Source organism: Pseudomonas sp. S3E17 (genome assembly GCF_024168685.1).
Classification (GTDB): Bacteria; Pseudomonadota; Gammaproteobacteria; order Pseudomonadales; family Pseudomonadaceae; genus Aquipseudomonas; species Aquipseudomonas marginalis.
Window position 1 is genome coordinate 1 of sequence record NZ_JALJWE010000001.1, and the last position, 114475, is coordinate 114475.

Annotated in this window: 105 protein-coding genes and 1 pseudogene (1 of these 106 cut by a window edge); 57 read left to right on the forward strand and 49 right to left on the reverse strand. The window is 60.4% G+C overall.

Annotation, left to right across the window (positions count from 1 at the left end; all coding sequences use genetic code 11):
• The 4 genes from J3D60_RS00005 to J3D60_RS00020 all read right to left on the reverse strand — a co-directional run.
• The coding region (locus J3D60_RS00005; protein ID WP_253488539.1) for an exopolysaccharide biosynthesis polyprenyl glycosylphosphotransferase at positions 1-1172 on the reverse strand (1172 nt) is incomplete at its 3' end.
• A gap of 430 nt (positions 1173-1602) precedes the next feature.
• Positions 1603-4089 (reverse strand): TonB-dependent receptor, encoded by a 2487-nt coding sequence (locus tag J3D60_RS00010; RefSeq protein WP_253488540.1) that lies wholly within the window; start codon positions 4087-4089, stop codon positions 1603-1605.
• 104 nt (positions 4090-4193) lie between these two features.
• Positions 4194-5144 carry a FecR domain-containing protein gene (locus tag J3D60_RS00015; RefSeq protein ID WP_253488542.1) on the reverse strand — a complete coding sequence of 317 codons (951 nt, stop codon included), beginning with the start codon at positions 5142-5144 and terminating at the stop codon, positions 4194-4196.
• On the reverse strand, positions 5131-5646 hold the full coding sequence (locus tag J3D60_RS00020; RefSeq protein ID WP_053132260.1) for a sigma-70 family RNA polymerase sigma factor: 516 nt from the start codon (positions 5644-5646) through the stop codon (positions 5131-5133). Before J3D60_RS00020 ends, J3D60_RS00015 begins: the two co-directional genes overlap by 14 nt.
• Positions 5647-5806: 160 nt before the next feature.
• Between J3D60_RS00020 and J3D60_RS00025 the strand changes: the two genes are divergently transcribed.
• The gene (locus tag J3D60_RS00025) at positions 5807-6436 is read left to right on the forward strand and encodes a LysE family translocator (protein WP_253488544.1); all 630 of its coding nucleotides are present in this window, start codon (positions 5807-5809) and stop codon (positions 6434-6436) included.
• A 111-nt stretch (positions 6437-6547) separates the two neighbouring features.
• Here J3D60_RS00025 and inhA read toward each other — a convergent pair whose 3' ends face one another.
• Positions 6548-7228, reverse strand: a complete 681-nt coding sequence (gene inhA / locus J3D60_RS00030) for an isonitrile hydratase (RefSeq protein WP_065947053.1) — start codon at positions 7226-7228, stop codon at positions 6548-6550.
• A 90-nt stretch (positions 7229-7318) separates the two neighbouring features.
• Here inhA and J3D60_RS00035 point away from each other — a divergent pair, with 90 nt between their 5' ends.
• The gene (locus J3D60_RS00035) at positions 7319-8287 is read left to right on the forward strand and encodes a GlxA family transcriptional regulator (RefSeq protein ID WP_253488546.1); all 969 of its coding nucleotides are present in this window, start codon (positions 7319-7321) and stop codon (positions 8285-8287) included.
• Here J3D60_RS00035 and J3D60_RS00040 read toward each other — a convergent pair.
• The 3 genes from J3D60_RS00040 to J3D60_RS00050 all read right to left on the reverse strand — a co-directional run bounded on the left by J3D60_RS00040 (position 8284) and on the right by J3D60_RS00050 (position 11883).
• Positions 8284-9183, reverse strand: a complete 900-nt coding sequence (locus J3D60_RS00040; protein ID WP_253488548.1) for an alpha/beta fold hydrolase — start codon at positions 9181-9183, stop codon at positions 8284-8286. The two genes, J3D60_RS00035 and J3D60_RS00040, sit on opposite strands and share 4 nt — an antisense overlap.
• Positions 9184-9263: 80 nt before the next feature.
• On the reverse strand, positions 9264-11090 hold the full coding sequence (locus tag J3D60_RS00045) for a glycoside hydrolase family 15 protein (RefSeq protein WP_253488550.1): 1827 nt from the start codon (positions 11088-11090) through the stop codon (positions 9264-9266).
• Positions 11083-11883 (reverse strand): glucose 1-dehydrogenase, encoded by an 801-nt coding sequence (locus J3D60_RS00050; protein ID WP_065939399.1) that lies wholly within the window; start codon positions 11881-11883, stop codon positions 11083-11085. Before J3D60_RS00050 ends, J3D60_RS00045 begins: the two co-directional genes overlap by 8 nt.
• Before the next feature lie 253 nt (positions 11884-12136).
• On the opposite strand from J3D60_RS00050, the pseudogene J3D60_RS00055 reads away from it, so the two are divergent.
• The 15 genes and pseudogenes from J3D60_RS00055 to J3D60_RS00125 form a co-directional block, all read left to right on the forward strand.
• Positions 12137-12727 (forward strand): annotated as a pseudogene (locus J3D60_RS00055) (HAD family hydrolase); the annotation flags it as partial.
• A 123-nt stretch (positions 12728-12850) separates the two neighbouring features.
• A complete protein-coding gene (locus tag J3D60_RS00060) occupies positions 12851-14074 on the forward strand; it encodes a transaldolase family protein (protein WP_253493927.1) in 1224 nt (407 codons plus the stop codon).
• A complete protein-coding gene (locus J3D60_RS00065) occupies positions 14071-14799 on the forward strand; it encodes a sulfotransferase family protein (protein ID WP_253488552.1) in 729 nt (242 codons plus the stop codon). Before J3D60_RS00060 ends, J3D60_RS00065 begins: the two co-directional genes overlap by 4 nt.
• 10 nt (positions 14800-14809) lie before the next feature.
• A complete protein-coding gene (locus J3D60_RS00070) occupies positions 14810-15535 on the forward strand; it encodes an SDR family oxidoreductase (RefSeq protein ID WP_253488553.1) in 726 nt (241 codons plus the stop codon).
• Complete coding sequence (locus tag J3D60_RS00075; RefSeq protein ID WP_253488555.1) at positions 15532-16668, forward strand: hypothetical protein; 1137 nt, start codon at positions 15532-15534, stop codon at positions 16666-16668. The genes J3D60_RS00070 and J3D60_RS00075 overlap by 4 nt, the downstream gene beginning before the upstream one ends.
• Positions 16669-16675: 7 nt before the next feature.
• The gene (locus tag J3D60_RS00080; RefSeq protein ID WP_253488558.1) at positions 16676-17446 is read left to right on the forward strand and encodes a bifunctional 2-polyprenyl-6-hydroxyphenol methylase/3-demethylubiquinol 3-O-methyltransferase UbiG; all 771 of its coding nucleotides are present in this window, start codon (positions 16676-16678) and stop codon (positions 17444-17446) included.
• 10 nt (positions 17447-17456) lie between these two features.
• Positions 17457-18686: a nitrate/nitrite transporter gene (locus J3D60_RS00085; RefSeq protein WP_065939393.1), complete on the forward strand. Its 1230-nt coding sequence runs from the start codon at positions 17457-17459 to the stop codon at positions 18684-18686.
• Entirely contained in the window at positions 18683-19297 is a 615-nt protein-coding gene (gene cysC, locus J3D60_RS00090) for an adenylyl-sulfate kinase (protein WP_253488560.1), read from the forward strand. The genes J3D60_RS00085 and cysC overlap by 4 nt, the downstream gene beginning before the upstream one ends.
• 96 nt (positions 19298-19393) lie before the next feature.
• Positions 19394-20029 (forward strand): CGNR zinc finger domain-containing protein, encoded by a 636-nt coding sequence (locus tag J3D60_RS00095; protein ID WP_065939391.1) that lies wholly within the window; start codon positions 19394-19396, stop codon positions 20027-20029.
• A 90-nt stretch (positions 20030-20119) separates the two neighbouring features.
• Positions 20120-20620 (forward strand): sigma-70 family RNA polymerase sigma factor, encoded by a 501-nt coding sequence (locus J3D60_RS00100; protein WP_065939390.1) that lies wholly within the window; start codon positions 20120-20122, stop codon positions 20618-20620.
• A 29-nt stretch (positions 20621-20649) separates the two neighbouring features.
• Positions 20650-21603 (forward strand): FecR family protein, encoded by a 954-nt coding sequence (locus J3D60_RS00105; protein ID WP_253488562.1) that lies wholly within the window; start codon positions 20650-20652, stop codon positions 21601-21603.
• Positions 21604-21700: 97 nt separating this feature from the next.
• On the forward strand, positions 21701-24106 hold the full coding sequence (locus J3D60_RS00110) for a TonB-dependent receptor (RefSeq protein ID WP_253488564.1): 2406 nt from the start codon (positions 21701-21703) through the stop codon (positions 24104-24106).
• Positions 24107-24304: 198 nt separating this feature from the next.
• Entirely contained in the window at positions 24305-25237 is a 933-nt protein-coding gene (locus tag J3D60_RS00115) for a type III secretion effector protein (protein ID WP_253488566.1), read from the forward strand.
• Between the two features lie 141 nt (positions 25238-25378).
• A complete protein-coding gene (locus tag J3D60_RS00120; protein ID WP_253488568.1) occupies positions 25379-25696 on the forward strand; it encodes a type III secretion protein in 318 nt (105 codons plus the stop codon).
• A 127-nt stretch (positions 25697-25823) separates the two neighbouring features.
• Entirely contained in the window at positions 25824-26729 is a 906-nt protein-coding gene (locus tag J3D60_RS00125; protein ID WP_253488570.1) for a hypothetical protein, read from the forward strand.
• A gap of 58 nt (positions 26730-26787) precedes the next feature.
• Here J3D60_RS00125 and J3D60_RS00130 read toward each other — a convergent pair whose 3' ends face one another.
• Entirely contained in the window at positions 26788-27939 is a 1152-nt protein-coding gene (locus J3D60_RS00130; protein ID WP_065939386.1) for an MFS transporter, read from the reverse strand.
• Positions 27940-28281: 342 nt separating this feature from the next.
• Between J3D60_RS00130 and J3D60_RS00135 the strand changes: the two genes are divergently transcribed.
• The 5 genes from J3D60_RS00135 (at position 28282) to J3D60_RS00155 (ending at position 35368) form a co-directional block, all read left to right on the forward strand.
• The gene (locus tag J3D60_RS00135) at positions 28282-29268 is read left to right on the forward strand and encodes a diaminopimelate epimerase (RefSeq protein WP_253488572.1); all 987 of its coding nucleotides are present in this window, start codon (positions 28282-28284) and stop codon (positions 29266-29268) included.
• A 310-nt stretch (positions 29269-29578) separates the two neighbouring features.
• Complete coding sequence (locus tag J3D60_RS00140; RefSeq protein ID WP_253488574.1) at positions 29579-31594, forward strand: type VI secretion system tip protein VgrG; 2016 nt, start codon at positions 29579-29581, stop codon at positions 31592-31594.
• Complete coding sequence (locus J3D60_RS00145; RefSeq protein ID WP_253488576.1) at positions 31594-32430, forward strand: DUF4123 domain-containing protein; 837 nt, start codon at positions 31594-31596, stop codon at positions 32428-32430. The genes J3D60_RS00140 and J3D60_RS00145 overlap by 1 nt, the downstream gene beginning before the upstream one ends.
• Complete coding sequence (locus J3D60_RS00150) at positions 32423-33205, forward strand: hypothetical protein (protein WP_253488578.1); 783 nt, start codon at positions 32423-32425, stop codon at positions 33203-33205. The genes J3D60_RS00145 and J3D60_RS00150 overlap by 8 nt, the downstream gene beginning before the upstream one ends.
• 12 nt (positions 33206-33217) lie before the next feature.
• Positions 33218-35368: a lipase family protein gene (locus tag J3D60_RS00155; protein WP_253488580.1), complete on the forward strand. Its 2151-nt coding sequence runs from the start codon at positions 33218-33220 to the stop codon at positions 35366-35368.
• 9 nt (positions 35369-35377) lie between these two features.
• On the opposite strand, the gene codA is transcribed toward J3D60_RS00155, so the two are convergent.
• The 6 genes from codA to J3D60_RS00185 form a co-directional block, all read right to left on the reverse strand.
• Positions 35378-36613, reverse strand: a complete 1236-nt coding sequence (codA, locus tag J3D60_RS00160) for a cytosine deaminase (protein ID WP_027603134.1) — start codon at positions 36611-36613, stop codon at positions 35378-35380.
• 27 nt (positions 36614-36640) lie between these two features.
• Positions 36641-37846 (reverse strand): PucR family transcriptional regulator ligand-binding domain-containing protein, encoded by a 1206-nt coding sequence (locus tag J3D60_RS00165; protein ID WP_253488582.1) that lies wholly within the window; start codon positions 37844-37846, stop codon positions 36641-36643.
• On the reverse strand, positions 37843-39105 hold the full coding sequence (codB, locus tag J3D60_RS00170) for a cytosine permease (protein WP_065939378.1): 1263 nt from the start codon (positions 39103-39105) through the stop codon (positions 37843-37845). Before codB ends, J3D60_RS00165 begins: the two co-directional genes overlap by 4 nt.
• A gap of 190 nt (positions 39106-39295) precedes the next feature.
• Positions 39296-39919, reverse strand: coding sequence for an NUDIX hydrolase (locus tag J3D60_RS00175; RefSeq protein ID WP_027603137.1), 624 nt, complete (start codon positions 39917-39919; stop codon positions 39296-39298).
• Positions 39920-40015: 96 nt separating this feature from the next.
• Positions 40016-40372 (reverse strand): 6-carboxytetrahydropterin synthase QueD, encoded by a 357-nt coding sequence (gene queD / locus J3D60_RS00180; RefSeq protein WP_003237990.1) that lies wholly within the window; start codon positions 40370-40372, stop codon positions 40016-40018.
• 76 nt (positions 40373-40448) lie between these two features.
• Positions 40449-41528 carry a patatin-like phospholipase family protein gene (locus J3D60_RS00185; protein WP_253488584.1) on the reverse strand — a complete coding sequence of 360 codons (1080 nt, stop codon included), beginning with the start codon at positions 41526-41528 and terminating at the stop codon, positions 40449-40451.
• Between the two features lie 194 nt (positions 41529-41722).
• On the opposite strand from J3D60_RS00185, the gene J3D60_RS00190 reads away from it, so the two are divergent.
• The 4 genes from J3D60_RS00190 to J3D60_RS00205 are packed head-to-tail and all read left to right on the forward strand — an operon-like array spanning position 41723 to position 44320.
• Complete coding sequence (locus J3D60_RS00190) at positions 41723-42025, forward strand: PepSY domain-containing protein (protein ID WP_253488586.1); 303 nt, start codon at positions 41723-41725, stop codon at positions 42023-42025.
• Positions 42025-42336 (forward strand): PepSY domain-containing protein, encoded by a 312-nt coding sequence (locus J3D60_RS00195; RefSeq protein WP_065939374.1) that lies wholly within the window; start codon positions 42025-42027, stop codon positions 42334-42336. Before J3D60_RS00190 ends, J3D60_RS00195 begins: the two co-directional genes overlap by 1 nt.
• Positions 42336-43004 carry a response regulator transcription factor gene (locus J3D60_RS00200; protein WP_027603141.1) on the forward strand — a complete coding sequence of 223 codons (669 nt, stop codon included), beginning with the start codon at positions 42336-42338 and terminating at the stop codon, positions 43002-43004. Before J3D60_RS00195 ends, J3D60_RS00200 begins: the two co-directional genes overlap by 1 nt.
• Positions 43001-44320: a sensor histidine kinase gene (locus J3D60_RS00205; protein ID WP_253488588.1), complete on the forward strand. Its 1320-nt coding sequence runs from the start codon at positions 43001-43003 to the stop codon at positions 44318-44320. The genes J3D60_RS00200 and J3D60_RS00205 overlap by 4 nt, the downstream gene beginning before the upstream one ends.
• A 68-nt stretch (positions 44321-44388) precedes the next feature.
• Here the strand turns inward: J3D60_RS00205 and J3D60_RS00210 are convergent, their stop codons facing one another.
• Positions 44389-46536: a methyl-accepting chemotaxis protein gene (locus J3D60_RS00210; protein ID WP_253488590.1), complete on the reverse strand. Its 2148-nt coding sequence runs from the start codon at positions 46534-46536 to the stop codon at positions 44389-44391.
• A 237-nt stretch (positions 46537-46773) separates the two neighbouring features.
• Between J3D60_RS00210 and J3D60_RS00215 the strand changes: the two genes are divergently transcribed.
• From J3D60_RS00215 to J3D60_RS00235, 5 genes are all read left to right on the forward strand, one after another.
• A complete protein-coding gene (locus tag J3D60_RS00215) occupies positions 46774-48093 on the forward strand; it encodes a Na+/H+ antiporter family protein (protein WP_193603598.1) in 1320 nt (439 codons plus the stop codon).
• A 61-nt stretch (positions 48094-48154) separates the two neighbouring features.
• Positions 48155-49834, forward strand: coding sequence for a methyl-accepting chemotaxis protein (locus tag J3D60_RS00220; protein ID WP_253488592.1), 1680 nt, complete (start codon positions 48155-48157; stop codon positions 49832-49834).
• A gap of 101 nt (positions 49835-49935) precedes the next feature.
• Positions 49936-50604: an RraA family protein gene (locus tag J3D60_RS00225; protein ID WP_253488601.1), complete on the forward strand. Its 669-nt coding sequence runs from the start codon at positions 49936-49938 to the stop codon at positions 50602-50604.
• On the forward strand, positions 50601-51260 hold the full coding sequence (locus tag J3D60_RS00230) for an RraA family protein (RefSeq protein ID WP_027603147.1): 660 nt from the start codon (positions 50601-50603) through the stop codon (positions 51258-51260). The genes J3D60_RS00225 and J3D60_RS00230 overlap by 4 nt, the downstream gene beginning before the upstream one ends.
• Complete coding sequence (locus tag J3D60_RS00235) at positions 51257-52465, forward strand: pyridoxal phosphate-dependent aminotransferase (RefSeq protein ID WP_253488603.1); 1209 nt, start codon at positions 51257-51259, stop codon at positions 52463-52465. Before J3D60_RS00230 ends, J3D60_RS00235 begins: the two co-directional genes overlap by 4 nt.
• Here J3D60_RS00235 and yegQ read toward each other — a convergent pair.
• Positions 52462-53781, reverse strand: a complete 1320-nt coding sequence (gene yegQ, locus J3D60_RS00240) for a tRNA 5-hydroxyuridine modification protein YegQ (protein WP_253488605.1) — start codon at positions 53779-53781, stop codon at positions 52462-52464. The two genes, J3D60_RS00235 and yegQ, sit on opposite strands and share 4 nt — an antisense overlap.
• A gap of 161 nt (positions 53782-53942) precedes the next feature.
• On the opposite strand from yegQ, the gene J3D60_RS00245 reads away from it, so the two are divergent.
• Positions 53943-55010: an AI-2E family transporter gene (locus J3D60_RS00245; protein WP_027603150.1), complete on the forward strand. Its 1068-nt coding sequence runs from the start codon at positions 53943-53945 to the stop codon at positions 55008-55010.
• A 3-nt stretch (positions 55011-55013) separates the two neighbouring features.
• Here J3D60_RS00245 and J3D60_RS00250 read toward each other — a convergent pair whose 3' ends face one another.
• The 3 genes from J3D60_RS00250 to J3D60_RS00260 all read right to left on the reverse strand — a co-directional run bounded on the left by J3D60_RS00250 (position 55014) and on the right by J3D60_RS00260 (position 56069).
• Positions 55014-55196, reverse strand: coding sequence for a hypothetical protein (locus J3D60_RS00250; RefSeq protein ID WP_027603151.1), 183 nt, complete (start codon positions 55194-55196; stop codon positions 55014-55016).
• Between the two features lie 91 nt (positions 55197-55287).
• On the reverse strand, positions 55288-55482 hold the full coding sequence (locus tag J3D60_RS00255) for a hypothetical protein (protein WP_027603152.1): 195 nt from the start codon (positions 55480-55482) through the stop codon (positions 55288-55290).
• A 233-nt stretch (positions 55483-55715) separates the two neighbouring features.
• The gene (locus tag J3D60_RS00260; RefSeq protein ID WP_027603153.1) at positions 55716-56069 is read right to left on the reverse strand and encodes a hypothetical protein; all 354 of its coding nucleotides are present in this window, start codon (positions 56067-56069) and stop codon (positions 55716-55718) included.
• Positions 56070-56225: 156 nt separating this feature from the next.
• Here J3D60_RS00260 and J3D60_RS00265 point away from each other — a divergent pair, with 156 nt between their 5' ends.
• Positions 56226-57044 (forward strand): shikimate 5-dehydrogenase, encoded by an 819-nt coding sequence (locus tag J3D60_RS00265; RefSeq protein ID WP_065939364.1) that lies wholly within the window; start codon positions 56226-56228, stop codon positions 57042-57044.
• A 120-nt stretch (positions 57045-57164) separates the two neighbouring features.
• Here J3D60_RS00265 and J3D60_RS00270 read toward each other — a convergent pair whose 3' ends face one another.
• Positions 57165-57815 (reverse strand): YceH family protein, encoded by a 651-nt coding sequence (locus J3D60_RS00270; protein WP_065926946.1) that lies wholly within the window; start codon positions 57813-57815, stop codon positions 57165-57167.
• A 173-nt stretch (positions 57816-57988) separates the two neighbouring features.
• Between J3D60_RS00270 and J3D60_RS00275 the strand changes: the two genes are divergently transcribed.
• On the forward strand, positions 57989-58498 hold the full coding sequence (locus J3D60_RS00275; RefSeq protein WP_065939363.1) for a DUF1993 family protein: 510 nt from the start codon (positions 57989-57991) through the stop codon (positions 58496-58498).
• A gap of 57 nt (positions 58499-58555) precedes the next feature.
• Here J3D60_RS00275 and J3D60_RS00280 read toward each other — a convergent pair whose 3' ends face one another.
• The 3 genes from J3D60_RS00280 to sstT all read right to left on the reverse strand — a co-directional run bounded on the left by J3D60_RS00280 (position 58556) and on the right by sstT (position 63665).
• Positions 58556-60547, reverse strand: a complete 1992-nt coding sequence (locus tag J3D60_RS00280; RefSeq protein WP_253488607.1) for a 3'-5' exonuclease — start codon at positions 60545-60547, stop codon at positions 58556-58558.
• Positions 60544-62277 (reverse strand): DEAD/DEAH box helicase, encoded by a 1734-nt coding sequence (locus tag J3D60_RS00285; RefSeq protein WP_065939361.1) that lies wholly within the window; start codon positions 62275-62277, stop codon positions 60544-60546. Before J3D60_RS00285 ends, J3D60_RS00280 begins: the two co-directional genes overlap by 4 nt.
• Before the next feature lie 167 nt (positions 62278-62444).
• Positions 62445-63665 (reverse strand): serine/threonine transporter SstT, encoded by a 1221-nt coding sequence (gene sstT / locus J3D60_RS00290; protein ID WP_065939360.1) that lies wholly within the window; start codon positions 63663-63665, stop codon positions 62445-62447.
• A gap of 232 nt (positions 63666-63897) precedes the next feature.
• Between sstT and J3D60_RS00295 the strand changes: the two genes are divergently transcribed.
• The gene (locus tag J3D60_RS00295; protein WP_253488609.1) at positions 63898-65055 is read left to right on the forward strand and encodes an MFS transporter; all 1158 of its coding nucleotides are present in this window, start codon (positions 63898-63900) and stop codon (positions 65053-65055) included.
• A gap of 4 nt (positions 65056-65059) precedes the next feature.
• On the opposite strand, the gene nhaR is transcribed toward J3D60_RS00295, so the two are convergent.
• Positions 65060-65962, reverse strand: coding sequence for a transcriptional activator NhaR (nhaR, locus tag J3D60_RS00300; protein ID WP_065939403.1), 903 nt, complete (start codon positions 65960-65962; stop codon positions 65060-65062).
• Between the two features lie 134 nt (positions 65963-66096).
• Between nhaR and J3D60_RS00305 the strand changes: the two genes are divergently transcribed.
• From J3D60_RS00305 to mnmH, 4 genes are all read left to right on the forward strand, one after another.
• Positions 66097-66348, forward strand: coding sequence for a hypothetical protein (locus J3D60_RS00305; RefSeq protein ID WP_027603160.1), 252 nt, complete (start codon positions 66097-66099; stop codon positions 66346-66348).
• A gap of 29 nt (positions 66349-66377) precedes the next feature.
• Positions 66378-67127, forward strand: coding sequence for a TerC family protein (locus tag J3D60_RS00310; RefSeq protein WP_065926954.1), 750 nt, complete (start codon positions 66378-66380; stop codon positions 67125-67127).
• 94 nt (positions 67128-67221) lie between these two features.
• Positions 67222-68256, forward strand: coding sequence for a selenide, water dikinase SelD (gene selD, locus J3D60_RS00315; protein WP_253488611.1), 1035 nt, complete (start codon positions 67222-67224; stop codon positions 68254-68256).
• Complete coding sequence (gene mnmH / locus J3D60_RS00320) at positions 68256-69356, forward strand: tRNA 2-selenouridine(34) synthase MnmH (protein WP_065939356.1); 1101 nt, start codon at positions 68256-68258, stop codon at positions 69354-69356. Before selD ends, mnmH begins: the two co-directional genes overlap by 1 nt.
• Here mnmH and J3D60_RS00325 read toward each other — a convergent pair.
• Positions 69346-70401: a permease gene (locus J3D60_RS00325; RefSeq protein ID WP_027603164.1), complete on the reverse strand. Its 1056-nt coding sequence runs from the start codon at positions 70399-70401 to the stop codon at positions 69346-69348. The genes mnmH and J3D60_RS00325 overlap by 11 nt on opposite strands.
• A gap of 45 nt (positions 70402-70446) precedes the next feature.
• Positions 70447-71148, reverse strand: a complete 702-nt coding sequence (locus J3D60_RS00330) for a histidine phosphatase family protein (RefSeq protein WP_065939354.1) — start codon at positions 71146-71148, stop codon at positions 70447-70449.
• 253 nt (positions 71149-71401) lie between these two features.
• Between J3D60_RS00330 and J3D60_RS00335 the strand changes: the two genes are divergently transcribed.
• The 3 genes from J3D60_RS00335 to hemB all read left to right on the forward strand — a co-directional run bounded on the left by J3D60_RS00335 (position 71402) and on the right by hemB (position 74036).
• Complete coding sequence (locus J3D60_RS00335; RefSeq protein WP_027603166.1) at positions 71402-72100, forward strand: glutathione S-transferase N-terminal domain-containing protein; 699 nt, start codon at positions 71402-71404, stop codon at positions 72098-72100.
• Positions 72101-72103: 3 nt separating this feature from the next.
• A complete protein-coding gene (locus J3D60_RS00340; protein WP_146478359.1) occupies positions 72104-72943 on the forward strand; it encodes a PhzF family phenazine biosynthesis protein in 840 nt (279 codons plus the stop codon).
• Between the two features lie 118 nt (positions 72944-73061).
• The gene (gene hemB / locus J3D60_RS00345; protein WP_253488613.1) at positions 73062-74036 is read left to right on the forward strand and encodes a porphobilinogen synthase; all 975 of its coding nucleotides are present in this window, start codon (positions 73062-73064) and stop codon (positions 74034-74036) included.
• 90 nt (positions 74037-74126) lie between these two features.
• Here hemB and J3D60_RS00350 read toward each other — a convergent pair whose 3' ends face one another.
• The 3 genes from J3D60_RS00350 to J3D60_RS00360 all read right to left on the reverse strand — a co-directional run bounded on the left by J3D60_RS00350 (position 74127) and on the right by J3D60_RS00360 (position 80112).
• Positions 74127-74540 (reverse strand): hypothetical protein, encoded by a 414-nt coding sequence (locus J3D60_RS00350; RefSeq protein WP_253488615.1) that lies wholly within the window; start codon positions 74538-74540, stop codon positions 74127-74129.
• 1 nt (position 74541) lies between these two features.
• Positions 74542-79284, reverse strand: coding sequence for an RHS repeat-associated core domain-containing protein (locus tag J3D60_RS00355; RefSeq protein WP_253493928.1), 4743 nt, complete (start codon positions 79282-79284; stop codon positions 74542-74544).
• Between the two features lie 213 nt (positions 79285-79497).
• Positions 79498-80112, reverse strand: coding sequence for a LysE family translocator (locus J3D60_RS00360; protein ID WP_253488617.1), 615 nt, complete (start codon positions 80110-80112; stop codon positions 79498-79500).
• A gap of 144 nt (positions 80113-80256) precedes the next feature.
• On the opposite strand from J3D60_RS00360, the gene J3D60_RS00365 reads away from it, so the two are divergent.
• Positions 80257-81342, forward strand: a complete 1086-nt coding sequence (locus J3D60_RS00365) for a DUF1615 domain-containing protein (RefSeq protein WP_065942132.1) — start codon at positions 80257-80259, stop codon at positions 81340-81342.
• On the opposite strand, the gene J3D60_RS00370 is transcribed toward J3D60_RS00365, so the two are convergent.
• The 4 genes from J3D60_RS00370 to J3D60_RS00385 form a co-directional block, all read right to left on the reverse strand.
• Positions 81343-82137, reverse strand: a complete 795-nt coding sequence (locus J3D60_RS00370) for a DUF4349 domain-containing protein (protein ID WP_253488624.1) — start codon at positions 82135-82137, stop codon at positions 81343-81345.
• Positions 82138-82513: 376 nt separating this feature from the next.
• Complete coding sequence (locus tag J3D60_RS00375; RefSeq protein WP_065942134.1) at positions 82514-83695, reverse strand: acetyl-CoA C-acetyltransferase; 1182 nt, start codon at positions 83693-83695, stop codon at positions 82514-82516.
• 11 nt (positions 83696-83706) lie between these two features.
• Positions 83707-84366 (reverse strand): CoA transferase subunit B, encoded by a 660-nt coding sequence (locus tag J3D60_RS00380; protein WP_032886654.1) that lies wholly within the window; start codon positions 84364-84366, stop codon positions 83707-83709.
• 34 nt (positions 84367-84400) lie between these two features.
• On the reverse strand, positions 84401-85099 hold the full coding sequence (locus tag J3D60_RS00385) for a CoA transferase subunit A (protein ID WP_032886653.1): 699 nt from the start codon (positions 85097-85099) through the stop codon (positions 84401-84403).
• A gap of 133 nt (positions 85100-85232) precedes the next feature.
• Here J3D60_RS00385 and J3D60_RS00390 point away from each other — a divergent pair, with 133 nt between their 5' ends.
• On the forward strand, positions 85233-86138 hold the full coding sequence (locus J3D60_RS00390; RefSeq protein WP_027603175.1) for a LysR family transcriptional regulator: 906 nt from the start codon (positions 85233-85235) through the stop codon (positions 86136-86138).
• Between the two features lie 62 nt (positions 86139-86200).
• Here the strand turns inward: J3D60_RS00390 and J3D60_RS00395 are convergent, their stop codons facing one another.
• From J3D60_RS00395 to J3D60_RS00420, 6 genes are all read right to left on the reverse strand, one after another.
• Positions 86201-86530 (reverse strand): hypothetical protein, encoded by a 330-nt coding sequence (locus J3D60_RS00395; protein WP_016977362.1) that lies wholly within the window; start codon positions 86528-86530, stop codon positions 86201-86203.
• 464 nt (positions 86531-86994) lie between these two features.
• On the reverse strand, positions 86995-87858 hold the full coding sequence (locus tag J3D60_RS00400) for an NAD-dependent protein deacetylase (protein WP_253488626.1): 864 nt from the start codon (positions 87856-87858) through the stop codon (positions 86995-86997).
• An 8-nt stretch (positions 87859-87866) separates the two neighbouring features.
• Positions 87867-88307: a CBS domain-containing protein gene (locus J3D60_RS00405; RefSeq protein ID WP_027603177.1), complete on the reverse strand. Its 441-nt coding sequence runs from the start codon at positions 88305-88307 to the stop codon at positions 87867-87869.
• A gap of 119 nt (positions 88308-88426) precedes the next feature.
• Positions 88427-90376: a DNA topoisomerase III gene (locus tag J3D60_RS00410; RefSeq protein WP_253493929.1), complete on the reverse strand. Its 1950-nt coding sequence runs from the start codon at positions 90374-90376 to the stop codon at positions 88427-88429.
• A gap of 229 nt (positions 90377-90605) precedes the next feature.
• Positions 90606-92228, reverse strand: a complete 1623-nt coding sequence (locus J3D60_RS00415) for an MFS transporter (RefSeq protein WP_253488628.1) — start codon at positions 92226-92228, stop codon at positions 90606-90608.
• Positions 92229-92341: 113 nt separating this feature from the next.
• Positions 92342-94009 carry a GMC family oxidoreductase gene (locus J3D60_RS00420; protein ID WP_253488630.1) on the reverse strand — a complete coding sequence of 556 codons (1668 nt, stop codon included), beginning with the start codon at positions 94007-94009 and terminating at the stop codon, positions 92342-92344.
• A 128-nt stretch (positions 94010-94137) separates the two neighbouring features.
• Between J3D60_RS00420 and J3D60_RS00425 the strand changes: the two genes are divergently transcribed.
• On the forward strand, positions 94138-95034 hold the full coding sequence (locus tag J3D60_RS00425) for a LysR family transcriptional regulator (RefSeq protein ID WP_253488632.1): 897 nt from the start codon (positions 94138-94140) through the stop codon (positions 95032-95034).
• Positions 95035-95073: 39 nt separating this feature from the next.
• Here the strand turns inward: J3D60_RS00425 and J3D60_RS00430 are convergent, their stop codons facing one another.
• Genes J3D60_RS00430 through J3D60_RS00440 form a run of 3 tightly spaced genes read right to left on the reverse strand, consistent with a single transcriptional unit; the run spans position 95074 to position 98101 of the window.
• Complete coding sequence (locus tag J3D60_RS00430) at positions 95074-96171, reverse strand: DNA alkylation repair protein (RefSeq protein ID WP_253488640.1); 1098 nt, start codon at positions 96169-96171, stop codon at positions 95074-95076.
• A 14-nt stretch (positions 96172-96185) separates the two neighbouring features.
• Positions 96186-97532, reverse strand: coding sequence for a glutamine synthetase family protein (locus tag J3D60_RS00435; protein WP_065942142.1), 1347 nt, complete (start codon positions 97530-97532; stop codon positions 96186-96188).
• 11 nt (positions 97533-97543) lie between these two features.
• Positions 97544-98101 carry a helix-turn-helix domain-containing protein gene (locus tag J3D60_RS00440; protein WP_027603184.1) on the reverse strand — a complete coding sequence of 186 codons (558 nt, stop codon included), beginning with the start codon at positions 98099-98101 and terminating at the stop codon, positions 97544-97546.
• 353 nt (positions 98102-98454) lie between these two features.
• On the opposite strand from J3D60_RS00440, the gene J3D60_RS00445 reads away from it, so the two are divergent.
• Both J3D60_RS00445 and J3D60_RS00450 read left to right on the forward strand, forming a co-directional pair.
• On the forward strand, positions 98455-98763 hold the full coding sequence (locus J3D60_RS00445) for an RcnB family protein (RefSeq protein WP_027603185.1): 309 nt from the start codon (positions 98455-98457) through the stop codon (positions 98761-98763).
• A 76-nt stretch (positions 98764-98839) separates the two neighbouring features.
• Positions 98840-100033, forward strand: a complete 1194-nt coding sequence (locus J3D60_RS00450; RefSeq protein ID WP_253488642.1) for an MFS transporter — start codon at positions 98840-98842, stop codon at positions 100031-100033.
• On the opposite strand, the gene J3D60_RS00455 is transcribed toward J3D60_RS00450, so the two are convergent.
• Complete coding sequence (locus J3D60_RS00455; RefSeq protein WP_027603187.1) at positions 99996-100268, reverse strand: DUF1652 domain-containing protein; 273 nt, start codon at positions 100266-100268, stop codon at positions 99996-99998. The genes J3D60_RS00450 and J3D60_RS00455 overlap by 38 nt on opposite strands.
• 131 nt (positions 100269-100399) lie before the next feature.
• Positions 100400-101896: a PAS domain S-box protein gene (locus tag J3D60_RS00460; protein WP_065942144.1), complete on the reverse strand. Its 1497-nt coding sequence runs from the start codon at positions 101894-101896 to the stop codon at positions 100400-100402.
• A 22-nt stretch (positions 101897-101918) separates the two neighbouring features.
• Here J3D60_RS00460 and J3D60_RS00465 point away from each other — a divergent pair, with 22 nt between their 5' ends.
• Complete coding sequence (locus J3D60_RS00465) at positions 101919-102140, forward strand: hypothetical protein (RefSeq protein ID WP_253488644.1); 222 nt, start codon at positions 101919-101921, stop codon at positions 102138-102140.
• Between the two features lie 50 nt (positions 102141-102190).
• Here J3D60_RS00465 and J3D60_RS00470 read toward each other — a convergent pair whose 3' ends face one another.
• From J3D60_RS00470 to J3D60_RS00480, 3 genes are all read right to left on the reverse strand, one after another.
• The gene (locus J3D60_RS00470; protein ID WP_253488646.1) at positions 102191-103360 is read right to left on the reverse strand and encodes a hypothetical protein; all 1170 of its coding nucleotides are present in this window, start codon (positions 103358-103360) and stop codon (positions 102191-102193) included.
• A 14-nt stretch (positions 103361-103374) separates the two neighbouring features.
• The gene (locus J3D60_RS00475; RefSeq protein ID WP_253488648.1) at positions 103375-104262 is read right to left on the reverse strand and encodes a nitrilase family protein; all 888 of its coding nucleotides are present in this window, start codon (positions 104260-104262) and stop codon (positions 103375-103377) included.
• Between the two features lie 122 nt (positions 104263-104384).
• Positions 104385-106334, reverse strand: coding sequence for an FAD-dependent oxidoreductase (locus tag J3D60_RS00480; RefSeq protein WP_253488650.1), 1950 nt, complete (start codon positions 106332-106334; stop codon positions 104385-104387).
• 336 nt (positions 106335-106670) lie between these two features.
• Between J3D60_RS00480 and J3D60_RS00485 the strand changes: the two genes are divergently transcribed.
• Positions 106671-106838 (forward strand): type II toxin-antitoxin system HicA family toxin, encoded by a 168-nt coding sequence (locus J3D60_RS00485; protein ID WP_253488652.1) that lies wholly within the window; start codon positions 106671-106673, stop codon positions 106836-106838.
• A gap of 54 nt (positions 106839-106892) precedes the next feature.
• Positions 106893-107294 carry a type II toxin-antitoxin system HicB family antitoxin gene (locus J3D60_RS00490; RefSeq protein WP_253488654.1) on the forward strand — a complete coding sequence of 134 codons (402 nt, stop codon included), beginning with the start codon at positions 106893-106895 and terminating at the stop codon, positions 107292-107294.
• Positions 107295-107450: 156 nt separating this feature from the next.
• On the opposite strand, the gene J3D60_RS00495 is transcribed toward J3D60_RS00490, so the two are convergent.
• Positions 107451-107696: a DUF3077 domain-containing protein gene (locus tag J3D60_RS00495; protein WP_253488656.1), complete on the reverse strand. Its 246-nt coding sequence runs from the start codon at positions 107694-107696 to the stop codon at positions 107451-107453.
• A 394-nt stretch (positions 107697-108090) separates the two neighbouring features.
• Between J3D60_RS00495 and J3D60_RS00500 the strand changes: the two genes are divergently transcribed.
• The 7 genes from J3D60_RS00500 to J3D60_RS00530 all read left to right on the forward strand — a co-directional run.
• Positions 108091-108435 (forward strand): FKBP-type peptidyl-prolyl cis-trans isomerase, encoded by a 345-nt coding sequence (locus J3D60_RS00500; RefSeq protein WP_065926228.1) that lies wholly within the window; start codon positions 108091-108093, stop codon positions 108433-108435.
• A 24-nt stretch (positions 108436-108459) separates the two neighbouring features.
• A complete protein-coding gene (locus tag J3D60_RS00505; protein WP_253488658.1) occupies positions 108460-108897 on the forward strand; it encodes a T6SS immunity protein Tdi1 domain-containing protein in 438 nt (145 codons plus the stop codon).
• A gap of 22 nt (positions 108898-108919) precedes the next feature.
• The gene (locus tag J3D60_RS00510) at positions 108920-109522 is read left to right on the forward strand and encodes a GNAT family N-acetyltransferase (RefSeq protein WP_253488660.1); all 603 of its coding nucleotides are present in this window, start codon (positions 108920-108922) and stop codon (positions 109520-109522) included.
• Positions 109523-110034: 512 nt separating this feature from the next.
• Complete coding sequence (gene mgtA, locus J3D60_RS00515; protein ID WP_253488662.1) at positions 110035-112740, forward strand: magnesium-translocating P-type ATPase; 2706 nt, start codon at positions 110035-110037, stop codon at positions 112738-112740.
• A gap of 16 nt (positions 112741-112756) precedes the next feature.
• Entirely contained in the window at positions 112757-113473 is a 717-nt protein-coding gene (locus J3D60_RS00520; RefSeq protein ID WP_115487912.1) for an MgtC/SapB family protein, read from the forward strand.
• 269 nt (positions 113474-113742) lie between these two features.
• Positions 113743-114372: a response regulator transcription factor gene (locus J3D60_RS00525; protein ID WP_065942151.1), complete on the forward strand. Its 630-nt coding sequence runs from the start codon at positions 113743-113745 to the stop codon at positions 114370-114372.
• Position 114373: 1 nt separating this feature from the next.
• A protein-coding gene (locus tag J3D60_RS00530) for a transporter substrate-binding domain-containing protein (RefSeq protein WP_253488664.1) crosses the window boundary here: on the forward strand, positions 114374-114475 show its 5' end (the start). 3513 nt of this gene lie beyond the right edge of the window; 102 of the gene's 3615 nt are visible here — the first part of the coding sequence; it begins with the start codon at positions 114374-114376; its stop codon lies off the right edge, out of view.

Sequence of the window (114475 nt, forward strand, 5' to 3'; positions counted from 1 at the left end):
CCGACCATGGACATGTTGCCCAGCAGCACGTTGAACAACTGCGGCAGCTCGTCGATGCTGGTCTTGCGGATAATGCGCCCCACCCGGGTAATGCGCGGGTCCTGGCGGGTGGTCTGGCGTTCGGCGGTGAAGTCGCTCTGGTCGGTGTACATCGAGCGGAACTTGAACACGCGGATTTCGTTGTCGTTGTAGCCAAAGCGGTTCTGGCGAAACAGGATCGGCCCTTTGGAGTCGAGCTTTATCGCAATTGCCGTCGCGACCATCACAGGGGACAGTGTCACCAGCGCCAGGCTGGCCAGCAGCACATCCTCCAGGCGCTTGATCACCGGTGACCAGCCACGCAACGGCAATTGCGAGGTGTTGAACATCAGGATCCCGCCCACATCGGTGATGCGGCTATGGCCGTAGCGCAGGGCGGCCATGTCGGGCACCAGCATCACGTTCACCGACATCTGCCGCAGGCGATTGACCAGCCCGTGGATGCGCTGCTCCGCGGCCCAGGGCAGGCAGATCATCACTTGGTTGACCTGCTCGGCGCGGATGAGTTTTTCCAGCTCGCGGGTGTTGCCCAGCAGGGGCAGGTTGCTCAATTCCTTGGGGATCCGCTCGGTGCGATCGTCGATAAAGCCGATCAGGCCGGAGCGGATATCACCGTTGCGTTGCAGGTGGTCGGCGACGTGCATGGCGGTGTCGGTAAAGCCCAGGATCACCGTACGTTGCAGGTATTTGCCCTTGCGCATCAGGCTGCGGTACAGGCGCAGCATCAGCAGGCGCTCAAGGCAGAACAACCCGAGGCTGGCGACGTACCACGCCACCAGGTTACGCGGGGTCAATTGCGGGAAAAACTGCAGGATCTGGTACATGAACAACAGGATGCAAAACGCCGCCGACCAGGCCTTGACCTTGGTTTTCAGGCGCAGCCGGTTGCTGAACAGTTCTTCGGAATAGATGCCCAGGGCCTGGAACAGAATGATCGTCAGGACCGCGAAAAATACCAGCAGGCCGAGGAAGTGCCCGCGCAGTTCGGGGTCCATCGGGTCGATGAACATCACCAGGATCAGCGGGGGCAAAATGGCACTCAGGCCATGTATGAACTTGACGAAAACAACAAAGAACTCAACAAAACCGGCGCGCGTTAAAAACAGGCTGTCGACGGACGACTTCTCTCGCATAAAACATCCCTCATTGCACGCCAGAGCTATTGTTTGGATGTTTGTTCAATAAAGCAGCGAACTGCTTTAGAGGGCACTTCCAACTATGGCTACTCTGGGTAATACGCAACTATCAATTCAAATGCGGCTATCCATTTGAAGGGAATTTGCGGGGGTAGTGACTACAGGAGTGTTCCCTTAATCAATTTGTCAATGAATTGACGATGGTGCGGAGGTGGCAGGGCAGACAGGTTTATCAGTGTTTTGTTCGGCATTTTATTGACATTCCTTGTCCGGGTACGCGGTGATTGGGTGTGTTTTTGAGTGTAGAAACAAATGCAGGATTTTTCCTGCATAAAGGAAAAACCTTTTTTCAAAGGCGGTAGGAAGGGGGGACAAAGAGGGGGTGGCAGGGCGCACGAAGTGCCCTGCCTGCGGGACTTTCGCCAGATCAGAAGTTGCCTTTCAAACTCACCGTAAAATTTCGTGGCTCGCCATAAAAGTTACCCCAGGAGGCTGTACCCACCGTGTTGTAGTAACTTTTATCGAACAGATTGTTGCCGTTGAGTGCGACGGTCCAAGTGTCGTCGATACGGTACGCCACACGGGCACTCCAGGTTGCGTAACCGGCCTGTTCGAGCTTGATGGTCTGCACGCGGTAATTGCTGCTCTGAGCGTTGACGCCGGTGCCCACGCTCCATTTCGACAGGGCGCCGTCGAGCTGGTAGTCGCCCCACATGCGCAGCATGTGTCGAGGTACGTAGGTGTTGGACGTACCGCCCTCCAGGGCGGTATCGATGTTCTTCAGGGACTTGGTCTGGGTGTAGGTGTAGCCGCCGGATACCTGCAGGCGCTCGAGCACTTCACCGCTGATTTCCGCCTCCACGCCCTGGGCGCGCACCTTGCCGCTGTCGGTGTAGCAATAGCCGTCGGCGGAGGTCGGGCACTGGGCGATGTAATCGGATTCGGCCGCGTTTTTCTCGACCGCGCGGAACAGCGCCAGGGAGCTGTTGAGGCGCCCGTCGAACCATTCGCCCTTGATACCCAGCTCGTAGTTGTCACCGATCTTCGGCTTGAGCGCGGCGCCATCGAGCGTGGCATAGGAACTTTGCGGCTGGAAGATATCCGCGTAGCTGGCGTACACCGACAGGTGCTCATTAAGGTCGTAGATCAGTGCGGCAAACGGCGTCACTTCACCGGTTTCCCGGGTGCGGGCATCCTGCAAGGCCCACTCGCCCCAGGCCAGGTTGTTGGACTGGCGACGGTTCTCGTACCAGCTCACGCGGCTGCCTACGATAAACATCAACGGCTCGGCCAGGCGCAGGCGCAAGGTGGTGTAGGCGCCGTACTGGGTGGCGGTTTCCTTCACCGTGCCGCCGCGATACATGTTCGGCCAGAAGGTGCTGTTGGCCGGCTCCGGGAAATGGTGGTCGGGTTGGTAGATGCTTTGGCGTCTGGGCAGGTTCTGGATCGCGTACACATCGTCCTGGGTACCACGGCTGCCATTGGCACCGAGGATCAGTTCGTGTTCCAGCCCGAAGGCTTCGAACTTGCCGTCCACATAGGCGTCGAGGCCGAAGTCCTTGTGGTCGTAGTCCATCAGCGCCGCATAGGAGTTGGCCGTAGGCGTCGGGTTGCCGTAGGCAATGGTGCCTTCGCTGGCGGCGTATTTGGTGTCTTGCAGGTTGCGGCTGTGCACGGCCGTAACCTTGAGTTTCCAGTCATCGTTGAAGTGATGGGTGAGGTCGGCGAAGAAGGTGGTGCGCCGGCTTTGCCAGTCGTTCCAGGATTGGCCCAGGCAGGTGGAGCGGCTGAGGTGGGCGCTTTTGCCGTCGGCATAGCGCGGCAGGCCGCCCCAGCACGGTGTGGCGTCGACGTCTTCATGGCTGGCGCCGAAGCCCAGGGTGGTGTCGGCGCTGAGATCGACATCCAGGGCGCCATAGAAAGCCTGGTCCTGGCGCTTGGAAATATCCATGTAGGAACCGCGATTCTGCTGGCTGATCGCCGCGCGGCCGCGCACCGTACCGCTGTCATTCAGCGGGCCGCCGGTGTCGACGTCGGCGCGGTAGTTGTCCCAGGTGCCGGCGGACAGCGACAGGCTGGTGGTGGGCTTGGCCTGGGGCCGCTTGCGCACGAAGTTCACCGCGCCGCTGGCGGTGCCGGCGCCCTTGAGCATGCCCGCCGCGCCCTTGAGCACTTCGACGCGGTCGTAGATCGCCATGTTCGCGCTGAAGCTGTCGGCCTGCACGTAGTCCTTGCCCATGTCCAGGGGCACGCCATCGTACTGGTACTGGCCGAGCATCTTGAAACCACGGGAATAAAAATATTTGCCGCCCATGGGTGATTCGTAAGTGGTGATCCCGGGCGTGCGTTCCATCACGTCATCGATGGTGGTGAGGTTCTGGTCGTCCATCAATTGGCGGGTCATCACACTCACCGATTGCGGCGTTTCCCGCAGGCTGTGTTCGCCCTTGCCGATCGTCACCGCACCCGTGGTGTAGGCCCCGGTGCCATCGGTGGTGGCGCCCAACCGCTCACCGGTGACCGTGGTGGCGCCCAGGTTCAGCGCGCCGCTGTCGGCCACTTGCGGCAACAGCAGCCAGGTACTGTTGCCCTGGCGCTGGGCTTGCAGGCCCTGGCCACGCAGCAACTGGCCGAGCGCCTGCTCGCGGTCCAGGCGAGCACTCAGGCCCTGGCTGGTCTTGCCGGCGACGCTGGTGGCGTCATACGACAGGCTGATGCCGGCCTGGCGGGCGAACTGGTCCAGGGCCGTGGCCAGGGAACCGGCGGCGATGTTCCAGTCGCGGGCCTGGGTGTCGCTGGCCGGCGTTTCGGCCCATGCGAACGGCGGCGCGGTTGCGCAGCTCAGGCAGGCGCCGAGCAAGGCGGCGTGCACCGCGTGCTTGAGGGGTGAACGTGGGAAGGGGAACGCTTGCATGACCGCGGGATGCTCCTGAAGGAAGTGAACAGAACCGGCCTGTTGATCGGCCTTTCCTTACAGGTCGAGCGGCAATGAGAATTCACCTCATTTATTTTCGAATGTTAAACGCGGGCGGTGACGGTCACCCAGTAGCGGCTGCGGTAAGTGACATCGAGCTTGAGTGAGTGGGCTACCAGGCCCAGCACCTCATCGGTGTCGTCCAACTGATAAGTGCCCGACACCCGCAATCCGGCCACCGCTTCGCTGCAGCGCAGCAGGCCGTTGCGGTAGCGGCCCAGCTCGGCGAGGAAAGCATCCAGGCGCATGTCCCGGGCGCTGATCACGCCTTCGCTCCAGGCCCAAGGGTCCAGGCCATTGGCGGCGAGAGAACGAATGCCACTGCGGTCGAACAGCACCTGTTCGCCGGGGTTGATCACTTGGCGCGCGCCGGCGACGTGGTTGTCGGCAAACACCGCCACCGTGCCCTGCTGCACGGCGAGCATGGTGCCTTGGGGCTCTTCGCGCACCAGGAAGCGCGTGCCGAGGGCGCGCAGGTAACCGTCACGGGTCTGTACCCAGAAGGGCCGGTTGTCGGCACCGGGATTGACCAGTATTTCACCCTGGCGCAACTGCACCAGGCGCCGTTCCTGAGTCAATACCGCGTCGAATGCGCTGGCGCTGTTCAGTTGGATACGGCTGCCGTCGTTCAACGCCACCCAACGCCGTTCGCCGGTGGCAGTGCGGTAGTCGGCCATCAAGGCGGGCAGCGGGGTGTAGTCGCGGCCAAACCAGGTCAGGCCGGCCGCACCAGCCACCAGGCCGAGCAGCTTCAACCCTTCGCGACGGCTGATACGTCGACGTGCACCGTGCAGGGCGTGGCGGCCGACCTGCGCGGGCAGGTGGCTGAACTCATCATTCATCGCCGCCACCCGCTGCCAGACCTGCTGGTGTTCGGCGCTGGTGTGCAGCCAGCGCTCGAACGCAGCGGTGCTGGCGTCGTCGGCGACGTTGAAGCGCAGCTTGATCATCCACTGGATGGCCTGGTCGAGCAGGCGCGGGTCAGAGGTCGGCATAGCGCAACCGATAGCAGGCATGCAGCGCCTTGGACAGGTCACGCTCCACCGTAGCCTTGGACACCCCGAGGCGCAGGGCGATCTGCGCGCAGGTCAGGCCGTCCAGTTGCGCCAGCAGGAACGCTTCACGCACCCGCGGCTTGAGCTGGTCGAGCAGGCGGTCGATACGTTCCAGGCTGTCGAGAATCAGCAGGCGGGTTTCTTCCGACGGCACGTCGGCCTGGGGGAAATGCGCAAGGCTTTCGAGGTAGGCGCGCTCCAATTCCCGGCGCCGGTACTGGTCGATCATCAAGCTGCGGGCGATGCTGCTCAGGTACGCGCGCGGCTGCAACACGGCCTGCTGTTTGCGTGCGTTGAGCAGGCGCACAAAGGTTTCCTGCGCGAGGTCGGCGGCACGTTCACGGCAACCGGTACGTCGGCTCAACCAGCCGCGCAGCCAGGAGTGATGGGTGTGGTAAAGCTGGCCGATGGCGGCATGGTCCAGTGGGTGATCGCTCGACATGGGCATCCTGGCGCAGCAGTCTTAATTGATAATGTTTCGCATTCTAGACGCTGGTCGTGGCCATTCGCAATTGCCGATGAACAATGTATCCAGCACAATTTTTTGTTCGCCCCAGGCCCACGCACTAATGTGCAGGTTTTTCCCGGTGGAGGGCTTGAGCATGATCGACCTTGGGACCCTGGCGGTTTTTTCAGGTGCTGTGCTGTTGCTGCTGTTATCCCCGGGGCCGAACATGGCCTTTGTGATCAGTCATGGCGTCACCCACGGCTGGCGTGGGGGAGTGGCCTCGGCCCTGGGCATCGGTGTGGCTGACGTGTTACTGACCGCATTGACCGCCACCGGGGTGACGGCGTTGGTCGCCAGTTGGCCGCCATCCTTTGACGTGATTCGCTATGCGGGTGTGGTCTACCTGCTGTGGCTGGTGTTCAAGACGCTGCAGAAAAAAACTGGGCTGGAGACTGCCCGCCCGCACCGTGTGTCCCTTGGCCGGGTGTTTCTGCAGGCCATGCTGAACAGCCTGCTCAACCCCAAGGCGTTGCTGTTTTTTGTGGTGTTTTTGCCGCAGTTCGTACGGCCGCAGGCCGGCTCCATCGCCGTGCAGTTGATGCTGTTGGGGGGCGTGCTGACCTTGATCGCTGGGGTGTTTCACCTGCTGCTGGGCATTTTCGGCGGGGTGCTGAGCCGCTTCTTCGCCAGGCGCCCAAGAGGCGCCTGGCTACAGAAATGGGGCCTGGCGACGGTGCTGACCGTGCTGGCGGTGCGCCTGGCGGTGATGTCGCGCCCAACCTGACCCCATGGGGTGAAGGGGTTGTGCGGTGAGCAAGCTGTCTGTGGCCAAACGAGCTTGTTGTGGTGAACGAGCTTCTTATTGTGAGCAAGCTCGCTCACCACAGGTACAGGCTCAGCCCAGCCGTGCTGCTGCGCGCGCGACGATTTCACCGCGCACCCTGCGCGATTCGGCGGTGCGTTTGTTGGCTTCTTCCCGCACATGCGCAGGCGCTGTGTCCGGGCGACCCGAATCGAACGGCGGTGCTGGCGCGTATTCGATCTGCAACTGCACCAGTTGCGCCGCCGCTTCGCTGTACAGCTCCGCCGCCAGCACCAGGGCAAAGTCGATACCGGCGGTAATGCCACCGCCGGTGAACAGGTTGCCGTCACGCACCACGCGTTCCTGTACCGGGATGGCGCCGAGCGGGGCGAGCATGTCGTGGTAGGCCCAGTGCGTCGTCGCCTTGCGCCCGCGCAGCAACCCCGCCGCGCCGAGCACCAGCGAGCCGGTGCACACCGAGGTCACGTAGCGTGCGGTCTGCGCCTGGGCCTTGAGGAAGTCCAGGGTCTGCGGGTCTTCCATCAATGGGCCCACGCCGGAACCGCCGGGCACGCAGATCACATCCAGCGTCGGGCAGTCGGCATAGGTCATGGTCGGCGTGAACACCAGGCCCGTGCTGGAGGTGACCGGCGCCAGGTCCTTCCATATCAGGTGCAGTTTCACGTCCGGCAGCGAACCCAATACGTCGTAGGGGCCGGTCAGGTCCAGTTGCTGAATGCCGGGGAACAACAGAAAGCCGATCTGCAAGGTCATGAATGAAGCTCCGAGAAAGGGGTAGACGACCTCACTCTAGCGGCCTAGTCTTTGGCGAATACGCCATTGAACCCACGAATCACGCCAACCATGCCCAGAATTGTCCACGTACTCGCTTTCGATAATGCCCAGGTGCTCGACGTCACCGGGCCGTTGCAGGTGTTTGCATCGGCCAATGACCTGGCGCGCCAGCGTGGCGTGCCGTTGCCTTACGCGGTCACGGTGATCGCCGACCAGGCCGGCCCGGTGATGACCTCCGCCGGCCTGGCGCTGGTGGCCGAGCCCTTGCCGGCGGTCGACCAGCCCTGCGACACCCTGGTGATCGCGGGTGGCTGGGGCGTGTACGGCGCCGCTGAAAAGCCTGCGCTGGTGGATTGGGTGCGCGAAAAAGCCCGGCACAGTCGGCGCATGGCCTCGGTGTGCACCGGTGCGTTTTTGCTGGCGGCCAGTGGCTTGCTCGATGGTTGCCGCGTCGCCACCCACTGGACCCGTTGCGAAGAACTGGCGCGCAAGTTTCCGGCGCTGACCGTGGAGCCCAACCCGATCTTTATCCAGCAGGGCGCGGTGTGGACCTCCGCCGGTGTGACCGCCGGCATCGACCTGTGCCTGGCTCTGGTGGAAGAAGACCTGGGCCGCGCCGTGGCCCTGGAAGTGGCGCGGCACCTGGTGGTGTTCCTGAAGCGCCCCGGCGGCCAGTCGCAATTCAGCGTGACCCTGTCCTTGCAAAAGGGCGGCAGCCGTTTCACCGAGCTGCATGCCTGGATAGCCGAGCATCTGACCCTCGACCTGAGTATCCCGACCCTGGCCGCCCAGGCCGGCATGAGCGAGCGCAGCTTCGTGCGCCATTACCGCGCCGAAACCGGGCAGACGCCCGCGCGCGCGGTGGAGCTGATTCGTGTCGAAAGTGCGCGCCGGCAACTGGCCGACAGCACCACGTCGATCAAGCGCATCGCCGTGCAGTGTGGTTTCGGCTGCGAAGAAACCTTGCGCCGCAGCTTTATGCGGGCCTTGTCGGTGACGCCCCAGGCCTACCGCGAGCGGTTCTCGCCGGTGGCCTAGGCGAGCAATTCAAACAGGGCGTCGAGGGTGGCCTGCGGTGCTTCCTGGGGAATATTGTGGCCCACGCCCGGCAATACCTCCCGCCGGTAAAAAGCGCTGAAATGCTCCACGTCGTCATCCTCTTGAGGCGGCGGGCCCACGCCGTCGTCGGCACCGCACAGCGAAATGCTCGGCACCGCAATCACCGGTTGCCGCGCCAGGGCCTGCTCGATGGCTTCCAGCGCCGGATCGCCAGGCGCATACATGAAACGATGGCGATAGGAGTGAATCACCACCTCGACAAAGTCCGGGTTGTCGAATGACGGCGCCGTCTGCCCATACAGCCCCGGCCCTTCGGCCCAGGACGGCGACCACAGCGACCACAGCAACTCACACAGTTCGCGGCGATTGGCCGTCAGCCCGTCCACACCGCGCTGGGTATGGAAGTAGAACTGATACCACAACCGATGCTCCGTCGCCGGCGCCCGTGGTTGGAGCGACCTGGCAATGTCCTGGATGTTATAGCCATCGCCGGTCACCAGCCCGCGTACCCGTTCGGGCCACAGCGCCGCGACGATACACGCCGCGCGCCCGCCCCAGTCATACCCGGCCAGGGTGGCGTGCGGGATCGACAGCGCATCCATGAAATCCAGCAGATCCTTGCCCAGCGCTGCCTGTTGGCCGGAGCGCATCACCTGCGCGTTGATAAACCTCGTAGGGCCATAACCGCGCAGGTACGGCACCAGCACCCGGTAGCCGCGTTCGGCCAGCACCGGCGCAATCTCGTCATAGCCGCGCGGGTCGTAAGGGAAACCATGCAGCAGTATCACAGGCTCGCCGTCAATGGGACCGTGGGTTTCATACGCCGCATCGAGCATGGAGGTGCGCACGTAGAGGAGTGGGGCGGTGATGGTCATGGTGGGCTCCTGTCAGGTGTTGAAACTCTAGTCGAAAGACATGACGGGATGCCCTGCCTGTAAAGGCAGGGCAGGGCGCCTCAGGGCTGCCAGGTCGTCTTCTCGCCACTGAGCTTGCGGTCCAGGAACGTCGCCGCGCTGATCAACGCCAGATGGCTCAACGCCTGGGGCGTATTGCCCAGGTGGCGGGCCTGGCTGTTGAACTCTTCGGCATACAGGCCCAGCGGGTTGGCGTAGCGCAGCAGTTGTTCGAATTCCAGGTGGGCCTTCTCCAATTGCCCGGCGCGAGCCAGGCATTCGACGTACCAGAACGAGCAGGCGGCAAATGCGCCTTCGGTGCCTTGCAGGCCGTCGATCGCGTTGTCGTCGTTGCGGTAGCGGTAGACCATGCCGTCGCGCACCAGGCTTTTCTGGATCGCCTGCAACGTGCTCAGCCAGCGCGGGTCGGTGGCGGCGACAAAACGCACCAGCGGCATCAGCAGCATCGAACCGTCCAGGGCGGTGCTGCCGATGTGCTGCACGAAATGCCCGCGTTCTTCGTTCCAGAAGTTGCTCCAGATATCGGCATAGATCGCCTGGCGGGTCTGGTCCCAACGTGCAAACGGCGCCGGCAACGAGCGCTTGGAGGCCAGGCGGATCGCACGGTCCAGGGCCACCCAGCACATCAGCCGCGAATGCAGGAAGTGATGCTGCTCGCCGCGCATTTCCCAGATGCCCACGTCTTTCTGGTTCCAGATTTCACAAACCTGGTCAGCGACTTCCACCGTGTGTTTCCAGCCCTCGTGGGAGATGGCTTCGCCGTACTTGTTGACCAGGTACACCGCGTCCATCAACTCGCCATAGATATCCAGCTGGACCTGGTCGACCGCGCCATTGCCGATGCGCACCGGCTTGGCGCCGCCGTGGCCGCTGAGGTGCTCCAGCGTGGTTTCGGGCAGCTCCTGGCGGCCGTCGATGCCGTAGAGGATATGGATCTTGGTCGGCTGGCCACAGCAATCGCTGACCCGGCCCTTGAGCCAGCGCATATAGGCGTTGGCCTCGTCGACAAAACCCAGGCGCATAAACGCGTAGACGGTAAACGAGGCGTCGCGGATCCAGGTGTAGCGGTAGTCCCAGTTGCGTTCGCCCGCAGGCGTTTCCGGCAAACCGAAGGTGGCCGCGGCGATGATTGCGCCGTGTTTGCGCGAGGTCAGTAGCTTGAGGGCCAGGGCCGAGCGGTTGACCATTTCGCGCCAGCGCCCGCGGTAGTTCGACTGCGCGATCCAGCCGCGCCAGAACTTCAAGGTATGGGCCAGGGCCAGGTCGGTGCAGACACTGCCCACACGCTCATCGTCCTGGCCGCCGAGTACAAACTCGGCGCCTTCTTCCTGATCCAGGGTGAAGCGGGCCACGGCGGCGTTATCTTCGATCTGCAACGGATGGCTGCCGCACAGGCGCATGCCCGGCTGGCCATCGGCGTTGAAACAGGCGCTGGCGTTATCCAGGCTCGCCTCGGTGGCGGCGCGCGCATAGTCATGGCGCACGGCGCAGCGCAGATGGAGGGTGGCCGTGCCGCTGACCACGCGTACGCGGCGAATCAGCAGGGGCAAGTCGTCGATTTCTTCGCTGATGACCAGCAGGTCGGTGATTTCCACCACGGCGTCATCGCTGAGCCAGCGGGTTTGCAGCACATTGGTGTCGGGCAGGTAGATCTGTTCGCGGCGGGCGTTGGGCAGGTCCGGGGTGAGTTGAAACGTGCCGGCATCGGGGGTGTCGAGCAGTGAGCAGAAGATCGACGGGCTGTCGAACTCCGGCCAACAGAAGAAATCGATGCTGCCTTTATCGTTCACCAGCGCCGCGCTGCGCATGTCGCCGATGATGCCGTGGGCATCGATGGCGCTTTGTGGTTCGTTTTTCAAATCAACCATTGTCACGAAACTCCGGGTAAAGGCTCATGCCGCCATCAATGAACAGGGTGCTGCCGACCACGTAATCCGAGGCGTCACTGGCCAGCCATACCACGGCGTTGGCCACGTCCTCCACATCGCCGACCCGGCCATAGGGGATCAACTTGAGCAGCGCCTGTTCCGCCGCACCTTCGGTGGCGGCACGGTTGATCGCCGTACGAATCGCCCCCGGCGCAATGCCATTGATGCGAATGCGCTGTTCACTCACTTCCTGGGCGAGGGTGCGCATCAGCATGTCAACGCCGCCCTTGGACGCCGCGTAATTCACATGCCCGGCCCAGGGGATCAACTGGTGCACCGAGCTCATGTGGATGATTTTGCCGGCGGCGCGGGATACGCCTTCACGGATGCCCTGGCGCTTGAAGAGACGCACGGCCGCACGGGCACAGAGGAACTGGCCGGTGAGGTTGACGCCGATCACGGCGTTCCAGTCGTCGAGGGTCATGTCGACCACGGCGGCGTCCTTCTGCATACCGGAGTTGGCCACCAGGATGTCCAGATGGCCGAACGCCTCGAGGGTCTTTGCGAACAGGCGTTCCACATCGGCTTCTTTCGACACGTCGGCGCCGATGGCAATCGCCCGGCCGCCCTCGGCGTTGATCTGCTCTGCCAAGGCCTCGGCGGGGGCGGCCTGGCTGTTGTAATTGAGCACCACCGCAGCGCCGGCTTGCGCCAGGGCCCTGGCCGCACCGGCGCCGATACCGGAACTGGCGCCCGTTATCAGCGCCACTTGTTGCTCCAACGAGATATGCATTGCCCACCCGACCTTGAATTCGTGAGTTCAAGTAGCTGACTGGCGGCGCGCAACGGAAGTTCAGCCGTGTGAAATTAGCGACTACAACCATGGTGAAAAATGGAATAACAGAAGAATAAAAAATAACCATAAGATACTAAAAAACCGCTAAAAAGCGTTTGACAGGGTTTTTTGCCCCGTGTCTTATAAGCACACCTCAACCCGTTCCGCTGGTAGTTCGGAAGTCATGCGGAGTCACCTATAAGAGATGCCTATGTATTTATCGGCAGCTATAGGGGAACTACCAGAGCAGGGAGCTACGCCGTTGCCTAAGTTAGTTATTTTCGATTGCGACGGTGTACTTGTCCAAAGCGAAGAGATCACCTTGTCTGTATTGATCGGCATGCTTAATGCTCACGCACAGGACGGCAAGACACTGGACAGTGTGTATTTCATTGAGCACTTTCGTGGAAGAAAGATTGCCGATTGTCTGCGCGAAGTAGAACCGTTATTGGGTGTTTTTTTGCCCCCTCAGTTTGAAGAGGACTTCCGAGTTCGAGCGCTGGAAGCATTGACGCTTAATGTGAAAGCGACTGATGGGATACTTGACGTATTGGAAGTGCTGGACATTCCCTATTGCGTAGCCTCGAGTGCGCCGCGCAATAAGATCGAACAGTGTTTGCGCGTTGTGGGGTTGTGGCCTTATTTCGAAGGGCGAATATTCAGTTGTTATGAATTGGGGCGTTGGAAGCCTGATCCGCTGGTGTTTTTAACGGCGTGTGAAACTTACAACGTCGAACCCTGTGATGCGCTGGTGATTGAAGACAGTGTCACAGGGATTCAAGCCGCCGTTGCAGCCAGTATAAAAGTCCTGGGTTTTGGTCCGTTGTCTCGACATCGAATATTGGCCGAAGCCGGTGCGTTACCTTTTGCCGATATGCGTGAGTTACCGACCCTCATTGATCACGTTACTCAAGGAGCAAGTGTTGTGGGCACACTGGGTTATATAGAGCGACTTAAACGTAATGATCCCTGTTCGGAAGTGTGGTGGGATTCGTCGCCCGTGGTGTACGCACCGTATAAACAGCATTTGTTGGACAAGTACCCGGCAGCCGCCGCCCATATCGAACAGTTGATGCCGCAGGATTTCTCCCAGCCCTGGGGCTTCAGCAGTGTGACCACCAACCCCCGGCTGGTGACGGCGGCAATCCTCGACAAGAAAGAGTATTGGTCGTCGCGTTTTAATCTGGCCAGCCTGTCTCCCGGGGAATTGCGCAAGCAGCTCTACAACGAAGTGATTGCAGAAGGCGCCTCGATGCTCAAGCCGCTGTGGGTGCAATCGGCCCAGGCCGATGGTTGGCTATGCGCCCAGGTCGACCCGTCGGACGTGCGGTGCAGCGAACGCATGACCGCGCGGGGCCTGGAGCTGCATCGCCTGGCCGCGAATGTGATGGTGAAAGTGCCGGGCAGCCTGGAGGGTTTTGCGACGATCGAACACCTGGTGGCCCAAGGCGTTTCCGTCAACATCACGTTCTGCTTCACCGTTTCGCAGTTCCAGGCCGGTATCCAGGCGATAGAGCGGGGCATCGCCTGCGCCCTCCGCAATGGTGTCGACACCGGCCGTTGCAAGTATGTGATCACCTTTATGATCGGGCGTTTTTCCTGCCAGCCCGAGTTCGCCTTGCAGGCCGCAGAGCGTGGCCTGGCGCTGGGCCCGGAGGACATGCGCTGGGCCGAGCTGATGATTTACCAGCAGATCCAGGCCCTGGTCGCGGCCTCGAAGGTGCCGGTCAAGACCCTGCTTTCCAGCATCAAGGTCGACGTTGACGAACGTGGTCACAAGCACTGCTGGCACCTGGAAAAGACCGGGCTGACCACCACGTGCTACACGCTGACGCCGGATGTGGTGGAGTTTCTGATCGAGCGTGAAAGCCACGGCAAACCGGTGGCGCCCGCCCGTGAACCCCAGCAGGCGCCGGCTGAGACGTTCGCCCGGCTCATCCGCATTCCGTACTTCTGCGAAGCCTATTTCATCGACAGCATCGAGCCCTACGACTTTGGCAATCATGAGGCGTTTATCAACGCCTGCAACGAAGCCAACAGTGCGCATCGGCGCCTGACCGACTACTGCGTGCGCCTGTGTCCGGTCGCGAAGCCTTTCGCACGCTCGCTCAACGCCATCCTGGCCGCTGAATACGGGGTGCTGGCATGAACAAGATGGTCGGGTTGTGGGCGCACCCGCGTTCCCGTTCCACGGTGTTGGAGCGGGTGTTTATCGAGCGAGGGGATTTTGAGGTTTTCCATGAGCCGTTTGCCCATATGGCATTTTCCGCAGATTCAATGATTCCTTCGGATGAATGGGACCACAGTTTGCCCACTACGTATCAAGGTATAAAAGAGCAACTTCTCAAGGCCCGTGAAAGTACCAATGTCTTTCACAAAGACATGTGTTACCACTGCCTGGATGACTTGAAAGTTGACCGGGACTTCCTGGCGCAACAACACAATATTTTTATTATTCGCGAACCTGCCAGCAGCATTATTTCCCATCACCGGGTACACCCCGATATGCCCATGGAAGCCATCGGGCATAAAGCCTTGTACGAGATTTTTTGTGTGGTCACCAAACTCATCGGAAAAGTGCCTTATGTGATTAATGCCGATGATCTTGCCGCGCAGCCGGAGGGTGTTATTCGAAAACTGTGTGACTACTTGCAGATTGAATTTCTGCCCCGCGCCATGACATGGAAACGCGAATGCCCGCGACAGTGGAAAACCTGGAGAAGTTGGCATGTGGCGGCCGAGAACAGTGAACGCATTGCTCTGCCGGATAAACCTGCTATCGATATGGACGCTTTCGATCGGTCACCAAAATTAAAAGCCTTTTACGAATACCACCGACCCTTCTACGCACGCATGAATGAATTTTGCCAATAAGGATTGTTGTATGAAAAAGTTGATTGTCACCGGTGCGGCCAATGGGATCGGCCGGGCTGTTGTGGAAAAGGCTATCCAGGCAGGTTATTTCGTTATCGGTGCGGACAAGGATGCCGAAGGCCTGCGTGCGTTACAGCGCACTTACACGGCGGATGTATTGGAGACCCATGTCGCGGACTTTTCGGATAATGCGCTGATCAAGGGGTTTATCCCTGCGCTGTACGAGCGCCACGCAACTATTCATGCATTAATCAATAACGCCGGTATTTACCACGGCAAAAGTATCTATGCCTATTCCGATGCCGAAGTGGACGAAATCCTGACTGTGAACCTCAAGGCCTTGGTCTATCTCTCCAAAGACTTCGCCGAACGGGAGATGAAACACGAGGCGCCGCGCAGCATCGTCAATATCGCCTCGGTGGCGGGCGAAGTGGGCAGTTGCGATGCCTTGTACGGCGCCACCAAGGCGGCGGTGATCGGCCTGACCAAAGCCAATGCCTGGAATTTTGCGCCGTTCGTGCGGGTTAACGCAGTGTCGCCGGCGCTGATCCATGACACCGCCATCTACGACACCATCCCTGAATACCGCCGCGCCGAGTACGCGCGCCAGGAAATCCTCAAGGATCCGATCCTGCCCGGCGGCGTTGCCGAGGTCATTTTGCTGGTGATCAGCGATGCCATGCGGCATGTCACCGGCAAGGTCATTCCGGTAGACAACGGAGCCTACCCACGATGAGCCCATCAGCCCCCAAGAAGAAACTGCTGCTGGTGGGCGCAGGCAACCTGTGTCTGCAGATCCTGAAGATTCTCGGGCCGAGAAATGCCTTTGAATTCGTGGTGCTGGGGCGCAATGAAGACGCGACCGTGCGGCTGTGCAACCTGGTGGCCCTGTCGTGTGCACAGTTGGGGCAAGACATCACGATCAAGCCGGTGATCGCCGACCTCACCGATATCGACCGGGTCACCCAGGTGCTGCGTGCAGAGGCGCCGGACCTGGTGGTGAACTGCGCGTCGTTGCAGTCGTGGCGGGTGATCACCGGGTTGCCCAGGCTCTCGTTCGAGCAACTCGACCAGGCGCAGTTCGGCCCCTGGCTGCCCATGCACCTGACGCTGATGCATCACTTGATGCAGGCGGTGAAAGCCTCCGGTATCGCGGCCAGGACGATCAACGCGGCCTTTCCCGATGCGGTCAACCCGATCCTGGCCAGGGTCGGGCTGGCGCCGGATATTGGCGTGGGCAATGTGGCCAACCTGGTCCCGGCAGTGCGATTTTCCATCGCGCGGCTGCTGGAGTGTGCGCCTGCCGATGTGCAGGTGCGCTTGTATGCCCAGCACTATTTCAGCCACTACGTGCCACGCGGCGGCTTGCCCCCGCGTGCCAGCTACCGCTTGTTGTATGAGGTGCGCGACCGGCCGGCTGCGGCCCACCTGCCGGCCGAAGCGATTTTTTCCACGGTTAAATCCGAGTTCCGCCGCCTGGGCGGTATCGATGGGCAGTTCCTCACGGCGTGCTCGGCCGTCACCGTGATCGAAGGGCTGTTTTCGCCCACGCCGGTGCTGGTGCACGCGCCCGGCCCGCTGGGGTTGCCGGGCGGCTATCCGGTGTGGCTGCAGGAAGGGCAGATCAAGGTGCAGTTCAGCGCCGACTGCCCCCAGGACGAAGCGGTGCGCATCAATACCATCTGCCAGAGCCAGGATGGTATCGATGAAATTCATTGCGATGGTTCGGTCACCTATAACCCGCAATGCATGGCCGTGATGCAGGCGATGCTGGGGTACTCGAAGAAAACCATGTCCATCGAACAGTCCGCCGAATTTGCCCGCGAGCTGTCGAGCAAATACCTGTCTTTCAAACATTCAACCTGGTAGGTGTGTGATGAATCGGATGTCGGTGCACAAGCGCGGCGAAGTCGCCAGTTACGCCACGCAATACTCGAAAAAATTCGTCGAGCGCTGGGATGACTTGATCGATTGGGAAAAAAGAAAGGCGGGGGAGAATGGGTTCTTTGAAAACCTGCTGAAGCAGCACGGCGTGAAGTCGGTGATCGACGTCTCCACGGGCAGCGGTTTTCATGCGGTCCAGCTTAAGCAGGCGGGGTTCGATGTCGTCGCCACGGACGGCAGCAGCACGATGTTGACCAAGGCTCGGGAGAATTTTCGGCAACGCGGGTTGGTGATCGAATCGCACTACCGGGATTGGCAGTCCCTCGATCCCGCCGAACTGGGGCGCTTCGATGCCGTGGTGTGCCTGGGCAGTTCGTTGTGCCATGTGTTTGCCGCCCATGAACGGCTGGAGGTGCTGGAGAGATTCAGGGCATTGCTCAATCCGGGCGGCTTGCTGATTGTGGATCAACGTAACTTCTTTGCCATTCGCGCAGGCAAGTTCAAATCCAGCGGTCATTACTATTACTGCGGCACGCAGGCATCCGTCGGCCTGGGGCAGGTGGATGAGCACGTGTGTGAGTTCATCTACTCCTTTGATGACGCCGAGCAGTACCGGTTGCAGGTCTATCCGCTGTTGCCGGGTGAGTTGAAGGGGGAGGTGCTCAAGTCCGGATTTTGCGCCCATGAGAGTTACGGGGATTTCCAGCGTGACTACGACATGATGAATTGTGATTTTGTCATCCACACCGCACGCGCCGTTTAAGGAGTACCTGATGAGCACACTGGTACACAGTAGCGCGCGCCCGTTGGACAGCGTCGTGCTGGCGGTGGTGTTGACCGGGTTCGTGGCCAGTACCTACGGGTTTGGCGTCTACCTGTTCGCCAACCTGGTGGTGGACATGCGCCGCGATATCGGTTTCGACTACACCACGGTGGGCCTGATCACCGGCGGCGCGCAGATCGGCTTCCTGCTGTTTTCATCGGTCACCAGTTATATCAGCCGTTTTTTCGAAGGCTGGAAAATCAGCCTGGTGTCGACGCTGATGACCTCCCTGGCGCTGTTGGGGCTGAGTGTCAGCAACAGTATCTGGCTGTCCGGGGCGTTGTTGATTTTGCTCGGCGGCTGCTCGGCCTCTGTGTACATCCCGTTGGCGGAGATTGTCACCAAGGGCTTCAGCCCGGGGAATCGCTCGCGGGTCATGGGGCTGATTTCCAGTGGCACCAGCTACGGCGTGTTCATCAATGGCTTGCTGGTGTCGTTCCTCACCCTGCAGGGTGGCTGGCGCTCGATCTGGCTCACCGCGGGCCTGATCTCGGTGGCCCTGTGCATGGTGGCCTGGTTTCTGCTGCGCAACCTGGTGGCGGACAAGGACGCCGGTTTTTCCGGGCCGCGTTCGACGGCGTTCGAGAGTCATGCACCTTGGTTGAGTCGCTCGCTGTACCTGACCTGGGCCATTGCCTTTTTGAACGGGATGGCGCTGTTGCCGTTCCAGACTTACCTGGCTCCGTTCCTGCGGGACGAGTTGGGAGTGTCGGTGCAGGACGCCGGGTTTGTCTGGACCACCATCGGTGCGGTGGGCATGGCCTCGGGCTTTCTGGTGGGGTGGATCGCCGACAAGGTGGGCGTCAGGGCGTCGCTGGCCATGTGCTTTTTGAGTGCGGGGCTGGCCGCCACCCTGGTGTTCAGTTTCAACAGCCTCCCGCTGTTCTACCTGGCCGCGTTTTTGTTTGCCCTGGCGTTCTACCCCATCTTCGGGCTTGTCCCCAGCTACATCGGGCAAATCGTGCCGGTCAGCCGACTGACCCAGGCATTCGGCATTGCCAATGTGCTGATCGGCCTGGGGGGCGTGTGCGGTAACTTCCTGGGCGGTTTTTCCAAGGACCTGACCGGCTCGTTCGCGACCGTCTACTGGGTGGTTGCGCTGTTGCTGTTCGTGCAATGCGTGATGGTGTTCCTGTTGGGTAAACCGCCTGTGGCGGTGACGGAGGGTGAGCGGCCATGAGTCATTTTGCGGAACGTCCAGAGCGGAATCTGCATGCGTTTGCGTTCAGCCATCACGGCGCGGAACGCTCGCGTATGGGGCAGAAGCCCTTGGTCATCTGGATGACGGGCCTCTCGGCGGCCGGCAAGTCGACGATTGCCGATGCGCTGGACAGGGCCTTGCAGGCGCAGGGGCGCTTGACCTGCATCATTGACGGCGACTCGGTGCGCGGCGGCCTGTGCCGCGACCTGGGTTTTACCGACAGCGACCGCGACGAGAATATCCGGCGGGTCGCGGAGGTCGCGCGCTTGATGCTGGACGCGGGGCTGGTGGTAATCGTGGCGCTGATCTCACCGTCGGCGGCCAGCCGGCATTACGCGCGCGCCATTGTCGGCAATGAGCATTTTGTCGAGGTGCATGTGGACGCGCCGCTGGAAACGGCGGAGCAACGTGACCCTAAAGGCTTGTATAAAAAAGCCCGCCTGGGGCTGATCCAACATTTCACCGGGATTGATTCGAACTACGACGTGCCGATCTTTCCGGAAGTGCACCTGGACACCCAGGCGCTGTCGGTCGAACAGTCTGTCGCGACTATTCTCGATTGGATGGCCCGCAACGACGGGCGCACATAGCCGCTGGTCTTTGCGCCGCGGTGGCGGTGCCTGCACCTTCAGAAAACAAGGTAATCTGCGCCATCGCAGGCATACCGCGTTTTTTCAGGAGCAGGCATGACGCATTTCACCGGCACTGCAAAATCCATCCGTCTGATCGGCGGGGCCCAGGTGTTGGACTTCATCAATACCACCAACGGCCGCCGCCCTGGGTCGCCGCTCAAGGTCATGGAAGAGCGGCTTACCAGTTTTCAGTTTTTCTTTGAATGGGCGCTGCACGCCTCGTTGATCTCCGCCCAGGAGTTCGCTGAATACAAGGCCATGGTGTTTGAGTCGCCTATTTCCTACCAGCCGGATCTGGACGCCATCATTGCGTTCCGCGAATGCCTGTATGCCGTGTTTTACCCGTTGTCCTTGCGCCAGGCTGCGGCCGATGACGCCTTGCAGCAGATCAACCTGAATTTCCAGCAAGGCACCACCTGGCGGGTGCTGCGCATGGTTGATGGGACACCGGCCTGGGCGTGGAAAACCTGCACCTCTGCCCAGGAACTGAGTGCAATGTTGATCGGGCGCCTGGCGATCGAGGCCACGCAGTTGCTGGTGTCCGGTGATCTTCGCGTGCTGAAGTGCTGCACGGCCACCGACTGTGATTGGCTATTCCTGGATATCTCCAAGAACAAACTGCGCAAATGGTGCCAGATGAGCGTGTGCGGCAGCCGGGAGAAATTGAGTCGCCTTAAACAGGCGCTTTAGTTTCCAGGCAGTGGCGCGGTCGACGGGTAGCAATTGCTCCACTTAATAGGAAGCATTACTATTCACGCCCGCCTCCCCAGTGCCCTCGCGATGATCCCTCAGCCGCCCCGCAGAACAGGCTTTTTCGAGCACTACGAAGAGTTGATCGGCACCTGGACACGCCGCCTGAGAAACCGTCAGCAGGCCGAGGACCTGGCCCATGACACCTTTGTGAGAGTGCTGGAGACAAGCGCCTCCCAGGTAGAGCAACCGCGCGCTTATCTGCATCAAACTGCGCGAAATATCGCCGTGGACGCCTACCGACGCGAAGACCGGCGGGAAGCCATGGCGTTGGAAGCCGTTGATCAGAGCCAGCCCCACGGCGGTGACCCGGAGCATTTCATGCACGCGATCCAGCTGGCGGACTCCATCGAGCGGGCATTGGCCGAGTTGCCGCTCAACTGCCGCAGGATCTTTATCTGGCAGAAGATCGAGGGCCTCACCCAGCAGGAGATCGCCGAGCGCCTGGGCTTGTCCAAGAACATGGTGGAAAAGTATATGATCCGCACCCTGCGGCATTTGCGTGACCGCCTGGACGCGATGGCCCCATGACACACGCTCGCTCTGAAACAGGACCTTCCATGATGGATAACCGTGCCCGCGACGAAGCCGCGCAATGGTTTGTACGCCTGCAAGACGCTGGGTTGGACGCCACCGAGCGCGAGCGTTTCGATGCGTGGCGCAGTGAAAAGCCCGAGCACCAATATGAATTCGATGTGCTGCAAGGCCTGTGGAGCGCCGCCGACCTGGTGCCCAAGGCCCGCTTGCAGGCGTTGGGCGAGGCGCCGGCCGAGCGTCCACAACGTCGTGGCGTGTTGCGTTACGCCGTCGCGGCCAGTGTGGTTGCCGTGGCCTTGGGGCTCGGCTTGTTCAGCGGCCTTGATCATCCGAAGCCCTACCGGGCCGATTTCAGCACGCGCCTGGGTGAGCATCGCCAGGTGGCATTGCCCGACGGCTCGACGATGGATTTGAACAGCCGCAGTGTTGTCTCGGTGCACTACGAAAAAGGCCGCCGCAGTGTTGAACTCAAGCAGGGCGAGGCCATGTTCAGTGTCGAGCATGACACCCGCCGTCCCTTTGTGGTCGCCGCCGGTGCAGGGCAGGTGACGGTCACCGGCACGCGCTTTGATGTGCGTCGCGATGACGACCAGACCCGTGTGGTGGTCGAGGCCGGTACGGTGAAGGTGCAAGGGCGCTCACCGAACGAGGGGGTGACGCTGACGGCGGGGCTGGGGACCCATATCAATGACCAAGGCCTGGTGGCAGCGTCCTACGCAGTGAATGCCGAGGAACTGACGGCCTGGCGCAGCGGCAAACTGGTGTTCAACAACGCATCCCTGGGTGAAGTCGCCCGTGAGGTGTCGCGTTATCGCGAGCGCCCGTTGCGCGTCAGCACACCCGCCGTTGGCAACCTGCGACTGACCAGCGTGTTCAAGGCCAATGACACCGATGCCTTGCTCAAGGCCTTGCCCCATATCCTGCCCGTGGCCCTGCGGACCTTGCCGGACGGCAGCCAGGAAATTATTTCACGCTGAGATTCAGGTTTTTTCCGAGTTCTTCGTCTTCTCCTGCAACTGCAACTGGTTTGTATTAACAGCCGTGCACTCTTGCGATCACAGGACTAGGTTCGACGTGAAAAAACTTGCCGCCCATCACAATAAAATCTCCCACTGGGTGCCTCTGGCGCTGGTGCTCGCTGTCAGCGCCTCCCTGCCTCTGGCCTACGCTGCCGAGGGTATTCATATCCAGGCCCAACCCTTGGGCGCGGCGCTGAGCCAGTTGGGCCAGCAGACTTCCCTGCAAGTGTTCTTCAGCCCCGAGTTGGTCGCCGGCAAGCAGGCGCCGGCGGTAGACGGCAACCTTTCTCCAGAACAGGCCCTGCGCCAGCTCTTGCAAGGTAGCGGCTTGGACTATCAGATCGATGCGGGCTCCGTGACCCTGCGCCCGCTGGGCAACGGTACCGGCGAGGCCGGCGCGCCTCTGGAACTGGGCACCACCGATATCAAGGTGGTCGGTGACTGGCTCGGCGATGCCGACGCCGAAGTGGTGCAGAACCACCCCGGCGCGCGCACGGTGATCCGCCGCGAAGCCATGGTCGAGCAGGGCGCAATGAACGTCGGCGACGTACTGCGCCGCGTGCCCGGCGTGCAGGTGCAGGAAGCCAACGGCACTGGCGGCAGTGATATTTCCCTCAACGTTGGCGTACGCGGCCTGACGTCGCGCCTGTCGCCACGCTCCACTGTGCTGATCGACGGCGTACCGGCGGCGTTCGCCCCGTATGGCCAGCCACAATTGTCGATGGCGCCGATTTCCGCCGGTAACCTGGACAGCATCGACGTGGTACGCGGCGCCGGCTCCGTGCGTTATGGGCCACAGAACGTCGGTGGCGTGATCAACTTTGTGACCCGTGCGATCCCCGAGAAATTCTCCGGCGAAGTCGGCAGCACCCTGCAAACCTCGGCCCACGGCGGCTGGAAGCACATCGACAACGCTTTTCTCGGCGGCACGGCCGAGAACGGCATCGGCGCGGCCTTGCTGTACTCCGGGGTCAATGGCAACGGCTATCGCAACAGCAACAACGGCAACGATATCGACGACGTGATCTTCAAGACCCACTGGGCGCCGACCGACCAGGACGACTTCTCGCTGAACTTCCACTATTACGACGCCAGCGCCGACATGCCTGGTGGCCTGACCCAGAAGCAGTTCGACGCCAACCCCTACCAATCGGTGCGTGACTGGGACAATTTCAGCGGCCGCCGCAAGGACGTGTCCTTCAAGTACATCCGGCAGATCGACGACCGTACCCAGGCCGAAGTGCTGACCTACTATTCCGACAGTTTCCGTGGCAGCAACATCGCCAACCGCGACCTGAAAACCCTCGGCTCCTACCCGCGCACCTACTACACCTTCGGCATTGAACCACGGGTGTCCCGTGTGTTCGATGTAGGCCCCAGCACCCAGGAAGTCAGCGTCGGTTATCGCTACCTCAAGGAAGGCATGCACGAGCAGGCCACCAGCCTCAACCTGGTTAATAACGTACCGACACCGGGCGGGCAGAGTGATGGTCATGTCTACCAGGACCGCACCGGTGGCACCGAGGCCAACGCCTTTTATATCGATAACAAAGTCGATATCGGCAAGTGGACCATCACCCCGGGTATTCGCTTCGAAGACATCCGCACCGAATGGCACGACCGCCCGGTGGTTGCGTTGAACGGCACTCGCACTCAGGAAAAACGCCGCGAGATCCACAACAACGAACCGCTGCCGGCACTGAGCGTGATGTACCACGTGTCCGATGCCTGGAAACTGTTCGCCAACTACGAGACCTCGTTTGGCAGCCTGCAATACTTCCAGCTCGGGCAGGGCGGCACCGGCGACCAGACCGCCAACGGCCTGAACCCGGAAAAAGCCAAGACCTACGAGGTGGGGACACGCTACAACGACAGCGTGTGGGGCGGCGAGCTGACCTTCTTCTACATCGACTTCTCGGATGAGCTGCAATACGTCAGCAACGATGTGGGCTGGACCAACCTCGGCGCTACCCAACACACGGGTATCGAAGCCTCGGCCCACTACGACCTGTCGAACCTGGACCCGCGCCTCGACGGCCTCACGGCGAATGCCGGCTTCACCTACACCAAAGCCACCTCCGAAGGCGACGTACCCTTCAAGGGGCGTGACCTGCCGCTGTACTCCCGTGAGGTGGCCACCCTGGGCCTGCGCTACGACATCAATCACTGGACCCACAACCTGGATGTGTACGCCCAGTCCGGCCAACGCGCACCGGGTACCACCAGCACTTACGTCACCCAAGGCTCGGCGGACGGGCAGTTCGGCGATATTCCAGGTTATGTTTCGGTCAATGTGCGCAGCGGTTATGACTTCGGCGAACAGTTGTCGAACCTGAAGGTGGGCGTCGGCGTGAAAAACATCTTCGACCAGCAGCACTACACCCGTTCCAGTGATAACAATGCCGGCTTGTACCTGGGCGAGCCGCGTACGTTCTTCGTTCAGGCCAGCGTCGGGTTCTGATTCGTCCCGGTTTGGAAATATCGCAGTCCTTGGCCGGGCTGCGATTCTTCTGCCCATTTCCTACACTGTTTCGGCGCATCTTGCTGCTTGATCAGGAACCAATTCCGACAAAAAACCACACATGGGCTAGCTGACAAGCTTCGACTTCATGGTTGGAGCGCCAGGCTGAAGATTGCGCTCACCGTATTGGAGAAATTTATGTCGGTATCGATGCTCGATACACCCGTACCCACTTCATCAAACCCTGATCCCTCGCAGGTCAAATCCAGCCCTGCGGCAAACAACAGCCGTGCGGCACCGGCCGCACCCTCCTTCAGCGGTCAAAACGCTGCAAACGTCAGCTTCCCGTCCCGGGAAAGCGTGGCCGGGCCAGTGTTCGGCAGTCAATCGCCAGCGACAGCGCGTAATAGCGTTGCAGATCCGGTGGCCCATCAGAAAACCGCTCCTGAGCAGCCAGGTTTACAGGATCGATTGAGACATATTTTTGGGTTTGGGCGACCACCGCACCGTCCAGGCCCGAGCAACCCTCCGCCGCGCCCTTTCCCTACCGTGCCAGGCAGGCCTGATCCACATTATTCCCTCAAGAACAATGAACAATTGGCCGCGCAGTTGCGTGACAACTTCAATGCCTTCAGGGACCCCAGGAACCCTGGGTATATCAGCACCGACAGCATTCGAGCGATGGCGAATAAAGGGTGGTCTCCGTTTCCCAGCGTCAACGAGAACATTCGACTGGCCAAAGAACTGCTGCGACGTCCGGAACTGATGAGCGCGCTTGACCGGCACACCTCGACCGGTGCACTCGATGGTCTGATCGACCGGAATAATGTGAACGCGGTTATCTACGGACAAAACTACTTCAAATACAAGACTGACAAGGAATTGGCCGGTGAAATGCTCAAGTATTTCGAGAAGTTGAAAGGCCCCTACTCGAACCGAGAACTGCACGTCAACGACTTGAAAAACCTGGCTGACGAAAACCTGACGGGCGACTCTGACAGGGATTACCTGATCCAGTTGTCCAAGGAAATTGTAAAACGCAGTGATGTACTGAGGCAGATGGATGACCTGCTCAGCAGGCCGGGTGACGATAGGATCAGTTGGGCTGGGCTTTACTTTCTGTTCCGCTGAGCGACACCCAGGCGCCGCGAATCGGATGCGGCGCCTGCATCCATCCTTTCAGGAACTGTTTACGCCAATTCACCACATAGGTTTTATCTACCGGAATCAATCAACTCCGGCGGTTTTCAGATTCTGAGTGAGGGCTAACCAATGACTTCAACCTCGTTTCCTTCATCCCAGCCCAGTTGCCAAGAGCATTTTCGCAACCCCCCTGCAGAGGACACCACAGTGATGGAGAGGGATGCCGCCTCGCGTGATCCCTTTGCCCCTTCGAATGTACATGCGGCCGAAGCCCAGCGGATGAAGGCTTTTGTCGGCCAGCACAAATTCCAGGCGCCCGTAGCGGGTGACTTTTTCCGCGGCCTGCCGGTGGAGGAAAAGAGCTCCCATGACAATACGACTGCACTGAAAAACGCCGGTCTGCTCAATGGCCTGACCGCTTGGTGGCGCAAGCAGAAACTGGGTTGATGCTGCCGTGCGGTTACAAACACTCAAATTTTACTGGAGTCCATTTGGTCTCTCTCCGGAACCACTGTTTTCCGAGAGCCACTTAATCGCTGGCTTCCACGGAATCTAACTATGCTGGAGATGAACTATGACTGACCGGATCAATAATCTAGAGCGCTTTCCGCCTGGGTTAAATATAGCGACGGGGAACGGCCATGCCCGATACGGGGTAGATGCCCGCGCGCTGGGGAAATCGCTCCCCACGCAGCAGCCTTCATTTGATGGTAGGTTTGCGAACGGTGCCCAGCGGCATTTCGACGGTCAAAACCTCTACGGGGGCATGGCGAATGTGGGGAACCCCTATGTCAGTTCGGACGACCACCTGCTGGCGACCCAACTGAACAACGTCTTTTCCATGCTGGGTGATTTCACGAAAGATGGCCGCCTGACCCTGAGGTCATTGACGGACATCGCTAAAGAGCAACCCAGCGAGAGCAAGGTCCCCGAACGTACAATCATGCTTGCCAGGGAGATACTCAATCGCCCACGACTGGGCGACTCGATTGTTGGCAAGGGCGGTGAAATCACCCCGGACAGCCTGGAAAAAGCCGCCAGTTTGATGATTGGCAATACCAACCCCAACACTCAGAGCGCCGACCCCTACCATGCGAAAACCGACGCACAGGTGGTCCAGGCGTTCAGGGGCATGTTTGATGACTTGCGGGACACGTCGGAAGACCGCACCTTTTTTTTCGAGAAGCACCGGTATGTGAAGAAAGAGACGATTGTCGAGATGAGCAAGGACCCTGACGAAACAGACAAAAATGGTCAGGTTGTGCGAGATATGGCAACTGGGTTCCCCAAGAAGAAATACAGCGAGCAGCAGGTATACATGGCCAAGAACCTGGTCGAACGCCCCGGGCTGCTGGCTTCGCTGGACAGCACCAAGGCTAACGGAACCGACATTTTCGGCAGCCACAACGATGATGGCTGGTTAAAGAACTACAGCATTGATCGCTGGTTGCAAAACGATAAGGAAGAGAAGGGGAGATAAATCGCCCAGGCGTGAATGAGCTTCTTGAACGATTCAAGAGGCTCATGGTGTTCTTGGTTCATACCCGCAGTATTTTTCCGCTGACCGCCACCGCTACCAGCAGAACTCCGATCAACAGGAAGGCGGTTGCCAGGCTGCTGCCATGGGCAATGAACCCGATTACGGCAGGCCCGGTCAGAATGCCGGCATACCCCAGGGTGGTAATGGCGGGTACGGCAATGTGTTCCGGCATGACGTTTTGCTTGCCGACGGCGGTGTAAAGCACCGGAACAATATTCGAGCAGCCGGCCCCTACGAGGGCGTAACCCAACAGCGCCATTTCCCAGGCGGGTGATAGCGTGGCGAGGAAGATACCGGCCGCAGCCAGCGCGCCACCGGCCACGATTACCCAGGTAGCGCCCAGGCGCCGTACGATGGCATCACCGGTCAATCGCCCCGCCGTCATGGTCAAGGCGAACGCCGCGTAGCCCAGCCCGGCGTAGGCTTCATCCAGGTCGCGCTCGGCGCTGAGGAACACCGCGCTCCAATCGAGTACCGCGCCTTCGGCCAAAAACACAATAAAACACAGGCAGCCGATAAACAGCACCACGCCATGGGGAACCGCAAAGGCTGGCCCTGAGCTTTCACTGCCATAAGGCAACAGGTGGGGGCCGGCCTTGAGCAGCGCCACCACCATGACAGCGATCACCACCAGGGTCGCCTGCAGTGGCGACAGGCCCAGCCCCAGAAGCCCGGCGACACCCGCCGCGCCGACAATCCCCCCCAGGCTGAACAACCCGTGAAACCCCGACATCATGGTTTTTCCGCTGGCTCGCTCGACAATCACCGCCTGCAAGTTGACCGTGGAATCCACTGTGCCCAGGCCGGCACCGAACAGGAACAAACCGGCCATCAGCAGCGGAATCGAACTGACCGTGGCCAACATCGGCAAGGCCAGGCAGATCATGATCGTGCCGGCGGTCAGCACCCGCCGGCAGCCAAAGCGCGACGCCAATGCGCCCGCCGCTGGCATGGCGATGATCGAACCCACCCCCAGGCACAATAGCAACAGACCCAGCGTGCCCTCACTCAGGTCTGCGCGCGCCTTGGCATAGGGCACCAAGGGCGCCCAGGCGGCGATACCGAAGCCGGCGATGAAGAAAGCGATGCGGGTCGACATTTGCTCCAGGCGCCCGGGAACCACGGGCGCAGAGGTGGGGATGGCAGTCATGAAAAATCCTTGGTTTAGCGTTCAACGAACGATGTCCGGCGCGACATCCTTGCACATCAGGCCTTGAGGGGCGAGCCGGGTTCCCCTCAAGATAAGCGGCGCTGAATTTTTTTTACAATTCGGGAACGCTATAGGCGTGTGTAACCACACATGGGTTGTCGCGGGAGGCGTTCTGGAAGGTGTGTAATTGCCGTGGGAACTGGTGAACCCCGGGTTTCTCACGGTGGATTACCACCTTCCAGACCGCCTCCCACACACCCTGCATGGTGTAATACGCCGCTGGCCCAATCCTGTAGGCAACCGAGCGGACGCATCGATGAAGAGTGCAAGGCAAGTGGCGCCATGACCCAGTTCTATGACGCACGTGGCAACATTTACGGGGTCGCCAGCCCGGCTTTTTTACGACAACAGGGTATCGAGGTGCCCAACAGCGCGGCGCAGGCCGCGAGGACTCGCGAGGCGTGGGCTGCATCGGCTATAAGCTCCGAATGCGAGTGGGGTTTGACGCCGCGCGCGGTTGATGCCAAGGCCCACCGCTGTGATGGCTTGCTGGTGGGCCCGTTCCAGGCCGAGCCGCCGTTTGACCTGTTGATCGTGAACACCGACGGCTCCCTGGCCGAGCGCAGTGGCAATGGGTTGACGATTTTTGCCCAGGCGCTTACTGACCAGGGCTTGATGACCGAGGCCTGTGATTTGCGCGTGCATCATGACCAGCCTGACGGGGGGTCGCCGTTGGTGACTCGGGTCGAACCTGCCATCTATGAGTACCGCTCTGGATTCTGGCTGGCATTGGGGTTGCCCGGGTTCGGGCCGTCGGCCGTGGGTGCTCAGGGGGTTGGGCAGGTGTTCCAGGACGGCATTGAACTGAGCCATGTGAAGGCGTTGGCGGCAATCAACCCACAATGGGCGCACAGTCAGTTTGTGCGTGTGGGCAATCCTCATTGTGTGACCCTGGTCGAACACCTGTCAGCCTTGCCGGACAATCTGCAGATGCAACAGCCTGCGCTGTTTGAACCGTTGCAGGCGATTGCCTTCGCCCCCCCGGCAGGAAGCGGCGAGCCATGCTTGGCCGGAGTCAATTTGCAATGGGTCGCCAGGCAATCCGGCAACCGGGTGGTTGCCCGGGTGTTCGAGCGGGGAGAGGGCCCCACGGCATCCTCCGGCACCAGCGCCAGTGCCGTGGCCTGTGCGGCGTGGCGAGCGGGTTGGGTTGAGGGTGGTGAAGTTGCGGTGGTGATGCCGGGTGGCACTGCGCCGGTACGTTTGCATACCCAGGTCGATACGCTGCTGAGCGTCAGTCTGTTCGGGATTGCACGGCCTCAGACATGAAGTCTTTTGAACAGTTGGCGCCCTGAGTGGGTGTCAGCTGTTTCGCTATTAATTAATTGATCAGATAAAAGTTGGTGTAGGGCATTTCTTATGTTTAAGAAGTGGCTCATTGATTCGATTTATTATTTTGTAAAAGACACTTCAATCTCAGTCGTACGAAACTTCTTTTTTATTTTTTCGGGGCCGATTTTTTCCTGAAATCGCTAAGCTTCAAGGTATTCAGGCGCTTTTTCTCGGCAACTTATTTCATGTTTGGCGGGGGAAGTATCTCAGTCCGGTAATAACTATCGATATTGGCGGGTAACAACGGATGGTTAACGCGTTTGTTTCGTCACGTTTCAAATTAATCCTTCCAGGCATAAAGACTGACTTTCAAGTATTGGCGTTCAACGGTCAGGAGGTGCTTGATCAGCCGTTTTTCATCCAGGTGCAGGTGGTCAGCGAAAACCCTTCACTGGATCTGGAGTCACTGCTCCACCAGCCCGCCTACCTGGCGTTTGGCGACGCCGACGAAGGCCTGCACGGGCAGGTTTACGCGATTGGCCGCGATGATCCCGGGCGGCGGCTCACCCGTTATCACCTGACGTTGGCGCCGCATCTCGCCTACCTTGCCCATCGATGCGACCAGCGGATTTTCCAGCAGCGCAGTGTTCCGCAGATCATCGCGGCAGTCCTCGAACACCACGGCATCCTGGCCGACCGCTATGCCTTTGAGTTGGGGCCTGTGGTCTACCCGCCGCGTACGTTCTGCGTGCAATACGCGGAAACCGACCTGCATTTCATCCAGCGGCTGTGTGAAGAGGAGGGCATTCACTACCACTTCCGTCACAGCGAGCACCAGCATGTGCTGGTGTTTGGCGACGACCAGACCGTATTTCAGCGCCTGCCTGCGCAGCGTTATTCAGCTGCCGGCGGCCCGCTGGCCGAGACACGGGTTATCCAGCGTTTCGACGTACGCCTGGCGACCCGCAGCCAGCGAACGGTGCGTCGTGATCATGACTTCGAGCATCCGTCCTTATGCCTGCAAGACACCGCGGGTTCTGCCTCAGCGCAACTTGAGGACTACCGCTATCCGGCTGGGTTTACCGGCCATGCACGGGGGGCTCGCCTGGCGCGCAGGGGGTTGGAGCGCCTTCAGATCGGCGGATATCGGGCATTGGGCAAGAGCGACCAAGCGGTGCTGCGCAGTGGGCATTTTCTTGAGCTGCACGACCATCCGGATCCGGCCTGCAATGATTTATGGTTGATCACTTCGGTCCGTCACGAGGGTTATCAACCGCAGGTGCTGGAGGATGCGACTGGTGAGGTGGATACATTCCAGGGGTATCGCAACCGTTTCACCGCGACACCTTGGAGTGCACCGTATCGCCCCCCTCTCAAGCACCCCAAGCCGACCCTCCACGGCACCCAGACCGCCACGGTGACCGGGCCTGTCGGTGAGGAGGTGCATTGCGATGCATACGGCCGGGTGAAAGTACGGTTTCACTGGGACCGACTGGACAAGAGCGATGACAAAAGCAGTTGTTGGGTGCGGGTGGCATCTGGCTGGGCCGGAGACGGGTTTGGCGCAACGATGATCCCGCGGGTGGGCATGGAAGTGCTGGTGACGTTCCTGGAGGGCGACCCGGACCAGCCGCTGATCAACGGTTGCCTGCCCGATGCGTTGCACATGCCGACCTATTCCTTGCCGCAACACAAGACCCGCAGCGTCTTGCGCAGTCGCAGCACCCCGGGCGGAGGTGGCGGCAACGAATTGCACCTGGAAGACCGCCGTGGCAAGGAACTCATCTACCTTCGTGCCCAGCGGGACCTGGAGCAGCAGGTGGGGCATGACAGTCGCCTGGAAGTGGCCGGTGAGCGGCGTGAAATCATCCGAGGGTTAAGTACGGTGCACCTGGAAAGCGAGGAGCATCGTCACGTCACCGGTGACCGCAAGGTTGTGCTCAAGGCCAGCGACCATCTGGACGTTCAAGGCGACAGCCGGACCTATGTCGGGCAAACCCTGGTGATTGAAGCCGGGCAACAGGTACATCTCAAGGCCGGCGCCAGCCTGGTGATCGACGCGGGCGTACAACTGAGTTTCAAGGCCGGCGGAGAGCACCTGGTGATCCAGGCAGGCGGCATTTTCAGCAGTCGGCCCATCACCCTCGGTGGAACCCCGTCCGCGATCGGGTCGGCGAACGCCCTGTTGGTTGCGCAGAGCCCGAAAATCTCCGCCACACAGGGCGCCATCATGTACTTGGCCAGGCAACTGGATGCGGACTTCTGTCCGGTATGCGAGGACTGCCGCGAAGGCCTCTGCACCGTCGGCGGGAGGGCAGCCTGATGGAAAACCTTCCAAACCGATGGATGACCCAACAGCAGCAGGCGGGGCACAGGCTGTGCCTGATGCTTGAGGGAAAAAACGCAGCCTGTCAGCCAATGTTGGCGGCACGCGGTTTTCCAGCGTACTGCCACCTCTACGCACAAACCCCACTGGCGGAAATGGCCACGGCTGGCCCCGTGATCCTGTTGCTGGATCAGGTAGGGGAGCCCGCGTTGCTCGATCTTCTGCAAGAACCAGAGATGAATTGGGGGTGGCTGGGCAGCTTGCCGGATGCGGACCTGACGGACATGTCCCGGCATTGGCGCGACCGGCTGCTGGTCGGACCGGAGAATAACCGGACGCTATACCGCCTTCACGACAATCGTACGTTGGCGCGCGCACTGAACCATCTGGGCCTTGAACACTGGCCAGCATTCCTCGGCCCACTGATCAGTGTGTGCTACTGGCATGAAGGCAGTTGGCACCGTGGCGACAACCCAGCCCCCGGTGACTATCCGGTGCCCGAGCCGGCCCCGTGGCTGAACACGCCCAACCCGAATGCCAGCGCCATCCTGCACGCCAATATCCTGCGTTACCTGCTGGCTGAACACAGTGAAGACCTGGCGGCATTGGTTGAATTCCAAGACCCCAGGGTTTGGCTGACCCAGGTCCTTGAACAGGCTCGCGCCTGGCGATGGAGCGGCCCGGAACAACTGGAGTTCCTGGTCGTGCGACGGCTGGAAGAGGCCACCTGCAGCAGTGTGATTCGTTGGCAGCCGATGGTTGGAGAAACACCGCAGGATCACTTTGAACGAGTTAAGCAGCAGTGGCACATGTTGGAGAACAAGGATGAGTAAGCGTGTATGGGGCGTGCTGCTTGCACTGGCGATGGCGGGACTTTCGGGGTGTGCGATGAAACCGGTAGATCACTTTACGTTGGAGGTGGATTTACCTGCGGAATTTAAACTTAAAACGGCCGCCAACTATGGGCCCGCAACGGGTGAGACCTGCACCTTGCCAAGGCGCCGAGGCAAGAGGCCGGAGCGGAAGGTCTTTTTTACTGAGTACGTGCCGGTGGCGAGTCGTGCGAGTTATGAGTTGCCTCTGAGTGAAACGGTACAGGGGTGTCCGTTGGTGCTGCGAAGTGTGGATTTTGATCTTTATGCGAAGTGGGGCAAGCGGGATTCGGACGTTGGGGGGGATATAGGGGGGATTTCCATTAGGGATCATCTGGAGGGGGATAGGCCTGGAATGCCGGAGTCGGGAGTTCAGGAGCTGTCTTGGCAATGTCAGTGGTTGTTTCGGACTGCAGGTCGGAAGCACGTAATCATAAAGGTCCTTAAATGTGGATATTTGAGTGACAGTGGGGCGCTATCTAACGCTGGTACGAGAGGTGGTTTGCTGCGAGATGAACTGGGAGGACAAAAGGTACTGATAAAAGTAGGACTCAATCCCGAAGAGCGACCTTACATGGGCGATAACTGGATTCGTTTTCCTGGTGGGTGGAAGCGTTGTCTAGGGACGGATTTTGATGATCTTTATGCGTTCTGTAACGGGAATACTACCGACTTCAAGCCCATCACAATGCCCGATGGGCGTATATGCGACATCTATCCAACTTGTACTGAATAAGGATATCCAGGCATGACGATGGAAGAATGGAAGCACCCTTTTTTTGATGAAAGTATGCCTGCTTGCGCATTGCATGGAGGTTGGCTGAGTTTTTGTCTGGTGGATGAATCAGGTGATGGGAAAGCCTATGGAGGGCTTAGATATGAGGTTGTTGACAGCGCAGGGCAGCGGTACAAAGGCCATTTGAATGGAGAAGGGTTTGCACGGTTGGAGGGGCAGTGTCGCGGTCCTGTCGTGCTGGTTTTAGATGCTCCATATGAGGCACGGAGGGGCTACTATTCAACATTGCAGCAGCGAGACAGCTATCCATTACCGATCACCGATCTTCAAGTCCGAGCTGAACAAACCCGTTTTTCAAGCGTCGATGGTCGGCGAACTGAAAGCAATCCAGGACGACAGAGCTCAGATCGGTTTTACCAAGTTGAAGTAAGCGATCTGGTTCGCCATATCGCCCATCTTCCCCCCGTGGAAAAAACACCCCACCGCCCCCAGCGCCACGCATTAAAAATGATGGCCGACCTGGGCTTTGGCCCGCCCCAGCCAACCTTGTCGGGTATCGTGCTGTTCCCCAGCCAGCATACCGTTCTCGAAGTTCGACCGCTGCGAGCCCTGCGCCCGATGCTCTCCACTGAAGATGAGTTCTGTGCTTTGAACCTGTATCAGTTGGCTTTGTTTGCCGCGTTGAGTTACTGCGATTTTGGGCAGGAACCCTCAAAGAAACCCGTTGATAAAGTCCATTTCCCGCTGGACCCCAGCGTTGGGAATCTGTTTGGCAAGCAACTGTCTGGATACCGTGAAGCCTGGCGAGTTGATCCCGAGCAAACCCGGCGATTTCTCCCTCTTTATGAAGATGTCCCTTATTCCAGGCGCTTCGAAATCCTGCCCTTCGACCCTGAGTTGTACCTGCAAAATCGCCCGGAGTTGGGCGAGAAACAGGAACATCCCGCAAGCTTGCACTTCTTTGATGACGAAAAAGACGGCACTGACACCCAGGCGTTCATCACCCATCACGATGAGGTGATCCTGATTTCAGTGCGCGGAACGTTCAGCACGGCCGACGCACTACGGGATGCAAACGCCCATCAGGTTGCATTCGCCGACGGGGTCGGCAAGGCACACGAAGGTTTCTATCAGGCTTACCGGGCTGTGCGTGACTTCGTACTGCGTTACCTCAGTCAATTTCACATAGGCCAACGAATAGTCATTTGCGGTCATAGCTTGGGCGGCGCAATTGCGTTGTTACTGGCAGAAGCGTTACGTCGTATTCCTGAGCGTAACTACAACATCCTCCTCTACACCTACGGCGCCCCCCGCGCCGCCGATGCCGAGTTCACTGCCGGCGCTTCCACGTTGGTCCACCACCGCATCGTCAACCACAACGACCCGATCCCCAGCGTCCCGGCCCCTTGGATGAACACCACCGCCAAACTCTGGATCCCCGGTGCCGTCACGCTATTCAGCGCCCCCACGGCCGGGGGCCTGTTGTTCGCCGCCGGCCTGGTGCGTATTGGCGGCAACCCCTACCAACACCACGGCGATCAACAGCACTTCATGCCGATCGTGCTCCCGGACGGTACGCATTCGTCCGTGCTGTGGAAGCCGGGCTGCGAGTCCATTGAAGAAGCTGGCCGCAACCGGGCATGGCAAACGCGCGGTGACATGCCCGATCGCGAAGGCCTGATCAAACAGTTGGTGCAATACAAGCAGCATTTCATGACCGCCAGCTACATCCCCGCCGCCTGGGCGACGTTGCGTCGCTGGCAACAAGCCGTGGATAGCAACGGTCCTCTGGTGACCCAACGGGAGTTTGAACTGCTCGACCACGCCCTTGCGACCATGCGCAAGCAACTGCAAGACAAGCGGCGTGAACTGACTCGACAGCGCCCGGCCAACGACCGTGCCTATGAATACCATGAGCCGCTGAACGCTGAGATCGACCGCCTGCACACCAGTCGCGAACGCCTGCAAGCCCTGCGCTGGCGTCGTCTTGAAGCGCGTGATGTCTACGGCAGCCATAGCCATTCCTCCAACCTGCAACCCAGTCTCAAGCGCTGGTTCCGCCATCGTGAAAACCAGGCGTTGCCTCAGGTCGCGAGCATCCCTCCCGCTGCGCAGAGTGAGCTGGGGAGGGCGCAACCGCTGGATCTCGACTCGATCGTCTGACCTGGGTGCTTAGACAAACTCCACCTGCGCTGGCTGGCGTTTCATCAACACCTTGCCGTGGCGAATCGAGTACAGCGGCAGCCCTTGGCTGCGAATCACCTCGTAGTCGCTGTCGGCCGAGAGGATCAACAGGTTGGCCGGGCGCCCGGCTTCTAGGCCGTAACGGTCACCCAGGGCCATGGCCTTGGCGCTGTTGTCGGTCACCAGGTCGAGGGCGCTTTGCAGGTTGCGGTAGCCGAGCATATGGCAGATGTGCAAACCGGCTTCCAGCACGCGCAGGATGTTGCCGTTGCCCAGCGGGTACCAGGGATCGACGATGGAGTCCTGGCCAAAGCATACGTTCATGCCGGCCTCCAGCAGCTCGTTGACCCGGGTGACGCCGCGGCGTTTCGGGAAGCTGTCGAAGCGGCCCTGCAGGTGGATGCTTTCGGTGGGACAAGAGACGAAGCTGATCCCGGAGTGCCCCAGCAGGCGGAACAGTTTGGCGCAGTAGGCATTGTCGTAGGAACCCATGGCCGTGGTGTGGCTGGCGGTGACGCGGGCGCCCATGTCGCGGCTGCGGGCTTCTTCGGCGAGTACTTCGAGGAAGCGTGAGTGCGGGTCGTCGGTTTCGTCGCAGTGCACATCCACCAGGCAGCCGGTGCGTTCGGCCAGATCCATCAGGAACTTCACCGAACTCACGCCTTGGTCGCGGGTGTATTCGAAGTGGGGGATGCCACCGATCACATCGGCGCCCAGGCGAATGGCTTCTTCCATCAGTTCGCGGCCGTTGCGGTACGACTCGATGCCTTCCTGGGGAAAGGCGACGATTTGCAGGTCGATCAGGTGCGAGCTTTCTTCGCGCACTTGCAGCATGGCCTTGAGCGCCGTGAGGTCGGGGTCGGTGACATCGACATGGGTGCGTACATGCTGGATGCCGTGGGCGGCGAGGGCCTGGATGGTCTTTTTGGCGCGTGTCCTGGTGTCTTCCTCGGTGATGGTGGCCTTGCGTTCGCCCCAGCACTCGATGCCTTCGAACAGGGTGCCGCTCATGTTCCAGCGTGGTTCGCCGGCGGTGAGGGTGGCATCGAGGTGAATGTGCGGTTCGACGAAGGGCGGTATCACCAGGTTGCCGGCTGCGTCCAGATCATTGGGCCCCACTGCCGGCGCTGTTGTTTGTGGGGTGATGCTGGCGATCCGGCCGTGTTCCAGGTGCAGATCATGCAGGCCTTCACGGTTGCGCAGGCGGGCGTTGATGATGTGCATGGGCAAGTTCCTCTTGGCTAAAAACAATCAGGCAGACAGCCGCCAGATCATCAGGGCGATGCCGATGTCCAGGCGGTCATAAGCGTTATCCAGTGTCAGACCGCACAGGGCTTCGATGCGCTGGACACGGTGCGTCAGGGTATTGCGGTGCAAGGCCAGGCGCTGGGCGGCAGCCACAAGGTTACCATTCTCGTGAAACCAGGCTTCCAGGGTCGGCATCAGGCTGGGCCCGTGGTGCAGGTCGTGACGCAGCAGCGGGCCCAGGCGTTCATTGAGGAACTGGTCGAGCAGGGCGCGATCACGCACACCGCTGAGCAGCTTGAGCACGCCCAGTTCGTCATACACGCATAGCCCGGCACGCTCGCTGAAGCGTCGTGCCGCCACCAATGCCTGGCGTGCTTCGTCCTGCGCCTGGGCCAGGCGCGCGGGTGGGTGTGCAGCGGCGCTCAGGCCGATAAACAATTTCAGCGGCGCCAGGCGCAGGTTGAGCGGGTTCAGCCAGTTGGCCAGTTGCTGGCGGTTGGCCAAGGCCGTGACGGCATCCGGTGCCGGCAGCAGCAGGGTCCATTGTCCGGCGCGCCCCAGTACCGGCAGCACCGCCGATAATTGACGCAAGCGCCGACTGATAGCGTCGTGTTGCCGCGCCAGCTGCGCCTCCACCTGTGCCGCGTCCCCCTGGGCAAACAGCAGCTCACTGCCTTCCAATTGCAGTTGGGCGACCTGCCAATGCCCGGCCAGTGGCATATTCAATTGCACGGCCCGATGCAGCAGCAAATCCAGGGATTGATAATCCCCGGTCAGCAAGCGCTCCAGCACGTCGTGCCGCGAGCGTCCCAGTTGCTCGGACTGGATCAGCGCCGAACCAATCGCCTGGGTCACCAGCACCATTTTCAGCGAGTAGGGCTGCTCGATCAGCGGCATGCCGGCGGCTTCGGCGGCGTCGAGCAATCGCTGGGGAATCGCCTGGATATACGCCGCTCCCGTCAGGATCACCAACCCGGCCACTTGACGCTGGCAGGCTTCGTCCAGCAGTTGCAGGAGGTTGGCCTCATCCCGAGGATGATTAATGCCGGTGACGAACACCAGTTCACCGCCCAGCACCCACTCGGCGATCCCGCTGTTTTCCGCCACATAAGGCCAACGCACGACGTTATCCAGGGCGGCAGCGCCGGCGCGCAGGCGCATGGATTCCAGGCCCGGCAGCGCCAGCACATCCGCAATCGTCAGGCTCATGCCCGGGCATCAGCCAAAGGTACACGCAGCACGGCGGTGAGCGCGACGTAGGTCAGCGACGCGGCAGCGATGCCCACCAACGGCGCGACCCACGGCGAGTTGAACGCCAGCACGGTACCCACCGCGTACGCCACCAGCCCGGCCCAGTTGAAGGCTGGCAGGCGCGCATCCGCCAGGCGCGGGTAGTGGCCGCGCCAGCGGTAGAAGAAGTCCGCCATGATCACCCCGCCAATCGGCGGAATCACCGTGCCCAGCAGGATCAGGTACGGCACCAGCATGTCGTACATGCCCAGCAACGCCAGCAAGGTGCCGATCACCGCACCCGCCAAGGTCACGGTTTTGCGGCGCTTGGTGCGCAGCAGGTTGCAACCGGCCACGGCGAAGTTGTAGATGGTGTTGTCCTGGGTGCTCCAGATATTGAGCAGCAACATGGCCATTGCCGCCATGGCGAAGCCTTGCAGCAGCAACACTTCGACCACGTCGGGCTGTTGGTAGACGATCGCGCCATAGGCGCCGATCAGCACCATCAAACCATTGCCGATAAAGAACCCGATCAGGCTGGCCAGCACCGCGACCTTGGCCGAGCGGGAAAACCGCGTCCAGTTGGTGGCCTGGGTGGCGCCGCTGACAAACGTGCCGAACACCAGGGTGATCGCCGTGGACAAATCCAGCTCGCCGGTCGGCACCACCGCCAGCAGCCCGTCCAGCCCGCCGACTTTCACCGTGGCGACCCACATCGACAGCAACAGCAACAGGCCCATGGCCGGCACCGCAATGTAGGAAAGAATCTCCAGCCCGCGATAGCCCACGTAGGCCGTGGCGCAAAACACCAGGCCGAACAGCACCATCAACGCCAGCACGCTGCCCTGGCTCAGCTCGAAATACTTGCCCAGCACCACGGCCGCCGTGGCGGTGCCCCAGGCGTACCAGCCGATCTGGGTGAACCCGAGGATCAAGTCACTGAGCTTGCTGCCCACCTCGCCAAAGCAGAAACGGCCCATCAACACCGAGTTCAACCCGCTCTTGAACGCGATGTAACCCAGGCCTGCGGCGTAGATACCCAACAGCAGGTTACCCAGGGCCACCACGCCGAGCATCTCGGTGAAACTGAACGCCACCCCGAGCTTGCCGCCGGCAAACATGGTCGCGGTAAAAAAGGTAAAGCCCAGCAGCACCATGGCGGTCGACGCCAGGCCTTTGCGCGCATGCATGGGGACTTCGCTTAAGGGGTAATCGTTGCCCGGTTCTTGCTGCGTCATGTGCGTGCTCCCTGAATGAGTGACGCAGGCCCGTTGCACCGGGCGTGCCAAATCACCGGCAGTGACAGGCGCACGGTCGCCACTGTGCACCGTGCACAGTATTTATAGCCAAACAGGTGGGGAATGCAGGCGGGAGTGTTCGTTGTGCCCAGGCGGGCACGAAAGCGGTGCAGCAGTGATACAAATTGGATCAGTCGAACAGCGTCTGCGTGGTCTCGCCGCGATGAAAGGCGAACGCCGCCTCCAGATCACTTTCGATGGTGCGCCCACGGGACAGCGGCGGCAGCTCGTCCAGGCTGAAAAAGCCCACCTCGGTGGTCTCGAACCCGGCCACCGGCGCCAGTTGATCCACCCGTTCACACAGGAAATACAACTTGTAGAAATCCCGCACGTCCGGCCGGTACAGCCCCTTGGCCTTGTGGGTGACGCTATACAGTGCACGCGCAGTAACGCTCAGGCCGGCTTCCTCGCGAATTTCCTTGATGATGTTTTCCGCCGCCGACAACCCGATATCGGCATAACCACCGGGCAGCGCCCAGCAACCGTCGGTGGCCTCGCGCACCAGCAGAATCCGCTCACCCTCGATCACCGCGCCACGCACGTCGATCATCGGCGTCGAATAGCGCTGGGCGAAATCCGACACCAGCCCGGTGATACGCTCCAGGGGCACATTGCCTAACTGCGCCAGCATGCTGTGGGCAATCTCGGCGATTTCTTCCAGGCGTTCGCGCTCGAAATCATCGGTGCAAAAGTGCAGCCCCGTGGAGGCCAATGCTTGCAAGCGTTTGGCCTGGGCCAGCCAGGTAGTTTCCATGGACATCTCCTCGGTCGCGAAGAAGGGCAAGGGTGGAAGGGTGCTACGGGAGGCACAAAAAAACCACCGCGAGGGTGGTTTTTTAACAGCGCAGGCTTACTCGCCGCGATAGATGCAGCCACTGGTGCAGGTCTCGTGGATACGGATCGCACTGAGCTCCGGCAGCAGCGGCTTGAGTTCAGTCCAGATCCACTTGGCCAGCACTTCGCTGGTGGGGTTTTCCAGGCCTGGGATGTCATTGAGGTAGTTGTGGTCGAGGCGTTCGTAGAGCGGCTTGAAAATCGCCTTGATCTCCGAGAAGTCACGAATCCAGCCGGTATGGGGATCCAGGTCGCCACTCAGGTGGATCGCCACCTTGAACGAATGCCCATGCAGGCGCCCGCACTTGTGGCCTTCCGGTACGTGGGGCAGGCGGTGGGCGGACTCGAAGGTAAACTCTTTGAAGATTTCCACAGTATTTTCAGCTCGGTCAGGTATCTGGCAGGCGGCGAGTTTAACAGCTTGATCCCATGCCGCGCATACCGCTGGGTCAAAGCGCCTGCAAGCGCTCGCCCAGGCCACCGTTATCGGCCAGTTGCAGAAACTCATCCCCCAGTCGCCGGCTCTCGCTCATCGCGGTTTGCCAGTACTTGTTGCGGCTCGGGTCGTCGCCCATGAAGCGCTTGAAGTCGCTGCGGTCCGGCAGTTTGCCGTGGGGCAGGCGGGCCAGGTAGTCCTTGGACGGTGCCAGCAGCAACACATCCTGCAAGCCTTGCGGGTTGCTGCGCCGCCATGGCAGGCCCTTGTCGAACCAGCCGGGGATGACCCGGTCGGTGAAGTGCGGGTACAGCACGATGTCGTCGCCGTGGTAGGGCAGGTCGAGGTGGTAGTCCAGCAGGCCGCCGTCGCGGTAAGTGCCGGTGCCGGCTCCGGGCAGGTCGCGCACGCCTTGCATCACCATGGGGATCGATCCGGACGCCAGCAGCGCCTGGCGCAGGTTGCCCATGTCCAGCGCAAGGAAGCGCGAGGGGAAATCCTTCAGCGGGTGCACCGGCGGTGCCTGGCGTGGGTCGTGGATGATCAGCCGCTCGAAATGCCGCGCCAGCCGTGCACGGCCGCGCAGGTTGTCGGCAATCACCGAGGACAGGCCCAAACCCAGGCGCCCGCGGTGGTCATCGGCGAGCAGGCCGTGGCTCTTGACCACCATGATGTTCAGTCGGTAGTCGGGGTTGTCCAGCACCCGCGCATCGCGGCCGGCCAGCAGGTCGTCGAGCATGCGCTGGCAGCTGTGGCTGACTTCGGCCATGGTCACGCCTTTGGCAAAGCGTTGTTCGTTGTACAGGCGGCCGAGGTCCAGCAGGCCTTGCACCGGGTCGGGCAAGCAGGCGCTGGCAAACCGCCAGGAACCGATCGATGCACCGATCAGCGCCCGCTCCCGTGGCGCACGCGGCAGCCAGTCGCCGAACAGCGCCAGGTCCAGGCCCTGGATCCCCAGCGCCTTGGGGCCGCCGGCCGCTCCGGGGAGTATGCCGACATCCGCAGGCTTGAGGCCCTGTTCGCGAATGCGCGCAAAGGCGCGTTTGCCGGCCTTGAGGGTCAGGGCGGGGAACTTGATGTGGATGGCTGTCATACCGGTCTCTGTTGAAGCGAGGTGCAGGCGCAAGCGTGCTCGCGAAAAACGTTAACGATACCGCGTGAATCCTGAATAAGCATCGTAGCCTGTCGCACGTGCTGGAAATTGCCATGGTGGCAATTCAGTTTCAGTTAAGTTGCAGCCGCTACCGTGGCCGGTGTAGGAAAAACATCGTGTAACGGAGACTCATCATGAAACGCCTCACTGCTCTGGTCGCCGCCGCTATCATCGCCTCCACGGCGACCCACGCCGGAGCCGTGGAACCCGACAAACCACTGACCGTGCCCGCCACTGTTACAATTGTTGCGTTCGACCAGCTCGAAGCCACAGCCCTGGCCCTGCACCCCGGTTCAACACTGCTGGACACCGACCTGGACGAGGCTTACGGCAAGTATGTCTATGAAGTCGAACTGCAAGATGCCGACGGCATTGAATGGGAGGTCGAATTGGACGCGCTCACCGGGCAGGTTCTCAAGAATCATCAGGATACGTAATGAAGGTAAATTTACGCGCCGGCAGTCGAGTGGCGTTGGTGCTGGTGGTGTTCTGCTCAGGCTTGCAGGCCCGCGACCTCAACCAGGACGAAGCCTTGGCGCTGCGCCAGCAGGGGGTGATCCTGCCTCTGGAGCACCTGTTGCAGCAGGCCATGGCGCGGTATCCCGGCTCGCGCCTGCTGGAAGCCGAGCTTGAGAAAAAGCACGGCCAATATGCCTACGAAGTGGAACTGGTGACCACCGACGGCGTGGTGCGCGAGATCAAACTCGACGCCACCAACGGTGTACTGATCAAAGATGAGGAAGACTGATGCGCCTGCTCCTGGTGGAAGACAACGTACCCCTGGCCGATGAACTGCTGGCCGGCCTGCAGCGCCAGGGTTATGCGGTCGACTGGCTGGCCGACGGCCGTGACGCCGCGTATCAGGGCCGCAGCGAACCCTACGACCTGATCATCCTCGACCTCGGCCTGCCCGGTTTGCCCGGCCTTGAGGTGCTGGCGCAATGGCGCGCCGCCGCGTTGGCCACCCCGGTGTTGATCCTCACCGCCCGTGATTCCTGGGCCGAGCGTATCGAAGGGCTCAAAGCCGGTGCCGACGATTACCTGAGCAAACCCTTTCACCCCGAAGAGCTGCACCTGCGCATCCAGGCACTGCTGCGCCGCTCCCACGGGCAGGCCAACCAACCCACCTTGCAGGCTGCCGGCCTGCACCTGGACGAAGGCCGCCAGTGCGTGCTGCGCGATGGCGACGAGATCCAACTGACCGCCGCAGAATTTCGCCTGTTGCGCTACTTCATGCTGCACCCCGAACAGATCCTCTCGAAAAGCCACCTGGCCGAGCACCTGTACGACGGCGAGACCGAGCGCGACTCCAACGTGCTGGAAGTGCACGTCAACCACCTGCGCCGCAAACTCGGGCGTAGCGTGATAGAAACCCGGCGCGGCCAGGGTTACCGGTTTGGCGCCAGCCCTGCATGAAGTCGATTCAGCGCCGCCTGAGCCTGGGCCTGATCAGCGTGATGGTGATCGTCGGCGTGGTGCTGGCGCAAACCAGCCTGTGGTTGTTCGAGGCCGGTTTGCAACGCTACCTGGAAGCCGGGTTGCGCAACGATGCCGAGAACCTGCTGGTCGCCCTGGTACGCGGGCCCAACGGTGTGCAACTGGATGAGCAGCGCCTGTCGCCGGCCTACCAGCGGCCGTTTTCCGGGCATTACTTCCGTATCGATTTTGCCGACACTCACTGGCGCTCCCGTTCGCTGTGGGACCAGGAATTGCCCCGACTGCCGGAGGCCGGGCTCAAGGGCAACCTGCAATTGGGGCCCGAAGGCCAGCAATTGCTGGTGCTGCGTTCGGACTACAAGCGCTTTGGCCAATCGATTTCCATCAGCGTGGCCCAGGACTACACCCCGGTGCGGGAAAGTTTTCGCCTGATGCGTCGGATCGGCCTGGTGCTGGGGCTGGCGGCACTGCTGCTGGTGTTGTTTTTGCAGCGAGTCACCGTACGTCGCGCCTTGCGCCCGCTGGAAAACGCGCGTAACCAGATCGCCCAACTGCAACAAGGCCAACGCTCGCAACTCGACACCCAGGTGCCGCTGGAACTGGAACCACTGGTCGCCCAGATCAACCACCTGCTGGCCCACACCGAAGACAGTCTCAAACGTTCGCGCAATGCTCTCGGCAACCTTGGGCATGCGCTGAAAACCCCGCTGGCGGTGCTGTTGAGCGCCGCCTCGAGCGAGGCGCTCAAGGATCACCCCGAACTGAGCAAACTGCTGCGCGAACAATTGGAGCAGGTGCAGCAACGCCTCAACCGTGAACTCAATCGCGCCCGGCTGGCCGGCGAAACCCTGCCGGGTGCCTTGTTCGACTGTGAACAAGAACTGCCCGGCCTGCTTGCCACCTTGAACATGATCCATGGCGAACACCTGGACCTCAGCTACCACGTCGCGCCGGGGCTGCAATTGCCCTGGGACCGCGAGGATTTGCTGGAGCTGCTCGGCAACCTGCTGGACAACGCCTGCAAATGGGCGGATGCCGAGGTGCGCTTGACGGTCGCCGAGACGCCGCACAGTTACTTACTGACGGTGGAAGATGACGGCCCCGGCATTCCGGAGGCCCAACGGGACCAGGTCTTCAGCCGGGGCGCACGCCTGGACGAACAGATCGACGGCCATGGCCTGGGGTTGGGGATCGTGCGCGATATTGCCGAGGTGTGGGGCGGGGTGTTGCAGTTGCAGGACAGCGAACTGGGCGGGCTCAAGGCGCTGATCGAATTACCCAAGCGCCATGGCTGAGACACCGTAGATCAACATGTGGGAAGGGGCTTTCTGTGGCCCCCCCCACATTGGAATGCCTGCGACCCTCAGACGCGGAACTGGTCCATCAACCCCTGCTGCTGATTCGCCAGGCTGTTCAACGCCTGGCTCACCCGCGCCGACTCATTGGCCTGTTCCGACAACGACTCGGTCACATCGCGAATGGTCGCCACATTGTGGTTGATCTCTTCGGCCACCGCGCTTTGCTCTTCGGCGGCGCTGGCGATTTGCAGGTTCATGTCGCTGATGACCGTGACCGCATCGCCGATCTGGCGCAGGGCGGTAACGGCCTCGCCGACCTGTTCGACACTGCCCTGGGCCTGGCGATAGCTGTTGCCCATGGAGCCGACGACCTCTTCGGTGCCGCTTTGCAATTGTTCGATCACCAGGCGGGTTTCTTCCACCGACTCCTGGGTACGCCGTGCCAGGTTGCGTACCTCGTCGGCGACCACGGCAAACCCTCGGCCGGCCTCACCGGCGCGGGCGGCTTCGATTGCCGCGTTGAGCGCCAGCAGGTTGGTTTGCTCGGCGATGCCGCGAATCACTTCGAGCACGGAGCCGATCTTCTCGCTGTTGGCGGACAAGCCTTCGACCTGGGCCATGGCGGTGCTCATATCGGCCGCCAGTTGGCCGATGTTGGTGGTGGTGCGGTCGATCACTGTCAGGCCGTCGCGGGTAGCCTGGTCGGCATCCCGCGCGGCCTGGGCCGCCTGGGCTGCGCTGCGGGCCACGTCCTGGGCGGTGGCGCTCATTTCGTGGGAGGCGGTGGCCACCTGGTCGACCTGGCGGTACTGCTGCTCCATGCCGGCGCTGGTTTGCGTCGCAATCGCGGCGGACTGGTCGGCGGTGCCACGGGCGTCCTGCACCGAGCGTTTGACTTCGGCAATGATGGGTTGCAGCTTGTCGAGGAAACGGTTGAACCAGCCGGCGAGCTGGCCCAGTTCGTCCTGTTTGTCATACGCCAGGCGGCGGGTCAGGTCGCCTTCGCCGCTGGCGATGTCTTCAAGCATATGGGCCACGCCGAGGATCGGTCGGGTCACGCTGCGGGCCATCAGCCAGACCAGGATCAGGCCGATCACGGCGGCCAGCAGGCCCAAGCCCAATTCCAGCAGGGTGCCGCGGGTATTATCGGCGTCCATCTGGGTCTTCAGTGCTTCAGCCGGCCCCACCAGGACTTTTTCCGGCACATCCAGCAACACCCCCCATGGCTTGCCGTCGGGAATCGGCGCGAACGGCGCCAGCACCTTGAGTTGATGGTCGGTACGCAGGCTGCGGGTCTGTGTCCCGCCGGCCAGGGCGCTGATCAACTGCGCGCCGCTTTGCGTATCGACCTGATCCAGGCGTTTGCTCAACTGGCTGGCGTCCGCGCTGTAGCCGGCAAGCAAACCGGTGGGGCTGAGGATGCTGACCTGGGTCTGGCCGTCATACAGCTTCTGGCTGGCCTGCTGGCTCACGGCCTGCAGGCTGTTGAGGTTGATGTCCACCGACAGCGAAGCGATCACCTTGCCATTGACCGTCAACGGAAACACGATGCTGGTCATCAGCACGTTTTGCCCGTCGATCACATAAAAGTACGGTTCGATCACACACGGCTTGAGGGTGCTGCGCGGGCAGGTGAACCAGGCGTTGGCCGGTTCGCCGCTGGGGCCGACGCGGGTGTCGGACATGTCGCTTTCCGGCAGTGCCATCGACGTCAGCGTGCCCGGCGTCGGCTGCGACCAGTACAGGGCGAAGCGGCCCTTGTCGTTGCTGCCCAGTTCGGCCTGGCCGGCGAACAACTCATCCTTGCCATCCAGCGCATTGGCTTCGAATACCAGGGACAGCCCCAGCAGTTCCGGGTTGGCCTGCAGGGCGGCCTTGACCTGGCGGGTCAGGTCTTCGCGGGTGTCGAAGGCGTCGAGGAAGCGTTTTTCGGCTTGCTCACGCAGGAACAGGACCTGGCGGGAAAACCCATGCCCATATTGGTAGGCGTCCATGAATTGCCGGCGGATGCCCGCGGCCTGCACCTCACCTTGGGCCTCGATGCGAGCCTGGGCCGCTTCATCGAGCATCTGCATGCTGGAAGCCTTGACCTGCTCGGAACTCTGCGCCATGCGGTACAACGACAAACCCACCAGCAGGGTCACGATCCCCAGCAGGCACAGGCCGGCGAGCAGGGTGATTTTCCATTGAATGGAGAGCTGTCTGAGGGACATCGGCACATCCTTACCTGAAAACACATAGAGCCCGGTTATCGGCCGATCTGGCATTTTCTTTATTCATACGATCAATTTAAACCTGAAAGCGGCGCCGCTTTTTGACATGGGGCGCGACCTGCTGCACAGTGCGCGCCCTCTAATAAGACCTCCTTCAAGCCTGCACGCCAGCTGCCATCCGATGGCCGCCCGGGCGCGGGCATGCCTGTTTTTATGTTTCTGCTTGAGGTAACCATGATTAACGCAGTCATCGCCGCGGTCGGCACCATGCTGGTGCTCAGCCTGTCCCGCGTGCATGTGGTCATCGCCATCATTGTCGGCGCCCTGGTGGGCGGCCTGACCGGTGGCCTGGGCATCGAGGCCACGCTCAAGGCGTTCAACGGTGGCTTGGGAGGGGGGGCGACCGTGGCCTTGTCCTACGCCTTGCTCGGCGCTTTCGCCGTGGCGATTGCCAAGTCCGGCCTGGCCCACGCCCTGGCGGACAAGGCCTTGCTGCTGGTCGACCGTCAGGAAGCCAGCGGCGGCAACCACGTCAAATGGCTGCTGATCGGCCTGCTGTGGGTGGTCGCGATTGCGTCGCAGAACATCCTGCCGATCCATATCGCGTTTATCCCGTTGCTGGTGCCGCCCCTGTTGTATGTGCTGACCAAATTGCAGTTGGACCGCCGCCTGATCGCCTGCGTGATGACCTTCGGCCTGATCACGCCGTACATGTTCCTGCCGGTGGGCTTCGGCAATATCTTCCTCAACCAGATCCTGTTGGCCAACGTGGCCAAGAGCGGCGTGGACATCAGCCAGGTCAACGTCACCCACGCCATGAGCCTGCCGGCGCTGGGCATGGTGGTCGGGCTGCTGGTGGCGGTGTTTATCAGCTACCGCAAGAAGCGCGTGTATGACCTGGAGAAAATCGAGCGGGTCGAGCAAGTGGCGGTGCAGTACAACCCGCTGACCCTGCTGGTGGCGGGCCTGGCGATTGCCTCGGCGTTCATCATCCAGTTGTGGCTGGACTCGATGATTATCGGTGCCCTGGCCGGGTTCTTGATCTTCTCGATCTCGGGCATCGTGCGCTGGCGCGACACCGACGATCTGTTCACCGAAGGCATGAAGATGATGGCGATGATCGGCTTCATCATGATCGCCTCGTCAGGCTTTGCCGAAGTGCTCAAGGCTACCGGCGACGTGCGTTCGCTGGTGGAAACCTCGGCAGCGTTCATCGGCCATAGCCGTGGGGTGGGGGCGTTGTTGATGTTGCTGGTGGGGCTGCTGGTGACCATGGGCATCGGCTCGTCGTTTTCCACGGTGCCGATCCTGGCGGCGATTTTCGTGCCGCTGTGTGTGCAATTGGGCTTCAGCCCGCTGGCCATCGTGTGCATCGTCGGCACCGCCGGGGCGCTGGGTGATGCCGGTTCGCCCGCCTCGGACTCCACCCTCGGCCCGACCTCCGGCCTGAATATCGACGGCCAGCATCACCATATCTGGGACACCGTGGTGCCGACGTTCCTGCACTACAACCTCCCATTGCTGGCGTTTGGCTGGTTGGCGGCGATGACGCTCTGATCTACAGATTCACCGGCGCTGGCCGATAACCTCTCAAGTCGCCCAATAAGAGAGAAAAGCCATGCGTCTGAGCCTGAAGGCCAAAGTCCTGTCCCTCGCCGTTGTGCCGGTGTTGCTGTTCGCCGTGGTCATCAGCCTGACCACCGTGTGGATCCTCCAGGGCCAGGCGCGCAACGAGGTGGATGAAACCCGCCAGCGTCTGCTCAACGACGCCAAGGCCACCCTGCAAAGTTATGTGGAAGTGGCCATGACCACCATCAAGCCGCTCTATGACGCCGCCGCCCCGGGCGATACGGCGGCGCGGGCCGAGGTGGTCAAGCTGCTGTCCAACACCCGCTATGGCAAGGACGGTTACTTCTTCGGCTACGACTCCGAGACCATCCGCCTGTTCAAGGGCAACAGCCCCGACGGCGTGGGCAAGAGCTTCAAGGACAACCGTGATCCCAACGGTGTCTACGTCAACCGCGACCTGGTCAAGGTCGGCAAGGACGGCACCCACTACCTGCAATACAGCTCGACCCAGCCCGGCCAGACCGAACTGGTGCCCAAGATGGGCTACACCGAATACCTGCCCAAGTGGGACATGGTTATCGGCACCTCGGTGAACCTGGATGGCATCGAAGCCCAGGTGTCGGTGGTCGAAGCCAAAGTGAAAACACGCATGGAAGGCGTGCTGCTGAGCATCCTCGGCGTGGCCGTGGTGGTGTTGCTGGTGATCGCCGCCGTCGGCATGCTGCTGGCCAACACCATTTTGCGCCCGCTGCATTTGATGAAAGCCAACCTCGACGACATCGCTGCCGGAGAAGGCGATTTGACCCGCCGCCTGGCCATCACCAGCCAGGACGAACTGGGCGACCTGGCCGGCGCGTTCAACCGCTTTGTCGACAAGATCCACGGCCTGGTACGCCAGATCACCGAGATGACCACCCAACTCACCGGCCTGGTCAGCCAGGTGTCCGACCAGGCCCAGCGTTCTGAGCAGGCCATGGAACGCCAGCGTCACGAGACCGACCAGGTGGCCACCGCCATCAACCAGATGTCCTCCGCAGCGCAAGAAGTGGCGCGCAGTGCCCAGGGCGCCTCCGTGGCCGCGCAACAGACCGACGCCGAAGGCCAGGCCGCCAAGCGGGTGGTGGACGGCAGCATCGCGCAGATCCATGCGCTGGTGAATGACATCCGCAGCAGCGGTGTGTCCCTCGACAGCCTGCAGCAGGATGTGTCGTCGATTGTCAGCGTGCTCGGCGTGATCCGCTCGATTGCCGAACAAACCAACCTGCTGGCCCTCAACGCGGCGATCGAGGCCGCGCGGGCAGGGGAGGCCGGGCGCGGTTTTGCCGTGGTCGCCGACGAGGTGCGCGCCCTGGCCAGCCGCACGCAAACCAGCACCCAGGAAATCCAGGGCATGATCGACCGCCTGCAAAAAGGCACCGAGGCGGCCGTGGATGCCATGCGCCGCTCCAGCGATGCCGGCGACGGCACCTCGGCCAAGGCCAACGAAGCCGGGGCGTCCCTGGACACCATGGCCCAGTTGATCGGCACCATCAACTCGATGAACGCGCAGATTGCCAGCGCTGCCGAAGAACAGACTGCCGTTGCCGAAGAGATCAACCGCAGCGTGCATCAGATCGCCGTGGCGGTGGACAGCGTGGCCGATGAAACTCAGCTGGGCGCCCAGACGTCGCGCAGTCTGGCGGACCTGGGTCAACGCTTGGGCCAATTGGTCGGCCAGTTCAGGATCTGATTCTCATAGGTTGAGCGTATGGTTATCCACCGTTAATACGAATATACCTATCAACGCCCCTCAGTGAGACTTGAGCCCCACTCACCACAGGGGCTCACCTCATGCCACTTCCCGACCCGCTTCAGCGCCTGGCTGAACTCGACACCAATACGGTCTCCGACGCACTGGATTTCCTGCAACTGCCGGGGGCGGTGGTGGGCATCCGCCCGTTGTGGGACTGCCCCAAGGTGGTGGGCCGGGCCAGCACGGTCAAGCTGGCGCCCAAGACTGACGCCGCGCCCGCCGTGCACCTGATTTCCCCGGTGATCGACGCGATCACCACCGACGACCGTGTGCTGGTGATCGCCGGTGGGCTGGAGGGTATCTCCTGCTGGGGCGACATCATCGCCAATGCCGCCGTGGCCAGGTGCATTCGTGGCTCGGTGATCGACGGTTGCAGTCGCGATATCGACGGCAGTGCGTCCATCGGCTACCCGGTCTATGGCCGTGGGGTCACCATGATCAGCGCGCGCAATCGGGTGGTGCAGGTCGATTCCGGCGTCACTGTCAGCGTGGGCGGTGTGAACGTGTCGGAGGACGACTTCGTGATTGCCGACCGCTGCGGCACGGTGTTCATCCCCACTTCCGTTATCGAGCAGGTGTTGGACCTGGGTGAGCGCATCGCCGCCCGTGAAGCCGGCATGGTCGAGGCCGTGCGCAGCGGCCGTTCGGTGGCCGATGTGATGCACGACAGCCACTTCGAAGCCATCCGCGTGGAGCCTGCCCGATGAACGATCAACACCTTGTCGCCCTGTTTGCCGGGCTCGATACACCGGGTGTGTCGGATGCCATGGATAAACTCGGGATTGCCGGCCAATGTCTGGGCATCGCACCGCTGGATAACTACCGGGGCACCGTGGTGGGCCCGGCGTTTACCGTGCAATACGTCCCGGCGAGCATGCCGCCGGGCTCGGTCGGTGACTTTATCGAAGACGTGCTGCCGGGGGATGTGGTGGTTATCGCCAACGCCGGGCGCAGCGATTGCACGGTGTGGGGCGACATCATGACCCAGTACGCAGGCAGCCGGGGCATTGCCGCTACGGTGATCGACGGGGTGTGCCGGGATGTCAGCAAAGCCCTCGGCGACGGCTATCCGTTGTTCACCAAGGGCCGCTATATGCGCACCGGCAAGGACCGTGTGGAAGTGCTGGCGGTGAACCAGCCGGTGGCGATCAGCGGCGCGCGTGTGTGTGCAAGGGATATCGTGGTGGCCGACGCCAATGGCGTACTGGTGGTGCCGCGTGCCCGTGCCGAGGAGGTCGCGCGTACGGCCCGGCAGATCGAGGCGGTGGAAGCCCGGATCCGCGCGCAGATCGAGGCCGGCAGGACACTCAGGCAGGCGCGTGAGTCCCTGGGCTATCACACCTTGCAGAGGAAGGACGCATGACCATTGAACGCCTGAACATGCGCCTGGCCCAGGCCCGACCGTCTGCCACCTACCGTATCATCGACCGCGTGGCCGCACGCCGCGCCGAGGGCGCAAGCCTCATCTCGTTGTGTGCCGGGGAGCCGGATTTCGACACCCCGGAACACATCCGCCAGGCAGGTATCGATGCGATCCGTAACGGCCATACGCGTTACACCCAGGTCGCCGGAGTGCGTGCATTGCGTGAAGCGGTGGCGCAGAAGTTCCGTCGCGAAAACGGCTTGGACGTCACCTGGCAGGACACCCTGGTCAGCAACGGCGGCAAGCATGTGATCTACAACGCCCTGGCCGCCACCTTGAATGCAGGCGACGAGGTGATCGTGCCCGCGCCGTATTGGGTCAGCTACCCGGAAATGGTCGAACTGTGCGGCGGTACCGCAAGGATTTTGCCGTGCGCCGCCCAGCAGGGGTTCAAGCTGACCGCGGCGGCGCTGGAGCAGGCGATCACCCCCCGCACGCGCTGGCTGATCCTCAACTCACCGTCCAACCCGACCGGCGCCGTCTACAGCCGGCTGGAGTTGCAGGCCCTGGCGCAGGTGCTGTTGAAACATCCCCATGTGCTGGTGCTGGCGGACGATATCTACGAGCACTTGCTGTTCGGCGGGCAAACCTTCCACACCCTGGCGCACGTCGAGCCGCGCCTGGCGCCACGGGTGCTGACCATGAATGGCGTGTCCAAGGCTTACGCCATGACCGGCTGGCGCATCGGCTTCGCCACCGGCCCGCGCTGGTTGCTGGCCGCCATGGAAAAACTCCAGGGCCAGCAGACGTCGGGGGCCAGTGCGATTTCCCAGCAGGCCGCGATTGCTGCATTGACCGGCCCGCAGGACTTTATCCAGCAGTCACGGGCGGTATTCGAGCAGCGCCGTGACCTGGTAGTGGCCTTGCTGAACGCCAGCCCGGGGCTGGAATGTATGAACCCGGACGGTGCGTTCTATGCCTTTGCGTCCTGCGCCGGTCTGCTGGGCCGCACCACGCGCGCCGGCAAGCGGCTGCACACCGACGAAGACGTGGCCGATGCCTTGCTCGACGAAGCCCACGTGGCCGTGGTGCCCGGCAGTGCGTTCGGGCTGGCGCCGTACCTGCGTATCGCCTACGCGTTGGACGATGCCTCGTTGCGCCAGGCCTGCGAGGCGATCCACCGGTTCTGTGCTGCGACCCGTTAGACGTCGCGCATCAGCAAACCGAAGCGCAGGTCCATCTCGGCCGGCAGGGGCACATACACCGTGTGCCCATCCCCCGGCGCCACATCGATGGCTTCACCCTTGGCGTTGTGCAGGCTGGCCAGGTCAAAGTGGAAGTTGCCGGCGGGGGTCATCAGTTCCAGGTGATGACCCACGGCAAAGCGGTTCTTCACCTTGACCTCGGCCAGTTCGCCGCGGCGCTCGCCGGTCAATTCGCCGACAAACTGCTGGCGCTCGGACACTGAGCTGCCGTTCTGGTAATTCTGGTATTCGTCGTGCACGTGGCGGCGCAGGAAACCTTCGGTGTAGCCGCGTTGGGCCAGGGATTCCAGGTCGGTCATCAGGTTGCGGTCAAACGCACGGCCGGCCACGGCATCATCGATTGCCTGGCGGTACACCTGGGTCGTGCGGGCGCAGTAGAAATGCGATTTGGTGCGGCCTTCGATCTTCAGCGAATGCACGCCCATGTGGGTCAGGCGCTCCACATGCTGCACGGCGCGCAGGTCCTTGGCGTTCATGATGTAGGTGCCGTGTTCATCCTCGAAGGCGGGCATCTGCTCGTCGGGGCGGTTGGCTTCCTGCAGCAGGAACACCTGGTCGGTGGGCGCGCCGATCCCCAGTGTGGGTTCCGGTTGATACACCTGGACTATATCGCCCGTGGCGTTTTCCATCGCCGGGGTGGCCTGGTATTTCCAGCGGCAGGCATTGGTGCAGGTACCCTGGTTGGCGTCACGTTTGTTCATGTAGCCCGAGAGCAGGCAGCGCCCGGAATAGGCCATGCACAAGGCACCGTGGACGAACACTTCCAGCTCCATGGCCGGCACCTGCTGGCGAATCTCGCCGATTTCTTCCAGGGACAGCTCCCGCGACAGGATCACCCGGCAAATCCCTTGCTGCTGCCAGAACTCCACGCTGGCCCAGTTCACCGTATTGGCCTGCACCGACAGATGGATCGGCATCATCGGGAAGTGCCGGCGCACCAGCATGATCAGGCCCGGGTCGGACATGATCAGCGCATCCGGGCCCATGGCGATCACCGGGGCGAGGTCCTTGAGGAAGGTCTTGAGCTTGGCATTGTGTGGCGCGATGTTTACCACCACGTAGAACCGCTTGCCCAGCGCGTGGGCTTCCTGAATGCCGAGCGCCAGGTTGGCGTGGTCGAACTCGTTGTTGCGCACCCGCAGGCTGTAGCGCGGCTGGCCGGCGTAGACCGCATCGGCGCCGTAGGCGAAGGCGTAGCGCATGTTTTTCAGGGTGCCGGCGGGGGCGAGCAGTTCGGGGGCAAGGACGAGAGGCATGGGGATCGGATCGCAAAAGGCCGCGAGGGTAGCCCAACATGTGCCGGGCTTTATTGATCTGGGTCTACGCTTACCGCAACAAAGATGGCACTCCCGGGATTTGCGGTGGACTAAGCAGCTGGACGTACACGCGCGGCCTGCTTTTCTGACATGGATCGGACATGAATCAAACCAACCTGCAATTCAAGACCCTGCTGCTACTGCTGGCCCTGGTGACCGTCGCCTTTATCTGGATATTGCTGCCGTTCTACGGTGCAGTGTTCTGGGCGGTGATCCTCGGCATCATCTTTGCGCCGATGCAGCGTCGCCTGCAGCAGCGCTTCGGCTGGAACCGCAACCTGACGTCCCTGGCCACCTTGATGGTGTGCCTGGTGATCGCGATCCTGCCGGTGATCATTACCAGCGCATTGCTGGTGCAAGAGGGCGCCACGCTCTACAAAAACGTCGAGAGCGGCAAGCTGGACGTGGCCGGCTATATCGAGCAGTTCAAGAACTTCCTGCCGCCGTACTTCCAGCACCTGCTGGACCGCTTCGGCATGGGCAACCTGGAAGGGCTGCGCGAGAAGATCGTCAAGAGCGCCATGCAGGGCAGCCAGTTCTTTGCGACCCAGGCGTTCAGCTTCGGTCAGGGCACGTTTGATTTCCTGGTGAGTTTTTTCATCATGCTGTACCTGCTGTTCTTCCTGCTGCGCGACGGCCCGGAACTGGTGCGCAAGGTCCGCACGGCGGTGCCGCTGGCCGAGCCGCAGAAGCGTCGGTTGCAGCTCAAGTTCAATCGGGTGGTGCGCGCCACGGTCAAGGGCAACGTACTGGTGGCCGTGACCCAGGGGGCGCTGGGTGGTTTGATTTTCTGGTTCCTGGACATTCCCAGTGCGTTGCTCTGGGCGGTGCTGATGGCGTTTCTGTCACTGCTGCCGGCCGTGGGCGCGGGCATTGTGTGGGGGCCGGTGGCCGCCTACTTCCTGTTGAGCGGTTCGATCTGGCAGGGTGTGGTGCTGGGCCTGTTCGGCGTGTTTGTGATCGGCCTGGTGGACAACGTATTACGCCCGATCCTGGTGGGCAAGGACACCAAGATGCCGGACTACCTGATCCTGATCTCGACCCTGGGCGGCCTGTCGGTATTCGGCCTCAACGGGTTCGTGATCGGGCCGCTGGTGGCGGCGCTGTTCATGTCCAGCTGGGCGTTGTTTGTCGAGAGCAAGCCGCGGGTTAAGTTGCCGTTGCCTTGAGTCTCAGGCGTGCAGGCGGAAGTTCGAGGCTTGCTGCAGTTGTTTTTCGGCGTCAGACAGGGACGTCAGCGGGCCGCTGATGGCTTCGCCGTCGCGCACCACATACCAGCAGGCCAGCAAACCCAGTTCCCGAAGCGGGGCGGGTACGGCGCTGCCGATGACGGACATGATTTGAACAGTGGGCATAAGGACCTCCAATCGCTATGGAGGTCACCTTACGGGGCACAGGCGCTCAGGAAAAATCATCCGGCTCGATAGTCGACATCAACAAAAGGCCTCAGTCGACCACTTGATCGAGCATGCTCACCACTTCCTGCTCATTAAGCAGGCCTTTGTGCACCAGGTTTTCCGCCAGCAGCGCGAGGAACTTGGCGCTGCGGTGGCCTTCCAGGTGCTTGAGCTCCGTGAGCGCGCTGTAGACCTTGCTGGACGTACACAGGCCAGCGGTGCGGTGCGGATTTTGTGTGGGCATGGTCAGTCGTCCTTGTTGTTATGGAGTGGACAGGATTGATAGTGGGAGTGTGGCGTGACACAAACATGACAGCGTGAGCCCCGTTCGGGCAAGTAGACTTTCGACCTTAAGCATGTGGGATTGCAGCCTGGCCATTGTCCTCAGAGCGACCTTGGCAGGATAAATCCGGACGTTACCCACAAGAAAAGGCCCCGCGGGTGGGCGAGGCCTGTTGCATAGCTGACGGTTGAGACTTACCAGCCGCGGCGGTAATAACCGTGGGGCGGGCCATAGTAGCCACGCGGTGGGCCGTAGTAGACCGGCGCAGGGCGGTAATAGACCTCCTGCTGCACGTACACCGGCGGCGGTGGTGCGTAGTAGACGGGCGGCGGCGCGGCATACACCGGCTGCGGTTGCACGTAGACCGGCTGCTGCACATAGACCTCACGGGGCTGGCTGGCCACCACGGAGCCCACTACGGCGGCGCCGACCAGGGCACCCAAGACGGCTGGGCCACCCCATCCACCACCATGGGCGGAGGCTTGGCCTGCCATAGCGAGTGCACCTACCAGCAAGGCGATCTTGGGGATTGTACGAATCATGGTCATTCCTCGGTTAGCCCCTGCGCTTGTGGTCTGCAATCAATAGACTCAAGTAATGTCGCGGGGATACTTTTAAGACAACGTATTTCTGAAAAACAGCACGGCCGCTAGGTAAAGGTTGTGTAAGGTCTGTACCGATTTGCTTACTCAAAGGAGTTATCCATGCAGATGCACCCCAACAAGGACACCCAACTGTGCATGTCGCTGTCGGCCCGCCCTGGGAATTTTGGCTTGCGTTTTCATAACCACCTGTACGAACAGCTGGGGCTGAACTTCTACTATAAAGCCTTCAGCAGCCAGGATTTACCCGGCGCGATAGGTGGTATCCGCGCGTTGGGCATCCGGGGTTGCGGGGTGTCCATGCCCTTCAAGGAGGCCGCCATTGCCTTAGTGGACGAACTGGACGATTCGGTTCAAGCCATCGACTCCCTGAATACCATCGTCAATACCAATGGCCATCTCAAGGCCTACAACACCGACTACATCGCCGTCGAACAATTGCTCAAGACACACGCCGTGCCGCAGGATTCGACCTTCGCCCTGCGTGGCAGCGGCGGTATGGCCAAGGCCGTGGCGAGCGCCTTGCGGGATGGCGGTTACGCCCATGGTGTGATCGTGGCACGTAACGAAGCGGCGGGCCGGGCGCTGGCGCAGAACCTGGGGTATGAGTGGCAGGCTGAACTGGGCGATTTGCGCCCGCAGATGCTGATCAACGTCACCCCCATCGGCATGACCGGCGGGGCCGAGGCGGATGCCCTGGCGTTCGACGCGGATGCCGTGGATGCAGCGGACACTGTCTTCGATGTAGTAGCGATCCCCGCCGAAACACCCCTGATCGTGCGCGGGCGGGCCAAAGGCAAGCGGGTGATCACCGGGTTGGAGGTGATTGCGATCCAGGCGTTGGAGCAATTCGTTCTGTACACCGGCGTGCGGCCTACGGATGAACAGTTCCAGGCAGCAGTAGCCTTCGCCCGCAACTGAAGGCCGCTGCTGCTCTAAATGTGGGAGGGGGCTTGCTCCCGATAGCGCTGGGTCAGTCAACACTTTCATTGCCTGATACACCGCTATCGGGAGCAAGCCCCCTCCCACATTTTTACCGAGTCATGCCTGTTCCAGCTGTGCCAATCGCTCTTCCAGAGCTGCAATTCGTGCTTCAAGCTCTTCGATACGATCCAGCGAGACTGCGCCGGCAGAGCGCTCCACCGGGCTTCCCCGCGCCGCGATAATCACCTCGATGTCCGCCGGATCCCCCAGCGCATGGGTATAGCGATCTTCCCGCTGCCCTGCCTGGCGCGGCACCAGCAGCGCCAGCCCGCGGGCAATCAGGCGCTCCAGCTGGTGCACCACCTGCTCGGCATCCTCGAAGTCATGCATGCGCCCGCTGCGGGTCAGCAGTTCGTTGACCGTCTGCGGCCCACGCAAGAACAGCAGCCCGGTCAGGATCACCTGGGCCGGTACCAGTTCCAGCGCCTTATCCACGCGATGCTCCCACCGGTCGGCGCGGCTGCCCATCACCAGGCGCGTGAAGCCTTGGCCTTCCAGCGCACGCAGACTCTGGCCAACCTGGCCCTGGCTCAGGTTCATCACCGGCTCGCGGCTGGTCTTCTGGTTGCAGGCCAGGACCAGGGCGTTGAGGGTCAGGGGATAGGTTTCCGGGTTGGTGGCCTGCTTTTCGATCAGGCAACCCAGGACGCGAATTTCCGTGCTGTTCAGGCGCGGCTCAGGGGTGTCGGTGTCGTGCTCGGCGGTCATCGCGCTTTCCCTATGCAGTGAATGGGTGCGCTCTCAATTAGTTTCCCCAGCGCGGCGAGGAAACTAATTGAAAACGCCCCCGCCTAGCCTAAGCCGGAAAAAATAAAAGACAAGCGCCTGGCGTGTCTATAATCGCCGCTGGTTCCAACCCTGCCACTACCCATGAGACTGCCATGACTATTTCCCTGTACGCCGCCTCCATCCCCGTCTTCAAGCAAATGCTCACCGCCCTGAGCGATGTGCTGAACAAAGCCGAAGCCCACGCCACCGCCAGGAACATCGAACCCAACGCCTTGCTGCAAGCACGCCTGTTCCCGGACATGTTCCAACTGGTGCGCCAGGTGCAGATCGCCGTCGACTTCGCCAAGGGCGTTTCCGCACGCCTGGCTGAGATCGAAGTACCGAAATACGAAGATACCGAAGTCACCTTCGCCGATCTGCAAGCGCTGATCGCCAAGGTGCTGGCGTTTGTCGACACCATCAAGCCCGAGCAAGTCGACGGCAAGGAAGGCATCGAGATCATTACCCGCCCAGGCACGCCGAAAGAGAAGCGCTTCAGCGGCCAGTCCTACCTGCTGACCTACGGCCTGCCGCAGTTCTTCTTCCACGTCACCACCGCATACGCATTGCTGCGTCACAACGGTGTGGAAGTGGGCAAGCGTGACTACATGGGCGCTTTCTAAGCCCAGGCATCGGAAAACGCCCGGAGCCGTTCTTCGCCGAATGACCCTGGGCGTTTTTTATTCCATCCCGGTGTGGACAAACACCCCCGCAATTTTCTCCGGCAGCGGGGTAGACGAGATCAGCACAAGCCGTTGGCCTGCGCGAGTCATCGCCATATACAGCTTGCGAGCATTCTGTTCCAGCTCGTCCGCCGTGATGCCAGCCTTCTGCTCGATAATCCTGAGCAATTTTTCCAGCCCAACCAGAAACACTACGTTGGCTTCCAGTCCGGTTGCACTTTCAACCGTCGCGATTCGCAGCGTTTCATCATGACCGGGTACGACGTCTGGATCATTCATGTCCCAGATTCGCTCGGTGCCGAAACTCTTCTTCAGGGTTTTCATTAACAACGCTTTGTCTATGCCCTTGCCATACAGCAGCAACATTGCCGACAACGGTAATTCATAGCTGTTCCGATGCGCTCCAATTTCATTGCAGGCCTGGACAACGGCATCCTGTGGAGAGGGCGACAGAACAAACAGCGGCGGTGTACCTGCTTCCATACCGTCGAAGTCTGGTTGCAGATACTCGTCCGGATCGGTCTGTGTAATATCGGCCAGCATCTGGCTGGCAGCGCTTAGTATGGCCTGGGTGGTGCGATACGATTTGCGCAGCTTTTTGGTCTTGCCCGCCACATCCAGGCCGACTCGTTTCCAGCTAAGGCGGCTCTTCAGAAAGCCCTGATTCGGATCAGCGCATAAAAACAGCGTCCCCTCGGTTTTTTCCAGGGTGAGTTTGATCAGTTGGAACCACGACGGTGCGAAGAACTGCGCCTCGTCCACCAGAATGTGCTGATAGGCTTCCAGCGTGTCTGGGCGATTGGCCAGGCACAGATCACGGGGCAGAGAGCTCCATAAACGCAGCCCATGCTGATTGAACAGGGCTTTGGTCACCCGTTCGTACAGCGCCCAGACCTGTTGTCGCTCCTCTTTGCGCAGCGCAAAGCCCTGGCCTGCACGTTCTGCCTTGAGATAATCAGGCTCGTCGATGACGACGTTGTCGTTTATAAAGTTGAACTCATCAAGTAACTGGTTATTGTCCGGTTTCAGTTCCCGGTATTCCGTGTCGCGAAAATGCTGAATAAGGCCTATGGCTTCGGTAGTGAACTTAGGCATCTTCAGTGTTTCTTTAAACAGCGCCCTCCATTGCCTTGAGATCCAGCCCAGCGCCGTCATGATGGTGAGGTTCTTGGGGATTTCCCCATAGACGCGCTGCAGGCGGTGTTTCAGATCTTTCACGACAGGAACGTTGTGAATCAGCATGAGAACCTGCTGGTCAGGGAATTTCCTGGCCAGGATATAGGCGCGACTGGCAGCAATAAGCGTTTTGCCGCTGCCCGCTACACCATTGATCAGCCGCACGGAAAAATCCCCCGCCATTTCCGTTTGCTCATCCGGAAGGTCCAGGTCGAGCTTGCTGGCCCACTCTTGCTGAGGGTCCAGAAAGTAGCGCAGCGTGCGGGCACTGTTGTCGCGCGAAAACTGACGGCGTGTTGAGCGGAGCCCGGCTATTTCGGCCTCGGAAAAGTAACGGCCCATAAGGGTCTGCCGGGTTTCCGAAGACAGTGCCTTGAGCAGCTTGGGCAGTTGTTCTGCACCGGACTCAAGGAACGTCTTCTTCGACATCAGCCAGATTCCCCGACCTTCGCAATGCCGTGACCAGAGGATTTTACTTTGCTCGGAGTCACAGCCCCACATCACCACCATCTTGCGCATGGCCGGGATACCGGCCTGGGTTTCGAATGTTCCCAGTTTCTCCAGCATCTGGCTGAATGCTGTCTGCTCTGCGGTCAAAAACAGCTGGTCCGGGTCCAGCGTATCGTACGGCAACTCGCACACCATCAGCGCCAGCCACTCAAGCTCACCGCGCTGCAGGAAAAAATCCGGTGCCCAGCTGTCTTGGGTCAGGCATTTGCGGACGACGTAGTCATCCTCAAGCTTCTTGAGTACCCGCTTGCACTGTTGCTGGGAGCCGCTGCTGCGCTGCCATTCAGGTATGAAAAGAGTCATAGCGGGACATTTACCTTATGGCATTGGCTGATCAACTGGCGGTATTGCTCAGCCCAGGCCTGTGCGGCTTCGCTGGAACAGATGATCCCGTGCTGCAGCTCCGGCCCGATGATGATCAGCTTGGTCATCGCGCGTGTGATGGAAACGTTGAGGCGCTCAGGCTGAAAGAAAAATGTCCCGATTGCACTGATAAACGCTTCGTCGCCACTGCACAGGGACAGGATCACCAACTCCCGCTCCTGACCCTGCATACGCTCGACGGTATCCGCGACGATTGTACTGGCGGCCTCGCTGCCGAACTGTTTGGCCAGCGCCTTGCGAATGGCTCGACCCTGAGCACGGTAGGGCGTCACGATCCCGATTTCATGGAGTGGCAGCCCCATGTCGTGCGCTTGCCGGCACAACTGGACGACGCATCTGGCGTCTGCCGGGTTGCGGTTCCGCGCTTTTGCGTCCTGCGTCGGGATGAACACCGCGCAGGTTTGCGGGTCAAGCGCTTCGCTGACATCTACCTGATGAATAGGCGACAGGAGACGGTCCCTGTTTCGCCCGGCGGCGCGTAATCGCCCGCCGTAATACATTTGGCTGGGCCACTGGGTCAGCCAGCGATTCATCCGGTAGGTTTCTTCAAGCATTACCGTGTGATCGGCATCCTGAGCCGTCAGGCGGGCGAACACAGACATGGATTCTTTTGACAGAACCGAGCGAGAAAGCAGTACGGGGGGAAGTTGTTTCTGGTCGCCGATGAAAATAAAGCGTTTGCCCTTGCGCATCGCCATCAGGGCGAGAGGTACGGTGATCTGACTGGCCTCGTCGAAGATCACCGTGTCGAAATTGTAATTGGACAACGAGGAACACGTTGCAAAAGGCGTGGCGCCAATCACATAACCTTGACCTGCCTCTGGCATCCCTTCCCATCTGGCCGGTTCGGCTGCCCAATCCACGTGTTTGTCGAGGTCTTCCCGGCGGCCACCGACCTTGACGGTCGGCACATCGCGCGCAGCAATCTTACTCAAGGCGTTGTTGATGGCCATGTGTGTATGCGAAGTGACGAACACCCGTTCGCCGCGCTCGACCAGCAACTGAGCGATCAGGGCCAGGGCTCTGGTCTTGCCGGTACCGGGTGGACCTTGAATGCAGGCGACCTGTTCAGCACCGAAGGCAAAACCCACGGCCTCGGCTTGTTTCTGGTTGCAGCCCTCTTTGAGCGCGATCTGCTCGGCGTATTCGAGGTCCGCGTCATGGAAGCCGATATTGGGAGCATCGCCGAGCAAAGGAAGAATCGCGTTGTTACCGTGTACGTCGCTCTCAATATCCTGCAAGGTTTGAAGGTATTTCGGCGTCAGGTCCATGCCATCAGGGTCCGCGTAGCAAACACCTTGCTGATAGCTCTCCCAGATGAGCATTGCCTGATCCGAACTGAGAAGCCAGCGATCGTCCTCTTCCTTTTCGAACTTCATGGCCTGGCATAGCAGCGGGCCTTGGGCATCGCCCAGATGCAGACGCAGCAAGTCACCTGCACGAAAGCGCGATTCGTTGTCGTCGAGGTAGGCCCACAGTAATTTGGCTGTATCGCCTCGTTCGAGTCGAACGAAGCCCTGTGTCCAGCCCTGCAGCAACTTGTCCTTCAAGGGACGTTCCCATACCTCTTGAAGTTTTTGCCAGTTGGCGGCCTGTTCGGCGTATACGAAGTCGTACAGTTTTTGAATCAGAGGGTGCTGTCCGAGCATGGCGGTGAACAATCCTTATCGACCGAGGCATCTGTTGGCAGTGTTACATAATGTTTGTCGTGGTTGCGAGCCAACACGTGGCACGGAAAGCCCAATGAGCCATTACCAAAAAGCCCGGCGCCGTTCTTCATTGAAGAACGGCGCCGGGCTTTTTTACGTTGGCGGTTTTAAACCGGCTGAGTTTCCTTGCCCAGGCACGCGGCCGCGGTAAACAACACATCGGTGGACGAATTGAGCGCGGTTTCCGCCGAATCCTGCAGCACACCGATGATGAAGCCTACGGCCACCACCTGCATGGCGATTTCGCTGGGGATACCGAACAGGCTGCATGCCAGGGGAATCAGCAGCAGCGAGCCGCCGGCTACACCCGACGCACCGCAGGCACAGATCGCCGCGACCACGCTGAGCAGCACGGCGGTCGGCAGGTCCACGGCAATGCCTAAGGTGTGCACGGCCGCCAGGGTCAACACGGTGATGGTGATCGCAGCGCCGGCCATGTTGATCGTAGCGCCCAGTGGAATCGACACCGAGTAGGTGTCTTCATGCAGGCCCAGGCGTTTGCTCAAGGCCAGGTTCACCGGGATATTCGCCGCCGAACTGCGGGTGAAAAACGCGGTGATGCCGCTTTCGCGCAGGCACATCAGCACCAACGGGAACGGGTTGCGGCGCAGTTTCCAGAACACGATGGCCGGGTTTACCACCAGTGCCACGAACAGCATGCAGCCGATCAGCACCACCAGCAGGTGGGCGTAGCCGAGCAGGGCGCCGAAGCCCGAAGTGGCGAGTGTCGAAGCTACCAGGCCGAAGATACCCAGCGGGGCGAAGCGGATCACCACGCGCACGATCAGGGTCACGCCGTTGGACAGGTCGTCGAGCACCGTGCGGGTGGTTTCGCCGGCATGGCGAATGGCAATGCCCATGCCGATGGCCCAGGCCAGGATGCCGATGAAGTTGGCGTTCATCAGTGCGCTGATGGGGTTGTCCACCACGCTCAACAGCAGGCTTTGCAAGACCTCGCCGATGCCGCCGGGAGCGCTCACGGTGGCGTCATGGGTAGCGAGCACCAGCGATGAGGGAAACCACATGCTGGCAATCACCGCCACCACGGCGGCGGCAAAGGTGCCCAGCAGGTACAGGAACAGGATCGGCTTGATATGGGTTTCCTGGCCGTGTTTATGGTTGGCGATCGACGCCATCACCAGTACAAACACCAGGATCGGCGCCACGGCCTTGAGCGCGGCAACAAATACCTTGCCGATAAACCCGGTGGCCTTGGCCGCCTCCGGCAAGAGAAGGGCCAGCAGGATGCCGGCGATCAAGCCGATGACGATTTGCGTGACCAGGCTGATGCGGGCCAGGCGTTGGAAAAGGGAAGGGGCAGCAGTCATATAAAGGTTGTCTCTAGTTTTTTTAAGGGCGCGGCAATGCAGGCAGAAAGGTCTGTAGGAAGCAGGTCGCGAAGTCTAGCATGCCGCTGGACCTGTCCCGGCCGCTGCGGCATTGGGTCACCGGGGCTTCGCAAAAGCCGGACATACTCTGTTAAGATTCTCCCCTCTCACCTTTCCTCTCCGTCAGCGGGCCCTTCGGGCTGTCGTTGATGTCGCCGTTTCTGGAGTTTTCATGCTGTTTCCCATCCTGCTGCTGTCGGCCGCCGGTTTTACCGTGCTGACCACAGAATTCGTTATCGTCGGCCTGTTGCCGTCCATTGCCCGGGACCTCAACGTCAGCGTGTCCCAGGCCGGCCTGCTGGTGACCTTGTTTGCGTTTACCGTGGCGGCCTTTGGTCCGTTTCTGACGGCGTACTGCGCCCGTTTCCCACGCAAGCGTCTGTTTATCAGCATCCTGCTCCTGTTCGGCGTGGCCAATACCGTGGCCGCATTGGCGCCGAACATCTGGGTGATGGCGTTGGCGCGCTTGATCCCGGCCCTGGGCCTGCCGGTGTTCTGGGCCCTGGCCAGTGAAACCGCGGTGGATATTGTCGGCCCCGAATACGCCGGGCGCGCCATCGAGAAGATCGGCTTCGGCATCGTCTGCGCCACGGTGTTCGGGATTCCAGTGGGCACGCTGATTTCCGATATGTTCGGCTGGCGCGCCGCGTTTGCGATCCTCGCCGTGGTCGCACTGGCCAAGGCCTTGCTGCTGTTTATCTACCTGCCGGTGACCCAGCCGAAGAACGACCAGGTGTCGTTGCGCTCGCAGTTCAAGATCCTGCGCAACCCGCTGATGCAAGGCCATATCCTGTTGTCGGTCCTGGTATTCAGCGGCATGTTCACGGCGTATACCTACCTGGCGGATATCCTTGAGCGCCTGGCCGGTTTCGACGGCACGCTGGTGGGCTGGTGCCTGATGGGCTTTGGCGCAGTGGGGCTGATCGGCAACTCCCTGGGCGGGCGTGCGGTGGATCGTCACCCGCTGATCGCTTCCATGGTGTTCTGCGGTTTCATGATCGCCGGCATGGTCGCGCTGGTACCGGCGATCCATTCCACGGTCGGCCTGGCGGCGGCGATGGCGGTGTGGGGCGTGACCCAGGCGGCGCTGTTCCTGGTCAGCCATGTGCGGTTGATGAAGGCTGCACCTCATGCGCCGGCGTTTGCGGCGTCGTTGAATATCGCCGGGGCCAACCTGGGCATTGGCCTGGGGGCCATGGTCGGCGGGCATGTGATCGACACCCTCGGCCTCGGCAGCCTGGGTTTTGCCGCTTCCGGGTTTATCCTGGTGTCGATCCTGCTGGCGCTGTGGCTGATGACCGCCAGGCCGCCGGTCGCGTCCAACGCCTGAACGCTCAGGGCAGGGCGGTAAACAACTCTCGCCGTGCACCTTCGGTAATCGCCACGATGCCGGGGTGCTTGACTTTGCGTTCCACCGAGATCGCGTAGAACGACTCGGTGACGGCATCGGTCTGGCCAATCAACGCTACCCCGTACTGGCGCACCACCTCATCGGCGATCACGCTGGGCGCGATAAAGATCCCGCTGCCGGATTGGCCAAAGGCCTGCATCAAGGCGCTGTCATCGAACTCGCCGATGATCCTGGGCAGGATCTGCTGCTCGGCAAACCAGCGCTGCAAACGGCTGCGTACTACGGTTTCCGCGCCGGGGATCAACAGGGGCGCGCCGTGCAGGCACTGTGGGAAGTCACCGGCGTACCTGTCAGCCAATGCCTGGGTGGCGAAAAAACTGATGCCACATTCCCCCAGTTTCTGGCTGTAGCCCTTGATGTCCAGGTGCGAGGGCATGGGGCTGTCGGAGATCACCAGGTCCAGGCGCTGGATCGCCAGGTCGGCCAGTAAACGTTCGAGTTTGTCTTCCCGGCAGGTAATGCGCAGCGGCTCGCTCAATTCCATGGTCGGTGCGATCAGCCGGTACACGATGGACTTGGGCACCACATCCGCCACACCGACCCGAAACAGGATCTGTTGCTCATTGGGCTGCGCGCGCAGCATCGCCTCCAGTTCATTGCCGGTCTGGAACATCTGTTCGGCATAGGGCAGGGCCTGGCGCCCGGCTTCGGTGAGTTCAAGCTGGCGGCCTACCCGCTGAAACAGCGCAATCCCGTAGGTTTGCTCCAGCAGGCTGATCTGCCCGCTGATGGTCTGGGGCGTGAGGTTCAGCTGCTCGCAGGCGCGCACGATGCTGCCGGTCTTGGCTACTACCCAGAAGTAATGCAACTGTCGGTAATTGAGCACGATGATCGTCACTTCGTAAAAACCGAAGTATACGCGAGAAAAATACGAATTTTCCTGAACTGTTTGCCTGCATAGAATGCCTCGCTATCGCGGGGCCACTATTTGGACCCAATGGTTCTAACGAGGAAGACATGATGAAACTCAATTCCCTGGGCGCGGCATCGTTGCTTGCGCTTTCATTGGTGATGATCAGCGGTTGCGATCAGGTCGAAAAAAGCGCGCAACAGGTCATGGGCAAAGCCACCGAGTCGGCCAAGCAAGCCATCGATGACACCCAGAAAGCGGCCGAGCAGGCATTGAGTGAAGCGACAAACGGCCTGATCAATCCACAAAAAAAGGATGATCAGGAAGAAAACGAGTCTGAATCGAACACCAAAGAAACCTAATCTCCCCAGCACAACGTCAGGACTGACCTATGGATTACCTTTTACAACTGGCCGCCAGCCCCACCGCCTGGATTGCCCTGGCCACCTTGATCGTGATGGAAATCGTGCTGGGCATCGATAACCTGATCTTTATCTCGATCCTCACCAACAAATTGCCCGAGAAGCATCGGGCCAAGGCGCGGCGCATCGGTATCAGCATGGCGCTGGTGTTGCGCCTGGGCCTGTTGAGCACCATTGCGTTTATCGTGCAATTGACTACGCCGGTGTTCGAAGTGCTCGGCCAGGCGTTCTCGTGGAAGGACATGATCCTGATCGCCGGTGGCCTGTTCCTGGTCTGGAAGGCCACTACCGAGATCCATCACAGCATGGACCCGGAGCCTGAAGAGAAGACCAGTACCGGTAATGTCGTAGCCATCGGCTTTGCTGCGGCCATCGGGCAGATCCTGTTGCTTGACCTGGTGTTTTCCATCGACAGCATCATTACCGCAGTGGGCATGACCGAGCACTTGCCGATCATGATCATCGCCGTGGTGACCTCGGTGATCGTGATGCTGGTGGCGGCCGAGCCGTTGGCCAAGTTCATCAACGACAACCCGACCGTGGTGATGCTGGCCCTGGGCTTCTTGATCATGATCGGCATGACGCTGATCGCCGAAGGCTTCGGCGCCCATGTGCCTAAAGGCTACGTCTACGCGGCCATGGCCTTCTCGGCGGCCATCGAGTGCCTGAACATCGCTCGGCGCAACCGTCACAAGCGTCTGCTCGCTGCCCGGCAGTAACGCTGCAACCCCAAAGGCCGGCTGTGCTCACAAGAGCCCAGCCGGCCTTTTGCTGTCTGTTAGAATCCGCCCACTTGATAGCTTGAGGTCCACCATGAACGAGCCGATTCGCCTTACCCAGTACAGCCACGGCGCGGGTTGTGGCTGCAAGATTTCGCCCCAGGTGCTGGAAGTGATCCTGGCGGGCAGCGGTGCGCAGAACCTCGACCCGAACCTGTGGGTGGGCAACGCCTCCCGCGACGACGCGGCGGTGTATGCCATCGACGATGAGCGCGGCGTGGTCTCCACCACTGACTTTTTCATGCCGATTGTCGATGATCCCTTCGATTTCGGCCGCATCGCTGCCACCAATGCCATCAGTGACATCTACGCCATGGGCGGCGACCCGTTGATGGCCATCGCCATTCTTGGCTGGCCGGTGAACGTGCTGGCGCCGGAGATCGCCCGTGAAGTGATCCGTGGTGGCCGCTCGGTGTGCGACGAAGCCGGCATTCCGTTGGCGGGCGGGCACTCCATTGACGCGCCCGAGCCGATCTTCGGCCTGGCCGTCACCGGCATCGTGCAAAAGCGCCATATGAAGCGCAACGACACCGCCACCGTGGGCTGCCGTCTGTATCTGACCAAACCGTTGGGCATCGGCATCCTCACCACCGCCGAAAAGAAGGGCAAGTTGCGTGAGGCGGATATCGGCCTGGCCCGTGACTGGATGTGCACCCTCAACAAACCCGGCAGCCGTTTCGGCAAGCTGGCCGGTGTGACGGCAATGACGGATGTCACCGGTTTCGGTCTGTTGGGCCATTTGGTGGAGATGGCGGACGGTAGCGCCGTGACCGCACGCATCGAATACGACAAAGTCCCACGTCTGCCCGGGATCGAGGACTACCTGGACCAGGGTTGCTTGCCGGGTGGCACCTTGCGCAACTTCGACAGCTACTCGAGCAAGGTCGGGCGCCTGCAGGAATTGCACAAACGCGTGCTGTGCGACCCGCAGACCAGCGGCGGCCTGCTGATCGCGGTCACCCCTGAAGGCGACGCCGAGTTCCGCGCGACGGCGGCTGAATTGGGCTTGAGCCTTGAGCCGATCGGCCAATTGGTTGAGCGACAGACCCACGCGGTAGAGGTGGTTTGATGGCAACTGACATCACCGATTACCGCGACATTTTCCTCAACGACCGGCCGATGATGGACACCCGCGCGCCGGTCGAGTTCGCCAAGGGCGCGTTCCCCGGCGTGATCAACCTGCCGCTGATGACCGATGACGAGCGTCAACGCGTCGGCACCTGCTACAAGCAGCAGGGCCAGCAAGCCGCGATTGTGCTGGGGCATGAGTTGGTGTCGGGGGCGATCAAGGCTGAGCGTATCGAACAATGGGCACGGTTTGCCCAGGCCAATCCTGATGGTTACTTGTATTGCTTCCGGGGCGGGCTGCGTTCGCAGATCGTGCAGCAATGGTTGAAGACCGAAGCCGGCATCGAGTACCCGCGGGTCGGCGGTGGCTACAAGGCCATGCGGACCTTCCTGCTGGATACCCTTGACCAGGCGGCAGCTCAATGTGATTTCGTGTTGCTGGGCGGCATGACCGGCACCGGCAAGACCGAGGTGCTGGGCCAGTTGCGCAACGCCCTGGACCTGGAAGGCCATGCCAACCACCGCGGTTCCAGCTTCGGCAAACGCGCCACGGCGCAACCCTCCACTATCGACTTCGAAAACCGCCTGGCGGTGGACCTGCTGAAAAAACGCGCGGGCGGTATCGAGCAGTTCGTGGTCGAGGATGAAAGCCGCATGATCGGCAGCTGCGCGCTGCCGTTGCCGTTGCACAAGGGCATGCAGACCTTTCCGATGGTGTGGCTGGAAGACAGCGTCGAAGGCCGTGTCGAGCGCATCCTGCGCGATTACGTGATTGACCTTTGTGCAGAATTTATCGCGGTGTTTGGTGAACAGGGCCAGGCGTTGTTTGCCGAACGCCTGACCCAGGGCCTGGCCAATATCCACAAGCGCCTGGGCGGCGAGCGTTTCCAGCGGTTACAGGCGATCATGCAGGATGCCCTGGCGGAACAGCTGCGCAGCGGCGCCGTGGACCTGCATCGCGCCTGGATTGAAGGGCTGTTGCGCGAGTATTACGACCCGATGTACGCCTTCCAGCGTGAAAGCAAAGGCGCACGCATCGAGTTTGCGGGAGAGCAGGGCGCAGTCACGGCCTATCTGCGCGAGCGCGCCCTCAGAGGATAAGCGCGCCGATCAACCCGCACACCACGCCCACCAGCATGGTCAGCCCGGCCACCGTCACCAGTACCCGCGCATCGAAATCCTTGCGCAGCATCAACAGCGACGGCAGGCTCACGCTGGGCAGGGTCATCAGCAAGGCCACGGCCGGGCCGGTGCCCATGCCCAGGGTCATCATGGTTTGTACGATGGGGATCTCTGCCGCTGTAGGAATCACAAACAGCGTGCCGACAATCGCCAGGGGCACCAGCCACACCAGGCTGTTGGCCATGGCGCCGTCCACGTGGGGGAACAGCCACACCCGTGCGGCACCGAGCACCAGCACCGCCAGGATATAGATCGGTATCGTGCTCCAGAACAGCTGCCACAGGGTACGCAGCCAGCGACTGAAGAAGGGTTGTGCTTCGACCTGGCTGGCCTCGGCCACCGCGTCCAAGGCAACTTCCGGCACCTGGTCCGGCCGTGCGATGCGTTGTGCCACCAGTGACACGCCGACCACCAGCACAATGCCCGCCACCAGCCGCAAGGCGGTAAAGCCCCAGCCCAGCACAAAGCCCATGAACACCAGCGTGGCCGGGTTCAGCACCGGGTTGGCAATCCAGAAGGCCAGTGCCGCGCCCACCGACACCTGCTGGCGGCGCATACCTGCCGCGACGGGCGCCGCGCAGCAACTGCACATCATCCCCGGCAAGGCAAACAGCCCGCCGCGCAAGGTCGAGCCGAGGCCGGCACGACCAAACAGGCGCAGCAACCAGTCGCGGGGGATCAGCACTTGCAGCAATGAGCCGAGGATCACCGCCAGTACGGCAGCCTTCCAGATCGCCAGGAAATACACCTGGGCGTAGGCCAGCGCTGCCGCCAATGGCGAACTTTGTTGATCGTTGAGGATCGAGGCGCCGATGCTGTGGTTGTCAGCGGCAACAAACGCTTTGAAGTAGTAGGGCGACCACTTCACGTAGTAGAGGCCGACACAGGCTACCAGTAGGAACAGGGCAGGTTTCCACCAGAACGACCAGCCCCGGACGGGCTGGGTGGAGGCGAGGTTGGGCATGGGGGAGGGTCCGCAGATGAGTCAATAGCGGTGCATCATACGCCCTCAGCTATCGGCACTCACCTGTGTTGGCTGCGGGCAGGTTTCTTCACCGTCGTTCAGGCCCTGCTTGTAGTTGCGGCTGAGCAGGGAGGCTTTGCCGTTGTGCCAGGTCAGCGTCAGTACGTACAGCGTGTCGTAGTCGCTGCCGGACCAGTCGTCGGTAATCGTGTGTTTTTCGCCGGAGGCCTCACTGGCCACCTTGTTGATCAGCTCCGGCAGGTAGCCGTGGGACCACGCGGTGTAGATGGTGGCATTGTGGTATTTGTCTTCCACCAGCTCGTCGGCCAGGTCGCTGGTGTCGTTGGCCGAGAACTTGATGTTCACCGGCAGGCCCAACTTGATGGCGCTGGGGCTGATGGTCATCAACGGGCGAATATAGCTGTAGGAGTTGTCCAGCTCACCTTCCTCGACATTTCGCGTCGGGTTGGCGGCAAACACGAAGTTGGCCTTGCCGAATTTTTCCGGCAGCAGGGTGGCCAGGTTCATTGCTCGGTTCAACCCCTGGCAATTGAGTTGGCCCAGGCCGCCGGCCGGTTTCTCGGCGTGGCGCAGGAACACCAGGGTTTGCACGCCGTCCACCGGTTGGGCACGGCTTTCCCGGGCGTCGAGGGCGGCAACCATGGCGCCGCTCACCAGCAAAAGGGGCAACAGGATGTAGGCGTAGTGTTTCAGTCGTTGCACAAGGCGCAGAGGCTTGATCGTCATTATGGGTTCGAGTCTTCGTGCGTCACGTTAAGGCGGACAAGCCTGGCCCCAATGACGCCTGGGGCGTCCTGCGGGTGTTCCGTGTCGGTATAGCGAGGTGCCTCCATTCACCGTTTGAGCGCACTTAAGAGTGCACGCGGGCGTATTGGTTCGCCCACGGGGGATAATAGCCCGCTGATGTTGCGCATTGATGACCCATGCAGGACGTGGGACAGATGATTATCATGGGGGCTTTCCGCCAGGGAGTTTCCCGATGAACCCGATCGCCGCGTTCCCGATCAACAGCAAATGGCCCGCCCGGCATCCGGAGCGCCTGCAACTGTACTCGTTGCCCACGCCCAACGGGGTAAAAGTCTCGATCATGCTCGAAGAGCTGGGCCTGCCTTATGAGGCGCACAAGGTCAGTTTCGAGACCCAGGACCAGTTTTCCCCCGAGTTCCTGTCCCTGAATCCCAACAACAAAATCCCCGCGATCATCGACCCCGACGGCCCGGCGGGCCAGCCGTTGGCGCTGTTCGAGTCAGGCGCAATCCTGATCTACCTGGCGGAAAAATCCAGCCAGTTGCTTTCCGAAGATCCGGCGACACGTTATGAAACGATTCAATGGCTGATGTTCCAGATGGGGGGCATCGGTCCGATGTTTGGCCAACTGGGCTTCTTCAATAAGTTCGCCGGTAAGGACTACGAAGACAAGCGCCCCCGCGACCGTTACGCCGCCGAATCCCGTCGCCTGCTGGAGGTGCTGGAAAAACGCCTGCTCGGCCGCACCTGGATCATGGGCGACGACTACAGCATCGCCGACATCGCCACCTTCCCCTGGATTCGCAACCTGATCGGTTTCTATGAGTCGGGCGATCTGGTCGGCATTGCCGACTTCCCTAACGTACTGCGCGCGCTGGACGGCTTTGTCGCCCGGCCGGCGGTCATCCGTGGCCTGAATATTCCGAGCTGACACATGCCGACTTTCGATTTCAAACAACTGGATGTATTCAGCAGCGTGTCGCTCAAGGGCAATCCGCTGGCCGTCGTGCTGGGCGCCGACAGCCTCAGCGACCAACAGATGGCTGACTTCGCCAAATGGACAAACCTCAGTGAAACCACGTTTTTGCTGACACCACGCGATGCTCGGGCGGACTACCGGGTAAGGATCTTTACCACCTTGCAGGAGCTGCCATTCGCCGGGCACCCGACGCTGGGCAGTTGCCATGCGTGGCTCAAGGCGGGTGGGGTACCCCAAGGCGAGGAGATTATCCAGGAGTGTGAAATCGGCCTGGTGCGTATTCGTCGTCAAGGCGATGAACTGGCGTTTATTGCACCGCCGTTGATGCGCGCCGGCGCCGTGGACTCCGCGTTGCTGGAGCGTGTTCGCCTGGGATTGGGCCTGGCGCCGGGGGCCATTGTGCGCAGCCAGTGGGTTGACAATGGCGCGGGGTGGCTCGCGGTGATGCTGGCTGACCGTGATCAGGTCCTGGCCTTGCAGCCGGACTATTCGCAGCTGCTGGGGCTGGCCGTCGGCGTGATTGCTCCTTGCAACCCGGCTGACGACGTGGACGCGCAGTTTGAGGTGCGTGCCTTTGTCGCAGGCGACGGGGCCCAGGAAGACCCGGCCACCGGCAGCCTGAATGCCGGCGTCGCGCAATGGCTGCTCAGCGAAGGACTCGCACCTGAGTGCTACGTGGTCAGCCAGGGCACGGCCATGGGGCGTGCGGGGCGGATTCGCGTCGAACGTCAAGGTGATGAAATCTGGGTCGGCGGCGCCGTTGCGGTGTGCATCGAAGGGCGTCTACAGCTCTAGATCAATACATTATTACGGCCCCCGCAATACACTGTTGGCCCCTGGGCATTTGTGCTGCCGGGGCCTTGGGGCATAAGCTTTCGCCCCAAAGATTTCCCGCCACTTTTTCAGGACAGCCATGACCAGCCAGTTCCCCCAAGCCCGTCCACGCCGCCTGCGCCGCTCCCCGGAGCTGCGTGGCTTGTTCCAGGAAACCGAGTTCACCCTCAACGACCTGGTGCTGCCGATTTTCGTCGAAGAAGAAATCGACGACTTCGTGCCGATCACCAGCATGCCCGGCGTGCAACGCATCCCGGAAAAGAAGCTGGCTGCCGAGATCGAGCGCTATGCCCGTGCCGGTATCAAGTCGGTGATGACCTTCGGCGTGTCCCATCATCTGGACGCCAACGGCAGCGACACCTGGAAGGAACGCGGCCTGGTCTCGCGGATGTCCTCGATCATCAAGGACGCGGTGCCGGACATGGTCGTAATGTCCGACACGTGCTTCTGCGAATACACCGACCACGGCCATTGCGGCGTGATGCACGGTGCCCATGTCGACAACGATGCGACCCTGGTCAACCTCGGCAAGCAAGCCGTTGCCGCTGCCCGCGCCGGGGCCGACGTGATCGCCCCCTCGGCCGCCATGGACGGCCAGGTCCAGGCCATCCGCCGTGCGCTGGATGAAGCCGGTTTCACTCACATCCCGATCATGGCCTACTCCACCAAATTCGCCTCGGCCCTCTACGGCCCCTTCCGCGAAGCCGGCGGCAGCGCGCTCAAGGGCGACCGCAAAAGCTACCAGATGAACCCGATGAACCGCCGCGAAGCCGTGCGCGAATCGCTGCTGGACGAACAGGAAGGCGCGGACGCACTGATGGTCAAACCGGCCGGTGCCTACCTCGACATCATCCGCGACATCCGCGAAGCCTCGCGCCTGCCAGTGGCGGCGTACCAGGTCAGCGGCGAATACGCGATGATCAAGTTCGGCGCCCAGGCGGGAGCGATCGATGAGGCTCGGGTTGTGCGGGAAACGTTGGGATCGATCAAGCGTGCGGGGGCGGATTTGATCTTTACTTACTTTGCTATGGACTTGGCGTTGGCTGGGATTTAGAACAGCACAAACCGTGTGGTGAGCGAACGCTCGCCACAGGTTTTGTATGATCACTAGCAGGTAGGCATCTGCTCATATTAAATTAGATACTTAGTTAAAATTCTCATAGTCTTGCGCTCCTAAGGATGCCAGCCAAATCTTATAAAAATTGATCTGTTCTTGTGGGTCGTTAGTGAGGTTATGTTCTTCATAATCAAATATGTGAACAATGTCCTCTCGAGTTGCTTGTTTTTCCAATGTCAATTCATATGCAACAAGCCCAGCACTCATTTGAGATGCCATTCTTGAGGGTGTGACGTTTATTTTTGCACCCTTACAGAGAAACGTAATATGAGGGAAGTCGGCTCTGATGTTTGCCAGACAAACATATATGTCTTTCCCGTGGTAGGTTTTTTTGAAGTTTTCAGCTTCGGAGAATGTCATTGTAAGTTTTTCTAGGTCGTACCTTACCATTACCTCAGTCTTCTGGTTATCTATGAGCACCTTTATTATTTGCGTGTCCATTTTATTTCCTGTTCGGATTTGGAATTGAATACCCTACATAGCTTCCGTCACGTTTTAAAGGTGTTACACCTAAAATATCCTCTGGATGTATTTTATGGTGAATGGCAAATTCTTTTTCGTTTGAAAAAGGAGTCATTTTTCCTAGTTCTAAATTGACATCATGTCCGGGTATGTTTTTTAAAATGTACAAGTAACCTTTCCTTGTTCCGTAGCTTGTTGCGAAATCTATGCCGGTGAGCCTGGAGGGAGAGGTGCTTATAAAGTTGCTTGGTGGGTCGTTGCTGTCTAGTGCGTGCAGGTAAAGGTCATTGCTTTCTCCTTTGCTCTTGAAACCATATTTAAATATTTCATCATGGTGTCTTTTATCCCCACGAAATAAATAGTCCTCTTCATCGTTTGCTTTTGGCAGTTCAGGTTCGGATTTTTTAACCGTTGCATTTGTCAACGGGTCATCAGGGATAGCTACAGACTTACAATTGTTGCCACCAGGGCAATCAGCGTTCAGTCCTAATGGATCAACCCAACCTGTCGGATTGGGCACGTACTGGTAGGCATTAATTCCACCCGCCAACTTCACCGGGTCAGGCGTCAGGTAACACCCAATATCCGGATTGTAGTAGCGATGACGGTTGTAGTGCAGTCCGCTTTCCTGATCAAAGTACTGACCCTGAAAACGTAGCGGGTTGTCGATTGTGCCTTTGTCGAGTCGGCTGATCTGGCCGTAGGCGCGGTAGTGGGCGGACCAGACGATTTCGCCTTCTGGGTCTGTCAGTTCCTGTGGCGTGCCGAGGTGGTCGAGTTGGTAGTGGTAGGGCTTGGTATCTTTTGGGCCGAATCCTTCCAGCAGGGCGAGTGGCCTAAAACTATCGGGTTCGTAGAGATAGCTGCGGTGGCGATCCGCATGGTGTTCGGCAATCAGCCTGTCGCCTTGCCAGAAAAACTCCGTCGTTAGGCCGTCCACGGTTTTGCTGATGCGCCGCCCAAACGGGTCGTAGCGATAGCTCGCGGTTTGGCCGTTGGGTTGGGTGATGGCGATCAGCCGGTGCTGGCAGTCGTAGCGGTATTCGGTGACGAGTTGATGGCCTTTGCCACGCCGCTCGCGGATGAGGTTGCCGAAGGCGTCATAGTCGTAGTGGCGGTCGCCCTGGATCATCAGGCGGTTGCCGGCAACGATGTCGGGGCCGGGGCGATCTTGCATCAGCAGGTTGCCGGCCGGGGTGTGGCCGAAGCGTTCCTGCAGGTCTTGGGAGTGGTCTGCGCGGGTGAGGCGGCCTAAGGGGTCGTAGTGGTAGTGGTGTTCGCCTTTGCACGTGTCGAGCAGGTGGGTGAGGTTGCCGGTTTTGTCGTAGTCGTATTGGCGTTGGTAGAGGAGGTCTTGTTGCTGGGTGATTGCGTGGGCGTGCAGGCGGTGTTGGTCGTCGTAGTGGTAGTGGCTGAGGAGTTGGCCTTGTTGGCGTTGGTGTTCCTGGCCGGCTTTGAACAGATGAGAGGTCAGCAGCGCGCCGTTTAATTCGACGGTGGCGAGGTGGCCGCCTTTCGCGTGATTAAAAACCAGCCGGTTGTTATCGGGCAGGCGCAGGTGTTGAACCTGGCCGCAGGCGTCGTAGCCGTAGCGCAAGGTGCCCCAGCCCTGATGTTCGGCGGTGAGGCGGTTTTGGCGGTCGTATTCGTAGGCCAGCGCCCAGTGGCCGTCGTCGACGCTGAGGAGGTTGCCCTGGCGGTCGTAGGCATATTCAACAAGACTGCCATCGGGCAGGGTTTTTCGTACGAGGCGTCCGGCGTGATCGCGCTCGTAGCGAGTAACGAGCTGACTGCCGTCGTCACCGTATTCGGTCTTTTCCTGCAGGTTGCCGTTGAGGTCGTAGACGTAGGCGGTGCGCTGCCCGTCAAAGCCGACTTCCTGCTGGATCAGGCCATTGGTGTGGTAATCAAGTCGGTAGGTCTCGCCGACCTCGTTTTCGATCTCGGTCAGCAGTAACCGCACGTTGTCGTAGCGGTAGTTGACCTGAGTGCCATCAGCGTTGATGCGCCGACTGATCAGGTGCAACCCGTCGGCGTATTCGTAGCGGGTGACGTGGCCCAGTTCGTCGCGTTCGGCGGTGATTTTTCCGTAGGGGTTGTAGCTGTATTCCCGACATGCACCGCCTGGTAATACGACGCGAACCAACCGACCCACGCTGTCCCACTGATACTGGGTCAGCGCGCCATGCTCATCCTCTCGCGCCACCTGCCGGCCAAGATCGTCATAGCGATAACGCTTGATCCCGCCATTGGGCAGTTGCTCTTCAAGCAACTGTCCGCGCTCATTCCACACCAGCCGCTGACAACTGTGATCCGGGTACCAAACCCCAACCAGTTGCCCGTATTGGTCGTAGCTGTAATCCGTAACATGACCATCGGGATCGGTCTTGCGGATGACATCGCCCTGGTCGTTACGCTCGTACTTCCAGACCGCCAGACCCCGCCTTACAACCCGTACGAACCCGTTGTCATGCTCGTAGGACGTCGGCTCATCATCCCCCGGAAACAACGCCACCAAGCGTCCGGCTTCGTCATACTGATACGCCGTCACCGCCCCCAGCGGATCCTGCTCAACCGTCAGCCGGCCTTTGGCATCGTAGGATTTGAAGTGCTGCGCACCGTCCGGATCAATCCGCTGCACCAGTCGCGCCCGGTCGTCATGGACGTACACTTCCTGACTGCCATCGGCGTTATGCAGCGTGACCCGGCCGTCATCCCCCCAGGCATACCGCGTATCCATCTGGGAAAAACTGGCCCAATGCCGGACACATCGCGCGGCCTTGCCAGCCCGTTCCCATTCCCAGAAGAAACTCGCCCCACCGGCCAGTCCGCGCTCAAGAATCACGTGCTGATCGTCGTAGCGATAAACCTCGCTTTCGCCTACCGCATTGGTCGCCGAGACCAGTCGTCCCAGGTCGTCATAGGCGTAGGAAACAACGTTCTGCTCGGTCACCCACTCGAAGGGTTCATACCCCTTGGCACGCTGAACCTGATAGTCCACCGCCACGATGTGGCCGAACGCATAGCGCAGGAACAGCGAACGCCCGACACCGTTATCCAGCCGCTCAATCCGCCCCAGAAAATCCCGAGAAATCCGCAGCCGGTTGTCGTACGCATCGCTGATGGAGACCAGCACACCGTCGCGAAAGTGATAGAACCGTGATGCCTGGGCCAGCACCAGTTCATCCGGCGAAGACCCTAAATAGATCGCCGCTTCGGCCAAACTATTGGTGATTGCAGGTCGAGCAACAGTCGGCAGTGGAAACTCAATCGAGCGGTTCTCATGGTCCGTCCACACCACCGAATCGCCCGACACCGCAAGCCGATGCGCCAGCGAATGACTCCAGCCAAACCCCAACCCGCCATCCACTTCCACCGCACTGGTGCGGTACAACCGCGTCCACTCGAATGGCAAGATCCCATCCAACGTGCCGTCGGTGAGGGTGAGCAATTCCTCCCCGGTAACCATCGACACCGGGCAGCCGTTGGTGACGGTCTTATCCGAAGAAGCCGCCGCATCCCCGTTCGGGTTCTTCCCTGAAACCGGCACATCATCGACAGGCTCCTGCCTGACCAACACGGTCTTCTGTGTCTTGTTGCGAACCGCCGGCACGGGGTTCGAAACCACATGCTCCCCCGCCTTCAACGGCACAGCCGGTACGGTCTTGATCGCTGTCGCCGGGCCACCGAGCAGCAAAGGCTTCACCGCTTCGACATGCGGCGCCAACCCCGGCTCTACAAGCTGCCTGGCCAGCAACTCCAATAACTCCCGCGCGCGCTTGGATTTGATAGCGCTCAGCACTTGGGCCCCCAGCCGCGCCGCCACCCCCATCGCCCCCAATACACGAATCAACAGCAAATTGATCAGGATCTCGCCAGTGATCTCACCCCACAGTTCATTCATCTGCGGCGGTGGCAGCAGGCGCATCCAACTGACCATCGCCGACAGGTAGATAAACAAAAGCTGCTCATCGCTGAGCACCAGCAAACCATTGGCAATCGTGTCGTTGCCGAGCTTCAGCAGTTCATCGAGTTCGGCCTGGGAGAGGTAGGCCAACAGCTTTTCGCTGTTGGGCTTGAGGTCCGCCAGCAGGTCATACAGCTGCGTAACGCTGTCCCACAAATTGAAGAGGGCTTTTCCAAGGCCGCTGAAAAACGCTGCTTCCAGCATTCGGCGCCGATCGAGGGGCTTGGCTTCGGCATAGTCTTTCCACTGATCCTGGAAAGTGCGGGCCCACTCTTCACGCAGGCGCGCCTCCAACCCCGCGATCACCGACTGATAAGACCCATACAGCGCCTGGACGTGATCCCTGGAAACGTTGGGGTAGAAACTGATTCGGTACGGCTGGTTGCGATCACACTCGGTGATTTCGAGAAGGCCGCTGGGGCCGATGGTCTTGTGGATCGGCTCGCCCAATGGGCCGCCATTGGGATCGACGCGCTGCAGCATCACCGGCGTGTTGCCGATGGGCACGAAGCGCGTGCTTTGGAACATATGCACCAGCGTCAGGGTGCCATTGGCCGGGCACGTGGCGACGGTGCTGCTGGGGATGATTGAGCGATTGATCGGAGCGACCAGCGCCACCTCATCGCCGACCTTGAAGACCTGCTCGACCTCCAGCGCCGAGAAGCGCCAGAAGCTTTGCGCCCAGTCATCGAACGTATTCAGGCATTCGCGAAAGTCACGGAAGACGCTTTCAACGTCGACCGTCTTCACATCCATCGGGGTCAGGGCCAGCCTGCCAATGGCCGGGTTCAAGAGGCCGCCCCTTCAACCAGGGCTTTAACGAAAACCACCATCTGCAATCCCTCGCACTGTGTATTCAGGCGAGGGACTTTGCAGCGGTTTTCAGGTTGGGGCTGTAGAGCTTATCTTGCCGTTACGTGGGAGCTTTCAGCGGCTATCGTCCCTTTTTGGCGACGTATCAAAAAGCCTTCAGCGCTGCGCGAACGCCAGGTTCAACCCCAGCCCTGCAAACGCCGCCGCAAAACTGCGGCGCAGCCAGTTCTGCACCCGCGGCGACTCGATTACCGCGCGGCGAAACCCGTTGGCCAGCAGGCCGTAGATCACAAACACTGCAAATGTCATTGCCATGAACACCGCGCTCAGCACCAGCATTTGCACGGCGGGTGCCGTGCTGCCGGGTGTGACGAACTGTGGCAGGAAGGCCAGGAAGAAAATGGTCAGTTTGGGGTTGAGAATATTCAGCAGGAAACCGCGCAGCATCAAACTGCACGCGGTGGCGACTGCCGGTGCGTCATTCATGGCGAAGGCCGAGCGATCACGCCAGGTGGCGTACGCCAGATACAGCAGATAGGCGACGCCAGCGTATTTCAGGACTTCGAAGGCCAGCGCGCTGGTATGCAGCAGTGCGGAAAGGCCGAGCACGGATGCCAGCAAGTGCGGGAGGATACCGGCCGTACAACCCAGCGCGGCGAACACACTCGCGCGCTTGCCAGCGGTGAGGCCTGTGGACACGGTAAAGATCACGCCGGTGCCGGGGATCAGTACGACAATCAGGCAGGTGACGAGGAAGTTCAGGCTGAGCATGGCATTCAAACTCCGTGTACGAATGAGGGATGACAGATCCTGTCACGTTCGGCCTCGGCTGGCGAGAAGGCGAATCGTCGAACCCGCGTTAGACTTACCGGTCCATATCCGCAACGCCTGGCCCATCGTCCTCAAGGAAGCCCCATGTCCCCACGCTGCCTGATCCTCTGCCTCACCTCATTGGTGGTGCTGGCCGGCTGTTCCACGTCACGCGGCCCGCAGCAACCAGCGCGCAGCGAAGCCGAGGTGAAGGCCGAGATCGTGCGTTTGCTCCCGGCGAAGGTTCCAGACCGCAACGGCTGGGCCCAGGACATCTACACCGCCTTTGACACTCAAAAGATCTACCCCAGTACCGAGAATATCTGTGCCGTATTGGCGGTGACCGAGCAGGAGTCCACCTATCAGGTCGACCCGCCCGTGCCCAACATGGGCAAGATCGCCCAGGATGAAATCCTGCGCCGTGCCGCCAAGGTGCATGTGCCCGCTTTTGTGGTGCGCAGCGCCCTGCAACTGCGCTCGCCCACCGGCAAGTCCTATGCCGACCGCTTGAGTGCCGCGCGCACGGAGAAGGACCTGAGTGGCATCTTCGATGACTTCATCAGCGTGGTGCCTCTGGGCAACACCCTGTTTGGCGGTTTCAATCCGGTGCACACCGCCGGTCCCATGCAGGTCAGTATCGACTTCGCCCAGAAACAGGCGCGGGGTTATCCCTACACGGTGGATGGCACGATTCGTCGGGAAGTCTTCACCCGGCGCGGCGGCATGTACTTCGGTATCGCCCATTTGCTCGGTTACCCGGTGAGCTATGACCAGCCGCTGTACCGCTTTGCCGACTTCAATGCGGGTTGGTACGCCAGCCGTAATGCGGCGTTCCAGGCGGCGGTCAGCCGCGCGTCGGGCACTGAGTTGGCGCTGGACGGGGATTTGATTCGCTACGGCTCATTGCTGCCCGGCACCACCGAACTGGCGGTGCGCTCATTGGGCGCGAAGCTGGACATGCGCAACCCCAGCATTCGCAGCCAGCTGGAACAGGGCGAACAGCTGGATTTTGAAGACACCGCCCTCTACAAGCGCGTGTTTGCCCTGGCCGACCAGGCCGCCGGCAAGCCGATGCCCCGTTCGATCCTGCCGGGCATCGTGCTCAAAAGCCCGAAGATCACCCGCAACCTGACCACGGCGTGGTTTGCCAAGCGCGTGGATGAGCGATACCAGCGCTGCATGAAGCGCTGATCAGCTGCGGCGCCGGACAAATTTGCGCCACAGCCACACCCACAACCACACCACCGGAAACGCCAGGATCACGAACGGCAGCACATAGCTGGCGCGTTCCAGGGCGTCTGCGGTGCCGTCCACCAGGTTGGTCCCCAGGTTGCTGAACATCCGGCTGAAGCGTGACGGTTGGTTGGCGCCGTCGGAAGAGCGGAAGTTGAGGGTGACGCGGTTGGTATCCAGGCGACGCTGCTGGCCGGCGGCAACCTGGGCGAGTTCCTGCAGTTCGTTTTCAATGCCCGCCTGCTCCTTGCTCAGGGCGATCAGGTCGCTGATGCTGATGTCCTTGCGCTTGGCCAGTTCATCGAGGCGCTGTTGCTGGGCTTGCAGGCGATCCTGGCGGCGACGCACATCGGCGACCGCGTCGGCCAGGTCTTCGGCGGTGGTGATGCGCTGGCCGAGTTTGCCGCCTTCAGCGGCCATGGCGACCATCGGTTCGACCCCGTTGGGCGCGATCCGCAGGATGATCTCGCCGCCGTTGCTGTCTTCGGTGATGCCAAGGATATTGCACACGCCAAACCGCGCCGACTCACAGGCCTCGCGTGTGGCCTGCATGCGCGGCGCGAGCAGGGCGCCGGGCAGGGCCAGGGTCAGTTCGTGCTCATAGGCCAGTTGCGCACCGGCCCGGCCTTGTTCGCCATTGATCACCGTGGCGCGGGAGTGGTCCTTGGGTGAACAGCCGACCAGGGCCAGGCCGGCCAACAGGATCAACAGGGGCGCGCGAAGCGATTGAAGGTTGCCGTCCGGATGGCGCATTGCAGTTCCTTGAGGTGTGCGGGGGACATTGGCGGCGATTAAAGCGGGTCCGGCGAATTAACGCAAAGTATCGTGCAGGATTTACAGGGCTGATGGTGGTCGCGGAGTGGATTACCGTGCGCCTAAAGAAGAACGCGGTGTATCAGACACTCTGTAGAGGCTGGTTTTGGGGCTGCTTCGCAGCCCAACGCGGGACAAGCCCGCTCGCCACAAAAGCCCTTTCTGCCGGGGGAGGCAGCGTTTAGACAAAGTTGTGTTGATACCCATGCTCATCGGGGGCAAGCCCCCACATTTGGACTGTGTTTGTTCAGGGAAACCGCATAAAGAAAAGGCCTGGCTTTTCGTGGAGCCGGGCCTTTTCCGTGTTGCTCGTTTATCAGCTGCGTTCGAGGGCCAGGGCTACGCCCTGGCCGCCACCGATGCACAGGGTCGCCAGGCCTTTCCTGGCATCGCGCCTGATCATTTCGTGCAGCAGGGTGACCAGCACGCGGCAGCCTGAGGCGCCGATGGGGTGGCCGATGGCGATGGCGCCGCCGTTGACATTGACCTTGTCCGCATCCCACTCCAGCTCTTTACCTACCGCCAGGGATTGCGCGGCAAAGGCTTCGTTGGCTTCGATCAGGTCCAGGTCGGCCAGGCTCCAACCGGCTTTGTCCAGGCAGCGGCGGGTGGCTGAGACCGGGCCGATGCCCATGATTGCTGGGTCGACGCCCGCGTTGGCGTAGCTCGCGATACGGGCCAATACCGGCAAGCCGAGGGCCTTGGCCTTGTCGGCACTCATCAGCAGCACCGCAGCGGCGCCGTCATTCAGGCTGGAAGCATTACCGGCGGTGACGCTGCCGTCTTTCTTGAACGCCGGCTTGAGCTTGGCCAGGGATTCGGCGGTGGTGCCGGCGCGAGGTTGCTCATCGACGGCGAAGGCAATCGGGTCGCCCTTGCGCTGGGGAATCAGGATCGGTGTGATTTCGTCGACAAAACGCCCGGCCTCGATGGCGGCGGTGGCTTTCTGCTGGGACGCGGCGGCGAAAGCATCCTGGGCTTCACGGCTGATGCCGTATTTGTCCACGAGGTTCTCGGCGGTGATGCCCATGTGATAGTCGTTGAACGCATCCCAGAGGCCGTCGGTGATCATGCTGTCGATCATCTTGGCGTGGCCCATGCGCAAGCCCGTGCGCGCAGCAGGCAGTACGTAGGGTGCCAGGCTCATGTTCTCCATGCCGCCGGCGATGATGACCTCGGCGTCACCGCAACGGATGGCCTGGGCGCCCAGGTGCAGGGCTTTCAGGCCCGAGCCGCAGACCTTGTTCAGGGTCAGGCTCGGCACGGCGTGGGGCAGGCCGGCGAGGATCGAGGCCTGGCGTGCGGGGTTCTGGCCGGAACCCGCGGTGAGTACCTGGCCGAGGATGACTTCATCCACTTCGGCCGGGTCCAGACCGGTCTGCTCCAGCAGGCGACGGATCACGGCGGCGCCCAGCTCCGGTGCCGGAATGGTGGCCAGTGAACCTTGAAAGCTGCCCACGGCGGTGCGGGTGGCAGCAACAATCACGACGTCTTGCATGGAATCTGTCCTCACTGGAAGTGCATTTCTGGAACGTGGTCCGGGACGATCAGTTTACCGGCGGTCTTGCTCACAATCTCTTCAACGCTGACGCCAGGTGCGCGTTCCTTGAGGACAAAAGCGCCATTTTCGATTTCCAGGTACGCCAGGTCCGTCAGTACGCGCTTGATGCAATTGGCGCCGGTCAGCGGCAGGCTGCATTGGCTGAGCAACTTGGACTCACCGTCCTTGGAGGCGTGGGTCATGATCACGATGATGTTTTCCGCACCGGCCACCAGGTCCATGGCGCCGCCCATGCCCTTGACCAGTTTGCCGGGGATCATCCACGAGGCGATGTTGCCGTGTACGTCCACTTCAAAGGCGCCGAGCACGGTGAGGTCGACGTGGCCGCCGCGAATCATCGCGAAGGATTCGGCGGAGGAGAAGATCGAGGCGCCGATGCGCGCCGTCACGGTCTGTTTGCCGGCGTTGATCATGTCGGCATCGATGGTTTCTTCGGTAGGAAACGGGCCCATGCCGAGCAGGCCGTTCTCCGATTGCAGCATGACTTCCATGCCTTCGGGGATGTAGTTGGCCACCAGGGTCGGAATGCCGATGCCCAGGTTGACGTAGAAACCGTCCTGCATTTCGCGGGCGACGCGTTGAGCCATTTGTTCGCGGGTAAGAGCCATTTTAGGAGTCCTTATTGTTCGGGCTGGGAGCGGATTATTTGCGCACGGTGCGCTGTTCGATGCGCTTCTCGAACGTGCCGCAGATGATCCGGTCGACGTAGATGCCAGGGGTGTGGATCTGCGCCGGGTCCAGCTCGCCCGGTTCGACGATTTCCTCGACTTCGACCACGGTGATCTTGCCGGCGGTGGCGGCCAGCGGGTTGAAGTTCTGGGCGGTGTGGCGATAGATGACGTTGCCGAAGTGGTCGGCTTTCCAGCCTTTGACGATGGCGAAGTCGCCGGTGATGGATTCTTCCATCAGGTACGGGCGACCGTTGAATTCGCGGGTTTCCTTGCCTTCGGCCACCGGAGTACCGACGCCGGTGGCGGTGAAGAAGGCGGGGATACCGGCGCCGCCTGCGCGCATTTTTTCCGCCAGGGTGCCTTGGGGGGTGAGGACCACTTCGATTTCGCCGCTGAGCAACTGCTTCTCGAACAGGGCGTTCTCACCGACGTAGGAAGCGATCACCTTGCTGATCTGCTTTTCTTCCAGCAGCACGCCCAGGCCAAAGCCGTCGACGCCGCAGTTATTGGAAACCACGGTGAGGTCACGGGTGCCTTTGCGCTTGATCTCATTGATGAGGTTTTCCGGAATGCCGCACAGGCCGAAACCACCGGAGAGCACGGTCATGCCGTCTTCCAGGCCTGCCAGTGCTTCCTCGTAGGACGCCACGCGCTTATCGAAACCTGCCATATGCACCTCTTTTATTGTTTGTGGGCCAGCCAATGAATCGAGTGTTGCGCCGGCGGATTGATTTGTTAAGTTGTTTTTTAAGGTTGATTGATTTAGAAAACAGCATAGTCGACCCGCCGCCCGGAGTAGCGCCATGACCGTTAAACAGATGCGTGCCTTTCTGGCCGTGGCCCAAAGCCTGAGTTTTGCCGCCGCCTGCGAGCGCCTGCACCTCTCTCAATCGGCGTTGAGCCTGACCATCAAAGGCTTGGAGGAAGGGCTGGGCGGCCGCTTGTTCAGCCGCAATACGCGCAACGTGGCGCTCACGCCCGAGGGCGAATCCCTGCTGCCCCTGGCCCGTCGGCTGATGGCCGATTGGGACAATGCCGAGGACGAGCTGCGTCAGCTGTTCACCCTGCAACGCGGGCGGGTGACCGTGGCGGCGATGCCGTCGTTTGCCGGCAACCTGCTGCCGCCGATCCTGAAGATATTCCGCGCCCGTTACCCCCAGGTGAACGTGACGGTGCATGACTTGATCAACGAGCAAGTGCTGGAGATGGTTCGCGACCGCCATGTGGAACTGGGAGTGGCGTTTGAACCCTCGGAAGGCTCGTCGCTGGCCTTTACGCCGTTGTACCTGGACCGCTTCATTGCGGTGGTGCCCGGTGATTCACTGCTGGCACAGTGTGCCGAGGTCGACTGGAAAACCTTGCTGGAGCATCCGTTTATCACGTTGCAGCGGCCTTCCACGGTGCGGGTGATGCTGGAGGAGCACCTGGGGGCCTTGAAGATGAAGTTGCCGGTGGCCTTGGAAAGCCATCAATTGGCAACCGTGGGCAAGATGGTCGCCAGCGGCCTGGGTGTCAGCGCCGTACCCGCCTTGTGTGCGCAGCAGATGCAGGAGGCGGGGGCGCATTGCATCACTTTGACCGATCCGGTGATCGAGCGGCCGATTGGCGTGCTGACCAAGCCTGGGCATGAACTGTCAGCGGCGGCGCAGGTGTTGTTTGATATTTTTCGGGATGAGGCGGGGAAGGGCAGGTTTCCGGCGGTGTTATAAAACAGGTATTAAAAAGCCCGCTCGAATAAACCAGCGGGCTTAAATTTAAAGGTGCACTGTTATCAGCAGTATCTATCAATCACTTTAACGTGCGATTGGCCTTTGAGGTTCTGCCATTCGGTATTAAGTGTGTGGAATACTTGCTCGATAAAGTTGCGATCGGCCGCGGCCTTCTTGCCGACATAACCCTGGCCACGGCGGTACATCTTCAGGCGCGCCGCCAGCTCACGGTTATTGCGGTCGAACTCGGCTTCTTCGGTGTGGGGCGCCAGGCAGTCGATTTGCACTTCGCCCGACTTGCCAATCCACAGGATATGGTCATCGAGTGTGTCTTTCTGCGCTGCGAACATCTCAGCCAATTCATCGATAGTTGGTTGGTTGTTCAGATTCATGTGTAAGCCCCTTGACCAGTTGGCGATCTATCAGTTGATTCCGTTAAAACTGCTTAGTTGTCTCCGGCTTGGAAAACCGGGCGTCAGTGACGGTCTGCCGAATACGGGCAGGGTCTTGAACCTGATGCATGTAGTCTTGCTGATGAACTGCTACGCAATGGTTTCATAACGAAGACAAGCCGCATTTGAGCGCCTTGTACCGATCCTTACGGGTCGGTCAGCTTCATCAATCTGCCTTGTGGGCAGTGCACATCCGGAAAAAACAGCTCGGCGGTCAGACGAGCTTGTTCAAAACGCTTGTTACCAACGCTCCCGATCCGGGAGACGTCTAGATCATGCAAGGACAAAAAGGCTACGTCAACGATTATGTAGTGATTATTTTTGATCACTACATAATTCGTCGTGGCTATGGGGAGATACGGCAAATGCGTGACTTGAGCGTCATTTTTTGCGCTGGACGGTCGCTATGGCTGAGAAGGGGTTGACTGCAGGCGGTCTGCCAACAAGGGCAGAAGCTGTTCGCACGAGGTTTCGATCTTTACCTGCAACAACTCATCACCCCGGGTCTTGCCCAGGTTGATGGCGATCACCGGTTTGCCCTGTTCGACCATTGCCTTGCACAGGCGAAATGCGGAGTAAGCCATCAGCGATGAACCCACCACCAGCAGCCCCTCGGCATGCGCTACCGCCGCCATCGCCCTGGCTGCCGTCGCCGGTGCGACGTTCTCGCCAAAAAACACCACGTCCGGTTTCAGTCGCTCCCCCTGACAATGGGGGCAGCGGGGGACCTGGAAGCGCTCTTCAAACGCGGGATCAAGCAGGGTGTCACCATCAGGCGCCTGTACCGCATGGACTTGCGCCAGGTATGGGTTATCGATTTCCATCTGGCGCTGGATCAGGTCGCGCGTGCTGTGCAACTGGCAATCCAGGCACAGCACTCGGTGCAGGCTGCCGTGCAATTCAATCACGTCATGGCTGCCGGCCTGGTCATGCAAGGTGTCGACGTTTTGCGTGATCAGGCCGCTGATGTGCTGGCGTTGTTGCAAGGTCGCCAGTGCCCTGTGAGCGTTGTTCGGCTGGGCGATACGTACCCTCGGCCATCCCAGCATCGCCCGTGCCCAATAGCGGCGCCGCGCCTGAGCGGTGGCGAGGAACTCCTGGTACATCATCGGCGCCTTGCCCCGGCGCACGCCTTCGCTGTCGCGGTAGTCGGGGATTCCCGACGACGTGCTGATGCCCGCACCGGTCAATACCAGGAAGCGCCGTTCGGCCATGGCGCGGTGCAGGGTGTCGAGGTGGTCCTGTTGATGTTTCAGGGTGTCGAGCATGGGGTCCCCTATTCGCCGCGGATGTACTGCTCCAACTGCTTGATCAGGTCTGCCTGTTCTGCGATGGCTTCCTTGACCAGGTCACCGATGGAGAGCAGGCCCAGCAGTTTGCCGTCTTCGACCACCGGCAGGTGGCGCAGGTGACTGTCGGTCATGATGTTCATGCACGCTTCGACACTTTTATGGGTATCGACGGTGATCACCGGCGAGCTCATGACCTCATGGACCTTTGTAGTGACCGACGACAGGCCCTTGAGCATTATTTTGCGTGCGTAATCGCGTTCGCTGATGATCCCCACCACCGTGCCTTCCTTGACCACCGGCAAGGCGCCGACGTTTTTCTCCGACATCCGCACCAGCGCCTCAAACACAGTGTGGTCCCATTGGATGGTGTGGACGTCCTGGTTTTTCTGGTCCTTGGCTTTGAGCAATTGTGCGACGGTTTTCATGGCGGCCACTCCGGTGTTGTTGTTATCCCCTACAGAATCCTAGACGGCACTCGCCGGGGCAAGGTCCAATGCGGCGTTAAACCCGTCGAAAAACGTCATTCGCCGGTTTTTTTTGCCTTTCACCCGGTTTTTTTCGGTTTGCTGGCGCGCTCTGGGCCAGTGGCGGTCTTGCGAGGGGCCGCCTTGCGCTTCTTTTTCCACGGCGCAGCACCTCGGCCTGCCGGGCTGGCCGGCCCGGTGATGGTCATGCGCATGCCGTTGCAACGCGCCACTTGCTTGCTCATCCACGCCGCCTGCTTGGCGACGAATTCTTCCAGGCTCATCTCACCGCTTTGCACCATGTCCAACGCCTGCTCCCAGATCGCGGTGGTGCCGGGGTCGGCGATAGCGCGGGGCACCGCGTCGATCAGGCTGAAGGCTGCCGGGGTGGCCGACAGCGCCTTGCCGTTCTTCACCAGGTAACCGCGGTCGAGCAACCCCTGGATAATCCCCGCACGGGTGGCTTCGGTGCCGATGCCGGTGGTGTCCTTGAGCTTTTGCTTGAGCAGCGGGTCTTCCACCAGCTTGGCGACGTTTTTCATCGCCTTGATCAGGTCACCTTCGGTAAAGGGCTTGGGTGGTTGGGTCCACAGGTCCTTGAGGTTGACCTTGGCCACGGCGTAATCCTGGCCCTGCACCAGTGTCGGCAAGGCCTGGGGTGCCGGTGCTTCACGGCCCTTTGCCGGTGCCAGGGCTTCGGGCAAGGCACGTTTCCAGCCCGGTTCGATCACCACTTTGCCCACCGCACGCAACGCCTGGCCCGCACAGTCGAAATCCGCCTGGGTGCGATCGTATTCATGGTTGGGCAGGAACTGCGCCAGGTAACGCGCGCGAATCAAGGTGTAGACCGCACGGTGCTTGCCGGTGAGTTGGCCGACGTCCTTGCCGGCACCGGTCGGAATGATGCCGTGGTGCGCGCTGACCTTGGCATCGTTCCAGGCCCGTGAGCGGCGCTGGGGATCGATATGCGGCATCAGCTCATTGACTGCCGCATCCCCACGGCCCAATGCGGCGAGAATCTTCGGCGCCTCGCTGTGCTGGCTCAATGGCAGGTAACCACAGTCACTGCGGGGGTAGGTGATGACCTTGTGGGTTTCGTAGAGGGATTGGGCGATATCCAGGGTTTCCTGGGCGCCGAGGCCGAGCTTCTTCGAGCAGATTTCCTGCAGGGTGCCGAGGTCGAAAGGCAGGGGGGCCACCTCGCGCATGCGTTCGGTGCGCAGCTTGATCAGGCGTGCGCCGGCGGCGTTGCTCATGGCGTCGGCAGCGTCCCGGGCCAGCTGCGGGTTAAGGCAGCGACCCTGGTCGTCACAGGCATCCTCGGTCGCGCGCCATTGTGCGGTAAACGTCATGGATTGGTGGCGCAGGTCCACATCAATGGCCCAGTACGCCACGGGCACGAAGTCGGCGATGCTGCGGTCGCGGTCCACCACCAGGCGCAAGGTCGGTGTTTGCACCCGGCCCACCGGCAGCACGCCCTGATAGCCGGATTGACGCCCCAGCAGGGTAAACAGGCGACTCATGTTCATGCCGATCAGCCAGTCGGCGCGGGAGCGGCCCAGGGCCGAGTGGTACAGGCTGAAGGTTTCGGCGCCGGGCTTGAGCGCCGCCAGGGCCTTGCGGATGGAGGCATCGTCCAGCGCCGACAGCCATAACCGCTGGATCGGCCCGCGATAGCGGCAATGCTCGACCAGTTCGCGGGCGATCATCTCGCCTTCACGGTCGGCGTCGGTGGCGATCACCAGTTCCTGGGCTTCCCCCAGCAGGCGCTTGACGGCCTTGAACTGGCTGGCGGTCTTGGGCTTGACCAGCATCTTCCATTTTTCCGGGACGATCGGCAGGTCGGCCAGTACCCAGCGTTTGTATTTGGCGTCGTAGGCGTCGGGCGGCGCGGTTTCCAGCAGGTGGCCGATGCACCAGGTGACGGTGACCCCATTGCCCAACCAGCAACCGTCGCCGCGGCGACTGGCGCCGAGCACGGCCGCAATGTCCTTGGCCTGGGAGGGTTTTTCACAGAGGTACAGCCGCATGGTCATCACATCAGATCGGGTTGATGCTTTGCAGGATGCTCAGTCAGAGGAATTTGAGCAACTATTATCTGTATGGATGTACAGCAATTCGTGTAAGCGTTGCGGAAATAAATGTGGGAGGGGGCTTGCTCCCGATAGCGCCATATCAGTCAACGCAACTGTGACTGAACCACCGCTATCGGGAGCAAGCCCCCTCCCACAAGGGATCTCCTGTGTTCAGGCGATCGGTTTAATTGTTGTCGAGATCCACATGCCGCGTTTCTTTAAGGCAAAACAATCCGACAATCAGGCTCACTCCCGTCACCACCACCGGGTACCACAAGCCATAGAAGATATCCCCGGTGTACACCACCAGCGCAAACGACACGGTCGGCAGGAACCCGCCAAACCAGCCGTTACCGATGTGGTAGGGCAGGGACATCGAGGTGTAGCGAATACGCGTTGGAAACAGCTCCACCATCAGCGCCGCCAGCGGGCCATAGCACATGGCGGCGATCAGGATCAGCACCACGATCAGCACTACCACCATGACCTTGTTGACCTGGGCCACATCCGCAGAAGTCGGGTAACCGGCCAGGGTCACTGCACCGCGCAGCGCTGCCTCGTCGAAGCCGTCGATGCGCACTTCACCCACGCTGACCTGCACCGGGCTGCCGGCCGGGGCGGCGGCGCTGCTGTAGGGCAGGCCTTGCTTGACCAGGAAGGTCTTGACCTTGTCGCAGGGGCTGTCAAATTTCGCCTTGCCCACCGGGTCGAACTGGAAGGTGCAGGTCGCCGGGTCAGCCAATACGGTGATCGGTGCCTGGCGGCTGGCCTGGTCCATCGCCGGGTTGGTGTAGTGCGCCAGGCCTTTGAAGATCGGGAAGTACAGTGCGGTGGCCAGCAGCAGGCCGAGCATCAGCACCGGCTTGCGCCCGACCTTGTCCGACAGCCAGCCAAAGAAGACGAAGAACGGCGCGCCAATCACCACGCTGATGATCAGCAGCATATTGGCCAGGGCCGGGTCCATCTTCAGGAACTGCGTGAGGAAAAACAGCACATAGAACTGTGACGCGTAGAACGTCACCGCTTGCCCACCGTTGATGCTGAACAGCGCGATCAGCACCACCTTGAGGTTTTCCCATTTACCGAAGGACTCACGGATCGGCGCCTTGCTGGCCTTGCCTTCCTCTTTCATTTTCAGGAATGCCGGCGACTCGTGCAGGCTCATGCGGATCCAAGTGGAAATACCCAGCAGCACAATGGAAAACAGGAACGGAATACGCCAGCCCCAGACTTCGAACTGATCGCCGGTGAAGTACCGGCATGCCAGTACCACCAGCAACGACAGCAACAAGCCCAGGGTCGCGGTGGATTGAATCCAGCTGGTGTTGAGGCCGCGTTTGCCGGCCGGCGCATGTTCGGCCACATAGGTGGCCGCACCGCCATACTCGCCGCCCAATGCCAGGCCTTGCAGCATGCGCAGCACGATCAGGATGATCGGCGCCGCGATGCCGATGCTGGCGTAGGTTGGCAGCAGGCCGACGCAGAAGGTTGCCACGCCCATCAGGATGATGGTCACCAGGAACGTGTACTTGCGCCCGATCATGTCGCCCAGGCGGCCGAACACCAGCGCACCGAACGGGCGCACCACAAAGCCGGCCGCGAAGGCCATCAAGGCAAAGATAAACGCCGTGGTGTCGTTGACCCCGGCAAAGAACTGCTTGCTGATCACCGCCGCCAGGGCGCCGTAGAGGAAAAAGTCATACCACTCGAACACCGTCCCCAGGGACGAGGCGAAGATGACTTTTCTTGATTCGTTACCGGTGCTCGCGTTGGTGGCCGAGCCCAGGGTTTGAGCATGTTCTGACATCGGGAAGCCCTCACAGTGATTATTTATTGTTGTTCCACTGTCGGCGCCAGGCTCAGCGCCGCTATTTCTCAGTTCCTTGCAGGAGCGAGCTTGCTCGCGAACGTTGTCAACAATTACGCGGGAAACCCGGAGGGCAGCGGCGCTTTTGCGTTTTTCGCGAGCAAGCTCGCTCCTACAGTGTTCGGCGAAAGGATCAGCTGCGCGGCTTTTTCCGCGATCATCAGCGTGGGTGAACAGGTATTGCCGGAGGTAATGCGCGGCATGACCGAGGCATCGGCGATACGCAGGCCGGGCACGCCATGCACGCGCAACTGGGCGTCGACCACCGCGTCTTTATCGCTGCCCATGCGGCAGGTGCCGACCGGATGGAAGATCGTCGTGCCGATACGCGCAGCGGCTTCGTGCAGTTGCTCTTCGGTTTGCAGCGAATCACCCGGCAGGTATTCCACCGGCTTGAACTGGCTCAGGGCCGGTGCGGCGACGATGCGTCGGGTCAGGCGAATCGCGTCGGCGGCCACCCGCAGGTCCTCCGGGTGGCTGAGGTAGTTGGGCCGGATCAGCGGCGCATCCGCCGGGTTGGCCGAGCGTATATCGATGCGGCCACGGCTTTGCGGGCGCAGGTCGCAGACCGAGGCGGTAAACGCCGGGAACCCATGCAGCGGTTCACCAAAGCGCTCCAGGGACAGCGGCTGTACGTGGTATTCGAGGTTGGCCGAGGTCTGTTCCGGGCCCGAGCGGGCAAACGCGCCGAGCTGGCTGGGCGCCATCGACAGCGGGCCGCTGCGGTCATACAGGTAGCGCAGGCCCATGCCCATCTTGCCCCATACGGTACCAGCGATCTGGTTCAGGGTGCGGGCGTTTTCCAGCTTGTAGATCAGCCGCAGTTGCAGGTGATCCTGCAGGTTGCCGCCGACGCCCGGCAGTTCATGCCGCACATCGATGCCCAGCGGCTTGAGCACGCTGGACGGGCCGATCCCCGAGCGTTGCAGGATGCCCGGCGAGCCCACGGAGCCGGCGCACAGCACGATTTCCTTGCGCGCCTTCCAGCTCACGTGCTGGCCGTTTTGACGGCCGATCACGGCTGAGGCGCGGCCGTTTTCCAGGACCACGCGGTCTACCTCGACCTCGGTCAGCACGGTGAGATTGGGCCGCTGGCGGATCGGCTTGAGAAACGCCTTGGCCGCGTTCCAGCGCACCCCGGCCTTCTGGTTGACCTGGAAGTAGCCGCAGCCTTCGTTATCGCCCTGGTTGAAGTCGCTGATCGTGGCAATGCCGCTTTGCGCTGCGGCGTCCCGAAAGGCGTCCAGGATCGGCCAATGCAGCCGCTGCTGCTCGACTCGCCATTCGCCGCCGTCACTGTGGAATTCCGAGCTGCCGGCAAAATGGTTTTCGCTCTGCTTGAACAGTGGCAGCACGTCTTTCCAGGCCCAGCCACCGTTGCCTGCCGCCGCCCAGCCATCGTAGTCCTGGGCCTGGCCGCGCATGTAGATCATGCCGTTGATGGACGAGCAGCCGCCGAGCACCTTGCCCCGTGGGTAGCTCAGCGCACGGCCTTGCAGGCCTTCCTGTGCTTCGGTCTTGAAGCACCAGTCGGTGCGCGGGTTACCGATACAGAACAGGTAGCCGACGGGGATATGGATCCAGGGGTAGTTGTCGCGGCCACCGGCTTCAAGCAGCAGCACGCGGTGGGCAGGGTTGGCGGACAGTCGATTGGCGAGCAGGCAGCCTGCGGGGCCGGCGCCTACTACCACATAATCGTATTCAGCAGCTGCAATGGGCATCTGAGGTCTCGCTTGTTTTTCTTATTGGCTCCATCCTAGTTGTTAGTTTTCGTCTTAAAAATGTTAGTTTTTACCCAGCTGCTGTGCGTTTTTAAACAGCGCTATCCGGGCCATGCAATGGAGGCGACATGTTCGACTGGAATGACCTGCGGTATTTTCTGGAGTTGCAGCGCAGCGGCCGCCTGCTCACCGCCGCGCAGCGCCTGAAAACCACGCACGCCACGGTGGCCCGGCATATCGAAGCCATCGAGAAGAGCCTCGGCACCGCGCTGTTCGTGCAGCACGCCCAGGGCTACGAACTGACCCCCGCCGGCGAAGCCCTGCTCAAACACGCCGAGGCCATGGAAAACGTCGCGTTGCTGGCCGAGGACGAACTGACCCACGCCGCTGCGCCCTTGGGCAAGATCCGCCTCGGGGTGGCCGAAGGGTTGGGAGTGATGTTCCTCGCCGGCCGCATGGGCGGGCTGTTCGAACGTTATCCCGGCCTGGAAGTGGAACTGCTCGCCGTGCCGCGCTTCGTCAGCATCCTCAACCGCGAAGCGGAAATCAGCATCCACCTCGAACGCCCCAGCGTCGATCAACTGGTCACGCGCAAACTCACCGATTACCGCCTGGCGCTCTATGCCAGCCGTGCCTACCTGGCGCGCACCCCTCCGATTGAAAAACGCGAAGACCTCGCCGCCCACGCCTGGATCGACTATGTCGACGACCTGCTGTTCAGCCAGGAGCTGAAGTTCCTCAGCAGTTTCTGCCGCAACCCCAAGGTGGTGTTCCATAGCACCAGCGTCATCGCCCAACACCAGGCCGCGCGCTCCGGATTGGGGATTGCGGTGTTGCCGTGCTTCATGGCGTCGGGTGACCCGCAACTGGTGCCGTTGCTGCCGGGGGAGGGGATCCAGCGCAGCTACTGGATCAGCTCGCGCCGGGAGTTGCACAAGTCGGTGCGGTTGCGGGTGCTGTGGGATTACGTGGTGGAATTGTGCGCGCGGGAGCAGCCACTGTTGCTCGGCGAATCCAACGGATGAAACCCTTCCACAGTGATCTGTGGTGTGGGTGACATCGGGTTAATCGCGCAATTCGAATTCGGCACTGCCCAATCGCTCTCCATTCACCAGCACATGCACCGCATGCCTGCCGGGATAGTGCTTGCGCGTGGTCAACGCGCGAATATGCTGCTCGCGGCGGATGTTCTGCCGTTCACCCGCGCCCAGCGTAAACGCCTTGAGCTTGAACACCTTGGCCGTGCTGTGCCCGGCGCTTTTGACGTAATCGATGGCATAGTCCACCACCAGTTTCTGTGCAGTGGCAGCGGTGGATTCCAGGCTGAACGACAGGGTGATCCGCTCGCCCAGGGTGATCACCGCCGGCGTCACACTCAGGTGATGGAGCTTCACCTCGGCCTTGGCGCCTGCGCCCATGATCGTCAGCGCGCGGGTGTTGCCCTGCTTGATCAGGCTGCGCAGCGCATGGCGGGCGATCCAGGCGGTGTGCGGGTTATCCAGGTTCCAGCCTTCGATCAGGCCGAGCACCCAATCCGGGTGGTCCTTGGTGATGTCGTTGAGGTGGTTGGCCACGGATTTACGTACGTAGAGGCTGCTGTCGGCCTTTAGGTTGTCGAGGATCGGCGCACACAGTTCGGGGTTGGCCTGCACCTTGGCCAGGCGAAACGACCACGGCAGGCGCGGGCGCGAGCCTTCGCTGGCGAGGCGGCGCACGTGATCGTTGTCATCCAGCGACCAGGTTTGCATGACCGCCAGGGTGCGTTCGAAGTCGTGGAGCAAGAAGGGTCTTATGGCGAACTCAGCCGAGCCAAAGGGGGTGAAGTATTTGAGCGCGGCCATGGAGCGCTTGAAGTCATCCAGGCCGTAGCTCGCCACGTAGTGCGGCAGGCACAGGCTGACAAACCCGCTGTTCAGGCGCGGCGCCAGGGCGTAAAGCAGCTTGAGGGTCTGGGCATAGTCCAGCGGGATCACCGCGTGCAGGCTTTCGCTGACTCGCGCCACACGCTGCATCACCGATAACTCGGCGAGCCCGGCCTTGGCGTGCTTGAGAAACCCCTTGGCGTCGAACGCCGGGTACACCGCTGTCATTTCGCTGGCGATGTGCTGCAGGCGTTCGAGGTTGAAGATTTCCTTGAGGGCCGGGGCGCTTTGGTCGGTCATCGGTTATTCCGTCGTTAGAGAAACCAGCGGTATTCCCGCGCATGGATTTCTTGTTGAAAGGCCAGGTGATCCTGGCGTTTGTTCTCGCAGTACACGTCGACAAATTCGGCGCCCAGCTTATCGCGCACTACCGGCTGATGCTGCATGGCGCGCACGGCATCGAGCATTTCCACGGGGAAGTCGGTGCCGCTGCTGCGGTCCTCGTTCAGTGGCGCGATAGGTTCTTGCCTGGCTTCAAGGCCATGTTCAAGGCCGACCAGGATCGCCGCCAGCACTAGGTACGGGTTGGCGTCGGCACTGGCCAGGCGATGTTCGATCCTCAGGTTGCGCGGGTCGGAATCGGGAATGCGCACGCACGCGTCGCGGTCTTCAAACCCCCAGCAGGCGCGGGTGGCTGCGTTGACCGTACCGCCCAGGCGGCGGAAGGCGTTGTGGTTGGGCGAGAAGATTGGCATGCAGTGGGGCAGCAACTCCAGGCAACCGGCTACGGCGTGGCGCAGGGGTTGCTGCTGGTGCGCCGCGAGCACATTGTTGCCCGCACCGTCGTACAGGCTGACATGCACATGCATGCCGCTGCCGGGGAATTGCAGGTAAGGCTTGGCCATGAAGCTGGCGCGGTAGCCGTGCTTGAGTGCCACGCCGCGGGTGCTGCGGCAGAACAGGGCCGCCCAGTCGGCGGCGCGCAGGCCGTCGTCGAGGTGACCGAAATTGATCTCGAACTGACCGGGGCCGAGTTCGGCGGTGATCACCGTGATGTCGATGCCTTGGTCCTTGGCGGTCTGCGCCATGTCGTCCAGCACCTCGCTGAAGCGCGACAGCCGTTCGATATGCAGGTTGGGCTGGTCGTCGGTGTCATCGCTGAGCGGGTCGCGGGCGAATTGCGGCAGGCCGTTGTCGAGCTTTTTGTCGAACAGGTAGAACTCCAGTTCGAAGGCCACCACCGGGTGAATGCCTTTGTGGTGCAGGCGCTCCAGCACCTTGGCCAGGACTTCGCGAGGTTCGAATTCGATCGGCGCCTCGGTACCGTCCGAGGTGATCAACATCTGCCCCAGCGGCTGCGACTCCCAGCTCACCGGCTTGAGCGTGCCCGGCACCAGGCGGCGGTTGGCATCCGGGTCGCCGTCGTGGAAGCAGTAGTCGCCGATCTTGAACAGCCCGCCCTGAACCCCCAGCAGCACGGCGTTCTGCGGCAGCTTCAAGGGGCTGCCGGCGGCGACCTTTTCCAGCATCTCGATGGGGTAGCGCTTGCCGTAGAAATGCCCGGGAATGTCCAGGGCGATCAGGTCGACATAGCGCACGTCGGGATGGTTCTGGCGAAAGGTCCGTACTTCGGCCAGTAACGTGGAGGCTTGGCTTTTCACGGGTGTTGCTCCTAGTTGTAAACCCACAACACGCGGGCGGGCAGGTCGGTGAGGTTGGCGTAGCGGCAGTGGGCGAAACTGGCCAGGTGGAAGCTGTCACCGGGGCCGAGGGTGACCGAATCGGCCTCGCCCTCTACCCACAGGGTCAGTTCGCCTTCCAGTACAAATCCGGCCTGCTCGGCGCGGTCGCTCATGGTCTGTTCACCGCTGTTGGCACCGGGTGCCAGGAGGCTGTCGAGCATCGAGAAGGCGCCATTCATGCTGGGGGACACCAGGATGTCGGTGATGCCGTTGGCGTAGTACACCGTGCGGCGTTCGTTGGGGCGGGTGACCCAGCTCACGGCCTTGGGTTTGGACAGGCTGTAGAAATAGGTGGTGGGCACGTCGAGGGCATGGCTGATGGCGGTAAGATCCGCCACGGTCGGACGCGACAAGCCCCGTTCCACCTGGGACAGGAAGCCCACCGAACGCTCGATTTTCTGTGCGAGTTGGGCGAGGGTGAGTTTCTTGTACTTGCGCAGGTCGTGGATGAGGATCGCCAGGGCGTCGAGTTCTTCTTGCTGGTTCATGAAATTTATATCTAATAATTTCATGAAAAATTACAGGATTAATTTCATAAGGGCAATGGGGGCACGCGTAAGCCAGTGAATACCCTGTGGGGAGCGGGCTTGTCCCGCGTTGGGCTGCGTAGCAGCCCCATTAAAGAAGACGCGGTGTATCAGACACTCTGTAGCGGCTGGTTTTGGGTCTGCTTCGCAGCCCAACGCGGGACAAGCCCGCTCACCACAGGGAGATTTGTCAGGGTCTGAAAAGTTGTGTAGATACCTATGCTCATCACAGGGGATCAAGGTTCAACAGGCTGAATGATTTCATGCGCCTGCGGTCGGAACCTGGGTACGCATCATTCATTGAAGGAGCACCCATGAAGTCCAAAACCCTCGCTGCCTGTGTCCTGGTCGCCGCCAGCCTGTCCACCGCCAGCTTTGTCGTGCAGGCCGGCGATACCCCTCAGGAAACCGTGCAGCCTTCGAACATCAATACCCGTGATTTGAAAGAAGGCGACCGCGCCCCGGACATCCTGATGCGCAAGGAGTCGGCGGTCAGCGACTGGAAGAAACGCGGTCTCAAGCAGCCTGAAGCCGACAGCCAGTGGGCCCGTGTGGGCGACAGGTTCGTGCTGCTCAAAACCACCAACGGCACCATCCTGGAGATCACACCCGTCAAGAAATGACCCGCGTTTTTTTTCGGCTCTTGCGGTAAGGTAACCGGCCATCAAGGCCGTGTTACCTTCAAAGAAAGAGAGCAGGATGCTTGCCACAATAAGAAACTACCCCCGCGCCGTGAACCTGCTGTTGTCCGCCACGTTGCTGCTGACGCTGGCCAAGGCGATTACCTTTCCCTACCTGGTGATCTACCTCACCCGCCAATTTGACCTCGACATCACCCAGGTCGGGCTGGTGATCGGCAGCTCGTTGATCCTTGGCTCGCTGCTCAGCGTATATGGCGGTTTTCTGGTCGACCGCATCAACAGTTATCGGCTGTTGCTGGGGTTGAGCGTGCTGTTTGGGCTGGGGTTTATCGGTACGGTGCTGGCGCAGAACATCTGGGCGTTCTACAGCTGCCTGATCCTGATCAACCTGGCCTACGCGGTCATCGATATTGCGGTAAAGGCCGGTTTTGCCAGCTTGCTGCCGGAAGATGCACGCAGCGAAGTGTTTTCCATCAAGTACACGCTGACCAATATCGGCTATGCCGCGGGGCCGTTCTTTGGGGCGATGGTGGCCAAGCTGGACATCAGCCTGCCGTTCATCCTGTCGGCGTTGTTGGGGGCCGGTTTTTTCCTGCTGTACTGGCGCTGGGGCGATCGCACCCTGGCGACCATCGATGTGACGCAAAAGCCGGTGCCGTTCTTGGCCGTAGGCCGCGTGCTGCTGCGTGACCATCGCCTGGTGTGCTTCACCCTTGGGGGTGTGCTCAGCGCCGTGGTGTTCGGCCAGTTCACCGCCTACCTCTCGCAGTACCTGGTCACCACCACCAGTGCTGAATACACCTACACCGTCATCAGTGCCGTGCTCACCACCAACGCCGTGCTGGTGATCGCCTTGCAGTACGTGATTGGTCGACGTATTTCCCACCGTTACCTCAGCCAATGGCTGATCGCCGGCCTGGGCATGTTCATGCTGGGCTTGATTGGTTTTGCGCTGTCCACCAGCGTGCTCTGGTGGGTGTTGGCGATGGCGGTATTTACCGTGGGGGAAATCATCGTGTTCCCGGCCGAATACATGTTTATCGACCGGATCGCCCCGGATCACCTGCGGGGCATGTATTACGGGGCGCAGAACCTGTCCAACCTGGGGGCTGCGCTGGGGCCGGTGTTGTGCGGGCTGGTGCTGGCCAGCCTGCCGGCCCACTACATGTTCTACATGCTGGGGGCGTTCATTGTCGCGGGCGGGGTGTTCTATTTCATTGGTTCGTCGTTGAAGGCGCGTCTTCCAGCGTGACCTTGCCCATGTTGTTGCTTTGCAGTTCGTAGCGCAGTTCTTCCACCATCTTTTCCACGTCTTGCGGGGTCTGCAGCCGGTTGGTGCTGATCCCCGTCACCACCAGGTCCACCCGGCCGGTGTCGGCGTCGTAGACCTTGAGGGTCAGCGACGCATCCCGGCACAGGGTGAACTCGCATGTCAGCGGCGCGAGGCCTTCTTCGATGCAATTTCGCAGTTGAGAGAGCGTAAACATGTGGGTTCCTTCAAGGTGTCGTTTTACGACGGCACAGGTAGAAAGCCCTGTACTCACACCTTGAAGGTTAGGGATTGGGACTGCGCGGGATAAGGCGAATTCGCACTAGCCGCACTAGTGCATTTGCACTTTCATCGGGTTTTCTTAACCCGCAGTTCACCGGCAAACAGCCCGCGTTCACGGGCCCAGACAATCGCTGCACTACGGCTATGCACCCCCAGTTTCGAGTACACCGTGGCCACATGGTTACGCACCGTGTTGGGCGCCAATTTCAGGCGTGAGGCAATCTCCTTGTCGGCCAGGCCCTCGCAGATCAGGCCGAGTACATCGCGCTCGCGGGCGGTCAGGTCGGTGAAGGCCACGTTCGGCAGGTTGGGGCTGTTGACGCTCTTGGCATTGGCCAGTTTCTCGATCAGGGTCTGGCTGAACCAGGACGCGTCCTGCATCACTTCCTCGATGGCCGCCACCAACTCCAGCTCCGAGCGCTTGCGTTCGGTGATGTTCATCATCACCAGCAGGTAGCAGGGCACATCCTCAATGATCACCGTGTCTGCCGAGACCACGCAGTCGATGACCTCGTTGCCTTTCTTGCGCACCTTGAGGTCCTGGCCATCGAGGTTGCCGGCTTTCTCCAGGGTGGCGAACAACTGCGCGGCCGCCTCCTGGTTGTCGATGAAGTTGATGTCTTCGATGGATTTACCGATCAGCTCTTCGCTGGTGTACCCGGTAATGGTCATGAACGCTTCGTTGACATCCACCACCTGGCGGTTGGCGGCGCTGCACACCAAGGTGGGCACCGGCGTCAGGCGAAACGACTTGGCGAAGCGCTCTTCACTCTGGCGCAGGGCGATTTCGGCCTTGCGGCGTGGCTCCAGGTCGGTGAAGGAAAACAGCATGCAGTCTTCCTCGTTCATGTCCAGCGGCTGGCCGGCGACGATCACCAGTTTGCTGCCGCCTCCGGGCAGTTTCAGCTCGGCCTGCATCTGCGGGATGGTCGCGCCTTCCCCCAGGCGCTGAACGGCCAGCTCCCTGCGCTCGGCATGCTCCAGCACGTCCAGTTCATATACGGAGCGGCCGATCACCTGGTCACGGGTGTAGCCGGTCATCTCCAGGAAGCCCTGGTTCACTTTGATATAGCGCAGGTCGCTCAGGCGGCAGATCACCGCCGGCGCCGGGTTGGCGTTGAAGGTTTTCTCGAAGCGCTGTTCGGCGCTGGCCCATTCGGTGGCGTCGCTGAGGATCAGCACCAGCAATTCAGGCGTGCCATGGGAATCGCTGATGACCAGGCTGCGCAGGCGGTGCACCCAGGTTTTTTCTTCATCGGCGGTGGGCATGACCTCCACTACCACGTCACTGAATTCATCGCCTGCCGCCGCGCGGGCGAGGGGGTAATTCTCCAAGGGCAAGGGATGATTATTGCGATAGCGCAGGCTGAAGCGTTCGGCGTATTCCTGGGTATTGGCACCCAGTGCCGTGACGTCCTCCACACCGTGCATGGCCAGTGCGGCCTCATTGGCCCAGAGAATGGTCTGGTCGACTTCGGCCAGGATGATCCCGTCGGACAGCCCGGAGATAATCTGCTGCAGCTGGCGGCGATTGGTTTCTTTGGCGAGGACATCCTGGGTCATGGTTTCTCCGGGTTTTAGACGCATGAAAGTACGACAGCCCGGTGTCAGGATAGTGCAGGGTAATTGCGCGGCGTGGGGTGCGAATGCACCAGGTGGCCTGGTGCCTTTGCGCGAGGATGAGGAGTTGAAGCAACAGGCCGAGTATAAAACCCGTGAAGTGGCGCCCAAGCAGCTGTCGCGTGTGGCGTTGAGTTTCTTTGTGGGGCGAATGGCACTGACGATGCGTCGGGTGCCGTTGGCTTGATCGATTATTGTTGTGTTCAAAAGTGGTTAGGGGGGCCCTAACCACACCTTTCAAGTTGCCAGCCAACCTACGATCGGCACAATCATCAACGTACTCAACGCCATTGAAACTACATTGCCAATGTACGGATGAAAATGGGCAGGCAGTCTCGCTGCAACTGCACAGGCCAACGGCGGTGCGATCAGGGCGCCCAGCAATGCACTTGAAGTCACCACCATCCAACTGCCACCGTGGGTCAACACTGCTGCCGGTACCACAGATACCAACGGTACATAGGTGGGATACCAACCCCGCTTTATCCATTGATGGCGCCAGATCACTACGCCAAAAGCCGACGTCAGTGCCTGTGCTCCTACCATGTGCAAAAGCAGGCCGGAGCCATAAGCCGGGCTCATGGGGTTGAGGGCATAGGCAAGCAACACGCCTGCCAACAGTCCGAGACTGGCCAGCTCATTTCCAAAAAAGGGTGCTTCGGAAAAGTCCGCCAGCACTCGGCGCAGGCTCCAGAACACTCCGTAACTGGGCGGGGTAACAGGTATCGGTCGGTCTGGAGCGATAGAGTCCGAACGCACCAGCGAGGGCACCCGACGACACAGTGCAAATGCGATGACGCTTCCGATAGCCATGCCCAGCACATTACCGACCACGGCTGGTAAACCCAGTGGCACACACACCAGATTGACGATCAACAAGCACAGTGGAGTAACCAGTAAAGCTCCCAGCATTGCACCATTGAGGGCGACCTTCCAACCGCTGCCAAACATGAGCACCATCGCTGCTGGCAATGAAACAAACGCCGCAAACGTAGGCTGCCAGGTTTCGGCGGTAACGCTCCAACCCCACAGCAGGTTGCTCAGCAACAGCCCGATCAACGAACTGGTCACCACCCAAGGCCACAATCCGGTGCCATAGCAAATGGAAAAGCCCTGCCAGGCTTTGCCACGTTTGTTTGCCCACCATGCCAGATAGGCACCACTCAATAGGCCCAATGACGCGAGTTCATGCTTGTAAAAGGCAACTTCGCTTATATCCCCCACTACCCACCGCAACCACGCTACGGGTTGGGGGAGGGCCGTCACCATCTCGTTGTATCCTGGCCATGAACCTTGATGACTGGATACAACCCATACCGCGAGCAAGGTAGCGACGAGTCCCAGTACAACAACTGTGATATCCGCTCGTGAGCGGGTTGGCGTTTTCCTGGCAAACAACGTTTCCATAGATTGCCCTCCTCTCAGCGAGGCAGGGCAGGGTGCTGGGAATACCCGAGCATCTGATCATAAAGATCATTGCGACGGTCCCGTTGCAGATCATTGAGGCTGTTCCAGATCGGCGCGCTGCGGGCGCTGGTGATGTCAATGTCGGCGAACAGGATCTCCTGGCGATTGGCCGAAGCCACGGCGCCGATTGGCCAGCCATTTGTCCCTGCAATCAAGGAGCATCCGAGATAACGGGCATCCCGCTCTTCACCAATGCGGCTCGCGGCCGCGATAAATACGTTGTTCACATGTGCAGCGGTCATCGTCAGGTACGACGCCATGCACTTTCCTGCCTCATCGAACAACGGTGGGGGTGTCCACACCCAATTGTTCAAGCTGCAAATGATATCGGCGCCTTGCTGGCTCAAAATGCGCGGTACCTCCGGAAACCAGATGTCCCAGCAGATCAGCAGGCCGATACGACCGATCGGCGTTTCAAACACTGGAAAGCCAGAATTCCCCGGGGTGAACCAAAGCTTTTCCAAGTTCCATAAATGGGCTTTTCGGTATTTGCCTATGAACCCGTCGGGCCCCAGCAATACCGCTGTGTTGAACAGCTGCATACCATCGATTTCGCCAAGACCGGCGACCAGATACACCTGGTGCTTGCAGGCAAAATCGATCCATTCCCGCACACTCGGTCCGTTCGGCACTGCCTCTGCATGATCAAACGCGTCCTGGCGGCTGCTGAAGAAATAGCCGCAGTTGGAAAGCTCCGGCAGCACGATCAGATTGGCGCCGCCGTTTGCTGCTTCAGTCGCCAGTAGAAGACTTTGATGCAGGTTGTCGCTTCGGTTGGCTATGCCGACCTGTGGGTTGAACTGAATGACGGCGACGCGGGCAGGGCTTGTTGGTTCGCTCATGGGGATGACCTCTTATTGTTATGCAACCGGATTTTGGTTGGATGTTTATAAGAGGTGAAGAAATGTTTAAAGAAAAGTCAGATAATTCCTGTTGTGATGTAGCCGGATTCTCTCGATGTAGTTTAAGTCTCTGTCTTGTACTCTGGATAATCTTGCATGCAAAAATCTCCATTGAATTTTGCTTGGGTCTTGTTGCAGATATTGATCACAGTATCAACTGCGCCTCTGAAGCAAGGTTCTGTCCAGCCAGCATCCACAGAAAAAGATTCACCACAAAGATAAAGCCCGGATGTGAGAGAAAAGTCCCTATTGTATTTCATCAGGCCTACGGCGTCGTAGTAGGTGCCAGGGCGATAGAGTTTTGCACAACCAAGGGCGTGTTTATCGTTCATCCAGCGCTGAACGATTGCTTGGTCACGTCCTATATAGGGAGAAATGCGTTTTTTAATATTTGTTGACTTCAAAAGTATCCTGTCCAGCTCCTCTATGCATTTGTCGACCAGTTCTTCGTCGCTGAACAGCGAAAGCTTTGTTGCATCATCCTCCCACGTGTAGCTTAAGAGGATACAGTCGTAAGTGTGGTTTCCATTGTAGCGATAAGTGTAGATGTCATGTATGAAGCTGTCGGTTACAATAGCTTGAGGTATGTTTTTATTGGATGAGAGGAAGGACTTTTTGAGGGGGGCGTACACCTTGCAGCTGGTTTCCCAATGAGCCGTTTTGTAGGCTGCGATTGTTTCGAAGGGAAGCATGTCTTGGCTGAAATTCTCGATGAGAATTTGTGTTTCTATCAGCCATGATGGAAGGGTAATTACAAGTGAATCGACATCGATAAATTCACTTTTTGTTTTACTCGGCTGTGTAGTATTCCAGTCGTAGTAAATCCTTGTTTTTCCATTCTCAAGTTTTTTTATTTTCGTTGCAGCACTGTTGGTCAGCAAACCGTACGGGCTTTTCAGTAAGTGTTCATATAATGATTCGGTGGTCTCTTGCGCTTTTATAAAAAGCAGGGATTCGGCCAGTGAGCCAAGACCAATGTAATTTGGTTTATTAAATTTTAGGCCTCTCGAGTCAACTGTCTCTGTGACGTCAAGATAAGGTGACGCCATGGGGGCACCTTCTGAATTCACACGGCCGTGGATCAGTTGCAAATGACTGCTAAAACCAAATATCGCCGTGCGTATTGGGTAAATCGAGCAGACGTCATAGAACGCTCCCCAACTGCCATCACCAATGCCTATTGAGTAAAAAACAGCCGACTCCTGTGCGGTCATCCCCATTCCGCCAAAGTTGCCAGGATCACTTTGCCGCCAGTGATCGATAGTTGGCATCTTCACCAAGTCACGAAATGACGTGCCTTCATATTTTTTTACTATGGCATCCCACATGTCTTCCCAACCGTCAGAGCCGAAATGCTCGGAAACGTGCAGCGTCATCCGTTCAGCGAATGCCTTCCACTTCGCAAAAACGGACCTTAAGATTTTACCGGGTGGTGCTGTTTTTCCGTTTGGGTTTTTCCAGATAAGCATTGTGGGTTCACTGTCTCCTTCCAGGCTCCCTTCTCTCAGGTAGATTCCAGTTGAGTGGACGCTGGGGCTGCCGGGGTTTGGAAAGTCGGAGCAGACTAATTCAAATTCATTTGCGTAATACGCCATAAGCGAACGACCATCTTTGGGCTGCTCATTTGATCTATTGAAGAACGGCATTCTCATTGCGCCCATCTCAAAAGGAGGGCGACCGACAGTGTTCGTATTATTACTACCAAGAGCTGTCAGGTGTCGACCGCCTATACGCTTTGACTTTTCTATTAGTGTAATATTTTTGAAACCGCACCTATGCAGCTCGCGTGCAGTTGTTAAACCTGTAATTCCCGCACCAATAATGCAAATTTTGTGAGCAATGTCGGTCGCTTGGGCAACGCCGTTTTCTTGCTCTACCAATGCTCGGTAATCGAAACACAAATCTGGCGGGCTAGGGAATCGTGCCCTCCATTTATTCTTTACAGTGCGCTTTTTACGATGACTTTGTTGGGCTATATCTGCTGGGTAATTAAAGTTTGAACCGATGGTCATTTTTGATCTTTCTCGTTCAGAATTGATTTTCTACTTATAGGTTGAATATAGGTTCTGGAAGAGACAATAAGCAGGATGTGATTTTTGGCTAGGGTATGTCGTGTTCTGTTGTAGGTGAAGGGGAACTGGCCCGAGTATTTGATTGTTCCACGCTCCGCGTGAGAGCGATCCAGAGCACAAAGATTGATATTACTTCACTGGCGTAAGGGATTTACCCACCGTCATCATCAAGCCGCAAGATTTTTTATCCGTGTGTCTCGTGTGTGCAAAAAACGCATTACCATTTGGTGGGGGGTATATACACACCCAAGGGTAAGGCGATGAGAAGTCGAGCAGGTGATTGACCTGCTGGTTGCGGATGGTTGGTTTGAGGTGGCAGTGAAGGGCAGTCATCATCAGTTCAAGCACCCCGTGAAGCGGGGAAGAGTCACCGTCCCTCATCCCAAGTCAGAGATTGCCAAGGGCACTCTGCACAGTATTTTCAAATCAGCCGGTCTCAAATAATTGCCTGCTGGATGAATTGGGCGAGCTCCCACGGGCTCGGTCAGAGGAGGAGCAATGAAATTCCCAGTGGTAGTACACAAAGATGCTGATTCGGATTACAGCGTGACCGTCCCTGATGTGCCGGGGTGTTTCTCGGCGGGCGGGTCTTTTTCCGAAGCGCTGGACAATATACGTGAGGCATTGGCTCTGCACCTTGAAGGCCTGGTTGCCGATCAGGAACAGCTTCCTCAGGCGCTGGAGGTTGATGCCCATTTGGGTAATCCGGATTTTGCCGGTGGTGTCTGGGCGATAGTCGACTTTGATCTCACGCCTTATCTGGGGAAATCAGTGCGGTTCAATGCCTCTCTGCCGGAACACCTCTTGCAGCGGATTGACGAGCGTGTGCAAAAGGATCATCGCTATGCATCGCGGTCAGGTTTTTTGGCGACGGCAGCGCTGCGTGAGCTCTCTGCGTAAGTAAGCACAAGCGAGCACTCTGTATCGGCTTATGGCGTGTTCAAGTCGGGCCGACGCTATATCTACGGGATTTTTGTGGGGGCAGTAGTAAAGCAACGGGGCCGCTGCGCAGCCCTGCGGGAGCAAGCTCCCTCGCCACAGAGACCCACTGTGCTTTTAACGTGGCTGCACGCACTCCAGCGACCGGTCCACCATCACACTGGCCATGTCCACCAAGTGCATGACCGAAAGCACCAGCGTGCGCGAAGGACCGTCCAGTTGATCACCTGCCGTCTGTGCGGCAACGGCGGCGCAACGCAGCACACTGCTGGCGTGGGCCAGGGCGTCTTCGAAGCTGAGGTCTGGGGTGGTCGTGAAGAATTTCAGTTCTGGGGCGGGTGGGGCGGGGACGAGTTTGTCCATTTTGAAGCTCCTCTAGTCAGTAGGAGCCGACACCATCGCTGCTAAACGATTTGGGGTGGCGGCCATGCGCAGGTTAGCAGACCGGTGACTAGGAACCCGGTGCACCCGAAGGTGCCCTGCGCACGGCCACCATGAAGCACGGGCCGAAAAAAAGCGCCCTGCAAAAGGTGGCGCTTTGCGCCTAGTCATATCGGCGGGCTGCTAAACCCGGTCACTGAATTGGCAGTGACCGCCGAAGACTAGCCACGTGATTTGAGCGGCGCAAGCGCTTGGGATTCTCTCGGAAACGTCCTGCAAGTTAAAGGGAAATGTCACGGCAGCGACTGTTCCTGCACTTGCCAAACCCCATCGATTCTGGGAAAACCCCAGCCTTTACGCCTTCAACGAGAACCCCATGAGCCCCGACGAACTCCAGATCACCGACACTCGCCCAGGCACCGGCAAAGCCGTGGTCAAGGGCGCACTGATCACCACCCAGTACACCGGCACTCTGGAAGACGGTACGGTCTTCGATTCGTCCTGGGAGCGGGGCAAGCCGTTCCAGTGTGTGATCGGCACCGGGCGGGTGATCAAGGGCTGGGACCAGGGGTTGATGGGCATGCAGGTCGGCGGGGTGCGCAGGTTGTTTGTGCCGGCGCACCTGGCCTATGGCGAACGGTCCATGGGTGCGCATATCAAGCCCAACAGCAATCTGCGTTTTGAGATTGAGTTGTTGGAAGTGCTGACGCGGGATGATTGAGTCGTTTCGACGCAAGGAGGCTGCATGAACATACTTCACGCAATACGCGACAGCTGGGGTTGGGCGGGCATTGACCCTGTTGAGGTCGTAGGCGCTACGGCGTTTGGCAATTTGATGGTCGAGGACGAACAGGGTCGCTACTGGCGAGTGTGCCCCGAGGCACTTTCCTGCGAAGTGATCGCCCAGACCCGTGAAGCCTTGGACGAGGTCTCCAGGGATCAGGCCTTTCTGCACGACTGGTACCTGCAATCGATGGTGGATCAGGCCGAGGAGATGCTGGGGCCGTTAGCGCAGGGCGAGGTTTACCATTTCGTTATTTCGCCGGTTTTGGGCGGCGAGTACGCCATCGACAATGTGCGTCAACTTGATCATATCGAGCAGCTTCGGTTCTGCGGTGATTTGGCACGTGAGATCAAGGATTTGCCCGACGGCGCGCAAGTGAAACTCAAGATTGTGGATTAGTCGCTTGTAAGGACAGCACCTCATGGATGTGGATTGCATGACTCAACTTCCTCTGAGCACCTTCCCCGATATTCGTGTCGTGGCGCTTACCCTGGCTGACGAAGCTGAGCTACAGCAGTTTTTTGAGCAGGCGCCGGATTACTTCATCGCGGTCAACGGCGAGCCTGCCACGCTGACCGAAGCGTGCGACGAATTGCAGGTGCAATTGCCGGCGGGGTGGGCGTGCAGTCGGATGCACTGGCTGGGTTATCGCGGTACGGACGAGGCGCTGGTCGCCGTGGTGAATATCGCGGCGGATCTGCTGGCTGATGGGGTGTGGCATATCGGTTTGCTGCTGGTCGATTCGCGCTGGCATGGCACCGGGCTTGCCCAGCAGCTGCATTCAGACATTGAACGTTGGGCCGTGGAAAATGGCGCCCAGTGGCTGCGGCTGTCGGTCGTGGTCGGCAATACCAAAGCCGAACGCTTCTGGCCCAAGCTTGGGTATGTATCCGTGCGCACGCGGGACGGGATCACGATGGGGCGGCAGGTGAACAGGGTGTCGATTCAGGTTAAGGCGTTGGCGGGTGGACAGGTTAAGGATTACCTGGCGTTGGTTGAGCGGGATCGACCCTGTACACCGTAAGTGTGGGATGCCCCGCTCGCCACAGGAATGCGGTCGACTGAAATGGCTGACCCTCCTTTGATCTTCGCCAGGTTCAGGATGACCGCTTCCTGAACCCTCCCTGAAGAATCTTCTTATTCACCATATGGAAACTTTCCTACGGTTTACTCTCCTTAAATCGGGGCGTAAGCTTCGCGCGTTTTCATCAATAGCGGAGACCCTCAGTGGGTACTTGTTCGAGTGACAGTTGTCGGCCGGTCTCGGTAACCGGCACATACTTGGCAAGATAACGCGCATTTTTTTCGATGCCGTTGTCTCGCCACCTAGCGAGAAGCGGCATCCTGACAGTGGCCAGTCCTGGCCCCTGTGCGATCCCTCTCATCGACGCTGACCAGCACCCGGTTAACCTCGGGATGCTACGGACGCGCCTGTCTTTTACGGCGGGCGGGCCGGGCTGACTGTGCCTATGAAAGGGCGCGGTGGGACAGGCAGTACCTGCTCGACGGTTTTTCCTCGCGCAGGAGTAACACACCATGAACCTCACTCTGTTGAAAGAGTTCTTCGCCGGCTTCCTGCGGACCCGGCATATCGCCCGGCATTTCCGCCGCCTGGCGATGCTCGAAACCGTCACCGATGCCAGCGTCAGCCGCGAAGTGCCGCCCACCCTGGCGCAAACCCTGGTGGTCGCGGCCAATAGCAGTGCCGTGCAATTGCTCGGTACGTTGGGCAGCCATACCGAGGGCTTGAGCAGCCTGGAAGCCGATGCCCTGCGCGTGCAATACGGCCTCAATGAAGTCGAGCACGAGCAGCCGCTGCCGTGGTGGGTGCACCTGTGGCATTGCTACAAGAACCCGTTCAACCTGCTGCTGACCTTGCTGGCGGTGATCTCCTGGCTGACCGAAGACATGAAGGCCGCCACGGTGATTTTCTCCATGGTGGTGCTCTCGACCCTGCTGCGCTTCTGGCAGGAGGCCAAGTCCAACAAGGCCGCCGATGCCTTGAAAGCCATGGTGAGCAACACCGCCACGGTGCTGCGCCGCGATGATGCCAAACGCGTCGAATTGCCCATCAAGCAGTTGGTGCCAGGCGACCTGATCGTGCTCTCGGCCGGGGACATGATCCCCGCCGACTGCCGCGTGCTCAGCGCCAAGGACCTGTTCGTCAGCCAGGCGGCGATGACCGGTGAATCGATGCCGGTGGAGAAGTTCGCCCAGCAGCACGACACCAACACCCGCAACCCGCTGGACCTGGAGAACATCCTGTTCATGGGCACCAACGTGGTGTCCGGCGCCGCGACGGCGGTGATTCTGACCACCGGCAACAGCACCTATTTCGGCGCATTGGCTCAACGCGTGACGGCCACCGACCGTGCGACCACCTCGTTCCAGCACGGCGTCAACAAGGTCAGCTGGTTGCTGATCCGCTTTATGTTCGTGATGGCGCCGCTGGTGTTGTTCATCAACGGTTTCACCAAGGGCGACTGGACCGAAGCGCTGCTGTTCGCGCTGTCGATTGCCGTGGGCCTGACCCCGGAAATGCTGCCGATGATTGTCACGTCCACCCTTGCCAAGGGCGCGGTGTTCCTGTCGCGCAAGAAGGTCATCGTCAAGCGCCTGGATGCGATCCAGAACTTTGGCGCGATGGATGTGCTGTGCACCGACAAGACCGGCACCCTGACCCAGGACCGGATTTTCCTGGCGCGTCATGTGGACGTGTGGGGCGAGGAGTCCGACGATGTGCTGGAGATGGCTTACCTCAACAGCTACTACCAGACCGGACTGAAAAACCTGCTGGACGTGGCGGTGCTGGAGCACGTGGAGGTGCATCGCGAACTGAAGGTCGGCACCGCGTTCCAGAAGGTGGATGAAATCCCGTTCGACTTCAACCGCCGCCGCATGTCGGTGGTGGTGGCCGAGCAGGGCCGGCCGCATCTGCTGATCTGCAAAGGTGCGGTGGAGGAGATCCTCTCGGTGTGCAACAACGTGCGTCATGGTGATGTCAACGAAGCGCTGACCGACGAGCTGCTGGCGCGCATTCGCCAGGTCACTGCCGCGTTCAACGAAGAAGGCCTGCGGGTGGTGGCGGTGGCCGCGCAACCGATGGCCCCGGGGCGCGACACTTACAGCCTGGCGGATGAAAACAACCTCACGCTGATCGGCTACGTCGCGTTCCTCGACCCGCCCAAGGAAAGCACTGCGCCCGCTCTCAAGGCGCTGAAAGCCCATGGTGTGGCGGTCAAAGTGCTGACCGGCGACAACGAGCTGGTCACCGCCAAGATCTGCCGTGAAGTGGGTCTGGAGCAACAGGGCCTGTTGATGGGCAACGACATCGAGGACATGACCGACGCCCAGTTGGCCAAGGCCGTGGAAACCACCAATGTGTTCGCCCGCCTGACGCCCAGCCACAAGGAACGCATCGTGCGCCTGCTAAAGGCGAACGGGCATGTGGTGGGCTTTATGGGGGACGGCATCAATGACGCACCGGCGCTGCGGACGGCGGATATCGGGATTTCGGTGGACAGCGCGGTGGATATCGCTAAGGAAGCCGCCGACATCATCCTGCTGGAAAAGAGCCTGATGATCCTGGAGGAGGGCGTGCTGGAGGGCCGGCGCACCTTCGCCAATATGCTCAAGTACATCAAGATGACCGCCAGTTCCAACTTCGGCAACGTGTTCTCGGTGCTGGTGGCCAGTGCGTTTATCCCGTTCCTGCCGATGCTGCCGATGCACCTGCTGGTGCAAAACCTGCTGTATGACATCTCGCAGATCGCGATCCCGTTCGATCACGTCGACGAGGAAATGCTCGCCAAACCACAACGCTGGCAGCCAGGGGATGTGGGGCGCTTCATGCTGTTTTTCGGGCCGATCAGTTCGATTTTCGACATCACCACGTTCGCACTCATGTGGTACGTCTTCGATGCCAACACCCCTGACCACCAGACGCTGTTCCAGTCCGGCTGGTTCGTGGTAGGGCTGCTGACCCAGACGCTGATCGTGCACATGATCCGCACCCCGAAAATCCCGTTCCTGCAAAGCCGCGCGGCGCTGCCGTTGATGGTGATGACCGCTGTGATCATGGCTGTGGGGATCTTCCTGCCGATGGGGCCGCTGGCGCATTACTTCAAATTGCAGGCGCTGCCGTCGCTGTACTTTGTGTTCCTGCCGGTGATCCTGCTGGCGTACATGGCGCTGACCCAGGCGGTGAAGGGCTACTACATCCGTAAGTTTGGCTGGCAATGAACAGGGACGGTTTCCCATGCAAGCAATCGACAACATCAACCTCAACTCCCTGGTCGATACCCTGGTCAGCCTCACCGCCGCGTTTATCCTCGGTGGCCTGATCGGCTTCGAGCGCCAGTACCGCCAACGCACGGCGGGCCTGCGCACCAACGTACTGGTGGCGGTGGGCGCGGCGATTTTCGTTGACATGGCCAACCGCCTCGGCGGTGCGGAAGGCGCCGTGCGGGTGGTGGCGTATGTGGTGTCGGGCATCGGCTTTCTGGGGGCCGGTGTGATCATGCGTGAAGAAGGCAATGTGCGCGGTCTCAACACCGCCGCCACGCTCTGGGCGTCGGCGGCGGTGGGGGCGTGCGCCGGTGCCGACCTGGTCCTCGAGGCGTTGCTGGGCACGCTGTTTGTGCTGGCGGCCAATACCCTGCTGCGGCCCATCGTCAATAACATCAACCGCCAACCCCTGGATGTGGTGTCGGCGGAGGTTACCAACATCCTCTATGTGATTGCCCGGCGTACCCAGCAAACCGCGGTATTGGCGTTGCTGGAAGCTGAACTGGCGCGCTGTAACTACCCTGCCAGCGATGTCGATGTACGACCGTTCGGCGCCGAGGAGGTTGAAATCGAAGCCACACTGGCGGTGACCTCGGTAGACGGTGACGAGTTGGACGCCCTGGTGGCGCGAATTTCCCGGTCGACCCTGGTGGTACAGGCGTTCTGGAGCCCCAGCACCACCGAGTAGCCTTTGGAAGATTCTGAGGAAAAGTCCTACATTTAGTCGAGATTATCCCTTCATTGGAAAAAGCACGCGGTTGCTAAGGTTGCGCGCTTGCGCCTGTTCAGGAATCAAGGCGTGGCTGCACATGTTTATCGTGTTTTGCAAAAGGAGGGGCCTGTAGTGCCTGAGGTGTTGTACAGAGTAATCAGTGCCGCTTGTCGGAACTGTTACTTTTCACAGGTAGTGGGGTCTCGCGTGATATGTAAGCGTACTGATCTTCCCAGGGGAGTCTTATGAGCAACAAAGCTTTAATCGTGGATGATCACCCTTTTATACGCGCCACCGTGAAGTATCTGTTGAAGCAGGAAGGCTTCGATACCATCTACGAAGCGGGGAACGGCGCTGACGCCATGCAGATTGCTCGTGAAGAACGTCCGGACCTGGTCATTCTCGACCTGGCGATGCCCAAGCTCGGTGGGTTGGAGGTGATCAGCCGGATCAAGGCACTGGAGTTGCCCTGCAGGATCCTGGTGCTGACCTCGTATCTGGCGGTGTTTTTTTCCACTCGCTGCATGCGCGCCGGGGCGATGGGGTTTGTCGCCAAGACCGGTGAGCTGGATGAGCTGCAAAAGGCGATCAGGGCGATCAGGTCCGGCTACAGTTGCTTCCCCAGCCTGCCCACCAGTTCGGTGCGTCGCGACGACCTGCAATCGACCGAGCAGGAGTTGGTGGATGCGCTATCAGATCGCGAATTGACCGTCCTGCAAAAGCTGGCGCTGGGCCTGGGCAACAAGGATATTGCCGACGACATGCTGTTGAGCCACAAGACTATCAGTACCTACAAGACGCGGCTCAAGGAGAAGTTGCGTATGTCGTCGGTGGTGCATCTGTCCAAGTTCGCCCAGCGCAATCATCTGATCTGAAATGGTCACCTCCCGGCGTGTGAAACGTGCGGCCATCCTGCTGATGGGGCTGTTGCCGTGGGCGGTGATGGCCCTGGAGGAACCGCACGATCTGAAACTTCTG

Bases quoted from the DNA above. Each gene is read 5' to 3' on its own strand.
- J3D60_RS00010 (WP_253488540.1), bottom strand. From the start codon at position 4,089: ATGCAAGCGTTCCCCTTCCCACGTTCACCCCTCAAGCACGCGGTGCAC.
- J3D60_RS00015 (WP_253488542.1), bottom strand. From the start codon at position 5,144: ATGCCGACCTCTGACCCGCGCCTGCTCGACCAGGCCATCCAGTGGATG.
- J3D60_RS00020 (WP_053132260.1), bottom strand. From the start codon at position 5,646: ATGTCGAGCGATCACCCACTGGACCATGCCGCCATCGGCCAGCTTTAC.
- J3D60_RS00025 (WP_253488544.1), top strand. From the start codon at position 5,807: ATGATCGACCTTGGGACCCTGGCGGTTTTTTCAGGTGCTGTGCTGTTG.
- inhA (WP_065947053.1), bottom strand. From the start codon at position 7,228: ATGACCTTGCAGATCGGCTTTCTGTTGTTCCCCGGCATTCAGCAACTG.
- J3D60_RS00035 (WP_253488546.1), top strand. From the start codon at position 7,319: ATGCCCAGAATTGTCCACGTACTCGCTTTCGATAATGCCCAGGTGCTC.
- J3D60_RS00040 (WP_253488548.1), bottom strand. From the start codon at position 9,183: ATGACCATCACCGCCCCACTCCTCTACGTGCGCACCTCCATGCTCGAT.
- J3D60_RS00045 (WP_253488550.1), bottom strand. From the start codon at position 11,090: ATGGTTGATTTGAAAAACGAACCACAAAGCGCCATCGATGCCCACGGC.
- J3D60_RS00050 (WP_065939399.1), bottom strand. From the start codon at position 11,883: ATGCATATCTCGTTGGAGCAACAAGTGGCGCTGATAACGGGCGCCAGT.
- J3D60_RS00065 (WP_253488552.1), top strand. From the start codon at position 14,071: ATGAACAAGATGGTCGGGTTGTGGGCGCACCCGCGTTCCCGTTCCACG.
- J3D60_RS00070 (WP_253488553.1), top strand. From the start codon at position 14,810: ATGAAAAAGTTGATTGTCACCGGTGCGGCCAATGGGATCGGCCGGGCT.
- J3D60_RS00075 (WP_253488555.1), top strand. From the start codon at position 15,532: ATGAGCCCATCAGCCCCCAAGAAGAAACTGCTGCTGGTGGGCGCAGGC.
- J3D60_RS00080 (WP_253488558.1), top strand. From the start codon at position 16,676: ATGAATCGGATGTCGGTGCACAAGCGCGGCGAAGTCGCCAGTTACGCC.
- J3D60_RS00085 (WP_065939393.1), top strand. From the start codon at position 17,457: ATGAGCACACTGGTACACAGTAGCGCGCGCCCGTTGGACAGCGTCGTG.
- cysC (WP_253488560.1), top strand. From the start codon at position 18,683: ATGAGTCATTTTGCGGAACGTCCAGAGCGGAATCTGCATGCGTTTGCG.
- J3D60_RS00095 (WP_065939391.1), top strand. From the start codon at position 19,394: ATGACGCATTTCACCGGCACTGCAAAATCCATCCGTCTGATCGGCGGG.
- J3D60_RS00100 (WP_065939390.1), top strand. From the start codon at position 20,120: ATGATCCCTCAGCCGCCCCGCAGAACAGGCTTTTTCGAGCACTACGAA.
- J3D60_RS00105 (WP_253488562.1), top strand. From the start codon at position 20,650: ATGATGGATAACCGTGCCCGCGACGAAGCCGCGCAATGGTTTGTACGC.
- J3D60_RS00115 (WP_253488566.1), top strand. From the start codon at position 24,305: ATGTCGGTATCGATGCTCGATACACCCGTACCCACTTCATCAAACCCT.
- J3D60_RS00120 (WP_253488568.1), top strand. From the start codon at position 25,379: ATGACTTCAACCTCGTTTCCTTCATCCCAGCCCAGTTGCCAAGAGCAT.
- J3D60_RS00125 (WP_253488570.1), top strand. From the start codon at position 25,824: ATGACTGACCGGATCAATAATCTAGAGCGCTTTCCGCCTGGGTTAAAT.
- J3D60_RS00130 (WP_065939386.1), bottom strand. From the start codon at position 27,939: ATGACTGCCATCCCCACCTCTGCGCCCGTGGTTCCCGGGCGCCTGGAG.
- J3D60_RS00135 (WP_253488572.1), top strand. From the start codon at position 28,282: ATGACCCAGTTCTATGACGCACGTGGCAACATTTACGGGGTCGCCAGC.
- J3D60_RS00140 (WP_253488574.1), top strand. From the start codon at position 29,579: ATGGTTAACGCGTTTGTTTCGTCACGTTTCAAATTAATCCTTCCAGGC.
- J3D60_RS00145 (WP_253488576.1), top strand. From the start codon at position 31,594: ATGGAAAACCTTCCAAACCGATGGATGACCCAACAGCAGCAGGCGGGG.
- J3D60_RS00150 (WP_253488578.1), top strand. From the start codon at position 32,423: ATGAGTAAGCGTGTATGGGGCGTGCTGCTTGCACTGGCGATGGCGGGA.
- J3D60_RS00155 (WP_253488580.1), top strand. From the start codon at position 33,218: ATGACGATGGAAGAATGGAAGCACCCTTTTTTTGATGAAAGTATGCCT.
- codA (WP_027603134.1), bottom strand. From the start codon at position 36,613: ATGCACATCATCAACGCCCGCCTGCGCAACCGTGAAGGCCTGCATGAT.
- J3D60_RS00165 (WP_253488582.1), bottom strand. From the start codon at position 37,846: ATGAGCCTGACGATTGCGGATGTGCTGGCGCTGCCGGGCCTGGAATCC.
- codB (WP_065939378.1), bottom strand. From the start codon at position 39,105: ATGACGCAGCAAGAACCGGGCAACGATTACCCCTTAAGCGAAGTCCCC.
- J3D60_RS00175 (WP_027603137.1), bottom strand. From the start codon at position 39,919: ATGGAAACTACCTGGCTGGCCCAGGCCAAACGCTTGCAAGCATTGGCC.
- J3D60_RS00185 (WP_253488584.1), bottom strand. From the start codon at position 41,528: ATGACAGCCATCCACATCAAGTTCCCCGCCCTGACCCTCAAGGCCGGC.
- J3D60_RS00190 (WP_253488586.1), top strand. From the start codon at position 41,723: ATGAAACGCCTCACTGCTCTGGTCGCCGCCGCTATCATCGCCTCCACG.
- J3D60_RS00195 (WP_065939374.1), top strand. From the start codon at position 42,025: ATGAAGGTAAATTTACGCGCCGGCAGTCGAGTGGCGTTGGTGCTGGTG.
- J3D60_RS00200 (WP_027603141.1), top strand. From the start codon at position 42,336: ATGCGCCTGCTCCTGGTGGAAGACAACGTACCCCTGGCCGATGAACTG.
- J3D60_RS00205 (WP_253488588.1), top strand. From the start codon at position 43,001: ATGAAGTCGATTCAGCGCCGCCTGAGCCTGGGCCTGATCAGCGTGATG.
- J3D60_RS00210 (WP_253488590.1), bottom strand. From the start codon at position 46,536: ATGTCCCTCAGACAGCTCTCCATTCAATGGAAAATCACCCTGCTCGCC.
- J3D60_RS00220 (WP_253488592.1), top strand. From the start codon at position 48,155: ATGCGTCTGAGCCTGAAGGCCAAAGTCCTGTCCCTCGCCGTTGTGCCG.
- J3D60_RS00225 (WP_253488601.1), top strand. From the start codon at position 49,936: ATGCCACTTCCCGACCCGCTTCAGCGCCTGGCTGAACTCGACACCAAT.
- J3D60_RS00230 (WP_027603147.1), top strand. From the start codon at position 50,601: ATGAACGATCAACACCTTGTCGCCCTGTTTGCCGGGCTCGATACACCG.
- J3D60_RS00235 (WP_253488603.1), top strand. From the start codon at position 51,257: ATGACCATTGAACGCCTGAACATGCGCCTGGCCCAGGCCCGACCGTCT.
- yegQ (WP_253488605.1), bottom strand. From the start codon at position 53,781: ATGCCTCTCGTCCTTGCCCCCGAACTGCTCGCCCCCGCCGGCACCCTG.
- J3D60_RS00245 (WP_027603150.1), top strand. From the start codon at position 53,943: ATGAATCAAACCAACCTGCAATTCAAGACCCTGCTGCTACTGCTGGCC.
- J3D60_RS00250 (WP_027603151.1), bottom strand. From the start codon at position 55,196: ATGCCCACTGTTCAAATCATGTCCGTCATCGGCAGCGCCGTACCCGCC.
- J3D60_RS00255 (WP_027603152.1), bottom strand. From the start codon at position 55,482: ATGCCCACACAAAATCCGCACCGCACCGCTGGCCTGTGTACGTCCAGC.
- J3D60_RS00260 (WP_027603153.1), bottom strand. From the start codon at position 56,069: ATGACCATGATTCGTACAATCCCCAAGATCGCCTTGCTGGTAGGTGCA.
- J3D60_RS00265 (WP_065939364.1), top strand. From the start codon at position 56,226: ATGCAGATGCACCCCAACAAGGACACCCAACTGTGCATGTCGCTGTCG.
- J3D60_RS00270 (WP_065926946.1), bottom strand. From the start codon at position 57,815: ATGACCGCCGAGCACGACACCGACACCCCTGAGCCGCGCCTGAACAGC.
- J3D60_RS00275 (WP_065939363.1), top strand. From the start codon at position 57,989: ATGACTATTTCCCTGTACGCCGCCTCCATCCCCGTCTTCAAGCAAATG.
- J3D60_RS00280 (WP_253488607.1), bottom strand. From the start codon at position 60,547: ATGACTCTTTTCATACCTGAATGGCAGCGCAGCAGCGGCTCCCAGCAA.
- J3D60_RS00285 (WP_065939361.1), bottom strand. From the start codon at position 62,277: ATGCTCGGACAGCACCCTCTGATTCAAAAACTGTACGACTTCGTATAC.
- sstT (WP_065939360.1), bottom strand. From the start codon at position 63,665: ATGACTGCTGCCCCTTCCCTTTTCCAACGCCTGGCCCGCATCAGCCTG.
- J3D60_RS00295 (WP_253488609.1), top strand. From the start codon at position 63,898: ATGCTGTTTCCCATCCTGCTGCTGTCGGCCGCCGGTTTTACCGTGCTG.
- J3D60_RS00305 (WP_027603160.1), top strand. From the start codon at position 66,097: ATGAAACTCAATTCCCTGGGCGCGGCATCGTTGCTTGCGCTTTCATTG.
- J3D60_RS00310 (WP_065926954.1), top strand. From the start codon at position 66,378: ATGGATTACCTTTTACAACTGGCCGCCAGCCCCACCGCCTGGATTGCC.
- selD (WP_253488611.1), top strand. From the start codon at position 67,222: ATGAACGAGCCGATTCGCCTTACCCAGTACAGCCACGGCGCGGGTTGT.
- mnmH (WP_065939356.1), top strand. From the start codon at position 68,256: ATGGCAACTGACATCACCGATTACCGCGACATTTTCCTCAACGACCGG.
- J3D60_RS00325 (WP_027603164.1), bottom strand. From the start codon at position 70,401: ATGCCCAACCTCGCCTCCACCCAGCCCGTCCGGGGCTGGTCGTTCTGG.
- J3D60_RS00330 (WP_065939354.1), bottom strand. From the start codon at position 71,148: ATGACGATCAAGCCTCTGCGCCTTGTGCAACGACTGAAACACTACGCC.
- J3D60_RS00335 (WP_027603166.1), top strand. From the start codon at position 71,402: ATGAACCCGATCGCCGCGTTCCCGATCAACAGCAAATGGCCCGCCCGG.
- J3D60_RS00340 (WP_146478359.1), top strand. From the start codon at position 72,104: ATGCCGACTTTCGATTTCAAACAACTGGATGTATTCAGCAGCGTGTCG.
- hemB (WP_253488613.1), top strand. From the start codon at position 73,062: ATGACCAGCCAGTTCCCCCAAGCCCGTCCACGCCGCCTGCGCCGCTCC.
- J3D60_RS00350 (WP_253488615.1), bottom strand. From the start codon at position 74,540: ATGGACACGCAAATAATAAAGGTGCTCATAGATAACCAGAAGACTGAG.
- J3D60_RS00355 (WP_253493928.1), bottom strand. From the start codon at position 79,284: ATGGATGTGAAGACGGTCGACGTTGAAAGCGTCTTCCGTGACTTTCGC.
- J3D60_RS00360 (WP_253488617.1), bottom strand. From the start codon at position 80,112: ATGCTCAGCCTGAACTTCCTCGTCACCTGCCTGATTGTCGTACTGATC.
- J3D60_RS00365 (WP_065942132.1), top strand. From the start codon at position 80,257: ATGTCCCCACGCTGCCTGATCCTCTGCCTCACCTCATTGGTGGTGCTG.
- J3D60_RS00370 (WP_253488624.1), bottom strand. From the start codon at position 82,137: ATGCGCCATCCGGACGGCAACCTTCAATCGCTTCGCGCGCCCCTGTTG.
- J3D60_RS00375 (WP_065942134.1), bottom strand. From the start codon at position 83,695: ATGCAAGACGTCGTGATTGTTGCTGCCACCCGCACCGCCGTGGGCAGC.
- J3D60_RS00380 (WP_032886654.1), bottom strand. From the start codon at position 84,366: ATGGCTCTTACCCGCGAACAAATGGCTCAACGCGTCGCCCGCGAAATG.
- J3D60_RS00385 (WP_032886653.1), bottom strand. From the start codon at position 85,099: ATGGCAGGTTTCGATAAGCGCGTGGCGTCCTACGAGGAAGCACTGGCA.
- J3D60_RS00390 (WP_027603175.1), top strand. From the start codon at position 85,233: ATGACCGTTAAACAGATGCGTGCCTTTCTGGCCGTGGCCCAAAGCCTG.
- J3D60_RS00395 (WP_016977362.1), bottom strand. From the start codon at position 86,530: ATGAATCTGAACAACCAACCAACTATCGATGAATTGGCTGAGATGTTC.
- J3D60_RS00400 (WP_253488626.1), bottom strand. From the start codon at position 87,858: ATGCTCGACACCCTGAAACATCAACAGGACCACCTCGACACCCTGCAC.
- J3D60_RS00405 (WP_027603177.1), bottom strand. From the start codon at position 88,307: ATGAAAACCGTCGCACAATTGCTCAAAGCCAAGGACCAGAAAAACCAG.
- J3D60_RS00410 (WP_253493929.1), bottom strand. From the start codon at position 90,376: ATGCGGCTGTACCTCTGTGAAAAACCCTCCCAGGCCAAGGACATTGCG.
- J3D60_RS00415 (WP_253488628.1), bottom strand. From the start codon at position 92,228: ATGTCAGAACATGCTCAAACCCTGGGCTCGGCCACCAACGCGAGCACC.
- J3D60_RS00420 (WP_253488630.1), bottom strand. From the start codon at position 94,009: ATGCCCATTGCAGCTGCTGAATACGATTATGTGGTAGTAGGCGCCGGC.
- J3D60_RS00425 (WP_253488632.1), top strand. From the start codon at position 94,138: ATGTTCGACTGGAATGACCTGCGGTATTTTCTGGAGTTGCAGCGCAGC.
- J3D60_RS00430 (WP_253488640.1), bottom strand. From the start codon at position 96,171: ATGACCGACCAAAGCGCCCCGGCCCTCAAGGAAATCTTCAACCTCGAA.
- J3D60_RS00440 (WP_027603184.1), bottom strand. From the start codon at position 98,101: ATGAACCAGCAAGAAGAACTCGACGCCCTGGCGATCCTCATCCACGAC.
- J3D60_RS00445 (WP_027603185.1), top strand. From the start codon at position 98,455: ATGAAGTCCAAAACCCTCGCTGCCTGTGTCCTGGTCGCCGCCAGCCTG.
- J3D60_RS00450 (WP_253488642.1), top strand. From the start codon at position 98,840: ATGCTTGCCACAATAAGAAACTACCCCCGCGCCGTGAACCTGCTGTTG.
- J3D60_RS00455 (WP_027603187.1), bottom strand. From the start codon at position 100,268: ATGTTTACGCTCTCTCAACTGCGAAATTGCATCGAAGAAGGCCTCGCG.
- J3D60_RS00460 (WP_065942144.1), bottom strand. From the start codon at position 101,896: ATGACCCAGGATGTCCTCGCCAAAGAAACCAATCGCCGCCAGCTGCAG.
- J3D60_RS00465 (WP_253488644.1), top strand. From the start codon at position 101,919: ATGAAAGTACGACAGCCCGGTGTCAGGATAGTGCAGGGTAATTGCGCG.
- J3D60_RS00470 (WP_253488646.1), bottom strand. From the start codon at position 103,360: ATGGAAACGTTGTTTGCCAGGAAAACGCCAACCCGCTCACGAGCGGAT.
- J3D60_RS00475 (WP_253488648.1), bottom strand. From the start codon at position 104,262: ATGAGCGAACCAACAAGCCCTGCCCGCGTCGCCGTCATTCAGTTCAAC.
- J3D60_RS00480 (WP_253488650.1), bottom strand. From the start codon at position 106,334: ATGACCATCGGTTCAAACTTTAATTACCCAGCAGATATAGCCCAACAA.
- J3D60_RS00490 (WP_253488654.1), top strand. From the start codon at position 106,893: ATGAAATTCCCAGTGGTAGTACACAAAGATGCTGATTCGGATTACAGC.
- J3D60_RS00495 (WP_253488656.1), bottom strand. From the start codon at position 107,696: ATGGACAAACTCGTCCCCGCCCCACCCGCCCCAGAACTGAAATTCTTC.
- J3D60_RS00500 (WP_065926228.1), top strand. From the start codon at position 108,091: ATGAGCCCCGACGAACTCCAGATCACCGACACTCGCCCAGGCACCGGC.
- J3D60_RS00505 (WP_253488658.1), top strand. From the start codon at position 108,460: ATGAACATACTTCACGCAATACGCGACAGCTGGGGTTGGGCGGGCATT.
- J3D60_RS00510 (WP_253488660.1), top strand. From the start codon at position 108,920: ATGGATGTGGATTGCATGACTCAACTTCCTCTGAGCACCTTCCCCGAT.
- mgtA (WP_253488662.1), top strand. From the start codon at position 110,035: ATGAACCTCACTCTGTTGAAAGAGTTCTTCGCCGGCTTCCTGCGGACC.
- J3D60_RS00520 (WP_115487912.1), top strand. From the start codon at position 112,757: ATGCAAGCAATCGACAACATCAACCTCAACTCCCTGGTCGATACCCTG.
- J3D60_RS00525 (WP_065942151.1), top strand. From the start codon at position 113,743: ATGAGCAACAAAGCTTTAATCGTGGATGATCACCCTTTTATACGCGCC.